The organism is Leadbetterella sp. DM7 (assembly GCF_040829825.2).
Classification (GTDB): Bacteria; Bacteroidota; Bacteroidia; order Cytophagales; family Spirosomataceae; genus Leadbetterella.
The window spans coordinates 1-115,343 of the sequence record NZ_JBFOLH020000012.1; the positions used below are offsets into that span (position 1 = coordinate 1).

The 115,343-nt window shown below is 51.0% G+C and carries 102 protein-coding genes and 1 tRNA gene (1 of these 103 running past the window's edge); 61 read left to right on the plus strand and 42 right to left on the minus strand.

Features of this window, described 5'->3' with window-relative positions:
* Positions 1 to 109 precede the first annotated feature (109 nt).
* Positions 110 to 973, minus strand: a complete 864-nt coding sequence (gene rhuM, locus AB2U10_RS13400) for a RhuM family protein (protein WP_367915453.1) — start codon at positions 971 to 973, stop codon at positions 110 to 112.
* Between the two features lie 229 nt (positions 974 to 1,202).
* Between rhuM and AB2U10_RS13405 the strand changes: the two genes are divergently transcribed.
* From AB2U10_RS13405 to AB2U10_RS13450, 10 genes are all read left to right on the plus strand, one after another.
* Positions 1,203 to 2,099 carry a dialkylrecorsinol condensing enzyme DarA gene (locus AB2U10_RS13405; RefSeq protein ID WP_367915452.1) on the plus strand — a complete coding sequence of 299 codons (897 nt, stop codon included), beginning with the start codon at positions 1,203 to 1,205 and terminating at the stop codon, positions 2,097 to 2,099.
* Positions 2,100 to 2,103: 4 nt separating this feature from the next.
* The gene (darB, locus tag AB2U10_RS13410) at positions 2,104 to 3,243 is read left to right on the plus strand and encodes a dialkylresorcinol biosynthesis protein DarB (protein WP_367915451.1); all 1,140 of its coding nucleotides are present in this window, start codon (positions 2,104 to 2,106) and stop codon (positions 3,241 to 3,243) included.
* The gene (locus tag AB2U10_RS13415; protein WP_367915450.1) at positions 3,240 to 3,647 is read left to right on the plus strand and encodes a hotdog family protein; all 408 of its coding nucleotides are present in this window, start codon (positions 3,240 to 3,242) and stop codon (positions 3,645 to 3,647) included. Before darB ends, AB2U10_RS13415 begins: the two co-directional genes overlap by 4 nt.
* Positions 3,644 to 4,114, plus strand: a complete 471-nt coding sequence (locus tag AB2U10_RS13420; RefSeq protein ID WP_367915449.1) for a hotdog family protein — start codon at positions 3,644 to 3,646, stop codon at positions 4,112 to 4,114. The genes AB2U10_RS13415 and AB2U10_RS13420 overlap by 4 nt, the downstream gene beginning before the upstream one ends.
* Positions 4,080 to 4,484 carry a flexirubin biosynthesis protein DarG gene (gene DarG / locus AB2U10_RS13425; protein ID WP_367915448.1) on the plus strand — a complete coding sequence of 135 codons (405 nt, stop codon included), beginning with the start codon at positions 4,080 to 4,082 and terminating at the stop codon, positions 4,482 to 4,484. Before AB2U10_RS13420 ends, DarG begins: the two co-directional genes overlap by 35 nt.
* Complete coding sequence (gene darH / locus AB2U10_RS13430) at positions 4,484 to 5,479, plus strand: BtrH-related acyltransferase DarH (protein WP_367915447.1); 996 nt, start codon at positions 4,484 to 4,486, stop codon at positions 5,477 to 5,479. Before DarG ends, darH begins: the two co-directional genes overlap by 1 nt.
* Positions 5,476 to 6,252 carry an ABC transporter ATP-binding protein gene (locus AB2U10_RS13435; RefSeq protein ID WP_367915446.1) on the plus strand — a complete coding sequence of 259 codons (777 nt, stop codon included), beginning with the start codon at positions 5,476 to 5,478 and terminating at the stop codon, positions 6,250 to 6,252. The genes darH and AB2U10_RS13435 overlap by 4 nt, the downstream gene beginning before the upstream one ends.
* Entirely contained in the window at positions 6,245 to 7,519 is a 1,275-nt protein-coding gene (locus AB2U10_RS13440) for an ABC transporter permease (protein ID WP_367915445.1), read from the plus strand. Before AB2U10_RS13435 ends, AB2U10_RS13440 begins: the two co-directional genes overlap by 8 nt.
* Positions 7,497 to 7,946, plus strand: coding sequence for an acyl-CoA thioesterase (locus tag AB2U10_RS13445; protein ID WP_367915444.1), 450 nt, complete (start codon positions 7,497 to 7,499; stop codon positions 7,944 to 7,946). The genes AB2U10_RS13440 and AB2U10_RS13445 overlap by 23 nt, the downstream gene beginning before the upstream one ends.
* A 216-nt stretch (positions 7,947 to 8,162) precedes the next feature.
* Positions 8,163 to 8,726: a dihydrofolate reductase family protein gene (locus AB2U10_RS13450; RefSeq protein ID WP_367915443.1), complete on the plus strand. Its 564-nt coding sequence runs from the start codon at positions 8,163 to 8,165 to the stop codon at positions 8,724 to 8,726.
* Positions 8,727 to 8,733: 7 nt separating this feature from the next.
* On the opposite strand, the gene AB2U10_RS13455 is transcribed toward AB2U10_RS13450, so the two are convergent.
* A complete protein-coding gene (locus AB2U10_RS13455) occupies positions 8,734 to 9,318 on the minus strand; it encodes a hypothetical protein (protein WP_367915442.1) in 585 nt (194 codons plus the stop codon).
* A gap of 120 nt (positions 9,319 to 9,438) precedes the next feature.
* Here AB2U10_RS13455 and AB2U10_RS13460 point away from each other — a divergent pair, with 120 nt between their 5' ends.
* The 14 genes from AB2U10_RS13460 to flxY all read left to right on the plus strand — a co-directional run bounded on the left by AB2U10_RS13460 (position 9,439) and on the right by flxY (position 25,261).
* Positions 9,439 to 10,527, plus strand: coding sequence for a beta-ketoacyl-[acyl-carrier-protein] synthase family protein (locus AB2U10_RS13460; RefSeq protein ID WP_367915441.1), 1,089 nt, complete (start codon positions 9,439 to 9,441; stop codon positions 10,525 to 10,527).
* Positions 10,524 to 11,114, plus strand: a complete 591-nt coding sequence (locus tag AB2U10_RS13465; protein ID WP_367915440.1) for a 3-oxoacyl-ACP synthase — start codon at positions 10,524 to 10,526, stop codon at positions 11,112 to 11,114. The genes AB2U10_RS13460 and AB2U10_RS13465 overlap by 4 nt, the downstream gene beginning before the upstream one ends.
* Positions 11,115 to 11,366 carry a phosphopantetheine-binding protein gene (locus tag AB2U10_RS13470; RefSeq protein WP_367915439.1) on the plus strand — a complete coding sequence of 84 codons (252 nt, stop codon included), beginning with the start codon at positions 11,115 to 11,117 and terminating at the stop codon, positions 11,364 to 11,366.
* Positions 11,367 to 12,572 (plus strand): beta-ketoacyl-[acyl-carrier-protein] synthase family protein, encoded by a 1,206-nt coding sequence (locus AB2U10_RS13475; RefSeq protein ID WP_367915438.1) that lies wholly within the window; start codon positions 11,367 to 11,369, stop codon positions 12,570 to 12,572.
* Entirely contained in the window at positions 12,559 to 13,587 is a 1,029-nt protein-coding gene (locus AB2U10_RS13480; protein ID WP_367915437.1) for a beta-ketoacyl synthase chain length factor, read from the plus strand. Before AB2U10_RS13475 ends, AB2U10_RS13480 begins: the two co-directional genes overlap by 14 nt.
* Positions 13,581 to 14,354: a polysaccharide deacetylase family protein gene (locus AB2U10_RS13485; protein ID WP_367915436.1), complete on the plus strand. Its 774-nt coding sequence runs from the start codon at positions 13,581 to 13,583 to the stop codon at positions 14,352 to 14,354. Before AB2U10_RS13480 ends, AB2U10_RS13485 begins: the two co-directional genes overlap by 7 nt.
* Complete coding sequence (gene lolA2 / locus AB2U10_RS13490) at positions 14,341 to 14,970, plus strand: flexirubin biosynthesis/transport protein LolA2 (RefSeq protein WP_367915435.1); 630 nt, start codon at positions 14,341 to 14,343, stop codon at positions 14,968 to 14,970. Before AB2U10_RS13485 ends, lolA2 begins: the two co-directional genes overlap by 14 nt.
* A gap of 173 nt (positions 14,971 to 15,143) precedes the next feature.
* Positions 15,144 to 15,518 carry an ApeI family dehydratase gene (locus AB2U10_RS13495; RefSeq protein WP_367915434.1) on the plus strand — a complete coding sequence of 125 codons (375 nt, stop codon included), beginning with the start codon at positions 15,144 to 15,146 and terminating at the stop codon, positions 15,516 to 15,518.
* On the plus strand, positions 15,515 to 15,979 hold the full coding sequence (locus tag AB2U10_RS13500; protein ID WP_367915433.1) for a hypothetical protein: 465 nt from the start codon (positions 15,515 to 15,517) through the stop codon (positions 15,977 to 15,979). The genes AB2U10_RS13495 and AB2U10_RS13500 overlap by 4 nt, the downstream gene beginning before the upstream one ends.
* Before the next feature lie 148 nt (positions 15,980 to 16,127).
* On the plus strand, positions 16,128 to 17,291 hold the full coding sequence (locus AB2U10_RS13505) for a DUF2062 domain-containing protein (RefSeq protein ID WP_367915432.1): 1,164 nt from the start codon (positions 16,128 to 16,130) through the stop codon (positions 17,289 to 17,291).
* Positions 17,284 to 20,874, plus strand: a complete 3,591-nt coding sequence (locus AB2U10_RS13510) for an MMPL family transporter (protein ID WP_367915431.1) — start codon at positions 17,284 to 17,286, stop codon at positions 20,872 to 20,874. Before AB2U10_RS13505 ends, AB2U10_RS13510 begins: the two co-directional genes overlap by 8 nt.
* Positions 20,867 to 22,378 carry a phytoene desaturase family protein gene (locus AB2U10_RS13515; protein WP_367915430.1) on the plus strand — a complete coding sequence of 504 codons (1,512 nt, stop codon included), beginning with the start codon at positions 20,867 to 20,869 and terminating at the stop codon, positions 22,376 to 22,378. The genes AB2U10_RS13510 and AB2U10_RS13515 overlap by 8 nt, the downstream gene beginning before the upstream one ends.
* Positions 22,356 to 23,975, plus strand: a complete 1,620-nt coding sequence (locus AB2U10_RS13520; protein ID WP_367915429.1) for a C45 family autoproteolytic acyltransferase/hydrolase — start codon at positions 22,356 to 22,358, stop codon at positions 23,973 to 23,975. Before AB2U10_RS13515 ends, AB2U10_RS13520 begins: the two co-directional genes overlap by 23 nt.
* Complete coding sequence (gene flxY, locus AB2U10_RS13525) at positions 23,972 to 25,261, plus strand: flexirubin biosynthesis putative acyl-CoA ligase FlxY (RefSeq protein ID WP_367915428.1); 1,290 nt, start codon at positions 23,972 to 23,974, stop codon at positions 25,259 to 25,261. The genes AB2U10_RS13520 and flxY overlap by 4 nt, the downstream gene beginning before the upstream one ends.
* Positions 25,262 to 25,308: 47 nt before the next feature.
* Here the strand turns inward: flxY and AB2U10_RS13530 are convergent, their stop codons facing one another.
* The 7 genes from AB2U10_RS13530 to flxA form a co-directional block, all read right to left on the minus strand.
* Positions 25,309 to 26,220, minus strand: coding sequence for an Rpn family recombination-promoting nuclease/putative transposase (locus AB2U10_RS13530; RefSeq protein ID WP_367915427.1), 912 nt, complete (start codon positions 26,218 to 26,220; stop codon positions 25,309 to 25,311).
* Positions 26,221 to 26,308: 88 nt separating this feature from the next.
* On the minus strand, positions 26,309 to 26,917 hold the full coding sequence (locus AB2U10_RS13535; protein ID WP_367915426.1) for a hypothetical protein: 609 nt from the start codon (positions 26,915 to 26,917) through the stop codon (positions 26,309 to 26,311).
* Positions 26,918 to 27,085: 168 nt separating this feature from the next.
* The gene (locus tag AB2U10_RS13540) at positions 27,086 to 27,961 is read right to left on the minus strand and encodes a lysophospholipid acyltransferase family protein (protein WP_367915425.1); all 876 of its coding nucleotides are present in this window, start codon (positions 27,959 to 27,961) and stop codon (positions 27,086 to 27,088) included.
* On the minus strand, positions 27,954 to 28,202 hold the full coding sequence (locus AB2U10_RS13545; RefSeq protein WP_367915424.1) for an acyl carrier protein: 249 nt from the start codon (positions 28,200 to 28,202) through the stop codon (positions 27,954 to 27,956). Before AB2U10_RS13545 ends, AB2U10_RS13540 begins: the two co-directional genes overlap by 8 nt.
* On the minus strand, positions 28,199 to 29,419 hold the full coding sequence (locus tag AB2U10_RS13550; RefSeq protein ID WP_367915423.1) for a beta-ketoacyl-[acyl-carrier-protein] synthase family protein: 1,221 nt from the start codon (positions 29,417 to 29,419) through the stop codon (positions 28,199 to 28,201). Before AB2U10_RS13550 ends, AB2U10_RS13545 begins: the two co-directional genes overlap by 4 nt.
* A gap of 1 nt (position 29,420) precedes the next feature.
* On the minus strand, positions 29,421 to 30,152 hold the full coding sequence (gene flxB / locus AB2U10_RS13555; protein ID WP_367915422.1) for a flexirubin biosynthesis SDR family reductase FlxB: 732 nt from the start codon (positions 30,150 to 30,152) through the stop codon (positions 29,421 to 29,423).
* Positions 30,149 to 31,678, minus strand: coding sequence for a flexirubin biosynthesis tyrosine ammonia-lyase FlxA (flxA, locus tag AB2U10_RS13560; RefSeq protein WP_367915421.1), 1,530 nt, complete (start codon positions 31,676 to 31,678; stop codon positions 30,149 to 30,151). The genes flxB and flxA overlap by 4 nt, the downstream gene beginning before the upstream one ends.
* 130 nt (positions 31,679 to 31,808) lie before the next feature.
* On the opposite strand from flxA, the gene AB2U10_RS13565 reads away from it, so the two are divergent.
* Entirely contained in the window at positions 31,809 to 33,059 is a 1,251-nt protein-coding gene (locus AB2U10_RS13565) for an NAD(P)/FAD-dependent oxidoreductase (RefSeq protein ID WP_367915420.1), read from the plus strand.
* Between the two features lie 115 nt (positions 33,060 to 33,174).
* On the opposite strand, the gene AB2U10_RS13570 is transcribed toward AB2U10_RS13565, so the two are convergent.
* Complete coding sequence (locus tag AB2U10_RS13570; protein WP_367915419.1) at positions 33,175 to 33,783, minus strand: hypothetical protein; 609 nt, start codon at positions 33,781 to 33,783, stop codon at positions 33,175 to 33,177.
* A 77-nt stretch (positions 33,784 to 33,860) separates the two neighbouring features.
* A complete protein-coding gene (locus tag AB2U10_RS13575; protein WP_367915418.1) occupies positions 33,861 to 34,394 on the minus strand; it encodes a GtrA family protein in 534 nt (177 codons plus the stop codon).
* A gap of 128 nt (positions 34,395 to 34,522) precedes the next feature.
* Here AB2U10_RS13575 and AB2U10_RS13580 point away from each other — a divergent pair, with 128 nt between their 5' ends.
* Positions 34,523 to 35,410 carry a M23 family metallopeptidase gene (locus AB2U10_RS13580; protein ID WP_367915417.1) on the plus strand — a complete coding sequence of 296 codons (888 nt, stop codon included), beginning with the start codon at positions 34,523 to 34,525 and terminating at the stop codon, positions 35,408 to 35,410.
* A 5-nt stretch (positions 35,411 to 35,415) separates the two neighbouring features.
* Here the strand turns inward: AB2U10_RS13580 and pssA are convergent, their stop codons facing one another.
* The 3 genes from pssA to AB2U10_RS13595 all read right to left on the minus strand — a co-directional run bounded on the left by pssA (position 35,416) and on the right by AB2U10_RS13595 (position 40,552).
* Positions 35,416 to 36,105 (minus strand): CDP-diacylglycerol--serine O-phosphatidyltransferase, encoded by a 690-nt coding sequence (gene pssA, locus AB2U10_RS13585; RefSeq protein WP_367915416.1) that lies wholly within the window; start codon positions 36,103 to 36,105, stop codon positions 35,416 to 35,418.
* Positions 36,102 to 36,743: an MBL fold metallo-hydrolase gene (locus AB2U10_RS13590; RefSeq protein ID WP_367915415.1), complete on the minus strand. Its 642-nt coding sequence runs from the start codon at positions 36,741 to 36,743 to the stop codon at positions 36,102 to 36,104. Before AB2U10_RS13590 ends, pssA begins: the two co-directional genes overlap by 4 nt.
* A 173-nt stretch (positions 36,744 to 36,916) precedes the next feature.
* Positions 36,917 to 40,552, minus strand: coding sequence for a sensor histidine kinase (locus tag AB2U10_RS13595; protein ID WP_367915414.1), 3,636 nt, complete (start codon positions 40,550 to 40,552; stop codon positions 36,917 to 36,919).
* 299 nt (positions 40,553 to 40,851) lie between these two features.
* Between AB2U10_RS13595 and AB2U10_RS13600 the strand changes: the two genes are divergently transcribed.
* The 4 genes from AB2U10_RS13600 (at position 40,852) to AB2U10_RS13615 (ending at position 44,348) form a co-directional block, all read left to right on the plus strand.
* Entirely contained in the window at positions 40,852 to 41,358 is a 507-nt protein-coding gene (locus AB2U10_RS13600) for a DUF7935 family protein (protein WP_367915413.1), read from the plus strand.
* Positions 41,359 to 41,400: 42 nt separating this feature from the next.
* Positions 41,401 to 41,745, plus strand: a complete 345-nt coding sequence (locus AB2U10_RS13605) for a YtxH domain-containing protein (protein WP_367915412.1) — start codon at positions 41,401 to 41,403, stop codon at positions 41,743 to 41,745.
* Positions 41,746 to 41,934: 189 nt separating this feature from the next.
* A complete protein-coding gene (locus AB2U10_RS13610) occupies positions 41,935 to 43,641 on the plus strand; it encodes a TrkH family potassium uptake protein (RefSeq protein ID WP_367915411.1) in 1,707 nt (568 codons plus the stop codon).
* Positions 43,642 to 43,652: 11 nt separating this feature from the next.
* Entirely contained in the window at positions 43,653 to 44,348 is a 696-nt protein-coding gene (locus AB2U10_RS13615) for a potassium channel family protein (RefSeq protein ID WP_367915410.1), read from the plus strand.
* A gap of 4 nt (positions 44,349 to 44,352) precedes the next feature.
* Here AB2U10_RS13615 and AB2U10_RS13620 read toward each other — a convergent pair whose 3' ends face one another.
* From AB2U10_RS13620 to AB2U10_RS13630, 3 genes are all read right to left on the minus strand, one after another.
* Positions 44,353 to 44,544 carry a hypothetical protein gene (locus tag AB2U10_RS13620; protein WP_367915409.1) on the minus strand — a complete coding sequence of 64 codons (192 nt, stop codon included), beginning with the start codon at positions 44,542 to 44,544 and terminating at the stop codon, positions 44,353 to 44,355.
* A gap of 120 nt (positions 44,545 to 44,664) precedes the next feature.
* Positions 44,665 to 45,495 (minus strand): DUF4249 family protein, encoded by an 831-nt coding sequence (locus AB2U10_RS13625; protein ID WP_367915408.1) that lies wholly within the window; start codon positions 45,493 to 45,495, stop codon positions 44,665 to 44,667.
* The gene (locus AB2U10_RS13630; RefSeq protein ID WP_367915407.1) at positions 45,492 to 48,248 is read right to left on the minus strand and encodes a TonB-dependent receptor; all 2,757 of its coding nucleotides are present in this window, start codon (positions 48,246 to 48,248) and stop codon (positions 45,492 to 45,494) included. The genes AB2U10_RS13625 and AB2U10_RS13630 overlap by 4 nt, the downstream gene beginning before the upstream one ends.
* A gap of 160 nt (positions 48,249 to 48,408) precedes the next feature.
* On the opposite strand from AB2U10_RS13630, the gene AB2U10_RS13635 reads away from it, so the two are divergent.
* The 5 genes from AB2U10_RS13635 (at position 48,409) to AB2U10_RS13655 (ending at position 54,575) form a co-directional block, all read left to right on the plus strand.
* Positions 48,409 to 49,206, plus strand: coding sequence for a hypothetical protein (locus tag AB2U10_RS13635; protein ID WP_367915406.1), 798 nt, complete (start codon positions 48,409 to 48,411; stop codon positions 49,204 to 49,206).
* Positions 49,199 to 51,190, plus strand: coding sequence for a ComEA family DNA-binding protein (locus AB2U10_RS13640; protein WP_367915405.1), 1,992 nt, complete (start codon positions 49,199 to 49,201; stop codon positions 51,188 to 51,190). Before AB2U10_RS13635 ends, AB2U10_RS13640 begins: the two co-directional genes overlap by 8 nt.
* A gap of 224 nt (positions 51,191 to 51,414) precedes the next feature.
* Positions 51,415 to 52,530 (plus strand): DEAD/DEAH box helicase, encoded by a 1,116-nt coding sequence (locus tag AB2U10_RS13645; protein WP_493820599.1) that lies wholly within the window; start codon positions 51,415 to 51,417, stop codon positions 52,528 to 52,530.
* A gap of 19 nt (positions 52,531 to 52,549) precedes the next feature.
* Positions 52,550 to 52,987 (plus strand): cold-shock protein, encoded by a 438-nt coding sequence (locus tag AB2U10_RS13650; protein ID WP_367915403.1) that lies wholly within the window; start codon positions 52,550 to 52,552, stop codon positions 52,985 to 52,987.
* Between the two features lie 97 nt (positions 52,988 to 53,084).
* Entirely contained in the window at positions 53,085 to 54,575 is a 1,491-nt protein-coding gene (locus tag AB2U10_RS13655; protein ID WP_367915402.1) for an acyl-CoA dehydrogenase family protein, read from the plus strand.
* Here AB2U10_RS13655 and AB2U10_RS13660 read toward each other — a convergent pair.
* Positions 54,568 to 55,266, minus strand: coding sequence for a DUF6962 family protein (locus tag AB2U10_RS13660; RefSeq protein ID WP_367915401.1), 699 nt, complete (start codon positions 55,264 to 55,266; stop codon positions 54,568 to 54,570). The genes AB2U10_RS13655 and AB2U10_RS13660 overlap by 8 nt on opposite strands.
* 179 nt (positions 55,267 to 55,445) lie before the next feature.
* Here AB2U10_RS13660 and AB2U10_RS13665 point away from each other — a divergent pair, with 179 nt between their 5' ends.
* Together AB2U10_RS13665 and AB2U10_RS13670 are read left to right on the plus strand one after the other, a co-directional pair.
* Positions 55,446 to 55,769 carry a DUF6787 family protein gene (locus AB2U10_RS13665; RefSeq protein ID WP_367915400.1) on the plus strand — a complete coding sequence of 108 codons (324 nt, stop codon included), beginning with the start codon at positions 55,446 to 55,448 and terminating at the stop codon, positions 55,767 to 55,769.
* A gap of 253 nt (positions 55,770 to 56,022) precedes the next feature.
* Positions 56,023 to 56,679, plus strand: a complete 657-nt coding sequence (locus AB2U10_RS13670) for a DUF6624 domain-containing protein (protein ID WP_367915399.1) — start codon at positions 56,023 to 56,025, stop codon at positions 56,677 to 56,679.
* 73 nt (positions 56,680 to 56,752) lie between these two features.
* Here AB2U10_RS13670 and AB2U10_RS13675 read toward each other — a convergent pair whose 3' ends face one another.
* Positions 56,753 to 57,121 carry a hypothetical protein gene (locus tag AB2U10_RS13675; protein WP_367915398.1) on the minus strand — a complete coding sequence of 123 codons (369 nt, stop codon included), beginning with the start codon at positions 57,119 to 57,121 and terminating at the stop codon, positions 56,753 to 56,755.
* Positions 57,122 to 57,265: 144 nt separating this feature from the next.
* On the opposite strand from AB2U10_RS13675, the gene AB2U10_RS13680 reads away from it, so the two are divergent.
* The 4 genes from AB2U10_RS13680 to AB2U10_RS13695 all read left to right on the plus strand — a co-directional run bounded on the left by AB2U10_RS13680 (position 57,266) and on the right by AB2U10_RS13695 (position 66,692).
* Positions 57,266 to 60,475 (plus strand): serine hydrolase domain-containing protein, encoded by a 3,210-nt coding sequence (locus tag AB2U10_RS13680; RefSeq protein WP_367915397.1) that lies wholly within the window; start codon positions 57,266 to 57,268, stop codon positions 60,473 to 60,475.
* 63 nt (positions 60,476 to 60,538) lie between these two features.
* On the plus strand, positions 60,539 to 62,527 hold the full coding sequence (locus AB2U10_RS13685) for a DUF3858 domain-containing protein (RefSeq protein WP_367915396.1): 1,989 nt from the start codon (positions 60,539 to 60,541) through the stop codon (positions 62,525 to 62,527).
* The gene (locus tag AB2U10_RS13690) at positions 62,524 to 64,440 is read left to right on the plus strand and encodes a DUF3858 domain-containing protein (protein WP_367915395.1); all 1,917 of its coding nucleotides are present in this window, start codon (positions 62,524 to 62,526) and stop codon (positions 64,438 to 64,440) included. Before AB2U10_RS13685 ends, AB2U10_RS13690 begins: the two co-directional genes overlap by 4 nt.
* Positions 64,441 to 64,526: 86 nt before the next feature.
* Positions 64,527 to 66,692: a S9 family peptidase gene (locus tag AB2U10_RS13695; protein WP_367915394.1), complete on the plus strand. Its 2,166-nt coding sequence runs from the start codon at positions 64,527 to 64,529 to the stop codon at positions 66,690 to 66,692.
* A 34-nt stretch (positions 66,693 to 66,726) separates the two neighbouring features.
* Here AB2U10_RS13695 and AB2U10_RS13700 read toward each other — a convergent pair whose 3' ends face one another.
* On the minus strand, positions 66,727 to 67,548 hold the full coding sequence (locus AB2U10_RS13700; RefSeq protein WP_367915393.1) for a fumarylacetoacetate hydrolase family protein: 822 nt from the start codon (positions 67,546 to 67,548) through the stop codon (positions 66,727 to 66,729).
* Positions 67,549 to 67,553: 5 nt separating this feature from the next.
* Positions 67,554 to 69,416, minus strand: a complete 1,863-nt coding sequence (locus AB2U10_RS13705) for a CocE/NonD family hydrolase (RefSeq protein ID WP_367915392.1) — start codon at positions 69,414 to 69,416, stop codon at positions 67,554 to 67,556.
* 144 nt (positions 69,417 to 69,560) lie between these two features.
* Here AB2U10_RS13705 and AB2U10_RS13710 point away from each other — a divergent pair, with 144 nt between their 5' ends.
* The gene (locus tag AB2U10_RS13710) at positions 69,561 to 70,808 is read left to right on the plus strand and encodes a cation:proton antiporter (RefSeq protein WP_367915391.1); all 1,248 of its coding nucleotides are present in this window, start codon (positions 69,561 to 69,563) and stop codon (positions 70,806 to 70,808) included.
* Between the two features lie 109 nt (positions 70,809 to 70,917).
* Here AB2U10_RS13710 and AB2U10_RS13715 read toward each other — a convergent pair whose 3' ends face one another.
* From AB2U10_RS13715 to AB2U10_RS13725, 3 genes are all read right to left on the minus strand, one after another.
* Positions 70,918 to 71,802: an SDR family oxidoreductase gene (locus AB2U10_RS13715; RefSeq protein ID WP_367915390.1), complete on the minus strand. Its 885-nt coding sequence runs from the start codon at positions 71,800 to 71,802 to the stop codon at positions 70,918 to 70,920.
* Between the two features lie 81 nt (positions 71,803 to 71,883).
* Positions 71,884 to 72,939 carry a sugar phosphate isomerase/epimerase family protein gene (locus AB2U10_RS13720; protein ID WP_367915389.1) on the minus strand — a complete coding sequence of 352 codons (1,056 nt, stop codon included), beginning with the start codon at positions 72,937 to 72,939 and terminating at the stop codon, positions 71,884 to 71,886.
* Between the two features lie 152 nt (positions 72,940 to 73,091).
* Positions 73,092 to 74,237: a Gfo/Idh/MocA family protein gene (locus AB2U10_RS13725; protein ID WP_367915388.1), complete on the minus strand. Its 1,146-nt coding sequence runs from the start codon at positions 74,235 to 74,237 to the stop codon at positions 73,092 to 73,094.
* 128 nt (positions 74,238 to 74,365) lie between these two features.
* On the opposite strand from AB2U10_RS13725, the gene AB2U10_RS13730 reads away from it, so the two are divergent.
* The 3 genes from AB2U10_RS13730 to lptC are packed head-to-tail and all read left to right on the plus strand — an operon-like array spanning position 74,366 to position 76,929.
* Positions 74,366 to 75,088, plus strand: coding sequence for a type III pantothenate kinase (locus AB2U10_RS13730; RefSeq protein ID WP_367915387.1), 723 nt, complete (start codon positions 74,366 to 74,368; stop codon positions 75,086 to 75,088).
* Entirely contained in the window at positions 75,072 to 76,364 is a 1,293-nt protein-coding gene (gene bamG / locus AB2U10_RS13735) for a BamG family beta-barrel-assembly machinery protein (RefSeq protein WP_367915386.1), read from the plus strand. Before AB2U10_RS13730 ends, bamG begins: the two co-directional genes overlap by 17 nt.
* 4 nt (positions 76,365 to 76,368) lie before the next feature.
* On the plus strand, positions 76,369 to 76,929 hold the full coding sequence (lptC, locus tag AB2U10_RS13740; RefSeq protein ID WP_367915385.1) for an LPS export ABC transporter periplasmic protein LptC: 561 nt from the start codon (positions 76,369 to 76,371) through the stop codon (positions 76,927 to 76,929).
* 49 nt (positions 76,930 to 76,978) lie between these two features.
* Here the strand turns inward: lptC and AB2U10_RS13745 are convergent, their stop codons facing one another.
* The 5 genes from AB2U10_RS13745 to tilS form a co-directional block, all read right to left on the minus strand.
* Entirely contained in the window at positions 76,979 to 77,362 is a 384-nt protein-coding gene (locus tag AB2U10_RS13745; RefSeq protein WP_367915384.1) for a c-type cytochrome, read from the minus strand.
* Positions 77,337 to 77,951, minus strand: coding sequence for an SCO family protein (locus AB2U10_RS13750; protein ID WP_367915383.1), 615 nt, complete (start codon positions 77,949 to 77,951; stop codon positions 77,337 to 77,339). Before AB2U10_RS13750 ends, AB2U10_RS13745 begins: the two co-directional genes overlap by 26 nt.
* On the minus strand, positions 77,948 to 78,355 hold the full coding sequence (locus tag AB2U10_RS13755; RefSeq protein WP_367915382.1) for a hypothetical protein: 408 nt from the start codon (positions 78,353 to 78,355) through the stop codon (positions 77,948 to 77,950). Before AB2U10_RS13755 ends, AB2U10_RS13750 begins: the two co-directional genes overlap by 4 nt.
* A 17-nt stretch (positions 78,356 to 78,372) precedes the next feature.
* Positions 78,373 to 80,025, minus strand: coding sequence for a DNA repair protein RecN (recN, locus tag AB2U10_RS13760; protein WP_367915381.1), 1,653 nt, complete (start codon positions 80,023 to 80,025; stop codon positions 78,373 to 78,375).
* A 94-nt stretch (positions 80,026 to 80,119) separates the two neighbouring features.
* Positions 80,120 to 81,442: a tRNA lysidine(34) synthetase TilS gene (gene tilS, locus AB2U10_RS13765; protein ID WP_367915380.1), complete on the minus strand. Its 1,323-nt coding sequence runs from the start codon at positions 81,440 to 81,442 to the stop codon at positions 80,120 to 80,122.
* 54 nt (positions 81,443 to 81,496) lie between these two features.
* Between tilS and AB2U10_RS13770 the strand changes: the two genes are divergently transcribed.
* On the plus strand, positions 81,497 to 83,173 hold the full coding sequence (locus AB2U10_RS13770; RefSeq protein WP_367915379.1) for an OstA-like protein: 1,677 nt from the start codon (positions 81,497 to 81,499) through the stop codon (positions 83,171 to 83,173).
* Between the two features lie 100 nt (positions 83,174 to 83,273).
* Here AB2U10_RS13770 and pdxH read toward each other — a convergent pair whose 3' ends face one another.
* Complete coding sequence (gene pdxH / locus AB2U10_RS13775; RefSeq protein ID WP_367915378.1) at positions 83,274 to 83,918, minus strand: pyridoxamine 5'-phosphate oxidase; 645 nt, start codon at positions 83,916 to 83,918, stop codon at positions 83,274 to 83,276.
* Positions 83,919 to 83,983: 65 nt separating this feature from the next.
* Here pdxH and AB2U10_RS13780 point away from each other — a divergent pair, with 65 nt between their 5' ends.
* The 3 genes from AB2U10_RS13780 to AB2U10_RS13790 all read left to right on the plus strand — a co-directional run bounded on the left by AB2U10_RS13780 (position 83,984) and on the right by AB2U10_RS13790 (position 87,264).
* Positions 83,984 to 85,927, plus strand: coding sequence for a DUF349 domain-containing protein (locus AB2U10_RS13780; protein ID WP_367915377.1), 1,944 nt, complete (start codon positions 83,984 to 83,986; stop codon positions 85,925 to 85,927).
* Between the two features lie 131 nt (positions 85,928 to 86,058).
* Positions 86,059 to 86,131: transfer RNA gene (locus AB2U10_RS13785), tRNA-Thr, on the plus strand.
* 98 nt (positions 86,132 to 86,229) lie between these two features.
* Positions 86,230 to 87,264 (plus strand): threonine aldolase family protein, encoded by a 1,035-nt coding sequence (locus tag AB2U10_RS13790; RefSeq protein ID WP_367915376.1) that lies wholly within the window; start codon positions 86,230 to 86,232, stop codon positions 87,262 to 87,264.
* On the opposite strand, the gene AB2U10_RS13795 is transcribed toward AB2U10_RS13790, so the two are convergent.
* Entirely contained in the window at positions 87,259 to 87,963 is a 705-nt protein-coding gene (locus tag AB2U10_RS13795) for a gamma-glutamyl-gamma-aminobutyrate hydrolase family protein (protein ID WP_367915375.1), read from the minus strand. The two genes, AB2U10_RS13790 and AB2U10_RS13795, sit on opposite strands and share 6 nt — an antisense overlap.
* Before the next feature lie 170 nt (positions 87,964 to 88,133).
* Here AB2U10_RS13795 and AB2U10_RS13800 point away from each other — a divergent pair, with 170 nt between their 5' ends.
* The 7 genes from AB2U10_RS13800 (at position 88,134) to AB2U10_RS13830 (ending at position 94,381) form a co-directional block, all read left to right on the plus strand.
* On the plus strand, positions 88,134 to 89,216 hold the full coding sequence (locus AB2U10_RS13800; protein WP_367915455.1) for an Ldh family oxidoreductase: 1,083 nt from the start codon (positions 88,134 to 88,136) through the stop codon (positions 89,214 to 89,216).
* A gap of 14 nt (positions 89,217 to 89,230) precedes the next feature.
* Positions 89,231 to 90,595, plus strand: coding sequence for a TolC family protein (locus AB2U10_RS13805; RefSeq protein WP_367915374.1), 1,365 nt, complete (start codon positions 89,231 to 89,233; stop codon positions 90,593 to 90,595).
* A 1-nt stretch (position 90,596) separates the two neighbouring features.
* Entirely contained in the window at positions 90,597 to 91,676 is a 1,080-nt protein-coding gene (locus tag AB2U10_RS13810; protein WP_367915373.1) for an efflux RND transporter periplasmic adaptor subunit, read from the plus strand.
* Complete coding sequence (locus AB2U10_RS13815; RefSeq protein WP_367915372.1) at positions 91,673 to 92,896, plus strand: ABC transporter permease; 1,224 nt, start codon at positions 91,673 to 91,675, stop codon at positions 92,894 to 92,896. The genes AB2U10_RS13810 and AB2U10_RS13815 overlap by 4 nt, the downstream gene beginning before the upstream one ends.
* A 28-nt stretch (positions 92,897 to 92,924) precedes the next feature.
* Positions 92,925 to 93,605 carry an ABC transporter ATP-binding protein gene (locus AB2U10_RS13820; protein WP_367915371.1) on the plus strand — a complete coding sequence of 227 codons (681 nt, stop codon included), beginning with the start codon at positions 92,925 to 92,927 and terminating at the stop codon, positions 93,603 to 93,605.
* A gap of 56 nt (positions 93,606 to 93,661) precedes the next feature.
* Positions 93,662 to 93,874, plus strand: coding sequence for a YwbE family protein (locus tag AB2U10_RS13825; protein ID WP_367915370.1), 213 nt, complete (start codon positions 93,662 to 93,664; stop codon positions 93,872 to 93,874).
* A gap of 66 nt (positions 93,875 to 93,940) precedes the next feature.
* Positions 93,941 to 94,381 carry a nuclear transport factor 2 family protein gene (locus AB2U10_RS13830; protein WP_367915369.1) on the plus strand — a complete coding sequence of 147 codons (441 nt, stop codon included), beginning with the start codon at positions 93,941 to 93,943 and terminating at the stop codon, positions 94,379 to 94,381.
* A 102-nt stretch (positions 94,382 to 94,483) separates the two neighbouring features.
* Here AB2U10_RS13830 and pafA read toward each other — a convergent pair whose 3' ends face one another.
* From pafA to AB2U10_RS13875, 9 genes are all read right to left on the minus strand, one after another.
* Complete coding sequence (pafA, locus tag AB2U10_RS13835) at positions 94,484 to 96,136, minus strand: alkaline phosphatase PafA (protein ID WP_367915368.1); 1,653 nt, start codon at positions 96,134 to 96,136, stop codon at positions 94,484 to 94,486.
* A 39-nt stretch (positions 96,137 to 96,175) separates the two neighbouring features.
* Positions 96,176 to 97,933 carry a RagB/SusD family nutrient uptake outer membrane protein gene (locus tag AB2U10_RS13840; protein ID WP_367915367.1) on the minus strand — a complete coding sequence of 586 codons (1,758 nt, stop codon included), beginning with the start codon at positions 97,931 to 97,933 and terminating at the stop codon, positions 96,176 to 96,178.
* A gap of 18 nt (positions 97,934 to 97,951) precedes the next feature.
* Positions 97,952 to 101,545, minus strand: coding sequence for a TonB-dependent receptor (locus AB2U10_RS13845; protein WP_367915366.1), 3,594 nt, complete (start codon positions 101,543 to 101,545; stop codon positions 97,952 to 97,954).
* Between the two features lie 107 nt (positions 101,546 to 101,652).
* The gene (locus AB2U10_RS13850) at positions 101,653 to 102,726 is read right to left on the minus strand and encodes a FecR family protein (RefSeq protein ID WP_367915365.1); all 1,074 of its coding nucleotides are present in this window, start codon (positions 102,724 to 102,726) and stop codon (positions 101,653 to 101,655) included.
* A gap of 2 nt (positions 102,727 to 102,728) precedes the next feature.
* Positions 102,729 to 103,364: an RNA polymerase sigma factor gene (locus tag AB2U10_RS13855; RefSeq protein ID WP_367915364.1), complete on the minus strand. Its 636-nt coding sequence runs from the start codon at positions 103,362 to 103,364 to the stop codon at positions 102,729 to 102,731.
* A 184-nt stretch (positions 103,365 to 103,548) separates the two neighbouring features.
* Positions 103,549 to 103,941, minus strand: a complete 393-nt coding sequence (locus AB2U10_RS13860) for a type II toxin-antitoxin system HicB family antitoxin (protein ID WP_367915363.1) — start codon at positions 103,939 to 103,941, stop codon at positions 103,549 to 103,551.
* Positions 103,938 to 104,135 carry a type II toxin-antitoxin system HicA family toxin gene (locus AB2U10_RS13865; protein WP_367915362.1) on the minus strand — a complete coding sequence of 66 codons (198 nt, stop codon included), beginning with the start codon at positions 104,133 to 104,135 and terminating at the stop codon, positions 103,938 to 103,940. The genes AB2U10_RS13860 and AB2U10_RS13865 overlap by 4 nt, the downstream gene beginning before the upstream one ends.
* A 133-nt stretch (positions 104,136 to 104,268) precedes the next feature.
* On the minus strand, positions 104,269 to 106,509 hold the full coding sequence (locus AB2U10_RS13870; protein ID WP_367915361.1) for a S9 family peptidase: 2,241 nt from the start codon (positions 106,507 to 106,509) through the stop codon (positions 104,269 to 104,271).
* Between the two features lie 112 nt (positions 106,510 to 106,621).
* Positions 106,622 to 108,799: a DUF5916 domain-containing protein gene (locus AB2U10_RS13875; RefSeq protein ID WP_367915360.1), complete on the minus strand. Its 2,178-nt coding sequence runs from the start codon at positions 108,797 to 108,799 to the stop codon at positions 106,622 to 106,624.
* A gap of 175 nt (positions 108,800 to 108,974) precedes the next feature.
* Here AB2U10_RS13875 and AB2U10_RS13880 point away from each other — a divergent pair, with 175 nt between their 5' ends.
* From AB2U10_RS13880 to dtd, 4 genes are all read left to right on the plus strand, one after another.
* Positions 108,975 to 109,892, plus strand: coding sequence for an alpha/beta hydrolase (locus tag AB2U10_RS13880; protein ID WP_367915359.1), 918 nt, complete (start codon positions 108,975 to 108,977; stop codon positions 109,890 to 109,892).
* A 52-nt stretch (positions 109,893 to 109,944) separates the two neighbouring features.
* Complete coding sequence (locus tag AB2U10_RS13885) at positions 109,945 to 112,206, plus strand: GH92 family glycosyl hydrolase (RefSeq protein ID WP_367915358.1); 2,262 nt, start codon at positions 109,945 to 109,947, stop codon at positions 112,204 to 112,206.
* Positions 112,207 to 112,435: 229 nt separating this feature from the next.
* Complete coding sequence (gene mgtE / locus AB2U10_RS13890) at positions 112,436 to 113,794, plus strand: magnesium transporter (RefSeq protein ID WP_367915357.1); 1,359 nt, start codon at positions 112,436 to 112,438, stop codon at positions 113,792 to 113,794.
* Positions 113,791 to 114,243: a D-aminoacyl-tRNA deacylase gene (gene dtd / locus AB2U10_RS13895; RefSeq protein ID WP_367915356.1), complete on the plus strand. Its 453-nt coding sequence runs from the start codon at positions 113,791 to 113,793 to the stop codon at positions 114,241 to 114,243. Before mgtE ends, dtd begins: the two co-directional genes overlap by 4 nt.
* Positions 114,244 to 114,319: 76 nt before the next feature.
* Here the strand turns inward: dtd and rpmB are convergent, their stop codons facing one another.
* Entirely contained in the window at positions 114,320 to 114,559 is a 240-nt protein-coding gene (gene rpmB, locus AB2U10_RS13900) for a 50S ribosomal protein L28 (protein WP_367915355.1), read from the minus strand.
* A 236-nt stretch (positions 114,560 to 114,795) separates the two neighbouring features.
* Here rpmB and AB2U10_RS13905 point away from each other — a divergent pair, with 236 nt between their 5' ends.
* Complete coding sequence (locus AB2U10_RS13905; RefSeq protein ID WP_367915354.1) at positions 114,796 to 115,206, plus strand: OsmC family protein; 411 nt, start codon at positions 114,796 to 114,798, stop codon at positions 115,204 to 115,206.
* 103 nt (positions 115,207 to 115,309) lie between these two features.
* On the opposite strand, the gene AB2U10_RS13910 is transcribed toward AB2U10_RS13905, so the two are convergent.
* Positions 115,310 to 115,343: the end of a DUF4403 family protein gene (locus tag AB2U10_RS13910; protein WP_367915353.1), read on the minus strand. It continues 1,379 nt past the right edge of the window; 34 of the gene's 1,413 nt are visible here — the last part of the coding sequence; its start codon lies beyond the right edge, outside the window; it ends in the stop codon at positions 115,310 to 115,312.

Genomic DNA, 115,343 nt, shown 5'->3' on the forward strand with positions numbered 1-115,343 from the left:
TAAGGCCCTTGACAACAACATAGTATCCCATCAGCAAAATCTCTGGCTAGCATTTCTTTAAAAAAACAAAATCGGCTGTCAAAAAATTATTCAACAACCGATTTCAATTCTATTTACTGAATATCCCCGGGTAATTGGACAGCTCCAGAAAACTATCCAGAAATTTTGTCCATTGCTGCATATTAAAGGCAATGCCGCGCTGTGCGTTGTTTTCTGCCAGGTCCAGATAAGCAGATACAATCCTGTTCAGTTCAGCGATATGCCCGTGCGACAGATAATTTTTGGCAACCGAAACATCGCTTTTTTGAATTTTTCCGTCAGGTGCATCTTTCCAGGTTTTTAACCCCATATACAATTGGGTGGCATCTGCTTCGCTATAGATGATCTCCGCAGCCGTTTTTCCGGTAATTGCCCAATGCAGCTTGTTCTGAACTATTGCAAAAAAGTTTCTGGCTTGCATACTGTCCTTTTCATAATCTGTACTCAAAGCATATAAATCAGTTATTTTCTGATAAAACCGGCGTTCGCTTGTACGGATTTCGCGTATGCGCTCCAGTAACTCGTCAAAGTAATCTTGTCCGAAATGTTTGCCTTGCCTGAGCCGCTCATCATCCAAAACAAAACCTTTGATAATAAATTCATTTAAAGTCTGTGTGGCCCATTTCCTGAATTCGGTGGACTGAACCGAATTGACCCTGTAACCAACTGCCAGGACTGCTTCCAAACGGTAGAAATTTGTTTCATAAACTTTGCCATCTGTAGCAGTTGTTTCCATTTTGGAAATAACTGAATTTTCCGCCAATTCTCCGGTATCAAAAATATTTTTCAGGTGTTTGCTAACCGCGGGGACTCTTACTCCGAATAATTCTGCCATGGATTTTTGCGTAAGCCAAAATGTACCGGACTGAAAATAAACCGATACATTAACTTTCTGGTTCGTGGTGTTAAACAGTAAAATATCTCTTGGCTTCATAATTTTGTTGCAGGTTTACTATTGTTTTGTGCTTTCAAAATTAGGAAATTCAAACGGAGCTGATGTAATGGTTCGTTAATATATTTATCAACCGGCTCACCCAATCCCTCCGAAGCGATTTTTGTTTATGCCTTTGAAATATCCTCCCCTTTTTCAAAATGTAACCGCTTTTCTCAACTTTTGTAATCCAAATCATTAATTTTGCAAATTGTTTCCGGAAATAGAGCTGATGAAGAAAAATATCCTCGTGGTTTACTATACGCAATCGGGCCAGCTAAAGGCCATAGCAGATAGTATAGTAGGGCCTTTAGCGGGCTGTAACGTGGTTTTTCATGAAATCAAAATGGAGGAGGAGTTTCCTTTTCCGTGGACGGGCGACAGTTTTTTCGACAGCTTCCCCGACTCTTTTCAGCAACGGCCCCACCGCCTGAAGCCCGTACCTCCGGAGATCCTGGAAGGTGACTATGACCTTGTTCTTTTTCATTACCAGGTGTGGTTCCTGAGCCCGTCTATTCCTGTGACATCTTTCCTGAAGAGCGACGAGGGCCGGAAGCTCCTGTCGGGCCGGCCGGTGGTGACCGTCAGCGGCACCCGCAATATGTGGATCCTGGCCCAGGAAAAAGTCAAAAAGTTGCTGAAGGAAGCGGGTGCTGACCTGGTAGGAAATGTGGCGCTGGTAGACCGTGCCGGAAACCTGGTGAGCGTAGTGACGATCGTCGACTGGCTGTTTTCGGGCATAAAAAGGAAATACCTGGGCATTTTCCCTATGCCCGGCGTATCGGAAGAAGATATCCGGGGGGCAGCAGAGTTCGGCCGGATCATTCAGAAGCACCTTGAAGCGGGTACGCTGAACAGTCTTCAGCCCGAGCTGGCGGCCAATGGCGCCGTACGGGTCAGCTCTTTCCTGCTGTCGGTAGACCAGAAAGGGAACGCAATCTTTAAAAAGTGGGCTCAGATCATTGAAAAACGGCCTGCTCAAAGGAAATTCCTGCTGAAGCTATTCAACATTTACGTGATTTTGGCATTGTATGTGGTATCTCCTGTTGTGTTTGTGTTTCATATATTGACGTATCCGTTCTGGAGGAGATCATTTTTAAAAGAGAAAGAATATTTTCAGCGAGTTTAGATTTATGGCAGAAGTTTATATCACCCGCGCGGCGAAGTTTTTACCCAATGACCCGGTTTCCAACGACGAAATGGAAAATTACCTGGGCCTGGTCAATAATGCAGCTTCACGGGCCAAAAGAATCGTATTAAGAAATAACGGGATAAAAACACGATACTACGCTTTCGATCAATCAGGAGCCAGCACACACACCAATGCACAGCTGACCGCAAAGGCCATTGAAGGTCTTTACGGAGAAGGCTTCGGACCGGAGGATATGGAATTGCTGTCGTGCGGCACCTCTTCACCCGATACGTTGATGCCCTCGCATACGGTACTGGTTCACGGGTTCCTGCAAAACCGGAACCTGGAAGTAAACTGTGCGTCGGGCAACTGTTGCGCCGGCATGAACGCCCTGAAATTCGGCTACCTTTCGGTGAAGTCGGACGGAACCCGGAACGCCGTGTGCGCGGGATCGGAACGGACCTCTTCCTGGATGCTGGCCGACAAGTTCAATGCAGAGATCGAGAACCTTGAAAAGCTGGAAGAACAGCCTATCCTGTCCTTTAAAAAAGATTTTTTACGCTTTATGCTCTCTGACGGGGCCGGTGCCTTTTTACTGGAAAACCAACCCCGCGGACCGCTTTCCCTGAAAATAGAATGGATGGAAGGCTATTCGTACGCCCACGAGCTGGAAACCTGCATGTATGCCGGCGGAGAGAAGCAGGAAGACGGCAACGTAAAGCCCTGGAGCGAATACGAGCCGAAAGAATGGCTGAACCAGTCGCTCTTTGCCATCAAGCAGGATACCCGCCTTCTTGACCAGCATATCCTCGAAAAAGGAGCAGAAAGCCTGAAGCTGGCCATTGACAAGCATCACCTGGCGTCGTCGGAGATCGATTATTTCCTGCCGCATGTTTCGTCGCATTATTTTGTCAGCGGGCTGGCAAAATCGCTGGAAGAAAAAGGAGCCCCCATACTTCCGGAAAAGTGGTTCATGAACCTGGCCCGGGTAGGAAATGTAGGTGCGGGCTCGATATACCTGATGCTGGAAGAGCTGCTTGCCTCCGGCCGCCTGAAAGCAGGGGAGAAGATCCTGCTTTCGGTACCCGAAAGTGCCCGGTTTACCTATTCGTATGCCCTTTTAACCGTGGTGAGCGTATGATCAGTGTAGCTGAATTGTTGCCCCAGAAGTATCCTTTTGTTATGGTGGATACCCTCATTCACTACACGGAAACAAGCATTGATTCAGGTTACACAATACAGCCGGCCGATATTTTTGCCGAAAAAGGGGTCTTTCTCGAAGGAGGAATTGTAGAGCATATGGCCCAGTCAGTAGCCCTCCACACGGGGTACCGGTATTACCTGAAAAATGAGTCGGCGCCTGTGGGCTATATCGGTTCTATCAGCAATGTATCCATTCACCGCCTGCCGGCGGTAGGAGAGACCCTCACTACCCGTGTGGAGATCCTGCAGGAGTTTATGGGAATTACACTGGTGGCGGTAGAAACGTTTGTCAATGATCTGCCGGTGGCTTCCGGCAAGATGAAAACGGTGCTGGCTTCATGAAAAGGCTGCTGGAAATACACCGTTACCTGCCGCACAAGAAGCCCATGCAGATGGTAGACGGCATCCGGGAGATTACGGCAGAAGGCGTGGAATGTGAATTTTATATTTCTCCCGAGTCGGTCTTTGTGGAAGACGGTTACCTGAGCGAATCGGGCATGATAGAAAATGCGGCCCAGACTTCCTCCTGCATTGTGGCCCAGACATACTTTCTCGATGAAACGGAGAACGAGGTGATCGGCTTTATCAGCTCTATCCGCCGGATCAACATCCTGCAGAAGCCTGCTGTAGGTACCCGGCTGGTGACAAAGGCCGTGCTACTGTCAAGGTTTGATTCGGAAAATTACAGCACCTGCCGGGTACAATGCCGCACTTTTCAGGAGGAAACATTACTTTTGGAGGGAGAAATCAATCTGTTTATCCAGGAACAAGGCAATGAAAAAGGAAGAAGTACCCCAGGACAAGAGTAACCTGGCCTCCGCCAATATGCGGGAGCTGTGCTATGCCGTAGACAAAGACGGGAACTATACCACCGCGCTCAGTACGGGCTGGGAACCCAAAACCGTAGCGCTGGATAACTCCATTGCAGCCATTGAAGAATGGGTGGAAGAGGCGAGGCAGAAGATCAGGGACGGGAAAGCCAGCCCTATCCTCTACTTTATGGAACTCAATAAAATGGACCTCCAGGTGCTGGCCGGGTATACGGGCCTCTGGATGTGGCGAGTAAAGCGGCACCTGAAGCCGGCCGTTTTTAAGCGGCTGGGTAACAAGGTGCTGGCACGGTATGCGCAGGCCTTTAATATTACCCCGGAAGAACTAAAAAACTATAAACCGGAATAATGGTTGTTGAATTTGAACATCATCAGTCGGCTCACTGTGAGAACGGAGTGGCCTCCAACCTGCTCCGGCACAATGGACTGAATTTAAGCGAACCCATGGTCTTTGGCCTGGGCTCGGGTATTTTTTTCGTATATATTCCTTTCCTGAAAGTGAATCATGCGCCGGCCATCAGCTATCGTCCGCAGCCGGGCATTATCTTCAGCCGGGTAGCCAAACGCCTGGGCATCCGGATCAGGCGGAAGAAATTTTCTGACCCGGAAGAGGCCCGCAGGGCGCTGGAAGAAAACCTGGTTAACGGTATTCCCACAGGGCTGCAGGTAGGCGTGTTTAACCTGCCGTATTTTCCTGACCAGTACCGGTTTCACTTCAATGCCCATAACCTGGTGATTTTCGGGAAGGAAGAAGGGAAATACCTGGTGAGTGACCCGGTGATGGAAAATATCACCTTACTGAGCCCGGAAGAGCTGGAAAAGGTACGGTATGCCAAGGGCGCCCTGGCGCCGCAGGGGCAGATGTACTTCCCGATCCATATTCCGAAGGATATCGACCTCAAAAAAGCCATCGTTAAGGCCATTAAAAGCGCCTGTTCCACCATGCTGGCTCCCGTACCCATTGTGGGGGTGAAAGGCGAGCGGCTGGTGGCCCGCAAAATCCGGAAATGGCCGGAAAAAGTGGGTGTGAAAGCCACCAATCATTACCTGGCGCAGATTGTGCGCATGCAGGAGGAGATCGGCACGGGGGGCGGCGGGTTCCGGTATATCTATGCGGCCTTCCTTCAGGAAGCCGCCGGTATCCTGGAAAAACCGGAGCTCAAAGCGCTGTCGCAGGAAATGACCGGCATAGGCGATGAATGGCGTGATTTTGCCCTGAACGCATCGCGTATCCTGAAGAACCGGAAAACGGAAGACGGCATGTACCAGGCGCTGGCCGACCAGCTTGACCGGCTGGCCGACCGGGAGGAGGCATTCTTTAAGAAATTAAAAAAAGCGGTGTGAGCGAGACCCTGAAAAACAGTCCCGAACCGGTTATCCGGATTCATACACTAAGTAAAAAATACCGCGAGGCGGAAGACTTCTCGGTAAATGAGCTGACGCTGGCTGTTCCACGGGGAGAAATTTTCGGCCTGCTCGGGCCCAACGGAGCCGGCAAGACCACGCTTATCTCCATGCTCTGCGGGCTGATCCGTCCTACCAGCGGCGATTTCACGATCAACGGCTGGTCATACCGCTCGCAAGGGGAGGAGATCCGGAAAAACATTGGCGTGGTACCCCAGGAATACGCCCTGTATCCTTCGCTGAGTGCCCGTGAAAACCTGGTTTACTTTGGCAGCATGTACGGGCTGAGAGGGAAAGCGCTCGAACAGAATGTGGAAGAGCACCTGGATCACCTCGGCCTTCTGAAATATGCCGATAAGAAAATAGAAACCTTTTCAGGCGGGATGAAAAGACGGGTGAACCTGATTGCCGGCATCCTGCATTCGCCCATGGTGCTGTTCCTTGATGAGCCTACCGTAGGCGTGGATATCCAGAGCAAAAACGTTATCATAGAATTTTTAAAGTCGTATAACCGCGGGGGAACCACCCTGATCTATACCTCGCACCACCTGATCGAGGCCCAGGAATTCTGTACCCGTGTAGCCATTCTTGACCACGGCCAGGTGCTTACAGAGGGCACCCCGCAACAGCTTATCGGGAGCGTGCCGCAGGCCCGGTCGCTGGAAGACGTGTTTTTATCGATGGTAGGAAAAGAACTGAGAGATTATGCATAAGCTTTGGGCATCGGTTAAAAAAGAAAGCCTGCTCCTGCTGCGGGACACCGGGGCGCTGATCATCCTGTTTGTGATGCCGTTGGCGCTGATCATCACGGTAACCCTCATTCAGCAGGGGTCTTTCAAAACACTGAGTAATGCCAAAATCCCGGTGCTGCTGATCGACAATGACCATGGAAGTGTTTCCAAAGGCATCCGTGAAAACCTGGAGAACAGCGGCAGCTTCGAGATCGTTTCGGAAAAGGAGGGTAAGCAGCTTACCGAAGAACAGGCCCGTAACGAGGTCTTTAAAGGCCGTTACCCCATGGCGGTCATTGTTCCGGAAAACCTTTCTGCCGACCTGCATCAGAAAGTGCAGGTGAATGTAGACAAGATCCTGAAAGATGTAGGTATCGGTGAAGACAGCTCCGCCGCTTTTCATGAGGTGGAAACGAAGGAGATCCGCCTCTATTTTGACCCGGCTACCCAGCTGGCGTTCAAGAGTGCGGTGAAAAACAGCATTGACAAGATGGTGTCTGAACTGGAGGTGCAGTCGGTGTATTCGCTCTTCCAGGAGCAGCTGAGCGACAGCGTGGCCATTCTCAGCCAGAAATCTTTTCTCCGCTTCAAAGAAATTATGCCGGTAACCGGCACCCGGGAGCTGATCCCGAATGCCACCCAGCACAACGTGCCGGCCTGGACACTCTTTGCCATTTTCTTTATCGTTATTCCGTTATCCATAAACCTGGTAAAAGAAAAAGGACAGGGAACGCTGGTGCGGCTGAGAACTTTGCCCATGCCCTACATCATGGTCATTATGGGAAAAACCGTTACTTTCCTGGTGATTTGTATGATCCAGTTTTACCTGATGGTGGCGGTAGGGGTTTATCTTTTTCCTTTACTGGGGCTTGAGCCCCTGCAGGCCGGGGGCAAGCTCCTCCTGATGAGCGTGGTGGCCCTGTGCTCGGGCTTTGCGGCCATCGGGTTTGGGATTCTCCTGGGCACGGTGAGCCAGACCCAGGAGCAGTCGGCCCCGTTTGGCGCTACCTCGGTGGTCATCCTGGCTGCTATTGGCGGCGTTTGGGTGCCGGTATTTGCCATGCCGGCATTTATGCAGTTTGTTTCGGGGCTTTCGCCCATGAACTGGGGCCTGAATGCGTTTTATGATGTAATACTCCGGAATTCGGATTTGTGGGCCATTCTGCCCCGCCTGGCCCTGCTGCTGGCGTTTTTTGTGCTTATGACAGGAATAGCGATTGTGTACGATGAAAAGAAAAGAGCCGTATAAAATTTTTGAGCAGCTGACCATGAGCTGTGATTTCCGGGTGCGCTTCAATGAAACAGATCCGCTGGGTATTGTGTGGCACGGCAATTACATCAAATACTTCGAAGACGGCCGCGAGGCTTTCGGAAGAAAATACGGTATCTCCTACCTCGATGTACAGGCTGCAGGCTATACCACGCCCATTGTCAGAACCGTCTGTGAGCACAAGCTGCCGCTTCGCTACGGTGAAACGGGCAGGATAGAAACCGCGCTGGTAGACTCTCCCGCCGCCAAGATGATCTTCCTGTTCACCATCTATAACAGCAATAACGAAGTGGTTTGCACCGGTGAGACCACGCAGGTATTTGTGGATGCCGCCGGAGAGCTCAGCCTTGCTTACCCCGGATTTTTTCAACGTTGGAGGGAGAGCGTAGCCGGTAACGTTCAGTGAGGACCTGTATTTATAGGTTTCCGATTTGCCCCGTTGCCTGAGCAGCTCCTGCTTAAAGAGGATTTTGCAGTGTTGACAGGATAATCCTGTTAGCTTCAAAAACGATTTGGAACGAATCTCATACCACGGTTAAGGTACGTGGGAAATCCGGTTTCACTAAGGAGGATAAATCAAAAGGAAGTATTAAATTTGATTGGTTGTGTAAACCATAAAGAAATGAGAAAAGTAATTTTAGATTTAGCTACGAGTTTAGACGGATTTATTGAAGGGGCAAACGGAGAAATTGATTGGTGTATTATGGACGATGATATGGATTTTGACGGATTTTTATCTACGATAGATACCATATTTTACGGCCGGATAAGCTACGATACCTGGGGCAATTTTGTACCCGGTGAAAATACAGATAAAGCCGAAGCGCAATTTTGGAAAAACATTCATTCAAAGAAAAAGTATGTTTTTTCAAGCCAAAACAGGGAAGACGAAAAAGCAACTTTTATCAATACGGACATAGCTAAAAATGTTGCAGATATTAAGCAGCAAAGCGGTAAAGATATATGGCTTTACGGAGGTGCAAGTCTTATCAAAACGTTTATTGAATCGGGGCTTATTGATATTTACAGGATATCGGTACACCCAACCGCCCTGGGAAGCGGGAAACCATTATTTGAAGATTTAAAAGAACGCTTAAACCTTGAGCTGATCAAAACCAATATTTTCAGATCGGGCGTAGTACAGCTAATTTACAAGCCTGTTGTTTTCAGGCTTGCCCCAAAGTGAGTCTCCCTTAAAACTTAAACCCGAAATTGGTGCTCAGCTGCACCGTTCCCCCGATATCGTTCTGCTTATTGGCACTTTTATCTACATACAACAACCCGAAGCCCAGGTTAATGCCCATTGTAAACTTGCGCGAAATATCAAAATTGACGTAGTTGGTGACCATCACCCCGAGGCGGGTATTGTTAGACAGCTTATAGCGATCGCGCCAGGTGCCGTCGCTGCTGACAGAGCTGGACGTGTAATAATATCTTTTTCCTGAGCCCAGCACCAGGTTGGAGCCGATGGCGTATTTAACCGGTCGCTCCTGAGATGCCGGGTAAAATTTAAAGCCGGGTGTAAAGTAAAAATAGGCCGGGCTGGAACGGTCGTCTGAGGTCCAGAGCTGGTCATGTTGCCGGAATACCACATCCAGCGGGAAAACCAGGCTGAGCTTGGAATTCTGGGCCAGGTACTTTTCATAGCTGATGCCCACGGTGGTACCCACTTCATTAACCCCTACCGGTGAAAACCGGATGGCATTGGTTTCCCTTTGGGCAAAAGCCGGTGCTATACAGGAAAAAAGAAGACAAGTTACGGCGATATATTTCTTCATATCTGTGCGTTTGTTATTATTCATATAAACTGTTCTCCGGGGTGTTTTATTGTTTAGCGTTTGCATCCTGTTTTTTCCTTCATGGATTTCCGTTAAATTTGCACACCTCAAAAACGGTACATGAGTTTTATTGCGGACTACAATTGCTTCACTCCTTTGGGAGCCGACCTGCCTGCTACGCTGGCCCGGCTCGATGAGGGCGTAAGCGGTATACGTTTTTTTGAGAACAGCGGCTTGCTTCCCGTGCCGTACCATGCCGCCCGGATTACCGGATCTGTGCTTGCCCACGCAGGCTTTACCCGCCTGGAAAACATGCTGATCCGGGCCCTGGAGCCGGTTATTGAACGCAACCCGGTTCAGGGGCGGTCGCTCCTCCTCGTGTCTACCACCAAGGGAAATATCAGCGCATTGACCGGTGAAGAACCTGTAACCGATACTTTTCTGTCGGAAATGGCCCGGAAAGTAGCCCGGCATTTTGGCTTCCGTGAAACCCCCTGGGTGCTTTCCAACGCCTGTGTTTCGGGTATCCTGGCCGTAGCGGTAGCGAAGCGGGTAATTGATGCCGGAGCTTACGATGCCGTTTATATCGTGGCCGGTGATGAAGTTACTGAATTTGTATTGAGCGGGTTTGCGGGCTTCCAGGCACTCAGCTCTGGCCCCTGCAGGCCTTACGATAAAAACCGCGACGGCGTTACCCTGGGCGAAGCCGCTGCCGCCACGCTGGTAACGAAAGAGCCCGGGCTGTTCCGGGTAGCCGGCGACGGGGCCGTGAATGACGCCAACCACATCTCCGGGCCCTCGCGTACCGGTGAAGGGCTTTACAGGAGTATTTGCCGGGCGCTGGAAGAGGCCGGGCTGAACGGCCACGACCTCGACTTTATTTCCGCCCACGGCACCGCTACGGAGTACAACGATGAAATGGAAGCCATAGCGCTGGACCGCCTCGGGCTGAACCGGGTGCCGGTCAACAGCCTGAAAGGGTATTTCGGCCATACCCTGGGAGCCTCCGGCTTACTCGAAGCCGTGATCTCCTTTGAATCGGCCCGCAGGGGAATCCTGTATCCTTCTTTAGGCTTTGAGACACCGGGGGTTTCGCGGGAGATTCATGTGGTGCAAGCGCCCGAAAAAAAAGAAGTCAGGTATTTTATGAAGACGGCCTCGGGTTTCGGGGGCTGCAACACCGCCGTAATTTTTGAAAAGTTAAATTGAGCAAAGCATTCTACATACAGGACTATTGCGAGATCAGCGGCGGGGCGATCCGGCTGAACGGGGAAACCGTCTTTTCTGCCGGAGCCGCTCAGTTTACCGATTTTGCCAAAATGGCTTACCAGCATTTCGGCCTGGCGTACCCGAAGTTCTTCAAAATGGATAAGCTCAGCAAGCTGGCTTTCCTGGCGGCTTCACAGGTGCTGACCGAAGAAAAAAATACGGCCCTGGTCTTTGCCAACCGCTCTTCTTCACTGGATACCGACCTCGTTTACCAGCGGTCTATTGACGATAAAGAAGCGTATTATCCCAGCCCGGCGGTCTTTGTATACACCCTGCCCAACATTTGTTTGGGAGAAATCAGCATAAAGTATAAACTTTATTCAGAAAATAGTTTCTTTGTGTTTGAAAACTTCCCGGCGGCGTTTTTCCCGGTGTATGCCGACTCGCTGATCCGCACCGGAAAAGCAGACGATGTACTGTGCGGATGGGTGGAAATGCTGGACGAAAGCTACCGTGCCCTGGTATACCGGGTGGGAAGCGAAGGCCTGACGGAGCATAATGAACAGAATTTAAACAAATTGATATAAATGGACAAACAGGAGATCAAAGAAAAAATTATAGCCGCACTTAACCTGGAAGACGTTACGGCCGCCGATATTAACGACGATGACGCCCTTTTCGGCGACGGGCTGGGACTCGACTCCATCGATGCCCTGGAGCTGATTGTCATGCTTGATAAAGACTATGGCATCAAGCTGTCAGATCCGAAAGAAGGCAGGAATATTTTCAGGTCAGTTAACACCATGGCCGCCTATATTGCAGAGCACAGAACAAAATAAATGGGAAAAGCAGGTATTACAGGAATGGGGATCGTTTCAGCCATTGGTCTTACCGTGGAAGAAAATTTCCGTTCGCTGGTGGAGCTGAAACCCGGCATATCCCGCATTGAAAACCTGGATACAGTGCACAAAGACGTGATCCGGGTAGGGGAGATTAAAAAGACAAATAAAGAATTAGCTAAATATCTAAATTTAGAAGAGAGAAATAACTACACCCGTACAGCTATGCTGGGGGTGATGGCTGCCCGGCAGGCGGTTGAACATGCCGGCATTACCGGTACCGGGAAATGGAAAACGGGACTGGTCTCGGCCACAAGCGTGGGCGGAATGGACACCACCGAGCAGTATTTCACCTCGTACCTGGAAAATGAAGCGATAAGAAGGTATATCCTGAGCCATGATCCCGGCGACAGCACCCATAAGATTGCCGACGCCCTCGGGATACACGGTTTCATAACCACCATCAGCACGGCCTGCTCTTCAGCGGCTAATGCCATCATGCTGGGTGCCCGGATGATCGCTTCGGGCGAGCTTGACCGTGTGGTGGTAGGCGGGACCGATGCGCTGGCCAAATTTACCATTAACGGCTTTAAAACCCTGATGATCCTGTCAGATACGGAAAACACCCCGTTTGACCGTGACCGCAAAGGACTGAACCTGGGCGAGGCTGCTGCTTACCTGGTGTTGGAATCGGACGAAGTGATAAAAGCAGAAAACAAGAAAGTTTTAGCTTATTTATCCGGTTTCGGAAACGCCAATGATGCCTATCACCAGACGGCTTCGTCAGAAAACGGCGAAGGCGCTACCCTGGCCATGGAAAAAGCGTTGCGCTTGGCAGGACTGCGCCCCGATGAGATCAGCTACATCAACGTGCACGGTACGGCCACCGGCAACAATGACCTGTCAGAAGGCCGGGCGCTGATCAATATTTTCGGAGACCGGGTGCCACCGTTCAGCTCTACCAAGCCCTATACCGGCCATACGCTGGCCGCGGCAGGTGCTATTGAGGCGGTATACAGCGTTCTTTCGCTGCAGCACGGCATGATCTGGCCCAACCTGAACTTCCGGAACCCCATGCCCGAGTTTGACCTGGTACCGGAGACCTCGCTGCAGAAAAAGGAGGTCCGCCATGTATTGTCGAACTCCTTTGGTTTCGGCGGAAATTGTTCCACTTTACTATTTACGGCGGCAGATGATTTACATTAACGGAAGCGGATGCATATCTGCCCAGAAAACATTTGACGGCAGTTTCCCGGAAGAAATAATCGCGCCGGAAGGCTATATCCTGCCTGTAGTGGCACCGCCTTACAAAGAATATATCTCACCGGCCATGATCCGCCGGATGGGCGCCGGTGTGAAAAACGGCGTGGTGGCCTCGGCGATTGCCCTGAAAGAGGCGGGTTCGCCTGAATTGGATGCCATTATCACGGGTACCGGCGTAGGCTGTATCAAAGACTCCGAGAATTTCCTGATGGCCATTCTTGAAAACCAGGAAGCCTTCCTGACTCCTACGGCGTTTATCCAGTCTACCCACAATACCGTAGGGGCGCAGATTGCCCTGGGGCTGGGCTGCAAAGCCTATAATTTCTCGTATGTTAACGGGGCCATTTCCTTTGAATCGGCCCTGGTAGATGCCCGTCTCCAGCTTCTGAACGGCGAAGCCCGCACCATTCTGGTGGGTGGGGTAGACGAAAAGGCAGATTTTACCTACCGCCTGTTTGCGCTGGCAGGACTGATCAAAACGGGTGAAGACTCTCCCGGCGCGTCGTACAGCGAAGGGGCCTCGTTTTTCGTTTTAGAAACCGGAAAAAAGGAGCAGAGCTACGCACAGCTGAAAGATGTGCAGGTCATGAACCGGCTTGAGCCGGAGGCTACCGGCCATGGGCTGCTGCAGTTCCTGCAACGAACCGGTACCCCCGTGGAAGCCATCGATGCCGTGGTGATTGGGAAGAACGACGACACGCAGTTCCAGGACTATTATCCCGCCTTATTGAGCGAATTTCCGGCCGGAATACCCGTTGTGCACTACAAGCACCTGAGCGGTGAATACAACACCGCATCGGCATTCGGTTTCGGGCTGGCAGCCGGTATACTCAAAAAGCAACAGCTGCCGGAGGCCGTTCTGTTAAGCGGAGAAACCCGGCCGGGCTACCGGAATATTCTTCTCTATAATCAATACCGGGGGCTCGATCATAGCTTTATCCTGCTTTCAGGATGCTGACCCACCGGTCAAATACGGCCTTCCTGCTTTCGGGAATACTATTGTGGCTAGGTATTCGTTTTTTTTACCCGGTGAGCGCGTTTTTCCTGCTTATTCCTGTACTGGTGTGGCTGGCTCTTGCGGTTACGGGTTCATTCTCTGTCCGCTGGAACTATCACCTGCAAGCCCGGCACGAAAATCCAGCTTCGGAGCATATAGCGCTCACTTTTGACGACGGTCCTACTCCTTATACCGCCGAGGTGCTTGACCTGCTGAAAGAGCACGGGCAAAAGGCCACCTTTTTCCTGATCGGCAGGCAGGTGGAGAAATACCCGGAGCTGGTGAAGCGGATGCTGACCGAGGGGCATACCGTAGGAAACCATACGTACTCGCATGCCCGGAATACCGGTTTTATGAATGTCCGGCAAATGGAAGAAGAGATCCGGGCTGCCGACCGGGCCATCCGGGCCGTGATTTCGCGAAAGGTAAAATTTTACCGTCCGCCTTACGGGGTGACTAATCCTTCGGTGAAAAAAGCAGTCCAATATACAGGACACACCGTTATGGGGTGGAGCATCCGCTCACTGGATACGGTGATCCGGCAGGAAGAGAAAATTCTTGACCGTATCTTCCGGCGGCTGAAGCCCGGCAGGGTGATCCTGCTGCACGACACGTCGGAGAGGAGCGTTAATGTGCTCCGGGAATTGCTGGATAAGCTGGGGGAAAAGGCGTTACGGTCGGTTTCCCTGGATGAATTATTTACTATTGAAGCGTATGAAGAAATATAAGGGAATGCTGTTGATCCTGTTTTTGTTTTTACATGCCTCTGAAGCAGCCGGGCAGCAGGAAACAGCCCTTAGCGAGGCAGAAATCCGGGCGTTTAAAGAAGGTGTCCGCCGTTTGGCCGAACAGACGGAGACGCTTACGGCCGACTTCACCCAGATGCGGCATTCGCGTTACCTGGCCAAAGCAGCCGAAAGCAAAGGCCGCCTCAGCTTCCGCAAGCCCGGGCAGGTGCTGTGGAAATACACTTCGCCCTCGCCGTACAGCGTTTTATTCCTTGAAAACAAAATGTACATTAATGACGACGGCAAAAAGAAAGACATCAATGCCGGCAAACGACTGGAAAAGCTGAACAAGCTTATTTCCGGGAGTGTCACAGGCAATATGTTTGATGCGCCTGAATTCGTGTTTTCGTTTAGCCGGCTCGGAGAAAAGACACGGGTACGGCTGACCACCCGGGAGGCTTCTCTCAAAAAATATATCCGGGAGATCGAGCTTACTTTTGAGAACAACGCGGTCAGTGAGGTGAAAATGATTGAGCCGTCTGAAGACTATACCCGGGTCATATTAAAAAATAAAGTGCTGAACAGCCGGATCGACCCCGCGGTTTTTGTGCCCTGAACTGCAGTAAAGAACCGGTTTGGGGCGAGATGTAAGGGTAAAATGCCGACTTTTTGATATTTTTGAAAATTCGGCATACACTACAGGAGAATATACCGGAAATTTGCTGCCGGGAAACCCGCCGGGTCATGCAGGCAGGCCCGGTGTATTATCTTAAAGAACGAAAATAACGTATGCTGGCAGAGAAAGGCTTTTATACCGTAAATGCGGTTACCGATAAAGGGGAGGGCAGATACCACGTGGCCGTGGTATTGAATAAAGATCATGCTATTTTTAAAGGCCATTTCCCGGGTAACCCGGTCACTCCCGGCGCCTGTATGCTGCAGGTGGTAAAAGAGCTGACCCAGGATATCCTGGGCATGAAGCTGATGATGACCAGTGTGGCCAATGTGAAGTTTATGGCGCTGATCAACCCGGAAAAGAACCCGGAGCTCTTGCTGGAGCTGGAAATAGACAGTACGGAAGAGGAGCAGATCCGGGTGAAGAATACAACACTTTTTGAAGATGTTACCGCACTCAAAATGAGTAATACCTACAAAAGAATATGAGAAGTCTGGCCATAGGAATCTTATGTTGGCTGTCTTTCGGGGTACAGGCCCAGGAGGTGGCCCGTTTGCGTAAAGAATTTGTGGCGGCGTCGGCATCAGAAGCGGGCGCAGAGAAATTTCTGCGAACTACCGAAAAGATATCAGCCTCATCAAAGCCGCTTTTACAGGCCTACAGGGGTGCGGCCCTGCTGATAGGGGGCAAATATGCGAAGAAAATAGAAGACAAAAAGAAGCTGGCACGCGAAGGCATCCATATGCTGGAATGGGCGGTAGCCAAAGATCCCGACCATGTCGAGATTCGTACGCTGCGGCTGAGCATCCAGGAGAACTCGCCTAAAATATTGAAATACAAAGATAAGATAGAGGAAGACCGGGCCTTTGTGACCCGGCATTTTGAGGGGCTGCCGGAAGGCGAGCTGAAGGATTTTGTGGGGGGATACCTGAGAAATAGTGAAAAGTGAAAAACTAAAAACTAAAAGTTCCAGACCATAACTTTTCACTTTTCACTTTTATCTTTTCACTTTTATCTTTTCACTTTTAGTTTTTCACTTCCTTGCTGCTTTCCACAGTACATACCTTATCTTTGTAGTTAAAAGACCTTAGAAAAGATTGAGGGTTCCGTCGACATACAAATGGTGTGTGATCATTCCCACCTATAACAATCACCTTACGCTGGCCCGTGTGATCAGCGGTGTGCTGAAGTACACAGAGGCGGTGATTGTGGTGAATGACGGCTCTACCGACCATACGGCGGAGATCCTGGAAGAATTTCCCGGTCTTACCGTGCTTCAGCACCCCCGGAACCTCGGGAAAGGGACAGCCCTGAAAAACGGGTTCCGGAGAGCCCTTGAGATGGGCTATGACTTTGCCATTACCATTGACTCTGACGGCCAGCATTTCCCCGATGACATTCCCGTATTTATAGAAAGGCTGAATGCCTCTGACGGCAATATCCTGCTGATCGGGGAGCGGAATATGGCCCAGGAAGGGGTGCCCCGCAAGAGCAGCTTCGGCAATGCGTTTTCAAACTTCTGGTTCTGGTTTGAAACGGGGGTGAAGCTGGGCGACACCCAGTCGGGTTTTCGCCTGTACCCGCTTTCACGGATGCCGCAGCGGTATTTTACCCCTAAGTTCGAATTTGAGATCGAGTCGATCGTGCGGGCGGCCTGGAAGGGCGTGAATGTGGAGAATGTGCCGGTTCGTGTGCATTATGAGCAAAAAGACCGGGTATCTCATTTTCGTCCTTTCCGCGATTTTACCCGCATCAGCATCCTGAATACCGTGCTTGTACTGATCACCCTGCTGTACATCAAGCCCCGTAATTTTTTTCGCAGTCTAAAAAAAAAAGACATCCGGCAATTCCTGAAAGAGGAAGTGCTGGAAAGTAACGATAGCGACCAGGTCAAAGCTTTCTCTATGGCTCTGGGTGTATTTTGGGGCATTGTGCCGCTGTGGGGCTTTCAAACGGCGGGCGTTTTGGGCTCGGCGTATGTGCTTCGGTTGAACAAGCTGATCGCCTTTGCCTTTTCCAACGTGAGCCTGCCCCCCCTTATTCCCCTGATTATTTTTGCTTCTCTGAAGGTAGGATCCCTGTTTGTTGCTTCTCCCTGGCTCCCGGACGAGCCGCTGACCTTTGAGCTGGTGCAGCATCATCTCTTCCAGTACCTTGTCGGGGCTTCGGTGCTGGCAGTGGTCATGGCCGCCCTTACCGGCCTGTCGGGCTATGGGCTACTTACTTTTTTCTCCAGGACTAAAACGGCGTTGAATGCATAAGATATTTATCCGGATTCACCGCTTTGTAGAGAAAAACAGGGCACTCACCCTGTTCCTTGCCCTGGCTTACCTGGGCCTGACCGTTTTTTTGTTCACCCGGCTTCAGTTTGAAGAAGATATTACCCGGCTGATTCCCAAAAGCGAATCGTCTGACCGGGCATCGCGGGTGCTGAACAGCCTTGAATTTGCCGATAAGATCACGGTGCTGATCCGGAAGGACAAGGAGGGAAATACCGATGATCTCACGGCTATGGCAGATGCCTTCCTCGACAGCCTCACGGTGTGTGAACCCTATGTACGCTCGGTACAGGGGCGGCTTTCGGAGGATACCTTTGAAGAAGCTTTTGCCTTTGTACGATCTCACCTGCCGCTCTTTCTTGACGCTTCCGACTACTCTGTGCTGGAAGCCCGGCTGCGGCCCGACAGCCTGCGGGCAACCGTACAGGCCAATTACCGTATGCTGACCTCGCCTTCTGCACTGGTTTCAGGGAGAATGGTGATGGAAGACCCCCTGGGAATGACTTTTACGGGGCTGCGAAAATTGCAGGACCTGAATGCCGGTGAAGAATTTGTGACAGAAAACGGCTATGTGCTGACCCCTGACCGGCAAAACCTGCTGCTGTTCATTAACCCGGTGCTGGCCGGGAACGAAACCGAAAAAAATACGGCCTTTGCAGAGCAGCTCTACCGCATACAAAATCACCTCAACCGCGAATTTGAAACAAAAAGTACGGTAGAATACTACGGTGCAGCCCTGATTGCCGTAGCCAATGCCCGGCAGATCAAGCAGGACATCGTGACCACCACGGCTGTGGCGCTGGCGGTGCTGATGCTGATCCTGATGCTGTATTACCGGCGTTTCTATGTTCCGCTGCTGCTTTTTATTCCTACGGTATTCGGCGTGCTGATGGCCACCACGGCGCTCTATTTTCTCAAAGATACCATTTCGGCCATCTCGTTAAGCATAGGCGCCATTTTGCTGGGAGTGACCATTGATTATGCCCTGCATATCCTGACCCATTACAAGCACAACAGCGACATGGAAACGCTGTACCGCGATGTCACCCGGCCGCTGATCATGAGCAGCACCACCACGGCGGTGGCTTTTCTCTGCCTGCTTTTTGTACACTCTGAGGCGCTGAGAGACCTTGGCATTTTTGCGGCTGTGGCCGTAGTGGCTTCGGCCCTGTTTTCACTGCTTATTATTCCGCATCTTTACCGGCAGCGGCCGCAGGAGACTCCCCGGAAAAAGAACCTTTTAGACCGGTTGTCGGCCTATTCTTTCGAACGCAGCCGCCTGCTGATCGCCCTGTGTGTGCTGGCCATTGTTATCAGCCTCTTCACCTATTCAAAAGTAGGCTTTAACGAAGACATTTCCCGGCTGAATTTTGTACCGGAAGATATCCGGCAAACCGAAAAAAAGCTGGAAGAATCGACTCACCTGACGTCTAAGTCGCTTTACCTGGTCAACTATGCCGGCAGCCTGGATTCGGCGCTCGACAGGAGCCGGACGCTGGCCGCAGAGCTTCGCAATGCCAAAACCGCCGGCCTGATCCTCGACTTCAGCTCACCTGCAGACCTGCTGCTCTCGCAGGCGGGACAGCAGCAGAAAACAGACCGGTGGAACCGCTTCTGGACACCGCAAAGAAAAGCGCTGGTAGAGCAGACACTGGTTTCAGAAGGCCTGAAAACCGGCCTGGCAGCAGATGCCTACGCCTCTTTCTTTGAATTGCTTAACCATGATTTTCACCCGGTAAGCTATACCGGCTTCCTGGATTTTGAAGCCCTCTCCCTGCAGGATTTCATCAGTGATAAAGGAGGGCTCTTCAGTGTGATCAGCCAGGTGAAGATTGATGAAAGCCGGCGCGATGAGGTGCTGGCCCGTTTCAAAAACGAGCCGTCTACGCTGGTCATTGACCGGCAACAGCTCAACGAGACTTTCCTGGGTAACCTCAAAAACGACTTTAACAGCCTGGTTAACCTGTCGTTTATAGCCGTTCTTCTTATTCTCTTTGTATTCTTCCGGAGAGTTGAGCTGGTTTTGATCAGCGCCATTCCTATCGGGCTCACGGGGCTGGTAACGGCAGGAGTAATGGGCTTGCTGGGTATTGACCTGAATATCTTCAGCACCATTGTGTGTACGCTGGTTTTCGGACACGGGGTGGATTTCAGTATTTTCATGACCTCTGCCCTGCAGAAAGAATATACTTACGGCCGTGATGAAATGCCCCTTTACCGCACCTCTGTATTGCTGGCGGTGCTGACCACCATCCTGGCTATCGGTGCCCTCATCTTTGCTGAGCATCCTGCATTGAAATCTATTTCAGCCGTTTCGCTGGTAGGGGTATCCATGGCCGTGCTCATTACCTTTGTTTTTTACCCCCTGCTTTTCCGGGCCTTTATCATGTGGAGGCCGAAACGGGGCAAATCACCTGCCCGTTTGCTTACCCTGATCACTTCTGTGCTGTCTTTTACCTACTACGGGCTGGGCGGCCTGTTCTTTTCGTTTTTAAGTACGCTGGCCTCGTTCTGGCCGGGTAACCGGGAAAGGTTAAAAAGCGGCCTGCGCCGGTTTATGGCCGCGTTTATGAAGTCGGTTCTGGATACGAGCGTGAACCTCAGGAAAACCCGTATCGTCAACACCACGGGTGAAGACTTCCGGAAACCGGCGGTGATCATTGCCAACCATACCTCCTTCCTGGATATTCTTGCCCTGGGCATGCTGCATCCGAGGACCGTTTTCCTGGTCAGCGATTGGGTCTATAACAGTCCTATTTTTGGGAAAGGCGTCCGTTTTTTAGGATTTTACCCGGTTTCCAAAGGCCTGGAAGGCGGCATGGACCAGCTGAAGGAGAAGGTAGACGCGGGCTATTCGATCATTGTATTCCCGGAAGGCACGCGCTCTCCGGATAACCGGATCAGGCGTTTCCACAAAGGTGCATTTTACCTGGCAGAGCATTTCGGAATGGATATCCTGCCCGTGCTGATTCACGGCGGGGCCGATGTATTCCCCAAAGGCGATTTCTTTATCCGGAAGTACGGCATCACCCTGAAGATCCTGGAACGGATCAGTCCGGAGAACCGGGCCTTCGGAGAAGGCTACCGGGAAAGAACCAAAGGTGTAAGCCGTTATTTTAAGGAAGAATACAGCCGTTTACGGCAGGAGCTGGAAGGGCCGGGGTATTTCGGTCAGGTAGTGATGGAAAATTATCTCTACAAGGAAGAAGAAGTATATGAAGCCGTAAAAACCGGCTTGGAGGAGAAGGAGAAGCGGTTTTTCGCCGTAGAGCCGGAGCTTTCTTCCACGGCCAGAATTTTGCATATTGCCGATGATTACGGGGAGGGCGACCTGCTGATGGTGCTACGCGAGCCTGCAAGAAAAGTAGATTCCTGGATCAGGGACGAAGAAAAGCGAGAAGTGGCCCGTAACAATTATATGGTCAGGAACCGGCACCTGGATTACCCCGGCGAGCTGCCCGTTCAGGGAAACTATGATGTTCTGCTTATTTCGTGCGCACACCGGCTGCCGGAAGAATGGGTGCGGTCTTTTACGCAGGTAATTGATCTGAAAAGCTATGTATGATGTGATCATTATCGGGAGCGGCCTGGGCGGCCTGGCCTCAGCGGTTATCCTGGCAAAAGAGGGACTAAAAGTGCTGGTGCTGGAGAAGAATAACCAGCTGGGCGGTAACCTGCAGACTTTTTCGCGGAATAAAACGATATTGGATACGGGAGTTCACTACATCGGCGGACTTGCAGAGGGACAAAACCTGTATCGGTATTTTAAATACCTGGGTATTTACGACGGGCTGGAGCTCAGCCGTATGGACGAAGACGGGTTTGATGTGATCTCGTTTGACGGCGATCCGCACGAGTACCCGCATGCCCAGGGATATGCTAATTTTATGGCCCGCCTGCTCAGGTACTTCCCGGAGGAAGAAGAGGCGCTGCAAAAATACTGTGCCCGGCTGCAGGAGGTTTGCCGGCTGTTTCCGTTGTACAACCTGGAAGCAGAGGGAAATTACGATACCGGTATACTGTCGCTGAATACCCGTGACTACCTGGATTCACTGACCGCCAACGAAAAACTGAAGGCTGTGCTGGCCGGATCATCGTATCTCTACGCCGGAATTGCCGAAAAAACACCCTTTTATGTGCATGCTTTATCGGTTAATTCCTATATAGAAAGTGCGTGGCGCGTGATAAAAGGGGGCAGCCAGATCACCCGGCAGATTGTCAGGGAGCTCCGGAAGTACCGGGTGACCCTGCTGAAGCACCGGGAGGTAACGGAGTTTGTTTTCAGGGAAGGAGAAATGACCGGGGTCAGGACCCGCACCGGTGAAGAATTTACCGGTAAGCAGTTTATTTCCAACATAGACCTGAAAGCCACGCTGGCCATGGCGGGGCACTTTCGTAAGTCGTTTACCAACCGTGTGGCACTGCTGGAGCCCGTGGTGGCTGCCTTCAGCCTGTATGCAGTATTGAAGCCCGGCTGTATCCGGTACGAGAACCGGAATTTTTACCACCTGCGGAACGAGGCCAGCGTATGGTCAGCCCAGTTTTATACCGACGAAACCTGGCCCCAAAGCTATATGGCCTCCATGGGCCTGAAAAACCCCGGTGATACCTATGCCGAAAGCATGACCTTTATGACCTATATGCGTTTTGAAGACGTAAAACCCTGGGCAGACACGGTCAATACGGTAGCCGGTAAAGCAGACCGGGGAGCAGATTATGAGGCGTTTAAACAGGACCGCACAGAGCGTTTCCTGAAAGAAATTGAGAAAAAATTTCCCGGCATATGCAACTGCATTGAAGCTGTGTATACCTCTACGCCTCTTTCGTACCGTGACTATATCGGGGGAGAGGAGGGGAATATGTACGGTTATGTGCGGGATAGTAACCGCCCCATGCTTAACTTTATATCGCCGAAATCTCAGATCAGTAACCTGTATTTTACCGGCCAGAGTGTGAATATGCACGGCATACTGGGTGTAACTATCGGAGCTGTGGCTACCTGTTCGGAGATCCTGGGAAAGAAATACCTGCTGGACAAAATTAACCGTGAGATCAAGACTGATATATAGCGCATTCGGGCTGTTGATCCTGCTGCTGACCGGCTGCGGAACGGCAAAGCTGAACCGGTATTCCCTTCCGTATACGGCACCCGGGGTTACTCAGGTTTCGGCAACCGGACGGATAACGGGAAACAGCAGCCTGAAGCAAAACCCTTACCGCCTCTGGGAGCTGTACATAGAAGGCTCTCCCCTGGAGCTGGGGTTGCGGAACGGGGCGCTCACCGACAGCCTGTACCGGCACCAGGAAAGCGTTTTTTTCAGGAAAGTAGAAGAGATCGTCCCCTCAAAAGGCAGGCAATGGCTGCTCAGGCATTTCCTGGCCTGGTATAACCGGAAATTACCCCGGAGCATTATTCCCGAATACCGGCAGGAGATCTACGGCTTGTCGCGTTATGCTTCTGACAGCCTGGATTTTATTGCCAAACCGTATGCCCGGAGCCTGTACCTGCATGCTGCCCACGATATCGGGCACGCGCTCCAGGACCTGGCCATGGTAGGTTGTACCTCCTTTGCCGTATGGGGTGAAAATACCGAAGACGGAAATCTGCTGATAGGCCGGAATTTTGATTTTTATGCGGGCGATGAGTTTGCAGAAAACAAGGTGGTTGCCTTTGTGAAGCCCGATTCAGGATACGGGTTTCTGTCGGTGAGCTGGCCCGGCATGATCGGTGTGGTTTCGGGCATGAATACGGAAGGCCTCACGGTGACTATCAATGCAGGGAAATCGTCTGTACCCTGGAAGGCCCGGACACCCGTATCGCTGCTGGTACGGGAAATCCTGCAATATGCGAAAAATATAGACGAGGCGGTCGCCATTTCAGCCCGTAGGAAGGTATTTGTTTCGGAGAGCATCATGGTAGGCAGCGCGGCTGACAACCGGGCTGTGCTGATTGAAATTTCTCCCCGCAAAAGAGGGATTTATGCGGTGGAAAACCGAGCCCGGCTGGTTTGTTCCAACCATTTTCTGAGTACCGCATATTCCCGTGATAAAAAGAACCGGAAACAAAAAGCCGAGAGCCATTCCATGTACCGGTTTGAGCGGATGAACCAGCTGCTGGATCACGAAGAAAAAGTAAACGTGGAAAAGGCCGTGAACCTTCTTCGTAACCGGTACGGGCTGGACGACCGGGAGATAGGACTCGGCAACGAGAAAGCCCTGAACCAGCTGCTGGCTCACCATGGGGTGGTGTTCAGGCCGGCGGAACGCAAGGCATGGGTGTCGGCAGGCCCGTACCAGCTGGGCGCTTTTGTGGCGTATGACCTGAAAGAAGTTTTTTCGGAAGACCGAAAAGACAGCCTCTGGTCTGATGCTGAAACTGTAAAAGAAGACCCATTTCTGCACAGCCGGGCGTATGCCGGCTATGAACGATACCGGGTGCTGGATCGTATGCTGGACAGGGCGCTGAAGGCGCATACCGTGCTGCCCGATTCATTTTTTGAGGAGTATATTTCTTTGAATCCTGAACTTTGGTCCGTATATTACAAATCAGGAAAATATTTTAAGAACAGGAAGCAGGAGGATAAGGCCCGGATTTACTTTGAAACGGCTCTGACCAAAGAGATCACCACCCTGCCTGCACGACGGGAAATTGAGAAGAATTTATGATAGAGCTTAGTATAGAGAACTGGAGCAGAGAGAAAATAGCGGCATTTCAGGAGATCCGGCTTAAAGAAGCCCTGGCGTATGTGGCCCGGAATTCCCCCTTTTATCAGCGATATTACCGGGAAGCGGGAGCCAGCATAGCTGAAGTAGCCAACCTGGAAGACCTGCAAAAGCTACCCTTTACTACCAAAGAGCACCTCCAGCAGTTTAATGCGGAATTCCTGTGTGTTCCGCCGCAGAAAGTGGTCGACTATGCTACTACTTCGGGTACATCAGGAAGCCCCGTAACCTTTGCCCTGACAGATTCTGACCTGGAACGCCTGGCCCGTAATGAAGCCATGTCTTTTGACTGCTCGGGTGTGGAGAAAGGAGATGTAGTGCAACTGATGACCACCATGGACAGGCAGTTTATGGCCGGCCTGGCGTATTTCCTGGGGTTAAGAAAGCTGGGGGCCACCGTGGTGCGTGTAGGGGCGGGTGTTCCGGAGCTGCAGTGGGATGCCATACAGCGGTACCGTCCGGCTTACCTGATCACGGTGCCGTCTTTCCTGATCAAGATGATCGAATATGCGGAGGTGAACGGGATAGATTACCGGAACAGCGGGGTCAGGGGAGCGATCTGTATTGGTGAACCGCTCCGGAACCAGGATTTTTCGCCCAATAATATCAGCGCAAGGATCACGGAGAAATGGGATATCCGCCTGTTTTCTACCTATGCTTCTACAGAAATGAGTACGGCTTTTGCCGAATGCGGGCTTCAGCAGGGCGGCCATCATCATCCTGACCTGATTATTGTGGAAATAGTGGATGAAGAAGGACGGCAGGTGCCCGATGGAGAAATCGGTGAGCTGGTAGTGACCACTTTGGGAGTGGAGGCCATGCCCCTGGTACGCTTTAAAACCGGTGATATTGTACAGGCGCATCATGAGCCCTGCGGATGTGGCCGGAACTCCCTCCGGATAGGCCCGGTGATTGGCCGTAAGCAGCAGATGATCAAATACAAGGGCACCACCCTGTATCCGCCGGCCATGAATAACCTGCTGAACGGGTTTGATGAAATCCGGAACCACCTGATCGAGATCTCGGTCAATGAGCTGGGTACCGACGAAATCCAGATTTTCCTGGCTGTAGATGACCCTTCCGATGATTTTATCACCCAGATTCGTGATCATTTCCGGGCTAAGCTCCGGGTAACGCCCAGGATTGAATTTTTGCCGCTGGAAGAGCTCAATAAACGGGTTTATGTGCCCAAAAGCCGTAAACCGGTGCAGTTTGTGGACAGGAGGTAAGGGATTTTTGATTTACGAATTATGAATCTGAGAGCGTCAATCGTAAATTATAAGATTCGTTTGTTTCGGGCCAGGATTTGCCTGATTTTTTCTTCGCTTTCCCCAGTGATGATACGGATAGTGGATATGTTAATACCGGCATCGTAAGCATTGAGAACCGTTTTTTGCACTGTTTCCGTAATTCCCCTCTCTTTTCCTTCCAGGATGAACTGTTCGCGCAATGTTAATATTTTAGTACTCATATCTTCAGGTAGTTTTTTTATAGCTTTCGTAAAATTATTTCTTACAACAGGTGTGCCATTTACAAGGTAAACAAATATACTTTCCATAACGTTCGACTCCAAATAGGGGTTGAGGTTTTCAATAATTCTGTCCATATGAATAGCTAGCCCTTCCGGGTCAAAACAATACTTCTGTAACATAACGGCGCTGGATAATAACCCGTTTTTGAGTACATAGATTTGTTCAGACGAGATTTCATTGAGATTAATAAATTCTGCAGCAAATAAAGGCAGGTATTTTTTAAGGAAATCAGGATAAGAGGTGAAATATGTATCAAGAGCTTTAAACTGCCAGTTCTTTTTTCCGTGATAATAGAGTATCGGTACAATGAGTTCCGGTTTTTTCTTTTCCCGAAGCTGTTTTTGGTAACCCAGTGCCAGATATTCCAATAGTTGAAAGGTGGTGTTGAGATCTGCATTGCTTTTGTGTTCCAGCAGCAGGCTGATCTGTAAACTTTCTTTACCTTTTATTTTTACTCCCCAGATCAGGTCAGAATAAGAGGTTTTTAATTGATCAGTAATGTACGAAGTATCTTGTGGGGCAAGTGTTTCAAAGTCCAGTATACGGGTCAATGCTTTGGGAAGGTACTGATGAAGAAACTCTACGGCCAAATCTCTATTGGAAAGAATCTGCTTGATGAACTTATCGTGGATGTTCGTAATGTTGGTACGCGGCATAATTTGTAGTGTGAATTTGCCGACAATATAGAAGTTAAATCGGGAATGAGAAAGTTTTATTGTTGAAATCTGTGTTCTCTATACTCCGTCAGGTGATTTTGCACCATGTCAGCATATAATCCTCTATCTGCTCAAACTGAAAACAAAACCCCTTTTCCCAGCCCGGGAAGGTGGAAACGGCCGTACCCGTGCCGGAGCTCAGATCATAAGAATGTACATGCAGGTCGGTCAGAAAGCTTAACGGCCGGGAATTACTGAGCTTAAAAATGGCCTCTTTCACTGTCCAGATAAGGGTAAGCGTTTCCGGTTCGAATCCCGGCAGGATCACTTCATCCCTGATAAAATGAGGCCGGTTTTTTATGATGCGGGGATGAATCTTTTCAATGTCAATGCCATAAGGTTCCGGGCCGGTATACAACGCTGCAAAGGCGTGAGAGTGGCTGATGGAGATTTGCCGGCCGTCTTTCAGGAGAGGCCGCCCGTCAGCTTCATATAGAACGTCATCATCACTCAGTCCTGCCCTTTCCAGCAGCATTCTCACGGCCAGGAAGCCGTTGCGGTGCTCCTGCCGCTTCATGCCGGCCAGCCGCTTACGGGAGGCTTCGGTTAAGCTCACCGGGAGGCCTTCTCCGGTCTCCACTTTCCAGAGCATCAGCACACCGTGGGGAGGTAATGGTATTTCTTTGTAGAAAGGCATTTTTTTTAATTGACAATGGACAATTGACAATGGACAAGGAGCGATTAAGAAACCTGTTCTGTAAATTGTTACCGGTTTGTTGTTGTTTTATATCTATTACCTATTTTAATTGTCTAACATTCGTTGTCAACTGTCCATTGTCCATTGTCCATTGTCAATTATCCATTGTCAACTATCAATTGCCCAGAAATCAAAGTAATTAAACCACTGCAACGGATACCGTCCGATCATGCCTTCCACACTTTCGGTATAAGAGGTGAGCAGCGCCTGGGCGTCGCGGTGCTTTACAGTAGCTTCACGGGCGTAAAGGTGGTAATGAAGCCCGGCTTCTTTCATTACGTACACGTACACCACCGGCACGCGGAGGCGCGATGCGATCATGAAGGGGCCGGCCGGGAAACGGGCTTCCTTGCCCAGCAGGGGAGAAGACATGTATTTATTGCCTTTGAGATAGCGGTCGCCGGTAAAGCATACGAGCTCGTTGTTGGAAAGGGCCTCGTTAATCTTAAAAATGTGCGACATGTCGTCGCGGATCAGGATCAGCTTTACCGAAGGCTTGCCGATGCTTTCGAGGTACTCTTTGATGGCCGAATGCTCCTGGTCAATGGTGACCAGGTTAATGTGAAAATCAAGGTCGATCTCTGCAAAGAAATGCTCGGCGATCTCGAAATTCCCCATGTGTGCGCTGATCAGCACGGCTCCTTTTTTCTCGGCCAGGAGGCGTTTGAGGGTTTCAACGCCGTCAAACTCGTACGTGAAACGGTTGCGCAGGCCTGCCGAGATGGCAATCTTATCAATGATGGTTTGTCCGAATGTAAAGTAGCTCCTGAAAACCGACAAGCGAGCCTTTACCGGCGGGTAATTGAGTCTTTTCCGGAAGTAGTAGTAAATAGAGCGGTTGCTGTCGGTAAGAAACAGGAAATAGTAGGATGCCACAAAGAAAAGTAAGCCGTAAGCTGCTCTTACTCCTGCTTTGCGAATCAGGAAAACAAAGATTTTGTAGCCGAGAACCGTTCCTTTGGATTTACCATCCCACTCACTCATTGTTTAATTTTCTTTCTATGAGCCGGTAGAAATCGTTGAAGGTAGAAAGCCCCACAAAATCGGCCTCTCCGAGCTTTACGCCGAAGTTGGCTTCCACCGTTACCACCAGGTCTACATAATCCAGGCTGTCCAGTCCTAACGTATCTTTTAAAACGGCGTCAGGCCGGATGGTGTCGATATCTACTTCAAATTCTTCCGATAGAAAACTGTTGGTCTTTTTTATTATCTCTTCCTTGCTCATATCTTTTTAACCACTAATGCGGAGTTCGTTCCTCCGAAACCGAACGAATTTGACAAAAATATATCAATTTTTTCGTTTATGGTATTTTTGGCGATATTTAATTTAGCCGATTGCTCGTCGGGAGTTTCGAAATTGATATTGGGTGCGATGAAATTATTTTGCATCATAAGGACCGAATAAATGACCTCGCTGGCCCCGGCCATCCAGCATTCGTGGCCGGTCATAGACTTGGTAGAGCTTACGTAGGGATTTCTCTCTCCGAAGATTCCGAAGATGGCTTCGGCCTCGTTGGAGTCGCCCAGGGGCGTAGAGGTGGCGTGGGCATTGATATAGTCAACGTCGGTTGCTTTTATTCCGGCCTGGCTGACCGCCCGGTGCATGGCTACTGAGGGGCCTTCCACATTGGGCGTGGAGATATGGCCGCCGTTCGAGGAGAAGCCGTACCCGATGATTTCTGCCAGGATAGGCGCGCCGCGTTTCACGGCATTTTCGTATTCTTCCAGCACCAGGGTGGCCGCTCCGCCACTGGGAACGAGGCCATCGCGTGACCGGTCAAACGGCCGGGAGGCAGCAACCGGGTCTTCGTGGAAAGTAGAGAATACACCCAGCGCATCAAAGCTGCTCATGGCGTATTTGTTGATCTCCTGGGCCCCGCCGCAAACCACGGTATCCTGCAGGCCGCTTTGAATAAGGTAAAAGCCCATGCCGATAGAATGTGAACCGCTGGCACAGGCCGCGCTCACCGTAAGGTTGATGCCCCGCATCCTGAAGATGGTGGAGAGGTTCATGTTTACGGTAGAGTTCATTGACCGGAAGATAGCCCCGGAGCCTATCAGCGAGGTATCTCTCTTTTCCCGCAAAATATCGGTTGCTTCAATAATGGAGCGGGAAACGCTGTCGTTGCCGTAAAGAATACCCACTTCATTTTTTTCCAGGAAATCCATATCGATCCCGGCCTGCTCCAAAGCCTGTACGGTGGCCAGGTAGGCATATTCCGACTCTTCACCCATGCTGGTGCGTTGCCGGCGGGTAAGCATATCTTTCAGGTTGGGTTTGGGTACGCTGCCGGTGAGGGCCGACTTGAAGCCGTACTCCTGCCGCTCGGGGTCAATGACGATCCCGGACCTGCCCTGGTATAGCGAATCCCTTACCTCCTCTAAGGTGATTCCTATGCTGGAATAGATCCCCATGCCCGTGATAACCACTCTTCTATGCATCTTATGAATAGATTCCTCCGTTTATATTGATAACCTCCCCGGTAATATAAGAAGCTTTTTCAGATACCAAAAAGTTCACCAGGTCAGCTACTTCTTCCGCTTCACCGAAACGGCCCAGCGGTATAAGCTTTTTCAATTCTTCTTCGTTCAGGTTGCCGGTCATATCTGACCTGATAAAGCCAGGGGCCACGGCGTTGACCGTGATATTCCGTTTGGCAACCTCCTGGGCCAGGGCCTTGGTGGCCGCTACCAGGGCCCCTTTGGCTGCCGAGTAATTCACCTGCCCTGCAGTACCTTTCATGCCCGATACCGAAGCAATATTAACGATACGCCCGTATTTGTTTCTTAGCATTTGCTGGATGAAAAAGCCCGTAACGTTATAAAAACCGTTCAGGCTGGTCTGGATCACATCTGTCCAGTCCTGCGGGCTCATCCACATAAAAAGGCCGTCGCGGGTGATGCCCGCATTGTTGACAATGACTTCTACCCGTGCGCCGGGGCTGGCCTCCTGCCACCCGGTCAGGGCGCTCAGGGTTTCTTCGCGGTCAGCCACGTTAAAACGGATGATCTCACCTGTACGGCCCAGGGCTTCCACATCGCGGAGGGTTTCTTCGGCAGCAGCCTGATTTGACTGGTAATTGATCAGGAGGTGGTACGCGGTTTCCGTTGCCAGCTTCCGGCAAACGGCCCGGCCTATTCCTCTTGATCCGCCTGTAATCAGGGCACACTTCATGATACCTCTTCGTTTAATAACCGATTTTTCACCGCTTCTATTTCGCTGTACATGGGCCGGTCTTCCCGGTATACCGGGGCCACAGACCGGATGGTGTTGTACAGGTCTTTGGTAGTCGAAGATACAAAATCTTTGCATTCCAGCGCATCAATAGCCTGGCAAATTGTGATCAGCTCAATGCTGAGCACCTGGAAGCCGTTTTCAATCACCTTAGCGGCCAGCAGGGCAGCGTTGGTGCCCATGCTTACAATATCCTGGTTATCGTTATTGTTGGGAATGCTGTGAATGTACATGGGGTTGGAGAGGGTCTGGCTTTCGGCGGTAGTAGAGGTAGCTGTGAATTGCAGCCCCTGCATCCCGAAATTAAAGCCCAGCACCGACAGGTTCACAAACGGGGGCAGGATACCGTTCAGCGAAGGGTTCAGCAGGTAATTCAGCTGGCGTTCAGCCAGCATGGTCAGCTTGGTAACCACTATTTTCAGCTTGTCCATTTCCAGCGATACGTAATCGCCGTGGAAGTTCCCGCCGTGGTATACCTGCTCGGTTTCTACGTCTACGATAGGGTTGTCATTGGCCGAATTGATCTCATTTTCGAGTACTTGGGAGACGTAATTGAGGGTATCCAGAACGGGCCCCAGGATCTGCGGCACGCAGCGGATAGAATAGTATTCCTGTACTTTTTCTTTGAATACCGACTCTTTGTTCTCCCCGGTGTAAAGGTGCTCTTTCCGCTTACGGGTAAGCCGGCTGTCGGCCAGGTAGGCCCGCATCTGAGCAGCTATTTCACGTTGTCCTTCGTGCAGTTTGGTCTGGTTGAGCTCCAGGGAGAGGTGATCGTCATAAGCCCGCATGAGCTCATTGATGGCGCATGAACATTTTACCGACCAGTCGAGGAGCTTCCGGGCCCGGAAAAGGTTGACAATGCCTATGCCTGACATAACGGAGGTACCGTTGATCAGGGCAAGCCCTTCGCGGATCTCCACCTGTATCGGGAGCAGGCCTTCTTCCTCAAAAATTTCGGCCGTATTTCTTCTTGCGCCTTTGTAGAAGACCTCGCCTTCGCCGATAAGCACCAGCGCCAGGTGGGCTAGCTGCACGAGGTCACCGCTGGCGCCTACTCCGCCGTGTTCAAATATAAGCGGGATAATGTCACGGTTCAGCAGCTCCTGCATGAGCGTAATTACCGAAGGGTGAACCCCGGAATGGCCCAGTGAAAGAGTGTTCAGCCGGGCCAGTAAGGCTGCCCGTGCAAACTCGGGAGCCAGCGGCTGGCCTGCGCCCGTGGCATGGCTCCGGATCAGGTTATATTGCAAAAGGGCGCGGTCGGTTTCGGGAACGCGGTATTGCGCCATGGGACCGAACCCGGTATTTACGCCGTAAAGAATCTTGTTCCGGGAAAATTGTTCGAGAAATGAAAAGCTGCGGCTGACCCGCTGCAGCGTAGGGTCATCGATTTCTACGGGAGACTCTTTGTATAATATTGATTTAAAGCTATTTAGGTTTAAATGCCGCGTATCGGAGCTCATTAAATATCAAGGGTTAAACCGGACTGGATTCAAAACAGAATTCTTTTGTCTTTGAATATAATATTCCTAATTTTGAGGCAGCAAAGATAGTATATTTCTTACGTATTTTTTACCATACTAAACAGATAATATGAAAAAGGAGGAAGTAGATGTTTTAGTAATCGGGGCCGGTCCTTCGGGATGTGTGGCTTCGGCTTACCTGTCCAACCACGGCGTGCGTGTGAAAGTGGTGGAAAAATCGAAATTTCCGCGGTTTGTGATCGGGGAAAGCTTCCTTCCGCGCTCTATGGAACACTACGAAGAAGCAGGCCTCCTGGAAGCCCTGAAAGCAAAGAATTTTGAGATAAAGGCGGGTGCCCGGTTTATCCGGGGGAAAGAGACCTGCTTTTTTGATTTCAGCAATAAATTCGGAGAGGGATGGGACTGGACCTGGCAGGCACCCCGGGCCGATTTTGATCATACCCTGGCGCAGGAGGTGATCAGGAAGGGGGTAGACGTGGAGTTTGAAACTGAAGTGCTGGACGTGTCTTTCAAGGGCACCGACTCGGTCACCACGGTCAGGAATAAAGACGGGGAAACGTACGAAATAGGCGCAAAATTTATCATTGATTCCAGCGGGTACGGCCGGGTTTTGCCGCGGCTTCTTGACCTGGATATGCCCTCGGATGTTACTGAAAACTCAGCTATTTTTACCCACGTAAAAGATGATGGCCGGGTAGGGGGAGATGAGGGAACCCTGATCACGTTCGATATCCTGGAAACCCAGGTATGGTTCTGGGTGATCCCGTTTTCTAACGGAAATACCAGCCTGGGTGTGGTGGGGCCCACTAAATATATTGAAAAACTGCCGGAAGATCCGGGTGAGGCCCTGCGGGAGGCCATCCGGCGCTCGGATTACTACCGCGACCGCTACCTCAACACTGAATTTATTTTCAAACCACACCGGATAAAGAATTATTCCTGCTCGGTTAAGCAGAATTACGGCCCGGGCTTTACGCTCACAGGCAACAGTGCGGGCTTCCTGGATCCCGTATTTTCTTCAGGAGTATGTTTTGCCACGGAATCAGCGCTTCTTTCGGCTAAGCTGTTCCTGAAAGAGCGGGCCGGTGAGCCGGTCAACTGGGAAAAAGAATATTCGGATTACATCAAAAGGGGAGTGAATGTGTTTTCCACGTATGTGAAAGAGTGGTATACCGGTAACCTGCAGACCCTTTTCTTCCATCAGCCCGAGAACCCCGATGTGAAACGAAAAATATGTGCCGTGCTGGCCGGGTATGTCTGGAACGAGGAAAACCCTTTTGTACAGAAACACGACCGGGTGATCAAAAGTATGGCGTACCTGCTGCAGAACGGCGGGAGCGTGGACGAGTTCCATATTTAGACAAGGAGAAGGATAAGATAAAAGATAAAAGTGAAAAACTAAAAGTTAAAAGTTATGGAACATAGATAAGAATGTACCTTAACTTTTAACTTTTAGTTTTTCACTTTTCACTTCCTCAATACGCTTCTTTAACAATCCTGTTTCCCAGGGTTTTGGCGGTCTTTTCAAACCCTTCACCGATACGGGATTCATTGCTGAAATTGCTTCCCCACTGGTCTCCCGGTGCGTTTTCGCTTTTGATCTTCAGCAATACTTTCGAGGGGTTGCCGGTTTCTGTAAAGGTGAGCAGGGTAGACACTTTGGCGGGTTGCTTCATCACGCCGGCGTCCCAGCCGGGATAAAGCCAGGTGGCATCAACAGTCAGGGTGTAGGGCGCATCTTTACGGCCCTGTCCGAAAACGGTTCCTTTCTTCGCTGTAACGGTTTTGGCCAGGAGGTCCATAAAATTAGGCTCCCAGATTGATTCTTTGGCGCCATCCCATTTTTTAGCCCAGGTATCGCCGGTGCCGGCATTTTTGGCATTGAGCTCGGCGGTTCTTTCTTCTTTGTACTGTTGTTCGGTTTTGTTTTCTTTCAACAGCTTCATGTCATCGTAACGAAATACCACATTAACGGCTTTTGCATCTTTCAGGAATTTAAAATCGCCTTCCTGAACCGTCATTTTTTGCGCAGATACTCCCGCAGCAACCAGCAGGAGAAACAGCAGGATTGATGTTTTTTTCATAGATTGATCGTTTTACTTTACCAAAAATACACATCAGGTGTATTTCAAGTACAGAAAAGGCCATATTTTTTAGTAGATCAGTGACTTCTGAATGAACGGGTGATCTTATCCCACAGGCCGGTTTGCTGAAAAGTAAACTTTTTGTGGACAATGAAGTTGAAGATAAAGCTCATGCCCATGCCCATAAAATGCCCGATGGTGCCGGCCGGGCTGAATTCGTTAGTGGTAAAAGGAATGGCCAGCTTCTGGTCACCGAAAAGACGGAGCAGGAAACGGATGGAGTAGTCGGCCCCGTAAACGGTGATGCACCCCGAAACCACGATAGTGATGAGATATTTGATGATTTCACGCGTGGTTTGCCCCGAATTCCGGGCGTTAAAGGCGAGCAGCTTGGTAAGGAAAAAACCTACGGGGATAGATACCAGATAGCCCACCCAGAAGGCATCTATGGTATTCCATTTCAGGAAATTGACCAATAGCGTGGTACCTGTAAGATACTGGACGATGACCCCTCCCAAAGCAGCTACAAAGTAACCAATGAAGTTTTTATTTTTACGGTAGAGATTTCCTGTCCAGCTCAAAAGTGCTAAAAATTCTGAATTAAGCTTCAAATATACAACGGTTTTTGTGTTTTATTTTAGTTTTTTTTAGATAAAATCAATGATCCGCTATACGTACTTACGTCATCCGGTCATTTCCGGCGTTATATTTGCAGAAAAAAGTTTTTATAAGACCGTTGATGCTGATTAACACACTGCTGCTTGTATCTTCTGTTTTCTGTTTTAAGCCGGAGAGCGATAGCGCTTTTCTGTTCAGGGAGCATCCTTATTTATTTGAAAAGTACAGGGAACTTCTCGTCAACGTACGGAATTACTACGTTACTCCTCCTGAAGCAGAAGAAGAGTTTAAGGCCATTATGAAGGAGCTCAGGAGGAAATTTCCGAATACGCTGACACCGGGAGAGTACATCCCGCTGGTATTTCCGCTGGCCGGCAGCAATGTTTCGGCCGTTGGCGGACGAAGAGGTAACGGGTATTACGTGCACCAGTTTGACCTGTTTGACCAGTCGGTGAGCGGAAGTCACCCGGCCCACGATATTTTTATTTATGACCGCGACCACGATTGTATTGATGACCGGCGCGGCGAGTACGTAGACGTGGTGTCAGTAGGAAACGGGATAGTGCTGGCGGTAGAGCACGACTGGCAGGAAGGTTCTGTTTTCAAGGGAGGAAATTACGTTTGGGTATATGACCTGGAAAGGGGCGGACTGTGGTATTATGCCCATAACCGCATCAGCGTGGTACAGGCCGGTCAGCGGGTACGGCCCGGCGACAAGCTGGGAGAAGTAGGGCGTACCGGTTTTAACGCCGCCAGGAGCCGGTCAGATACCCACCTTCACCTGATGTACCTGGAGCTGGACGATGACCTTTACCCGCATCCGGTGAATTATTACGAATGGCTCAAAGATGCCGAAACGGTGTATACGTCGACCACTGCCGAAAACTATACGCCTCCCCGCCAGTTGAATTTCCTGCCGGTAGAAAAACCGGGGAACCATAAAATAAACCTCAGCGCACAGCCTCCGCTTACTCTCCGGGTAAAACGGCCGCCGGTTCGCCGGAAATAAGCTTTTCAGGAATTCCGGAGATAACGGATGATGGAGTATAGAATATAGCCGAAAATGATCAGGGGCACAGCCGCCAGCTTAAGTACGGCCAGCGCTATAACCGAAAGAATCAGCAAGGTATAGGTAAACCGGTTGTCCTGCCAGGAGTAATTTTTGAACTTCATGGCAGGCAGCGGAATTTCTGCTACCAGGAGGTAGGAAAAAACAAGTACATATACGGGCAGAAACCAGGAGTCCAGCAGGATACCGGCGATTCCCGGGTTTTCAGCCAGGTAAGGAAAAACGGCAATGACCATGGCATTGGCCGGGGTAGGCAGACCGATAAAGCTCATCGACTGCCGGGTGTCGATATTGAATTTGGCAAGTCGCAGGGCCGAAAATACCGGGATCAGGAGCACGATATATTCTGTGTTCTGCGGCAGGAAGCCCGAGTCTTTTACGAGTGCCCAGAGAATAAATCCGGGTAATACGCCGAACGACACCACGTCGGCCAGCGAGTCGAGCTGCTTGCCCAGTTCAGAGCTTTCTTTCAGCAGCCGGGCCACAAAACCGTCAAAGAAGTCGAAGACGAGCGCCAGGCCTATCAGGAGCCCTCCTTTTTTCAGGTCGCCGTCGTTCAGAACGGCCAGGATACCCAGGCAACCGCAGAGGAGGTTAGACAGGGTAATGAAATTAGAGATAGTAAAGAGCCTCACGGTTGTAAAAACGGGTTAAGTTTTTTCTCCTCACCAATGGTAGTAGGCTGCATATGCCCCGCATATACCCGGTAATTGTCAGGAAGAAGAAAAAGTTTGGTTTTAATAGAACGGATCAGGGTATCGTAATCGCCCATGGGGAGGTCGGTTCTGCCGATGCTCCGGTGAAAAAGACAGTCGCCGCTGATGACCATCCTGTCTTGCGCACAGATAAAGGCCACGTGACCGGGGGCGTGGCCGGGTACATGGATGATCTCCAGTACGGTATTTCCGAAAGAGAACGTATCGCCTTCCTCAAAATAATGAGAGGCTTGTACCGGTTCGCAGCCGGGAATGCCCCAGAGCTTACACCGGGTTTCAAAATCGGCCAGGATGGGCTCTTCCAGCGGGTGCATGTACACTTCCACCCCGAATGTGCGGGCCACATACGCCGCACCGAAAATATGGTCGAGGTGGGCATGGGTGAGCAGGATGGCCTTCACCGTCAGCCCTTCGTTCCGGATGTAATCGCGCAATTGCTCTTTTTCGGCCTGCGTGTAGCAGCCGGGATCAATGACCACGGCCTCGCGGGTCTCATCGCTGAGCACATAGGTGTTCTCCGAAAACGGAGAAAATACGAAAGAACGGATAGTTGCCATACGGGGCAAAGATAGCAAAAATATTGCATAAGCGGTGTAAAGCAAATCAGGCGGCCGGGGCCGGGGAGGGGTGCTTTTGTTTTTTCATACAAGGTGATATTACCCGGTGAGGAAAATAACTTTACGAAAAAATGACTTTACAAAAAAACAACTTTACGAATATCTGAAAACGACTATTTGCTCTTAGGCAGCTCCAGGTAAAAGGTGGTGCCCTCGCCTTCTACCGATTCAAACCAGATGTTTCCGCCGGCGTGTTCAATGCCTCTTTTGGCCATGGAAAGCCCCAGGCCCGAACCGCCCTGCTTGGTGCTGAAGTTCGGAATAAATACCTTCTTACGCAGCTCTTCGGAGATCCCGGTGCCGTTGTCCTGCACCTCCACCATACCCATATCGCCTTTCTCCGATACCGATACGCTGATAATGGGTTTCCGGGTAGGAGGAACCGACTGCAGCCCGTTAAGCACCAGGTTATTAATGGCCCGGTTCAGGATCATCTTGTCGCCGCTGACCATGATCACGGCGGTTTCGGTATGGAAGTTGATCTTGATGTTGTTGTTCTGGGAGTACAGGTCGATGGTTTTCTGTACGGCCGAAACCAGATCAAAGATCTCGGTGCGCGGAACCGGCATTTTGGCGAATTCCGAGAACGAATTGGCGATTTCGGAAATATTATCGATCTGCTCGTTGATCGACGCCAGCGCGCGGTCTATTTTCAGCCGGTTTTCTTCGTTGTCGGCCGGTAGCGTACGCTGAAGCTGCTGGATAGACAACTTCATGGGCGTAAGCGGGTTTTTGATCTCGTGTGCCACCTGGCGGGCCATTTCGCGCCAGGCCGTTTGCTTTTCGCTGGCCGAGAGGGCCTCTCGGCTTTCTTCCAGCTTCCGGATCATCCGGTTGTATTCATTGGTCAGCAGGCCGATCTCGTCGTTTGATTTCCAGACGATCTCTTCGTTATTGGTGTTGAGGCTGGTTCTCTTCAGCTTCTGGGCAATCAGCTTTAAGGGGCCGGTCAGGTTGGTGCTGGCGGCGTATGAGAAAGCCAGGAGGATGAAGAACATGACCAGGAAGATGATCAGGATAGCGGCTCCCACCTCCTGGATCTGCAGCTGAAGCGTAGAGCCGGCCTCCGGGTAAGCAACAGCGATCAGTCCGTAGCTTTTCCCGTCGGCGCCTTTGCCGTTCAGATAAACGGTTTTGAAATCGCGGGAGTCAAATTTCTCCTGCAGCAGCACCTCGCTGCTCTGCCCGGAAATGAGGCGGGCATACGCCTCGGGATTGATCCGGCCGGAGATCTGGTGTGCCCGGTACAGGCCGGGGGTGGAAGTATAAGAGAGGCGGCCCTCCCGGTCAAAAATACTGATCTCAAAATCAGCAGACAGGGCCAGGTTATTCAGCTGCTCCTCCATGTAGGCTTTTGTGCTTTTCCCCTTCAGGTAATCCTGGTAATGCAGGTTAATGGTGTTGGCCACGTTCAGCGAGTTTTCCCGGATGGCCCGGTTCTGCAGCGTGATAAATGAGCTGATAACCACACCCAGCGTCAGCAGGATGATAATGGTAAGAGGAACCAGGAAGGCCAGGTTCAGGAAGAACTGGATCTTGGATGAAAAGCTGATCCGGTACACTTTAAAGCCCGACAGGATGGCCAGGAAGCCCAGCAGCAGCACCATCCCGCTCAGGGTGATCAGGAATAAATAGGAGAAGCCGGAAAGCGTATCCCGGTAAAAGTCAGAGGGCTGCGTAACAATGGCTATGTTGCCGTCGGCATCTTTCCGGATATAATGCAGGTAGCCGTTATAGAACACCTGGTGGTCAGACGTAACGGCAGCATCGGCCTGTTTCCGGTTAAACTCGCGCAGGTAGTCAAAATTTCCTTCTTTATAGGTGATACGCCCGTTTTTATCAAAAAGCACATAGCTGAAGCGGCTCATTCCCGGTTCTCTGCGCAGGGTATTGTCAGACAGCTTCTTGGTGGTATTGGCCATGTCTGACGTGCTGTAGCGTACTTTCAGCACTAATGCTCCCCGTACAATACCGTTTTTCAGCACTTCGGAAAAGAGCACATACATGTTTTCGCCGTTCTCTTTCCGCAGGAAATACAGGCCGGGAAATTCGGTACGGTTGCCGGCTCCGGCGTATTGCGCATACACCCGGCTCAGGGCAGGCAGCGAGTCGCCGGCCAGTGGCCTGCCCCCGGTGGTGTAAGCCTGCACATCTACCTGGTAAATATCAAAGTAGCTGCTGAGCAGGCTGTCTTTGACCAGGTGGCGCAGCGATTCGTAGGCCAGCACGGGCCGGTCAAGGGTATTGGCAATGGTGGTGTCGTTCCTGACCAGGCTGTTAAACTGGTTCAGGAGCAGTTCGGCTTTCAGGTCTTTCTGTTGCAGCAGCTTTTCGGCAAACAGTTCTTTATGATGCAGGTTTTTGATGTTGTCCTGGCGGGTAACCAGGCTGAACAGGATAAACGTGAAGGCAAAAACCCCGGTAAGAAAATAAATAAAGGTTTTAAACCGCAGGATATAGAAATAGCGGGGCAGCTTCAGTAAGAAGGCGGCCAGGAAATACAGGGCCGGGATCAGGCACACCCAGTAGTTGAGGTGATGGTAATAGAAGATCATGGCGGCCAGCAGTGCACCGTAAAGCCAGTGCAGGAAACCGAACCGGGTACCGGGCTGCATCCTGCTGAAAATATTGACCAGCAGGTGCGTGCCCAGGAAGTAAATCCCGAACAGGATAAATAAAAACAGGTAGGTGCCCGCCTTAATGTTGGTCAGCTTCAGGGAATAGTCCAGCCCGATCACCTCGTTGCTGTAGATCTTCAGCACCTGGGTGTAAACAAAGTACCCCAGGGCAATGGCCATCAGCACCAGTACCACCGAAACAAAGCTTTTCAGGTTGACCGGGTACCTGCGGGCACCGGTATAGGTAAGGGCTTCCAGCTGCCACAAAGCCATGAGCGCCAGTACCAGCATCACCGAGAAAGACGACAGGATCATATCGCCGAAGCCCGGCGGAACCACCAGGTATTCCGGTACCCATGATTCGGGAAGCAGCTGCCAGGGCAGGCCCAGCATGAGCATCCAGAGCCGGACAAACAGCACCAGCAGGATCAGGTTAATGCTGGCCAGCGTAAACTGGTGCTTTTTTTCGAGGCTGCGGATGTGACAAGCGCAGAAGACCGTTATCAGGATCAGGCCTGCTGAAAAAAGGATCAGCGTGATCTTTGAGGCCCGCATGGTAAGGGTTTGCGGTACTTTGGCGGGCGTGATGTAGAAGAGGGGCTTTCCGTCTGATCCCCTGATTTTAAAGCTTCCTGTAGTTGCTTCGGCTGAAACGGCGGTGGGAATGGTGTAAAAAATGCTGTAATCAAAGCCCGACTGTGCTTCGTTCTGGTAAAGGCTGACCAGGGAAGCGATCTCGCCGGTGCCGTTGCCCAGCTGAATCGGTGATTTCACCAGCAACCCGTAATTTTTGTTGTATTCTACGAAGACCTCAGGTCCTCCTTTCCGCAGGTTTTTCGGGATATATTGGTTGGATGACCAGTAGATCAGGCTGTCGCCTTTAAAAATAAAATAGGGATAGGAGGTGCTGACCTCGTACCGGTCAAAAGTTTCCTGTTTCCGCGACCGGATGTGAGCCTCAACAGCAGAATGCTCTGCCCGGGCCCGGGCAACGGCCTGGTCTGTATTGTTCTGAATAATGCTTTGGTACTTATTTTCGCTTTCTTTGTCAAAAAATACAAGGCTGAAGAACCCTGCCACAAAAAAAAGTATTCCCAGGATAAGTACGATTAACTTTGCAGGCTTTTTCACATTCAACATCTTCAAGGCTATCCTTCCGGAATATCTGATTTGTATTCATCAGGTCAGAAATCGTGCCAAAGCAACCGTCCTACCGATTCTGTTCCTTAATTAACCCGGCGTTTTTGCCGGAAGTTCGGTAATAAAAAATAAATTTATAACTTGGCATCCGATTAAAAAAGGGATACCTGTTCTTAATTGTAAAAGTAAGTGAAAAGCGGCCAAGGGTAGAAGCTAAAAACTAAAAGTTAAAAACGAAAAGTGAAGGAGCATGGTTTGCATAACGGGATACCCAATATGAATAACGATATATGAATAACGATTGGACAGGCCTGTTGGGGGTGGCTGCTGTTCTGGCAGGAGCCGGGTTTATTTTCTTTACGGTATGGAAGCGATCCAGGGGAGAAGCGGCCGTCAAAGCAGCTCAGCAGGCGGTGAGCTACCCGTTACGGCTCCAGGCCGCCGAGCGAATGATCCTTTTCCTGGAACGGATAAAGCCTCAGAACCTGCTTACCAGGATCAATGCAGCCGACCTGAGTCCTACCGAGCTGCAGCAGCTTATTCTCCGGGAGGTCAGAACCGAGTTTGATCACAATGCCGCCCAGCAGCTGTACCTGGGAAAAGAAACCTGGAAAAAAATTTCATCGGCGGCAACGGCCACTTCAGCCGCGCTGGTGCATGCCATTGCAGAACAGGCCGGGAAAACCGGCACCCGCGAAACGATCGTCTATCTTTTACAGAACGAGGACGAAACCGCCCGGACCCTGATAGAAGAGGCTATAGGGGCAATAAAAGATGAGGTACAGGAGAATTTTTAAAAGGGGTTTAACGTTATATAAAGGAATAAACAAAACACAATCATGGGAGTTAACGCAAAGCATTTGGCCACTTTTATCCTGGGTGCGGCAGCCGGGGTAGCACTGAATAAATACCTGAATTCGGAAGAAGGTGAAAAAATGATGGAGAGCCTGAAGGAAAAAGGCAGCCAGCTGAAGTCAGAGGCCGAATCGGCTGTAGACCGGGCACCACAGTATTTTGAAGACCTGAAAGCAGGCGCCAGTGAGAAATTCAATGAGATAGTGGGCAACCTGAAAGAGAAATACCCGGATGCGGAAAAAATGCTGAACGACCTTTTCGCCGGTTTCTCCAAGCCTAAGAACGAGGACGGAACCTCGGCAGAAGTGCAGGACGATCCCAAAGCCTGATCAGGTTTCTGTTTTTTTTATTTGCGCTTATGCTGGCCTATTCATCGGGAAATTGTATAAATTTGGCCCGAAAAACGGATTGCTCTGAGAAAGTTTAACCTGAGAATAAGCTGGATAAGTATTAAGGAGAAATTTTTTATCCTTAAAGACAGCCTCGAAAGCAAAATCGACAAGGGCGTATTTATTGCTTTGCTGACGGGCTTCCTGCTGGTGCTGTACCAGATCAGCTTCCCGAAAGAAGAGGTGATCCGTGACTGGATCAACCATGCTTTACGGCAAATTCCGCGGGTGCTGATGTTTTTTTACATGCTCCGCTGGTTTATCGGGGTTTTCTTCAGCGACAGGAAAGGTTTTTTTCACCGGGAGCATACCATTGAGTTTATTCTTTTTCTTTTGCTGGCAGGCTTTAATTTTTTCAAGCGCCATTCAGAGCTGCTGAGCTCCGATTATTTTTTATACCTGCTGGTCACCACGCTTTTCTTCCTGCGGTTTATGGAGTTCTCTGCACAGATCAAGAACTCGCTGATGAACCCGGCCGTACTTTTTGCCATCAGCTTCCTGGTACTGATCTTCTGGGGCACAGCCATGCTGCTGATGCCGCACGCTACGTACGGGAAGTTCAGCTTTGTGGATGCCGCCTTTATGGCTACTTCGGCGGTATGTGTGACGGGCCTGGCCACGGTAGACCTTTCCACCAAATTTACAGAGGTGGGCGCAGATATACTCTTTATACTGTTCCAGGTAGGCGGGCTGGGCCTGATGACGTTCACCAACTTCTTTGCGGTGCTGTTCCGGGGCGGAATGTCGCTCAGGAACCAGCTGATGCTCAGCAATATCGTGGAGCTGAATGAGCCGGGCTCGCTGTTTTCGGTATTGAAACGCATTTTGTTTTATGCCTTTTTTGTAGAGATAGCCGGGGCATTTATGATCTTTATGGCCATTGACGGTAACCTGCATGTCAGTTCGTCCAAAAGCTGGTTTTTCTCGATTTTTCATTCGGTAGCGGCTTTTTGCGGTGCCGGGTTTTCTTTTGCGCACGAAGGCCTGTACAACGAGCAGTACCGGTTTAATTACCCGTTCCTGATCATTCTTTCTTTGCTGGTTATCTTCGGCGGTATGGGCTTCCCGGTGGTAAATGATGTATACAATGCCACCAAACATTTCCTGAAAGGGATACTCCGCTACCTGTTTTTCCGGGAGAGGTATACTTACCAGGCCCGCATTCTGACCGTTCACAGCAAGCTGGTGCTTACGTCTACGGCTGTGCTCCTGATGATAGGAACCGTGGCTTTTTATTTCCTGGAATACAACCAGACACTGGCTGAGCATACCACCCAGGGCGGGAAGCTGGCCCTCTCCTTTTTTGGTTCGGTAGTACCCCGCTCAGCCGGGTTTAATGCCGTAAACATGGTGGGGATCACGCAGGGCACTATCCTGGTGTATATGCTGCTGATGTGGATCGGGGGGGCTCCGAACTCTACGGCAGGAGGAATTAAGGTGACCACGTTCTCCCTGGCCCTGCTGAACGTGGTGTCGCTGGCCAAGGGAAAAGACCGGGTGGAAATTTTTGACCGCGAGATCACCCTGAGTTCTATCCAGCGCTCGTATGTGGTGATTTTTCTTTCGTTTATCATCATGGGGGCAGGCGTTTTCCTGGTCAGTATTTTTGACCCCGGCGTGCCGCTCCAGATGGTGGCTTTCGAGTGCTTTTCGGCGTACGGTACCGTAGGGCTTTCCCTTAACCTGACGCCCCAGCTCTCCGATGGCAGCAAATGGGTGATTATTGTGCTGATGTATCTCGGCCGGGTGGGCCTGTTCACCATCCTGTTTGGTATTTTCTCGAAAGACAGGAGCGCCGACTATAAATATCCGAAAGAAAGTGTTCAGGTACTGTAATAATAAAAGGTATGAAATACATAATTGTAGGTCTGGGAAACTTTGGTTCCACACTGGCGGCCCGGTTAACTGAAATGGGCCATGAGGTGTTTGGGGTAGATGCCCGTTTTGAGATTGTGGAGCAGCTGAAGAGCACCATTTCGCATGTGGTGGCGCTTGACACCTCCAAGGCCTCGGCATACAGCAGTCTTCCTATCAAAGATACCGATACCGTAGTGGTGGCCATTGGTGAAGATGTGGGGGCATCTATCATTACCACCGCACTGATGAAGCAGCACAATGCCCGCCAGATCATCAGCCGGTCTATTAATTCGGTTCACCTGGCCGTACTGGAGTCTATGGGAATCGACATCATCTTTAACCCCGAGCAGATTGCCGCCAATATGTTTGCCAAGCAGCTGGAAATGAAAGGGGTGGAGGAGTCTTTTGAGCTGGCCGACAATTGCAGCATCCTGGAGATCCGGGTGCCTGACCGCTACCTGGGCAAAAAAGTGGGAGACGTGGATTTTGAGAAGATTTTCAATATCCGGCTCCTGGCCATCAAGTATTTTGAGCAGAAGAAGAACTTCCTGGGCATGCGCAGCCAGAAATCAACGGTCAATATGAACGTTTCTGAAGAACATATCTTTACCAAGCGGGATGTGCTGGTGATGATGGGAGAGCTGAAGAGCTTCGAAAATATGATCGGGAAGGAGATCCGCGACTGACCGCTTATTTCCTTTTCCAATTTCTCCATACAAAAATAACCGCAAACAAGACCAGGTAGGTAATTACCTTGGCCGTTCCGGTCATGTCAGCCCTGTTTTCAGGCCAGGTCATCCCGTTCCGGTAGTTCATGAAGAAGCCCAGCAGTACCGACAGGGCAATAACGATGACCGGGAAACGGAAATTAAGGTTTTTCATAAGGAATATTGACAATACGGCTCAAAAGTAAGCCGAATTCCTGTAATTCCCTTCGCCGGGAACAGAAAAGTAGGGCAGATGATCCGGGCCTGAACCATCTACCCGTTATTATGGACAGGGTTATTTTCTTTTCACCGTAAGAATAAGCGTATCGGCATTGATGCCCGTAAATATGCCCAGCCCGTTGGTAATGGTGCTGACCGGGGTGGAAATATTCTGCGAAGTGCTGCTTTGGTTCTGGTACAGGGCCGCGTAATCGGGGTTAAGCTTATAGAGAATAATGGCATGCCGCCCGAAATACTCAAAAGACTGGGAGCTGATAACGGCAGATTCACCTTGCACGGGCTCGTTGTTGAATCGCCGGCCGGGCGGCTGGAAGAAGGAGTTATCGCCCGTACGGGTTACGATCTGGCTGGCGTTTTCATCCAGCACCAGCGCCGAAACAAAATGATATACCTGATCCGGGTTTTGCCAGCTGAGGTTGATGTCTACCGGTTCTTCCTGTTCAAAACCGCCCTGACCGGGAAGAAAGCTCCCCGTGATGTTCCTGTAAACGCGGTAAACAACCGTGGTGTCCATGTGAAATCCCTGCGGTTTTTGGGGGAGGGTGGTTTCGGCAGAAACGGTCCGGCCTTTGTGCTGAAAGCTCATGGCATAGGTTAAGCCGGCTTCACCGAGGCGTTCTGAAGAGGTATAGGTGCCGTCGTGATTATCGGTTAATACGATGTGCTGGCCGTTGCTTCCGGTCAGCGTTACGGCAAGCCCGGTGACCGGTTCGGTGTATACCGAGTCGGTTTCCGAATAAGGGGTTTCCGTATAGATCTTCATGCTTACGGGGCTTCCCGGGGCCAGGTAGGCCTCAATAACGGGTTTGTCGCCGGGAGTGATCACGTCGCGTACTTCCAGGCAGGAAGTGAGCACAAGAGAGAGCAGAAGCAGGTATCTTTTCATTTCAGTTTAAGGCTTAAAATAAGGTTTGGCGTGATGCCGAGGTAGGTTACATTGGTGGTCTGAAGCACGGAAACGCCGTTTTCACGGATCACTTCAAACCGTTTGTACCAGATATTGCTGCGGTTGTAGAGGTTGAAAACCGAAAAACCGATGGTTCCGTTTTTAAAGTTATAATTGGCGGAGATGTCGAGGCGGTGATAAGCCGGGAATCGGTTGGCGTTTTTATCGGTTGGGTTGGTAAACGATTTAACGGTGCCGTCAAGCAGGGTGATATCGTAGGCGCCGATCACGGAAGTATAGGGCCGCCCGGATGAATAGATCCATGTGGCCGAAAGATCCCAGCGGTGAACCGTATACGTGGCTACTGCTTTAAACTGGTGGCGTACGTCCTGGTCGGAATAATACGGCAGGTCAGAAAACGCGCTGACCTTTCGTGCGGCCTGGGCCAGGGTATAGCCCAGCCAGCCGGTAACGCTGCCGAATTTTTTCTGTAGCAGCACGTCTACCCCCTGTATGGTCTCGTCACCGTTAAAGAAGGTTTCTTCGGTTGAAAGCCCGCCGCTTCCGGGCATTCCGGGGCCACCGCCGGAAAAGGAGGGAACGAACCGTAAGGTGTATTCGGTGATCCCGTAGTTTCTTTTGCGGTAGAATTCCACGTCCAGCAGGTAGTTTTTCTTTTCGTAGGCCGCGCCCAGGATAAGGTGCTCTGCCCGGGTAACGGGCAGATGGGTGCCGTTAGCCAGTATCCAGAAGTTGCGGTTGCCTTCTGATATATCCTCGCGGTTGATCTGCTTGATAAACTGGTAATAGACACCGGCTCCGCCTTTGATTTTGATTTGGGGGCTATACTGGTAATTGAATGTGAAGCGCGGTTCTGTATAGACTTTATCCGTCAGGTTAAAATAATTGAACCGTAAGCCGGGAATCAGCTCCAGCTTGTCGCCCATGAGCCGGAAGCGGTCCTGCAGGTAGAAGGCTGCCAGCACCCCGGCGTCATCCCGGTTGAGAATGGTGGTGGTATCGTTCTGTACGTAGTTGAACTGAATCCGGTTCAGTGAGATCATGGTGCCTGTTTCCAGCTGGTGGCGGGGCAGGAATTTCCATTCCCAGTCGCTCTTGAACGAAAAATCGACCAGGTTGTTGGTTTCGTACCTTCCGAACCGGCTGGTAAAGGAAGAGTCGTTACGCGATATGTTGATGGTACGTGAGTTATCCCGCTCGCTGTAATAGTTGGAAAAGCTGACCAGGCTGTTGCTGTACAGCTTGCTGTTATACTGGTGCGACCATTTGAAGCTGGAACCGGTGTTTCCCCATTCCGAAACGTCGGTGGTGCGGTTACCGAGCCCGCCTGAGCTGCCCTGGAAAGGGCCGAACCCGCTGAAGCCTGAAGCAGTGCTGTTGTCCATGTTGTCGGTTCCGTTAAAGAACGAGAGCGAGAAGATGTCGCGCTTGTTGGGTTTAAAGGTCAGCTTGGCATTGACATCGTAGAAGTAAGAAGTGGCCTTCTGGCTGGCCTGCAGGTTATTGAAGCCGCCCCTGCCCGGGAAACCGCCCGCGGGCGTAGCGGCTGATTCTTCTGATTCCGTAAATTTGTTGAAGATCTTGTTGTAGAGCGGTCCCTTGTAAGAGCGTCTGCCGGCAAGCAGGAAGGTCATTTTTTTGCCTACCGGGGTTTCCAGGTAGCCGTTGGTGCTGAGCAGGCTCAGGTCCATGCCTGCATTAAAGTTTTTGGTATTGCCTTCTTTCCCGGTTATTTCGGCCACGGCAGAGATCCTTCCGCCGAAACGGGCGTCAAACCCTCCCTTGTACAGCTGGATATCTTTCACGGCATTGTAGTTGAAAGCCGAGAAAAAGCCGAACAGGTGGTCAACGTTATACACCGTAAAGCCGTCGTAAAGCACCAGGGTCTGGTCAGGCGTGCCGCCCCTTACGTATAATCCTGACGATGATTCGTTAGAGGCGCTCACGCCGGGCATGAGCTGAAAGGCCCGGAAAGGGTCTTTTTCTCCTACATTGGGCAGCTTGGCAATGTTCCGGGGTGTCATTTTAACCATACCTACCACCTGGTTGGCCTGCACCATCTCGGTTTTTTCGGTCTGTACCACCAGGGCTTTCAGCTGGTTGGGCTCGGCCTGCAGCTCTACCAGGTAACCGGTCAGCGGGGTAGAGGGGGTAAGCCTTGCCGTGTAGGTGACAAAGCCCAGGTAGGTAACTTTCAGGATGACGGTATCGCTGGGTACGTTCTGGAGTGAGAAGTAGCCGTCTACATTCGACTGGGTGTAAATGTCGGGCCGTGAGGTGACAAATACGGCGGCAAAAGGCAGGGTTTCTCCCGATTCTTTTTCCACAATTTTGCCCGTGAGGGTAAAGTTTTTGCGGGTAGGCTGAAATTCAGACGATTCAGGCATTTTAAAGCTTTCTGCCAGGGCCGACTTTTTATACAGCACGGCTGCGTTCGGGTTGTCGAGCGTAAAGGTCAGGTCGAGGTTATTGACGGCAATGATTTTCTCAAGAAATTCTTTAAGCGTTTGCCTGGGGGCTTTAACAGTGATTTTTCCGGAAGGAAGCTCCTGTTCCTTGTATTCTATACGAACGCCGTATTCCCACTGCACCTGTTCAAGGATGGATTTGAGCGTGGCATTGGAAATATCTACCGGTCCCACGCGGAGGGTTTTCTGCTGTCCGTGAAGCACCAGGGGAGAAAAAAGGAAATACAGGGAGATGATAAGGGTAATTTTTTTGATCACATTCATGAACCAGGGTTAAACCATTTCTACATCAGCAATACGAAGCGCGGGGGAGCGGTGCTGCCTTGCCGGCCGATTATTTTCCGTCAGAGCGTGCATTTCTTATCCAGGGTTAATTTTTATCCCGTTATTTCCCTGTACTTTAGCCCCAAAATCTACATGCGCTTTGAAAAAAATACTTTTGTTTATCCCGGGCTTTTTCTTTTTCGCCTTTCATTCCCTGGCCCAGTTCAGTGTTTTGGGTGCCGATGCCTTTGGCAGGGCCAACAGCCTGGTGGCGGTTCCGGGCTTTTCGTCGATTTACCAGAACCCGGGAGGGTTGGGGGAGATCACGGCGGGGTTCCTGGCCTTTCATTACCTGAAAATACTACCGGTAGAGGGGTTTCATACTACAGGAGTGCAGGGCGTTTTTACGGGTAAATGGCTGAATTACGGGTTTTGTGCCGACAGCTTCGGCGACCGGCATTACCGGGAAAGCCGGGCGGGACTGGCCCTGGCCGGGAGCGGTGACCACGTGTCGGTGGGCCTGAAAGTGTCGTATGCCGGTGCGCACCCGGCCGGAGCAGGTACCGGCAAAACGCTTACGGGTGACGCCGGTATGGTGGTTACCCCGGTGCCGGCCCTCACGCTGGGGCTTTGCCTTTTCAATTTCACTTCAGCCGGGTTTTACAACCGGGAGCCGGTGACCCTGGCGGTGGGGGCCGCGCTTCGTGCCGATCAGAAGGTACAGCTCAGCGCGCAGGTGGATTACCGCACGGGTCGCAGGGCCGTCGTGCGTTTTGGGCTCCATTACCAGGTCAGGGAACAGCTGGGATTTTCGGCCGGCATTGACCCGGAAATGCGTCGCGTTCATTTCGGGGCCCGGGTGCTGGCCGGGCGCTATGGCTTTTTTTACAGCATTGCCACGCATCCGTATGCGGGCATAGCGCATCACACCACTTTTATCTACACGCTTCATGAATAAGAAAATTATTTTGTTCCTGCTTCTGGGCGTGCGGCTGTGTGCGCAGTCTTTTCCTGCGCAGGAGATCAACCTGCAGGAGCTGCTCCTGCAATGGGCGCCGGTGGCTGCCGAAGACCTGAATTATGAAGAAATATACGAGAGCCTGTACAGCCTCTACCAGAGTCGGCTGGATCTCAACCGGGCCGACAGGGAAGACCTATCCGCCCTGTTTTTCCTGAACGAAAGGCAGATCAATGAGCTGCTAAGCCACCGGGAGCGGTTTGGCCGGTACCTCAGTGTGTATGAGCTGCAGGCGCTGGAGTCGTTCAGCCTGGATGAAGTGCGCCGGCTGATTGCTTTTGTAACCGTGCGGGAAGGTTTTGGCGACCTCCGGCCCGGGAGCATCGTAAAGCGGGCCGTTGATCACTACCTGGTGATGCGGGCCGACATGACCCTCGAAAAGTCGCGCGGGTTTGCCGAAGACAAATATGCCGGTTCGCGGCAGCGGTATTATACGCGATACCGCCTGAGCCGTTCAAAAGACTTCAGTGTGGGTTTCCTGTCGGAAAAAGACCCCGGCGAAAAGAATTTCTTTGACTATACGGCCTTTCATCTGCAGCTGCAGAACAAAGGAAAGCTGAAAAACGCAGTAGCAGGAGATTACCTGCTGCAGTTTGGGCAGGGACTGGTATTCTCTGCCGGGTATGCAGCCGGAAAAGGCGGAGAGCCCGTGTATACCACCCGGCGGAGCAACCTGGGCATAAAACCCTATAATTCGCTGGTGGAGAACGGGTGCTTCCGGGGGCTGGCCACCACCTGCCGGCTGGGGAAAGTGGAAATAACGGGGATGGTATCGCGGAAGCGGAAGGATGCTTCGTTGGGGGAAGAAGAAGACTTCAGCTCGCTGCTTACGGCCGGAATGCACCGGACCGCCCAGGAAATAGCCGGCAAAAAGGCCATTACGGAGCAAAATATGGGAGGAAATGTGCTGTATAAGCTGGATCACATCCAGCTGGGCTTTTCTGTGCTGAATACCTCTTTTGACCGGGATTTCAGAAAAAGAGACCTGCCGTATAACTTTTATGAATTTAAGGGAAGGGTCAATACGGTTTTCGGTCCTCATTTGTCTGTGTCGTGGCAAAACTTTGCTTTTTTCGGGGAAGCCGCCCGTTCGTCTTCGGGTGGGTACGGGTATGTGGCCGGGCTGGCCGGGTCATTGGGAAAGCAGGTGGAAGTGTCGCTGAACCACCGAAATTACCGGCCGGATTTTCATACGCTCTACGGTCACGCCTTTTCAGAAGGCAGCCGGTCGATCAACGAAAGCGGGATATATGCAGGATTAAAATACCGGATCAGAAAGAAGTGGGAGGCTGCGGCCCATTACGACAGCTTCCGGTTTCCGTGGCTGAAATACCGCGTAGACAGTCCTTCATGGGGGCAGGATTATCAGCTGAGGCTGAATTACAGGCCCGGTAAGAAATTCACCTCCTACATAGCGTACCGGGGCGACGTAAAGTTCAGGAACCCTGCAGCCGGCACCGGCGTGATCCGGGAGCCTGAAGAGATCAGGCGGCAGACGGTGGTGCTCAGCAGTGATTACAGCCCGGGTTTTTCCTGGAAATTCCAGTCAAAGGTGCAGTACAACGCCTTTCGCGCCGGTATGCAACCCCTGGCAGGAGGCTGGGCAATTATCCAGGATATAGAAACGCGTTACCGGAAAATGCAATTTAAGATGCGGGTGGCCGGTTTTGCCACCGGCTCTTACGATACCCGCATTTATGCATACGAGAATGATGTGCTTTATGCGGTTTCTTTCCCGGCGTATTACGGCCGGGGAATCCGGTATTACGGGATTGTAAAATTACCGGCAGGTAAGCGGGCAGATGTGTGGATACGGCTGGCACAAACACGGCTGTCTGACCGTGATACGTCAGGAAGCGGGTATGACCTCCTGAACGGAAACACCCGTACCGACGTGCGGATACAGGTAAAGTATAAATGGTGAGGGTGTATCCTCCCTGCATGCGGGTCGGGGGCTTGTCCCGAACTGTAGCGCATTAATATGGAAAATAAATAGGATATTTGCGAAAAAACAGGTACATTTACGGAATATTTGGCTTCTGCCTTGCTTATTCTGCATAGTTAGGAATTCCCTATCTCAGTTTTCGCGTTATCAGCTGCCCCCTCCCGGAGGAAAACCGGTGGTATTAACATTAAATGACTTACATTTTGGATTTTAAAGAATTAAACCTGATTGAGCCTCTTTCCCGGGCTGTAGAGGAGGCCGGTTATTCACGCCCTACAGAAATACAGGCCAAAGCTATCCCCATCATTTTAGAAGGAAGAGATATCATAGGATGCGCACAAACAGGAACGGGTAAAACAGGGGCTTTTGCCATTCCCCTGCTGCAGCGCCTGGAACAGGAAAAGCCGGCCGGAAAGGGTTTGCGGGTGCTTATCCTGACCCCTACGCGGGAGCTGGCCATACAAATCGACGAGAATTTTAAAATTTACGGGAAATACCTGCGTATAAAAACCCTATGTGTTTACGGCGGAGTAGCCCTGCCGCCCCAGGCCCGTGCGCTTAAGCAGGGTGGGGATGTGCTCATTGCCACGCCGGGCCGGCTGCTGGACCTCATCCAGCAGAAATATGCCGATATCTCTTCTGTGCACACTTTTGTGCTGGATGAGGCTGACCGCATGCTGGACATGGGTTTTATCCACGATGTAAAGAGGGTGAATGCCTACCTGAAGAACCGGAAACAAACCCTTTTCTTCTCGGCTACCCTGCCTGACGCGGCCAGGAAGCTGGCGGCATCCATGCTGACCCGCCCTGCTACGGTTTCGGTAACGCCGGTATCTTCTGCGGCAGAGACCATCCGGCAGGGAGTATATTTTGTAAACAAGCAGGAAAAAACCAACCTGCTGATAGATATTCTGAAAGAAAGAACGGAGAGCCGGTCGCTGATCTTTACGCGTACCCGCCACGGTGCCGAACGCCTGGCTAAAAAGCTGGCCAAGTCGGGTATCACGGCTACGGCCATCCACGGAAGTAAATCCCAGAACGCCCGTCAGCGCGCACTGGAAGATTTTAAGAATTTCAGGGCACCGGTACTTATTGCTACCGACATTGCAGCGAGGGGGATTGATATTGAGGCGCTTCCCTTTGTGGTCAATTATGAGCTTCCGGATGTGCCCGAAACCTATGTTCACCGCATAGGACGTACAGGCCGGGCAGGCGTATCAGGCGATGCCGTGTCTTTCTGCGATAAGGGAGAAGAAGGAAGCAACCTGGCTGCCATACAGAAGCTGATAGGCTTTGAGATACCTGTGATCAAATTATAAACTAAATTATAGATTAAATATGAGTGATTCTTTTTCAAAAAAAGAAAAGATAAAAAAGAAAGCAAAGAAGAAAGAAGACCGGGCCCAGCGGATTGAAGACAGGAAGAGCAGTAACAACAAGGGCAAAAGTCTGGAAGAAATGATGGTATATGTAGATGCGAACGGTAACCTGACTTCTGCTCCCGTTGATATTCATCACCGTCCGGAAATTAACCCGGAAGATATTCAGCTGGGGGCTGCCCCGGTGGTAAAAGAAGAAACGGAATGGCGTGGTACCGTGGCATTTTTCAGTGATAAAGGCTATGGTTTTATCAACAGCGCTAATTCAGGGGATAAAATTTTTGTACACCGGAACGACCTGGAGGAGCCGGTTCAGGAAAGAGATAAGGTGGTTTTTTCCGTTGAGAAAAGGGAAAGAGGCCTGGTGGCCGTCCGGGTAAGAAAGGTAAAATCATAAAGTTTATAGATATTTATGAGTCAGATCATAGTTTTTTTACAGGTCTAATCCATATTTTTGTAAAGTTTTTTTAGTTTTAGGCGGGTAAAACAGAACCATGACAGAAAATTTTGACGTATTTATCGACCGCTTCAAGGGCCGGTTGAAATCTTTGTTCCATGATGAATCCAATATTAATGAGCTAAGCCTGAATCGCGGGCTGCCGGATAATGTATGGAGCGGCATCATGGAAATGAATCCATTATCGGTAGCCATACCGCGGGAGTTCGGAGGCCGGGGAGCCGAAGTAAAAGAGTGCCTGGGCATTCTTTCGGCCGCTTCTTATGAAGCTTTGCCGCTTTCACTCACCTTCGGGATCAACATAGCCCTTTTCCTGGAACCCCTGGCCAAATACGGAAACCCGGAAATACAATCGCCCATTTTCGACCGGTTCATAAAAGACCAGGCCATGGGCGGCCTGATGATCACAGAACCCGATTACGGCAGCGATGCGCTGAACATGCGTACCAGCTACCATGAAACCGAAACGGGCTATGCCATCAAAGGCCAGAAGCACTGGCAGGGGCTGACCGGCATGGCCGATTTCTGGATCGTGGCTGCCCGTAAAAAAGTACAGGAAAACGACCTGGCCCGCGATGTGGAATTTTTTGTAACGGATAACAGCCGCCCGGAACAGAAAATCGTGGTAGAACATTATTTCAATAACCTGGGACTCTACATGATTCCCTACGGGCTGAATACAATAGATGTACAGGTACCGCATAACCAGAAGCTGATTCAGCACAGCACCGGAATAAAAATGATGCTCGACATCCTGCACCGGAGCCGCCTGCAGTTCCCGGGAATGGGCATGGGCTTTATCCAACGGATGCTGGATGAGGCGTTGTCGCACACCACCCAAAGAAAAGTGGGCGGACAGCCTCTTTCGGTGATGGACTCCGTGCGGTTCCAGCTTTCGCGTATCCAGGCTGCCTATACGCTGGCCTCGGGCATGTGTGCCCACAGCTCTTCCATGAGCGGCATAGCGTTTGATGTGGCCGGTGAAGGCCTGCAGGCCAACAGTATGAAAGCGCTGGTAACCGACCTGATGCAGGAATCGGCGCAGATCTGCGTGCAGCTTTCAGGCTCAAGCGGCTATAAAATTGATCATATTGCCGGGCGCGGAATCGTAGACAGCCGGCCCTTCCAGATCTTTGAAGGCTCTAATGAAATGCTGTATACCCAGATTTCGGAGATCCTGGTGAAGCAGATGAAAAAGCAGAAGATCAGTAATTTTAACGAATACCTGTCTTTGTTTGAGCATACGGCGCGGGTGGCGCCCCTGTTCCGCCAGCATCTTAATTTTGAGCTACCTGCCGTATTGGTACAGCGGCAAACCGTGGTGCTGGGTAAGATCATTGCCCGCCTGGTTTGTCTTCAGTATGTAGACGAAATGGTGGAAAAAGGCTTCCGGAAGGATCTGTTTGATAACTGTATCAAGCATATGCGTATGGATATCAAGAAGCTGTCAACCGACCTGTCGGATTACAACAATGCCGAACCGATCATTGATTACCAGGAAGGTTCTGCCTGGGCTGATTTTATTTGATATGGCCGGGGCGTTGCACGCAACGCCCCGATCTCATTAACCCGCGCGATCCCCGGTAAAAATAGATAGCCCCGATAAACATGAACATATGGGCCAGGTCAGCATGGTTGAACCACCGGCTGATGCCGAGCCGGGCTACAAACACCACGGCACACACAAAAATCCATCCCACCCCGATCATCAGGTCTTTCATGGCTTCAGGATGATTGTTTTTTCGGTAATTGTATACGCAGAAGCTGAAAACCACCACCAGGAAACCGTACGTAGAGTGAATCTGCACGTACAGGAAATTCAGCGTGCCGAAGGCCAGGGTCATAAAGGCCAGCAGCTCAATGATATTAAACACCGAGAAGAGCCGGAGCATCTGCGGGCTCAGCCGGGTAGCGGAAAAGTGAATCATGACGCGCTCCAGCAGGTTTACGGCTATCATGCTCAGCAGCCAGCCCGGCAGCTTCCAGAAAAAGCCCAGCGCATACAGGAAACCGTGCCCGATAATACCGCCCAGGAGCGTGGCTACCCCCATCAGGAAGAAATACAGGAGGATCTGCCGGTGCATCCGGCTGCCGTTGTAAAGCGATTTTAATTTCCAGGCACAAACCAGGCAGGTAACCCCTACCAGCACATCCGTAGCCATGGTTACGGGTTCATCAATGCGTATTCCGAAAGGAAAGATAGAGGGTTGTTCTGTCATGCCCGGGTATATTTTTCAAAGATAAGCATGCAGCGGTATTCTGCCGGACGGTTTCCTGCGAATATATTGCACTTTTATATCCGGAAATCTAAAAAGGGGCTTAATTTTGCGGTACGGCCTGCCTGCCGGTAAATAGCCGGAGAGGCCGGGTACTTTAAAATTGTTGGGTGTAGTTTATAATGGATAATCAGCAGAAATCTACCGTTCTTACCCGGTTACAGGAAAAATGGGGGCTGGAAAACCTCTTCCAGGTGATAGCCGTTTTAGTTGTATTTTCATTGGCGGGGTCGTCAGTGGTATTTCTCCGGAAAACCCTCTTCGGTTTCCTGGGCTATGATGAGCATACAGCCATGTGGCTGAAGACCCTCACCTATATTTTGTTTGTTTTTCCCGCTTACCAGGCGCTGCTGCTGACCTACGGTTTTGTTCTGGGCCAGTTCAGCTTTTTCTGGGAAAAAGAAAAGAAAATGGGGAAATGGATTGCAGGTAAATTCCGGCGGTAAAACGGAGAGCCGTTTCGTTTGCAGCCTGTTTATGGAAAAGCGGTTTAACCTTCCGATCCGCATATTGCTATGTACGTGGATTACTGCTGATCAAGGTTTACCGGAGTTTAGCAGGCAATGCCCCCAAACCCTTTTTGAAAGGGAAAACTACCCGGGAATGAAGATACTTTCCGGTCTATCCGCGACTGATATTCTAAATTTATAATTTTTCCGTTTAATTTCCGGTTATTTTGCGGCACTTAATAATTGTATCATGAGAAAATGGAAGTATATACTGCCTTGTACCGTGCTGATGCTTACGGGTTGTACGAAGCGATTGTCAGAAAAGAAGAAGACAGAATTACAGGATGAGCTGAAAAGAATGGTGGCGGTGGATCAGGAAGCAGCCTGGGTTCGGCCGGAAAAATACAAGGATTATTCCGGGGAGCGCTGGGAGCAGTTTAAAGACAGTGTTTTTACCACGCATACGCTCAGGCTTGAAGAAATATACAGGAAACATGGTTTTATGGGCTTCGACAAAGTGGGCGAGGAGGGCTCCAACCATTTCTGGCTGATGGTGCAGCATGCGGATAAATACCCTGATTTTCAGAAAAAGATTCTGAGAGCCATGGATAAGGAGGTGAAGAAGGGTAACGCCAATCCGCGAAATTATGCGTATTTATACGATCGTGTCCGGATCAATGCCGGACAAAAGCAGCGGTTCGGAACGCAGGTAGATTATGACGTGGACGGCACCGGCAGGGCCCGGCCTAAGTCAGGCCTTTCTGACTCAACCCATGTGGATGAAATCAGGAAGCAGTACCAGCTGGAACCTTTGAAAGAGTACCTGAACATGATGACTGAAATGCATTATGAGATGAATAAAAAGCATTATGAAAGTAAAGGAATAATGAAACCGGATTTGTATTAATTATTTTAGACTGCTGTATTCCAAAAGGTTTTCAGGCAGCTTTCCGGTTCCATTATTTCCGGCTTTAAATGATCTAATCCTCCAGCGAATTTTTGACCGCTTTGCACATTTTCTGAATCCTCAGGTAATTCTCTTCCGAGTTTTTACTTCTTTCGCAAACAATTTCCAGGAAGCCCGGCCGGGATCTGATATAGAAAAACATGCCGTTATCAAAACCCATATCCGCATCCAGTTCCGCATTTACAAAAGACATCCCGGCGTCTTTCAGGTGCCTGGAAAGAATATTCTGTACGGTGCCCGTTTCTGAGTCGGGGTAGTCAGCCGTAAACTCGTAGACGAGGTCGTCGGTCACTTTTTCAGTGATGTGCAGTCCCCCGTGCCCGTTGTGCCGGCACATGAGAAACAGGGGAGATAACAGGACAGTTAGCCATAGCTTTTTCATAGATTTTTCATTTTTGCTTCAAAAATAATATATAGCATAGTATTATGCAATACAAAGTACTATTTTTTACATTGATTTAAAAATTACCCGCTTTTATAGACCTTCCGGCCTTTTTGCTTATTTTTGAGGATTACCTTACATACTATGCGATACCTCATTGTCCTGCTCCTGGTCTCCTTTGCCGGCTTTTCTCAGAAGAAACCCGATTTCCTTGTTCAAACCAACGAAAAATGGGTGGATTCGGTTTTCAATACCTTAACACTGGACGATAAAGTAGGGCAGGTGCTCATGCCCCGGGGTAATTTCTCGGGAAAAGGCTATGAGCCGGAAAAGCTGAAAGAGTGGGTGCGCAATTATAAGCTTGGCGGAGTGGTTTTTTTTGCCGGGCAGCCCACCGTTCAGGCACAGATTACCAATGAGCTGCAAAGCATCAGCAAAGTACCGCTGATGATAGGCGTAGACATGGAATGGGGGCTGGCTATGCGGCTTGACAGCACCGTTCGTTTTCCCTTCCAGATGACTTTGGGCGCCATGCAGGGCGGTGACGACCTGCTGTACCGTATGGGCGTGGAAGTAGGCCGGCAGTCGAGGCGTATGGGCATCCATATCAATTACGCGCCGGTGGTAGACATCAACAATAACCCGAAAAACCCGGTGATCAACTTCCGTTCTTTCGGAGAAGACAAGATCAGCGTAGCCAATAAATCACTGGCCTTTATGAAAGGAATGCAGTCGCAACGGCTGCTGACCACGGCGAAGCATTTCCCGGGGCACGGCGATACCGGCACCGACTCGCACTACGATCTGCCCGTTATTGCACACCCCAAAGAATACCTGAAAGACAATGAGCTGTTCCCCTTTAAATACCTGATCGATAACGGGCTGAGCGGCGTGATGACCGCCCATTTGAATATTCCCTCGCTGGAACCCAAACAGGGCCTGGCCTCCACCTTCTCTTCCCGGATTGTCGGCGATCTTTTGCGGAAAGAGCTGGGCTTTGAAGGCCTGACCTTTACCGATGCTATGGACATGCAGGGAGCGGTGAAGAATTACAAGCCCGGTGAGGCCATGGTAGAGGCTTTCCTGGCCGGGAACGATGTGCTGGAAACTTTTATGGACGTGCCGGTAGCTTTTGATGCCCTTAAAGCCGCTGTAGAATCGGGGAAGATCCCCGTGAAGCTGCTGGATGAGCGGGTAAAAAGAATTCTGAAGGCCAAGGCCTGGGTGGGCCTTGACCGGTATGAGCCGGTAAAAACAGAGGGGCTGATCGAAGACCTGAACACCGCGGAGTCGGACTTCCTGAACCGGGTAATGGCCGAAAGAACGCTCGTTGCCCTGGAAACCGCTAATCTCCCGGTAAAAGACCTGCGGCAGAATACGCTGGTGGTTTCGGTAGGGGCCGAAGGGAAGACCTATTTTCAGCAAATGGCGGAAAACTATACGCTGACCGACCGGGTGAGCATCTCTAAGAATACGGGAGTGGATACCCTGAGGACTAAGCTGGCCGCCGGGCAGAACCTGGTCATCGGTTTGCACCTGAACAATAACCGTCCCGGTGCCAATTATGGTTTCGAACCGTATATGCAGGACGTGCTGAATGAGCTGGCCGGACGGGATAACACCGTCCTGGTGGTCTTCGGCAACCCGTATGTGCTGGATAAAATTGAGAATGTCGGTAAATTCAGCTCGCTGGTGATGGCCAATCAGTCGACCCGCTATATGGAAGAAGCGGCTGCTATGGCGGTTTTCGGGGGAATCGAGATGAACGGGCGCCTTCCGGTTACCGTAAACGATACCTTCCGGCTGGGTGCCGGTACCTGGGTGCAGAAAAACGGCCGCCTGGCTTACGGAACACCGGAAATGGTGGGGCTTGACAGCCGCGTTCTCCAGGCCCGGGTAGATTCGGTGATGCAGCTGGGTATCCGCGAAAAAGCCTATCCCGGCGCCGTGCTTGAAATTGCCAAAGACGGCCGCGTAATTTACCAGAAGCCCTACGGCTTTCATACCTACGAGGAGGCCGAACGGTACAGCGGTACGGTAACCGGTGCCGATACCTATTCGGCTACCAACCCGGCAGAGGTCATGGACAGCAAAAATGTGAGCACATCTGTAGTGAAGGCGGTTTCTGAAGGCCGGAAAGCCGGGGGAGCTGTAGATGTGAATGACATTTATGACTTTGCCAGCGTGACCAAGGTCAGCACCTCGGCCCTGGCCGTAATGGAGCTGATGAGCCAGGGAAAATTTGACCTTGACAAGACATTTGCCGACTATTACCCCGAGTTTAAAAACAGCAACAAGGCCGGCCTGACCTTCCGGGATATGCTGACACACCGGTCGGGGCTGAAGGCGTGGATTCCCTTCTGGATGGACTGTGTTGACTCGGTGGCTACGCTGAAGAAGGCGGTTTTGCTGCACCCGGAAATGGAGCAGTTGTTTATCCGGGAGACCCGCCCAAAGACCTTCTGGGATAAGCTGTTCGGTCGGGCACCCAAATACTTCATTAATTACGAAAAGAACCTCAGAGAGAATAAGGGGATCTGGCAGAAAGCGCTGAGCACGGAGTCGATCACCTGGTACCCGGGTATTTTCTCTAACCGGAGATCGGAGCAGTACAGCGTGGAAATTGCGGATACGCTCTTTATGAACCGCGACAGGATGGCGTATATCTTTAAGCAGATCGAAGTGTCGCCGGTGAACCCCTCGCAGGGATATGTATACTCGGATCTGCACTATTATACTTATCCTATATTCATGGAAAGGCTCACCGGGAAAAAATGGGAGAATTTCCTGAAAGAAACCTATCACGCCCTGGGTGCTTATACGCTGACCTATAATCCGCGGCGTTTCTTCGGCCTGGAACGGATCGTACCTACGGAAAAAGATACGCTGTTCCGGAAAACGCAGATTCACGGCAGGGTACACGATGAAGGGGCCGGCATGCTTAACGGTATTTCGGGCCATGCGGGCCTTTTCGGCAGCGCCAACGACCTCACCAAGCTCATGCAGATGTACCTGCAGAAAGGGCAATATGGCGGAGAAGCGTTTATCCGGCCTGAGGTGCTGAAAGAAGTAACCGCTTACCAGTTTCCTGAAGAGGGCAACCGCCGGGCCATTGCCTTTGACAAGCTGGATTTCAATAAAGCCATTACCAACGGCCCGCAGATGGCCTCACCGGAAAGCTACGGCCATTCGGGTTATACCGGAACATTTACCTGGGTAGACCCGAAGTACAACCTGGTGTATGTTTTCCTGTCGAACCGGGTATATCCCACCCGCGACAACGTGAAGATATCGACGCTTGACCTGCGTACGGCGGTAGGAGATGAGATCATCAAAACCATACAGGGAAAATGAGCCCGGCAGTCGCGTAATACGGAGAGCAAACTGCCGTTATTCAGAATGGATTAACATATTTCTATGACACAATTTAATTTTAAATGCATTGCATTACTGTTGCTTGTCAATGTTTCACTTTACGCACAACCGGAAGGGGTACCCTTTGGAAAAGTAACCACCGCTGACCTGTTGCAGAAAGTGTACCCGGCAGACAGTACGGCAGAAGCCGTTATCCTGTACAATTATGCGTACACCTATTTTACGTATAGCGAAAACAGCGGAATCAGCATTAACACCGACTACTACGCCAGGAAGAGGATCCTGTCGGAAAATGCAACCGACCTGGGCATACTGGATATTATGTACCTCGAGCCGGGGTACCGGAAAGGTGAAACGATTGAATCGTTTATGGGAAGGACCTACTGGCTGGAAAACGGGCAGATGAAATATGCGGACGTCTCTGCCAAAGATATCTTTGACCGGAAGCTTCAGAATACGTGGTATGCCAGGAAGGTAGCCTTTCCGAACGTTACCAGTGACTGCATTATTGAATATACCTACACGCTGTCAACACCCATGAATATCCGGGATAAGCCCCGCTCGTGGTATTTTCAGACCCAATACCCGGTATTGTACAGCGAATACAATATCAACTTCCCGAATTTCGTGGATTATAACATGCTGTTGACGGGATATGTGCCGGTCAGTGAGAAAAAAACCGAAAAAAGGAACATGGATGTGGGCCATTCGTCGCTGAACGGCATGGGCAATTATTACCAGTATATCCTGAGAAATATTCCGGCTTTTAAAGACGAGCCCTACACCAGCGCCCGTGATAATTTTATCTCCAAGCTGAACTTTGAGCTCGTAAAGTCCCGTATCGGCGGATCGCCTGCAGATTATTCCACCACCTGGACAGCCCTCAACTCATTCCTGATCAGCAGCGAATACTTCGGGAAAATTATATTGCGCAAGACCGGTTTTCTGAAAGACGAGGTGGGCCGGTTTAATGGGATATCGGACCCGAAAGAGCGCCTCAGGGCGGCGTATAAGGAATGGAACGGCCGTTTTGCAATAGACGATGAACGGGGAAGCGTATTTCTCAAAAACGAGCAGAAAAAAGTGCTGGACAACCGGAGAGGAACGCCCAACCAGGTCAACAGCCTGTTTATCAGCCTGCTTCGGGAGATGGACTTTGATGCTAACCCTGTGCTTCTCAGCAGAAGGAGCAACGGGGCGATCAACAAGGACTGGCCCACGATCGACAGCTTTGATTACATCATTGCCAAAGTTACCCTGGGAGAGGAGACGTTCCTGATCGATATCACCGATAAAGCGCTTCCCATGGGGGTATTGCCTTTTGAATGCCTGAATTTTACCGGTTTTGAAGTAAAAAAAGGCGGCGGCAGCTTTGTGGATATCGTACCCAAATCCAAATACTGGGAAACCGCCAGCTTTGTGTCGGAAATTGACCTGGAAAATAAGCAGGTGAAAGGGAAGGCCGAACGCAGCTACCTGGGCTACAGCGGCGCAGAAATCAGGAGGGCGTATTATGCCAAAGGCCATGACTTTGAATCGGAATTTAAGGAAAAGCTGGGTTTTCAGGGTATTGAGAACCTCGAAATTGCCAACCTGGAAGACAATATGATGCCCCTGATTGCAAAATATACGTTCAGCTACGGAGAACAGGAACTGGAGGATCCCGAATACATTTACTTCAATCCCATGCTTAGTGAGCGGATGAAAAAGAACCCGTTTACCCTGGAAGAACGGATGTACCCCGTAGACTTCGGCTGGGGATACGAAGAGGTATTCTCCCATACGGTGAAGATACCGGAAGGCTACCAGGTGGAATCTGCCCCCAAATCAGAAGGCTACGCCCTGCCCGATAATTCGGCCCGTTATACCTACCAGCTTTCGGTGAATGAAGCCCAGGGAAGCATCCAGACACTGACCCGGTTTTTTATCAAAAATCCGGTGTATTATGCAGAGTCTTACCACCACCTGAAAGAACTTTTCAGCTATATGGTAAAGAAGGGGAATGAACAAATCGTATTTAAAAAGAAGTGAGAAACCGGGTCATCTTTATCTTTTTTTGCTTTTTAGGCCTATCCCGGGTAACCGCACAGGGGATTGACCTGGCGTCTTTGTCCCCCGAATTGCTGAAAGGGGCCAATGCCGTGATCGTCCGGGAAGAAACCGATGTTACGGTAGAAAAGCTGAACAAGGTCAGCACCCGGAAGCGCCGGGTAGTGGCTATACTCAATAAGCAGGGAGAAGCTGCCTTTGAAACGTACTCTGCCTATTATGATGGTTTTAATAAGATCAGGAAAATAGAAGCTGCCGCTTACCGCCTGAACGGCGAGCTCATTGTAAAAAGTAAGAATGCCGATGTGCAGGACATGGCGGTAAACCCTTTTGAGCACGGGGTGACCGATGTGCGTGTAAAAAGCATTTCGATAGACCGGAAGCACCTGGTTATTCCTTACGTGCTTGAATTCAGGGTAGAGGAAGAAAGCAGCGCAACGTTTTTTTACGATGACTGGACCCCTGTGAATTTTCTCCATACGCCGGTTATTGAAAGCACATACCGCCTCAGAACCCCCGCGGGTATTGGTTACAGAACCCGGGAGATCCATCTTGACCAGCCTGCTGTTATCACGGAAAAAGACGGCTGGAAGACAGAAACCTGGAAATTGGAAAATTACAGGGCCGTTTCATCCGACAGGTACCTTCCGCCGAACTCGGTACCCCAGGTGTTTATAGAACCTCTTAACTTCCAGATCGATAAATACTCAGGCACTATTTCTTCCTGGAACGATATCGGCGATTTTTACCGAAGGCTGAACCAGGGGCGTGACGTATTGCCGGCCCCGGTCATTGCCAGGCTGAAAGAAGCCGTGGGAGATGCAACAGACCCGCTGGAAAAGGCACGCCGGGTGTACCGGTTTATGCAGGGACATACCCGTTATTTCAATGTTTCCTTCCGGCTGGGAGGCTGGCAGAGTGCACCGGCTGCGTTGGTGGCTGAAAAGGGGTATGGCGACTGCAAGGCCCTCACCAACTACACGCTTGCGCTTTTAAAAGAGGTGGGCGTGAAAGCCTGGCCGGCCCTGGTCAATTCAGGCGTGAGAACCGGCTATACCGAGCTGGATGATTTTCCGAGAAATGCTTTTAACCATATCATTGCATGTGTTCCTGCCGCCGGCGATACCGTCTGGCTGGAATGCACCAGCCAGACCAGCCCGTTCGGTTACCTGGGCAGCTTTACCGGTAACCGCAGGGCCCTCCTGATCACCGATGAGGGTTCGAGGCTGGTCAATACGCGCTCCTATAGCCCCGAAGAAAACGTGGTGGTCTCTTCCACCCGTATCCGCCTGCAGAAAGACGGCCCGGCAGAGGTCACGTACAGGAGCAGCTACAGTGGCATCCGCCGGGAAGAGGTTTACTCCCTGGCGTTAAGCAGAGACAGGGAGAAGCAAAAACGCTGGCTGACCGGGAAAACCGGGGTCTCGGATGCCGTTTGGGGGGATTTTCGCTTTGATCTTTCTGACGGTGAAGTCATCGAAACGGCCGCTTTAAAGGCACCGGCATTGGGCAGTATTTCAGGGGAACGGTTCTTTTTTCGTCCCCATGTAATCAATTCGGCTTTTTCATTCAACGGGGAAAACGAATTGCAGGAACAAACCGGGGAATTCTACCTCAATCCCAACCTGTTTTCTTTTACCGACAGCGATACCGTAACCGTGACTTTGCCGGCAGGGTATGCGCTGGAAAATAGGCCCAGGGACGTAAAGCTGGAGGCGCCTTTCGGGTACTACGAGGCAAAAGTGCTGGCCGAACAACCCGATGAGCTGCAATACATCAGGAACGTGAAGGTCAGCGGGGGGCACTACAGCCCGGAAGTATACCGGCAATGGATAGATTTCATTAAAGCTGTCAACCGGGCCGACGGGCAGCGGACAGTCCTTAAAAAAATCTAGTTTGATCTACCTTTTGGCCAAATTGGTTTCCTGAGCTGGCGGATGTTTTGTTTTTTTAGTAATTTAGAGGAAAAAAACACCGGATTATGCTCAGAAATATTACTTTAATTGCTCTCCTGCTGTTTTTCCATCTTTCCCATGCCCAATTCGGGGCCTCTTCTCAATGGACGGAAGACGGGAACGGAAATTATTCTGTAGAGAAAGGAGCTATTGTTAAAACCGACTTTAAAACAAGGGCAAAAGAAACCATTGTGCCGGCCGACTGGCTGATTCCGGCCGGAGCAGACAAGCCCCTGGCTGTACGAAGCTTTACTTTTTCGAAAGATTTTGGCTCCGTGCTGATATTTACCAATACCCGGCGGGTATGGCGTTACGATACCCGTGGAGATTACTGGTTGCTTGACCTGAAAACACACGGGTTGAAACAGCTGGGAAAAGAGCTGCCGGAGGCTTCGCTGATGTTTGCGAAAGTATCGCCTGACGGCACAAAAGCAGCCTATGTCAGCAGGAATAACCTGTACGTGGAGCAGCTGTCGAACGGCCGGGTTAAGCAGCTGACTTTTGGTAAGGGAAAGCTGATCAGCGGAACCTTTGACTGGGCCTATGAAGAGGAATTCGACTGCCGCGACGGTTTCCGGTGGAGCCCGGACAGCAAATCGATTGCCTTCTGGGAGGTGGATGCCAATACCATCCGCGACTTCTACATGATCAATACCACTGATTCTATTTATTCCTTCACCATACCGGTAGAATACCCGAAAGTAGGCGAGACCCCCTCGGCCTGCCGTATAGGCGTGGTGACCGTGGCAGACGGCAAGACGGTCTGGATGAAAGTGCCGGGCGACAGCCGGCAGCATTATATTCCCCGCATGGACTGGGCTGAAAACTCGGAGGAAGTGATTCTCCAGCAGCTGAACCGTAAGCAAAATCAAAGTAAGCTATATTATGCCAATGCCCGAACCGGCGAGGCAAAGGCATTTTACGAAGAGAAAGATGAAGCCTGGGTAGATGTAAGAACCAGCTGGGACGGAAGCCAGGGCGGATGGCGCTGGCTGAAAGGCAACAAAGACTTTCTCTGGATCAGTGAAAAAGACGGCTGGAACCACATTTTCAGGGTTTCGCGTGACGGCAGGAAAGAAACCCTCGTTACCCGGGGAGAGCTTGATGTGATCTCTCCGTTGGCGGTAGACGAGACCCGCGGCTTTGTCTATTACCTGGCGTCGCCGTTCAATGCCACGCAGAGATATCTTTACCGCTCACGCCTGGATGGCCAGGGAGAGGCCGAACGGGTAACACCGCAGGTGCTGGAAGGATCGCACAGCTACCAGATCTCGCCGAACGGCCTTTTTGCCGTACACGCTTTCAGCAATTACTATACGCCGCCCATGACAGAAGCCATTACGTTACCCGAACACCAGCCTATAAATGCAACGGAAAGCATCCTGGCCAGGTTTGACCCGGCTAAAAAGGCGCAGTCTAATGTGGAATTCTTTAAAGTGGTCACTGAAGACGATGTGGAAATGGACGGCTGGATGGCCAAACCGAAAAACTTTGACCCCGGCAGGAAATACCCGGTGCTGTTCCTGGTTTACGGAGAGCCGGCCGCGCAAACGGTCACCGACCGGTTTGGCATTGGCCGGAACGGCCTGTATGACGGCGATATGGCCGCAGACGGCTATATTTATATATCGGTAGATAACCGCGGAACGCCCGCTCCCAAAGGCCGGGCCTGGCGTAAGGCCATTTACCGGAATATCGGTATCCTGAATATCCGGGATCAGGCCATGGCCTGCAAAAAGATCATAGCTACTTACCCGTTTGTAGATGCCACCCGGATTGCGGTGCACGGATGGAGCGGAGGCGGCTCTTCCACGCTGAACCTGCTCTTTAAATATCCGGAGCTGTACCAGACCGGCATAGCAGGGGCAGCAGTAGCCAACCAGCTGACCTACGACAACATTTACCAGGAGCGGTATATGGGGCTTCCCCAGGAAAACCTGCAGGACTTTACAGAAGGCTCACCGGTGACCCATGCCCGGAACCTGAAAGGAAATTTGCTCTATATACACGGAACCGGTGACGATAACGTGCATTACCAGAATGCTGAAATGCTGATCAATGAGCTCATCAAATACAACCGCCAGTTCCAGTTTATGCCTTACCCGAACCGGAACCACGGCGTACGGGATAAACATCTGAATACACTGTTTACGAACTACCTGAAGCAGCATTGTCCGCCGGGGGCCCGATAGGGCCCCCGTAAGGGTTCTTTATGAAGAGATTCAGTTATTGTACGGGGTTTGCCAGTGTGCCGATCCCGTCAATGGTAATCAGGATCTGATCACCGCTTTTCAGCGTAAATTCATGATCCGGAACAATACCTGTGCCGGTCATGATGAAGCATCCGTAAGGGAAAGAACATTCACGGAAAACAAACGATACGAGCTCCTCTGGTGTTCGCTTCATCTGGCTGATGGCAATGGAAGATTGGAATACCGTGTGATCTTCACGCCGGATTTCCAGGTGGATGGACGTATCTGCAGAGAGCGGCTCTTCAGTGACCCGTATGCAGGGGCCTACCGAGGCGCAGCCGTCATACGTCTTGGCTTGGGGCAGGTAGAGCGGGTTTTCGCCTTCAATGCTCCGGCTGCTCATGTCGTTTCCGATGGTATAGCCTACAATTTTACCGGAAGAGGTGACCACCAGGGTCAATTCGGGCTCAGGAACATCCCAGCCTGAATCTTTCCGTATTCTTACCGGCTTTCCCGGATCAGATACCCGGTGAGCCGTAGCTTTAAAGAAGACCTCGGGGCGTTCGGCTTCGTAAACCCGGGCATAAAAATCACCACCACCGGCATCTTTGCTTTCTTCCTGCCGCCCCAGCTTGCTCCGGAGGTAGGTAACTCCGCAGGCCCAGAGCTCCTGCTTATCCAGTGGGGCCAGGATAGTGCCCGTGTCGCTTACCAGGGATGCACCGCGAAGATCCGCCTCTATTTTGGCCGCCAGGCGGTCGTCGTTGATGTACGTGTTCCAGTCCCGGTTTTCCAGGAGATAAAATTTGTTGTCTTTCTCAATTACAATTCCCTTTTCGGTTCTATATATTTTCATTTGTTTTATTTAATCACATCTACTTCAATAACCGAATCATTAAATACTTTATGCAGTGCTTTTACAAAGTCGCTTTCGTCTGCTTTGTAGATATTGTCCACGTATTTCTGCGGATTGCGGTCAAAGAGCGGAAACCAGGTGCTTTGTACCTGGATCTGGATCCGGTGCCCTTTCCGGAAGGTATGGTAAACGTCCTGCAAGGCAAAATTCACGTCTGTTTTTGCGTTGGGTACAAAGGGTTCGGGCTTTTCAAAGCTGTTCCTGAACCGGCCCCGCATGATCTCGCTTCTGACCATCTGGTGGTAATTGCTCAGGGTAATGTTTTTATAGGGCATATAAGCGTTATCGGGCTCATCCGGCGGGTATACATCGATCAGCTTTACAACCCAGTCGGCGTCTGACTGGCTGGTGCTGACTTTCAGTTTTGCCAGGATCTCTCCTCCGAGTGTGATATCTTTGTCGAGCACGTCGGTTTCAAACACCAGCACATCCGGCCGGCGGGCAGCAAAACGCTGGTCTTCCGACATGTAATTCCGGGCCGTAAAGCCCATGGTGGTGGTGAGGTCTTCGGTATAGGGAACGGGCTTCATCGGGTCGCTCACAAATTCGGAGCTGCCGGCCGCAGCCGGGGATGAGGTGCTGAGCTTCCCGTTTTCGGCCAGGTAAAACTTCAGCTTTTCCGCTTCTTTCGGCGGCCATTGGGCAAATTCGCCCCATTTTTTGGCCCCGGTATCAAACATATAGGCCTCGGGTAGTCCCGTTTTCCCGTCGCCTGCTTCTTTCAGGAAATGCCGGAAGAATTTTGCTTCTATGTTTTTCTGGTAAAACGTGGCGATGCTGTCGCCGAAATAAACGCTGGTATGCATGGTATGGCCTCTTTCTCTCGACCACCCGCCGTGGTCAAAGGGCCCCATAACAATGCTGTTGTATTTTTTACCGGGATTTTGCCGGCGGATGCTTTTATAGGTATTCAGCGGCCCGTAAAGGTCTTCCGCGTCAAACCAGCCTCCTACTACCATTACCGCCGGGGTAATGTTTTTCAGATGGGGCAGGATATTCCGCTTCTGCCAGAATTCATCGTAGTTGGGGTGGTTGACGATTTCCTGCCAGTAGAAATTGTCTTTGTAGTATTTCTGCATGTTTTTCAAAGGACCCAGCTCCATGTGAAACTGGTAGCCGTCGCGGGTATATTTAGGAATCAGCTGATCGTCGTACCACGAGGAGGGTGTAGGGCCGTCATGCTGCTTTCCGAAAACAGGAAATGTGAACAGGTAGGCCTGGGTAAGCGCGCCGTTATGGTGAAAATCGTCAAAGAAAAAATCAGAGATAGGCGCCTGGGGCGAAGAGGCTTTCAAAGCCGGGTGCGCATCAATGGTGCCCGCGGTAGTATAGAAGCCGGGGTACGACCCGCCCCACTGGCCCACGCGCCCGTTGTTGAAAGGAACATTTTTGATGAGCCATTCAATGGTGTCGTAGGTGTCAGAGCTTTCATCCGGTGCTATTCCCGGGCCGTTCCCGGGATGATTAGGCGTCATATTGGTCCAGGTGCCTTCTGACATCCACCTTCCGCGCACATCCTGGTAAACAAAGATATACTTTTCGTGCATCATGAGCTCAGAAGGGCCCAGGCGCGCCGGGTATTCATCTGCTTTGTAGGGGGCCACGCTGTAGCAGGTGCGCTGCATCAGCATAGGATAGGGGTGATCGGCTGAAGCGTCTTTAGGGATATATACATGGGTAAAAAGCCGGGTGCCGTCCTGCATGGGAATGCGGTAGGCATGCTTGGTATAATTTTCTTTGATCCATTCCGAGGGGTTTTGCGCCCATAAGCCCAGGGGCAGCAGCAGGAGAAAGAAGAACTTTTTCATGACAAGGTTGTTTGATGACCAAATGTATTGCTTTTTGCCGAAAAAAGGAAGAAAATACACCTTTAACCGGGGAAGAAGCATCGTGCAAAAAACAGTTTTTTTGTATTTTTGCGCTTTAGCCGTTTAAATCCTCTGAAATAAGCTATGGAATTATACTACTCCTTTTCGATCCTGATTGTTCTGGCCTCTTTTTTTGCCTACCTGAACCTGCGCTTTCTACGGCTGCCACCGGCAATCGGCATTATGGTGATTGCCATGGTCTCTTCTGTTCTCCTGGTTACTTTCGGTAAGTTTTTTCCCGGAATGCTGACCGGCTTTTCCCGGCTGCTGACCGGGGTTGATTTTACAGAAGTGCTTATGGGAGCCATGCTGAACTTCCTGCTTTTTGCGGGTGCCGTTCATATCAATATAGCTGATCTCCGGGAGCAGAAGCTGCCCGTTATGCTGTTTTCTACCGTAAGTGTGATCATTTCCACTTTTGCCGTAGGGCTGATCCTGTATTATGTGCTTCCGGTGCTGGGATTTGAGATACCCTTGCTGTATTGCCTGCTGTTCGGGGCGCTGATCTCACCCACCGACCCGGTAGCCGTACTCAGCATACTGAAGGAAGCCAAAGTGCCGAAATCGCTGGAAACGAAGGTGGCGGGAGAGTCTCTTTTTAATGACGGGGTAGCGGTAGTGGTATTTGCCGTGATCCTTCAGCTGGCTTCCGGCGATTCTTTTGATATTACTTTCGGAAATATTTCCTGGCTGCTGCTGAAAGAGGCCGGCGGAGGCTTCCTGCTGGGTATATTGCTGGGCTTTACGGCCTCCAAAGCCATTAAAAGTGTAAACGATTATATTGTTTCGGTGCTGATCACGCTGTCTGTAGTGATGGGCGGCTACCTGATTGCCCATGCCATGCACATTTCGGGCCCACTGACCATGGTGGCTGCCGGGATCATCATTGGCAATTACGGTAAGCGTACGGCCATGTCAGAGGAGACCAAAGATTATCTGAATAAATTCTGGGAGCTGATTGATGAGATCATGAATGCGGTTCTTTTCCTGTTTATTGGCTTTGAATTATTGCTGATCCCGAATATCCTCGATTACTGGGTAGTGGGAGCCGTAGCCATTGTGGTGGTGCTGGCCTCGCGCTTCCTTTCTATCTGGGTGCCTACTTTCCTGATCCGGTTTAAGCAGCGATTTTCACCCGGTACTATCAAGGTGCTGGTTTGGGGCGGACTGCGCGGCGGTGTTTCCATTGCGCTGGCTTTATCGGCCGGAGAAAGCGAGTACCGCAACTTCCTGATCGCCATTACCTATTTTGTTGTTGTATTCTCTATCGTGGTTCAGGGCCTTACCGTGGGTAAGGTGGCCGGGAGAGCGCTGGCGGAGGAGAACAGTTAACAACTAATAACTAACAGTTAACAACTAACAGTTAAAAGTTAAAAGTGAAAAGTTGCGGTACATTAGTCTATAATGAAAGCATGTTCCGCAACTGTTCACTATTCATTGTTCACTGTTCATTGTTCACTTTCCTGATATAGTCCGCAAGCGTGGTTTCGGGGCGGCCCAGCTCCTCCCACGTGCCTCCGGCTTCAAATTTTTCAGGATAATTGTTCAGTGCATCGATAATCCGTGCGCCGTAATTCAGCTTTTTGCTGAAATTTCCTAAAAAATACAGGAGTCCCAGGGGCATTTTCAGGGTGCTTAACCTGGCAGATGTATAGTTTTCGGCATAAATTTTTGCTGCCTGGTCAGCCGTATACGCCTCAGGTCCCTGAATCACGTATTCCCGGTTGCCCTTGTCCTGCTGAAAAGCGTTAGCCACCTGCCTGCCGTAGTCATCTCCCGAAATAAAAAACATAGGATGAACCGACCTGCCGGCAAGAAGTATAGCATTGCCCTGTACATAAGCCCCTTTGTCAAAGTTCTCCATAAAGGTGGATGGATAAAAAATGGAGTAGGGATGCCCGCTGCTTTTAATTTTTGCAATAGCTTCCTGCTTGATCTGAAATACCCACCAGTCAAAACCATTCAGTCCCTGGTAAAACTGAACCAGCGAAGACAAATACCCGATTCGCATCGGGGGGAAGCTCCGGGCTGCTTCAAGAAGATTTTCCAGGCCGTCTCTTTCCGGTTGAAAATCGGTTTTCCTGCTGTTCTGCTCAACCGATAAGCTCAGGTAAAGGGCGTCCTGTCCGTTAATCAGCTCTTTTATACTGCTGATATCTTCCAGGTCGCCTTTTATTATACGCACACCGGGACCAAAGATTTTTTGTGCCTTTTTCACGTTACGGGCCAGCACACTTACTTCAAATCCTGCCCGGAGAAATTGCTTTGTAACCGGCTGCCCCAGCATGCCCGTAGCACCGATGACAGCCACTTTTTTTATAGCCATTGAAAGTAAGTTAAAAGTGAAAAGCTAAAAGTTAAAAGTTAGGGAACATTTGTTTTTCACTTTTCACTTTTCGTTTTTCACTTATTCAAGTCCCAGCACCTGTTTATTAACACTTTCATCCGTGCCGGTAGCCGCAAAGTCATCAAACGCGCGGGTAACTACTTCAATGATGTGGCTTTCAATGAAGGGAGCGCCTTCGCGGGCACCCTGCTCTGACGACTTGATGCAGCACTCCCATTCCAGCACAGCCCAGCCGTCGTACCCGTATTGGCTCAGCTTGGAGAAGATAGTACCGAAATCCACCTGTCCGTCGCCCAGTGAGCGGAAGCGCCCCGCACGGTCGGCCCAGCCGGCAAAGCCGCTGTAAACGCCCTGCTTGCCGTTAGGGTTGAACTCGGCATCTTTTACGTGGAAGGCCCTGATCCGCTCGTGATAGAAATCAATGAACTGTACGTAGTCAAGCGCCTGAAGCACAAAATGGCTGGGATCGTAATTGATGTTTGCCCTGGGGTGGTTGTCTACATTTTCAAGGAAGCGCTCAAATGTGGTTCCGTCAAAGAGGTCCTCACCGGGGTGCAGCTCGAAACAATAATCCACGCCGTTTTCGTCATATACATCAAGAATGGGCTTCCAGCGTTTTCCCAGCTCCCGGAAGGCTGTCTCGATCAGTCCGGCGGGCCGTTGAGGCCAGGGATACAGGAAAGGCCAGGCCAAAGCTCCGGAAAAGCCCACATGTGAAGTGAGCCCGAGGTTACGGGAGGCCACCGCTGCCAGCTTAACCTGCTCTATGGCCCATTCACGCCGTGCGGGCTCGTTGCCGTGCACTTCTTTCGGCGAAAAAGCATCAAACAAGGGGTTGTAAACAGGATGGGACGCCACCAGCTGTCCCTGCAGGTGGGTCGACAGCTCGGTGATCTCCAGGCCTTTTTCGGCCAGACGGCCTTTTATTTCATCGGCATAGGTTTTTGACTCTGCCGCTTTTTTCACATCAAAAATATTCGGGTCATTGGTCGGGATCTGCAAACCCTTGTAGCCCATTGACGCCATGTGATCTGCTATGCCGTCAAGGGTGTTGAACGGCGGCGTATCGCCTAAGAACTGGGCGAGGAATATACCGGGACCTTTTATTGTTTTCATCGTTTTCTTTATAGGAAATTTGGTTGGATGATTAAGAAAACTAAAAGTGAAAAACTAAAAGTGAAAAGTTAGGGTATATTTATATTCACTTATATAAATACATAACTAATGTACCTTAACTTTTAGTTTTTCACTTTTCACTTTATCACTAACTAGACTTTTGTCCATTTTTCGCTTCTGCTGCTCTCCAATATGCTTTCGGCGATCAGCAGTTCGCGGTAGCCGTCGGCAAAGGTAGGGAACTTCGGTTCAGCCGGCTGCTTTCCGGCTTCAACGGCTTCGTAAACTTCTTTGAACATCTGCTTGGAGGTGTCGCCGAAGCCTTCGTTGTGCCCGCCCGGGTACGTGATCAGCGATCTTACGCCGGCATGCACCAGCGAGGGGTCACGCATGAGCAGCTCATTGGCTGAATTTCTTTTTCCGATCCAGACCTCATTCGGTGCTTCCGAATTGAAGGCAAGGGTACAGTTCGACCCGGAGATTTCCAGCTTCAGCTGGTTTTTCCGGCCGGCCGATACCTGTGAAACAGTCACCGAGCCTTTGTTGCCGTTATCAAAGCGGAGCAGGATAGTGGCATGGTCTTCGGTATTGATTTCCACATCGGCGTAATCTTCCGGCGTCAGCATTTTGCCTGAATAGGTTTCTACTGGTTTAAGCGGCTTTTTCCGGATTTTGTGAATGATATTAAAGTCGGCAAATACTTCTGTGATCTTCAGTCCTGACGTATATTCGATCATGTCGATCAGGTGCGATCCGATGTCGGCCACGGCACGGGTATCGCCTGATTTATCGGGCTCAAGCCGCCAGCTGTAATCGGTATTGTAAAACAGCCAGTCCTGCAGGTAGGAACCGAGAACGCTGTAAATTTCGCCCAGCTCGCCCAGCTCACGCATGGTTTTGATCTGCCTGACCAGCGGGTAATATCTCAGGTTAAAATGAACGGCGTTGACCAGTCCTTTTTGGGCGGCCAGGTCTACCAGCTCTTTTGCTTCATGAACGTCAGTGGCCAGGGGTTTTTCACAGATCACGTGCTTACCCGCCTCCAGAACGGCTTTGGCCTGCCTGAAATGGAGAAAGTTAGGGGTACAGATATGCACCGACTGAATGTCTTCCATGGCCAGGAGCTGGTCAAATGTACAGGGTCTTTCAATACCCAGCTGGTTTGCCTTTGCCGTGGCCAGTTCGAGGTTTACTTCACATAATGCCACCACATCAACATTAGGCAGCCTTCTCAATGCTTCAATGTGTGCAGGTCCTATAAAGCCCGTGCCTACCACACCTACTTTGATTTTAGACATATTTTTTTAAGGTTTAATTTCCTACGTTTAGTGGGCACAAGATAGGAAATTTTATCGGAACAAAACCGGCCCCGGATAGAAAAGACGTGCGGCATATCCGTATTTTTGTTTTTAAAAGGAATTGTGATTTGAAATACCTGGCTATTGATATAGGAAACACCGCCGTAAAAACGGGATTCTTTGAAGAAACGCAACTGGTAAGCGTTAAAAAATCCGGGTCGGTTCCGGAAGTGCTGGCCGGGCTGGGCGATTATGCCGGGGTGCCGGTCATCGTGGCTTCGGTGGTGCATACCGAAGAAGAGCTGAAGCAGCTTTTTGCCGGCTTTGCCCGGAAGGTCATTCTCTCGCCGCAAACCCCTGTTCCCCTGCAAAATGCGTACGGAAGCAGGGAAACTCTCGGGTATGACCGGCTTGCGGCAGCCGTAGGCGCCAACGGCCGTTTCCCGGGGCGCAACTGCCTGATCGTGGATATCGGCACGGCCGTGAAATACGATTTCGTATCGGCCGGAAATGCGTTCGTGGGCGGAGTCATATCGCCCGGAAGAAAAATGAGATTTCAGGCTTTACATACTTTTACGAAAAAACTTCCGTTAGTAGATGCAACGGAGATTCCCGCGTTGGTAGGGACCCATACCGAAGCCTGCATACAAAGCGGGGTGATGAACGGCATGGTGGCTGAGCTGAACGGGATGATCGGGAGTTACCAGGAATCTTATAATCCGGTGGTTTTATTGTGTGGTGGTGATGCACTATACTTTGAAACTCAAATAAAATATCCGACCTTTGCAGCTCCAAATCTGGTTTTGGAAGGTTTAATACGAATACTACTTTACAATGTCGCCGAAGTTTAGACACTATTCTCTTTTATTTTTATTGGTAGCTCATCATTTGTCTTTCGGCCAGGGCCAGGGACGAAGTCCATACTCGGCGATCGGTTTTGGCGAGGTGAACAATGAAACCACTACCGTACAGGACATGATGGGCGGAACGGGAGTGTCGTTCGGTAACACATTTTATATCAACGGACTGAACCCGGCCCTGGTGGGCAAAGACCGCATTGTGAACGGCATGAAATATGTGGCCTTCAATGTGGGCGGAAGCGGGTATTTCAGGAACCTGGAGCAGAACGGCACGCTGGGGCAGGACTTCGGCCTGAACCTGTCGAACCTTTCCATGGCCTTCCCGATCGTAAGACGCTGGACCGTAGGAATCAATTTCAAACCCTACAGCGTAGCCGACAATGAAAATTTTATCCGTAAATCTTTTTCGGGTTCTTCTGCCGTCAGCAGCTACGACTTTGCCGATTACGGCGGTTTGTCGAAAGCAGGGCTTACCAACTCATTTCACCTGGCCAAAGGACTGTATGCCGGGGTAGAAGCACAATACTATTTCGGGAATGTGGTCAGAGATACCACCAGCCTGTTTATCACCAGCACACAACAATACAACCGGTATACAGGGCGCAGTAACCTGAAAGGGGCTTCACTGAAAGGCGGAATAGCCTACCAGCAGAAGCTGACCAAAAAATGGAAAGGCAATATCGGTGCCACCTACCAGCTGGGAAACAACCTGAAAGGAGAATACCTGAATATTCACCAGATACTGGTGGAAGGAAGTAACGGCATTACCCCGACAGGCCTGCCCGATACCCTTGCCCTGCAGAATTTCAGCGCCAGCATACCGGCCGCATACCGTGTAGGCGTAAGCCTCGAAAAAACCTACAAGTGGATCTTTGCCGCTGAATACGGCTTCACCGATTGGGAAGGCATCAGCCGGCCGTTTGATGCCCGTGCGGCACAGACGCTCCGGAACAGCAAAGAAATGAATTTTGGCGTGGAGTGGATCCCGAATGTGAACTCCAGCGCTTATTTTAACCAGGTATTTTACCGTGCCGGGTTTAAATCGGTTACTACTCCCTATTACCTGAACGGGATACAGATCAAAGACAACAGCGTGTCGTTCGGGATGTCGATGCCGTTAGGCAAAGGCGGCAGCTACCTCGACTGGGCACTGGCCATAGGAAACCGGGGAACGCTGGCCAATAACCTGGTGAAAGAAAATTATGCCCGGATATCTGTGAGCTTCTCCCTGATGAGAGACTGGTTCTACAGACCAAGAATTCAATAAAAAGATGCGGCGGTTCCTGGTATTGCTCTCCCTGATTGTATTTTCCTGCGAGGAGAAAGAGAATGATCTGAAAGGAAAAATAGACTATTTGGGGCCCATTCTCGAAGCCGAAGATATCAACGTGGTTCACAGCGACTCCGGCTATACCCGGATAAAAATGTCTACGGCCAAACAGCTGAAATACGCCAGTGGAGAGGAGCTTTATCCCAAGCCGGTTTACATTACCTTTATTGACAAGAACGGGGTGGAATATTCCCGTTTACGGGGTGACTCGGCCCGGTACAGGAAAAGCGAGAACATTTACCAGATGCAGGGCAATGTATTGATCAACAATACCCGTGAAAACCAGTCGCTCGCTACAGACGAGCTCTTCTGGAATCCCAATACCCGCAAGATATACTCTGAAAAAAAGGTGGTGATCAAAACCCCCAAAGAAAATTTTACCGCCTTGGGTGGCATGGATGCCGAACAGGATTTCTCCAGGTATACCCTCCGCAAGTCGAGAGGCACAGTGGTGGTGGATTCGATACGGACGATGGTAAGCACGGACAGTGTTAAGAGATAAAAGTGAAAAGTTAAAAGTTAAGGAAAAGAAGACGAATCTACCTTAACTTTTAGTTTTTAACTTTTATCTTTTCACTTTCCCCGCATGCAATCTTCGCCACCTCCTCCGTCTCCGTCATCTTCTTCTCCCCCCAGCGTTCATTCAGGTACGTAATGATCTGGGCAATGTCAATGGCATAGAGGTCGTTGTTGGCGGGCATGTTGATGGTTTTTCCGGTGGTGCCGTTCTGAATCAGGCAGACCAGGTAGGCCGTTTCACCCAGCTTTGCCGATTGATCAAGAGCAGGGTAGAGGTTCCGGAGGCCTTCCCCGTTCCGGCCGTGGCAGTTGGCGCAATGCCGCGTATACAGGGCTTCTCCGGCTATGACGTATTGCTCGTATTTGATCTGCTGCTCTGATTTACAGGATTTAAGGGGTATGCAAAAGCCGGTCAATATCAGCCATAAGCTTATCCACTTCTTTTTCTTTTGTACCGTCATAAATAGCTCTGATGTGTCTGTCCTTGTCAATGAGTACAAATGCTCCGCTATGAACAAAACCGCCCTCATCTGCCGCCGTAGAATCTTCAAGGGCAGAGGTCAGGTAGCTGTTCTGGGCAAGCTTATACACATCGGTCTGCGTACCGGTCAGGAACTGCCACCGGGGAGAGTTCACCCCCAGCTTTTCCTTGTATTGCTTAAGCACTTCCGGCGTGTCGTACCGCGGATTGATGGAGTGCGACAGGATCATCAGCGAGTCGTTATCTTTATATTTCTCAAATATCCGCAGCATCTGGCCTTTCATAATAGGACATATGGTAGGACAGGTCGAAAAGAAGAAATCGGCTACATATATCTTCCCGGCTACATCTTCCTGGGTTACGGTGTCGCCGTCCTGGTTAACAAAGCTGAAATCAGGTATACGGTGGTATACCGTATCGCCGGTGTCGCTTATCTCGTGCGGTCCCAGGTAGGGAAGCTCCTTCTGCTGCGTGCTACAGGCCAGCAGGAAGATCCCGAAGATAAAAAGGGCTGCTTTTTTCATTGGAACTCGGCCGTTAATTTTTTCGCCTCGCTGATGGAAGAATCGGTTTCTGCTTTCAGGCGTATGATTTCTTCGTGCAACCTTTTATAGGTTTCCAGCTTCTGGTCTTCTGCTTCCGTATTGATGGCGTTTCCGAATTCCACCATCCATTCGTTCATTTGCTCTTCGGCTTTCTGCAGACGGGTGGAAATGTCGAGAGCCGTATTTTTCTTATCCTCAGGCGCATTCTCAACGGCTTTGATCATATTTTCCCGGATAGAAGGAATGGCCATGGATTTCGGCATTACTTCATCGTGCCCCTTCACGAGCTCCTCGTACAGCTGGTCCATCTCAGCTGAAGAACGGTTGTTGCAGGACAACGTAAAAACAAGGAAAACCGGAAGGAAAGACTTTAAAAATTTCATAGGTTTCATATTTAATGCTATAAATTTAACAATTCCCGGGCACTATTCATTGCACTGGGTGACGGATTTTGCCCGCCAATCATCACCGCTATTTCGTTAATTCGTTCGTCTTCAGTAAGTTTCTTCATCCGACTGACGGTTTTTTCTTCGGCATCATCTTTATATACATAGAAATGGCTGGTGCCTTTACCGGCAATCTGCGGAAGGTGGGTGATGGCCAGCACCTGCAATGAACGGGCCATATCGCGGAGCAGGTTGCCCACTTTAACGGCTACTTCACCCGATATGCCGGTATCTATTTCATCAAAGATGATGGTAGGAAGCTGCGTTTTCTGGGCCAGGATATATTTCAAAGCCAGCATCACCCGCGAGAATTCCCCGCCGGAGGCCACTTCTTTCAACGGCTTGGGTGCACCGCCTTTGTTGGCCGAAAACCGGAATGTCACGGCATCTGCCCCGTCGGCTGCCAGCGGTTTGTCCTGCAGCCCGATTTCAAAAACGGCATTCGGAATGCCCAGGTCGGTCAATAGTGCAGTGATCTCGTTCTGTAAGCGCAGGCTGTGGCTTTTACGGCTTTCCGATAGCTTTTGGGCTGCTTCTGTTGCCGCTTCTTCTGCGGCTTTCCGCTCGTTTTCGAGCTTTTCAATCTCTTCCGAGAGATTCAGAACGGTGTCAACTTTTAGGGCGAGCTCGTTTTTCAGCTCAATCAGCCCGGCTGTGGTATCCACCTGGTGCTTTTTCTGCAGCTTATAGAGGTTGCTGAGGGTATCCTGCACCACTTCCAGGCGGGTGTCGTCGGTTTCCACCCGGGTGTTTTCTACTTCCAGCTCCTGGGAGATATCCTGCAGCTCGATCAGCGAGCTGTTGAGCCGGTCGCGCAGCTGGCTGTACCTTTCTGACAGCTCAGCAATAGCGCTGAGGGCCTGAACACCGTCTTTCAGGAGCTGCAGGGCCGGCATTTCCGGGTAATTCAGGCTTTCATAGGCGGCAGACAGCCTGCGTTTGATCTCTTCGGCATTCTCCAGCACCTGCAACTCTTCTTCTAGGGCGGCCTGGTCTGTTTTTTCCGGGGCCAGGGCATTGAGCTCTCCCAGGAGGAAAGAGTTGTAGTCGAACTCTTTCCGGAGCAGGTCAGCCCGGCTGATAAGCTCATGACAGGCTTTCTCTATTTTCCGGAAGGCGGAATAGCGTTCTGAAAATTCGCGGTACAGGGCCTGGTTCCGGGCATACAGATCCAGCAGGTCCAGTTGAAACGTAGAAGAAGCCAGGAGCAGCGTATCGTGCTGGGAGTGGATATCCATAAGCCGGTCTCCCAGCTCTTTGAGCACGTCGAGGGTAACGGGCTGGTCGTTGACAAAGGCCCGCGACTTCCCGGTGGGGGCCACTTCCCGGCGAATGAGGGTGGTGGTATCGTAATCGATGTCTTTTTCTTCAAAAAACTTTTCCAGTGCCCGGCCCGAGAGGTCAAAAGTACCCTCCACCACGCATTTTTCATCGGCACTGAACAGGGCCTTTACATCGGCCCGGTTGCCCATGAGCAGGCCCAGGGCACCCAGCATGATCGACTTTCCTGCGCCTGTTTCACCGGTAATGATGTTCAGGCCCGGATCGGGACTGATCTCCAGCTCTTTGATCAGGGCGTAGTTTTTGATGGTCAGATTTTTCAGCATCCGTAAAAGTAAAATACAAAAATAGCGGATAAGCCCTAAAGCACAACAGCCCGGTGCTGCAAATTAGCGAATGCCTGAATTTAGGGAGATTTTTTCAACGGTTCCCTTCCTCCAGCTTCAGGTGCAGCACCTTCTTTGTGGAGGCCGTGATCCTGAACGGGTCTGCAATGCGGTGCCCGGCCAGCCAGAGAATTCCCGATGCATTTTCCACCACCCAATGGTCTTTCTTTTCCGACGCGCTCACCTTCCGGTCTTTCAGGTAATCAGAAACCAGCCTGCTGCCTTTCATGCCGAAAGGAACGAAGCGGTCGCCGTCTTTCCAGGGCCGGATCCGGAGCGGCCAGCTTACCTTGTCCGCATCCAGCCAGGCCGAAGAAGGGTCGGAGTAATCGGGAGGCGCCGTATCGCAGAACCTGACGGAGAGGAGCCGGTTTCCTGTCCGGAAAACCCCTTCTCCCGGAATTTCCGTTTCCGTACCTCTGCTCTCTTCCCGGCCGGTCAGCAGCCAGTAATTCCTTTCCCGGATCAGCCGGTGGGTGGGAGAGAGGATCTTTTTACCGGTTTCCGACACTTTCAGCACCTGCAGGGCATCCTGCCGGTTAAACCCGTATTTTTTCAGGAACTCTTCCAGGATAAGCGCTATGCCCGGTGTGTGGCTCAGCGCTTCCAGGGGGATCTGTATTTCATCGCCCGTTTTCCGGTGGGTAGCTTCAAAATGTTCCAGGCTTTCCCCGAAAATAATGTCCAGGTCACGGAAACGCTCCAGGTTGACCTCAAAGGTATGTTCCAGGCCGGGGTTAATAACCTTTAACAGCGGGATGACCCGGTTACGGATGCGGTTACGGTGGTAGTGGTCTTCGCGGTTGGAGCGGTCTTCGCGCCAGGCAATGCCGTGTTGCTCCAGGTAAGCCATGATCAGCTCCGGCGCAGCGCGAAGCAGGGGGCGGATGATCCGGCCCGTTCTGACCGGGATGCCCGTAAGCCCGCGCGGACCCGTACCTTTGGTAAAATTCATCAGCAGGGTTTCCAGGTTATCCTGCAGATGATGCGCCGTGGCAATGCGGTCCAGCTTTCGCTCTTCAGCCAGCTCTTCAAACCAGGCATACCGCAGCTCACGGGCGGCTATCTGGGTAGATAAGCCCTTTTCTTCGGCAAAAGCCCTGGTATCAAATGAACGGGTATGAAAGGGAATGGCTCTTTCCCGGCAGAAACGGGCCACCAGGTTCTCGTCTTCGTCAGACTCGTTTCCCCGCAGCCTGAAATTAACGTGCGCGGCTTCTACGGCATACCCTTCTTCCAGGAAAAGGTGAAGCAGGGCCATAGAATCTTTACCGCCGCTGACGGCCACCAGCACCCGGTGGGTCTTCAGGCAAAGACGGCAGGAAGAAACGGTGTTTCGGAAAACTTCACGCAGCATAAAGAATGGTACTATATATAGTAGTGAACACAAATTTAGCGTTATTTTTGCCTGATGAAAAGTGTGTTCCGATATTTCTGCGGGGTATGGCTGGCGGTAATGCCGGTTTGGGTCTTTGCCCAGAAACCGCTTAACCCACCCAAGCCTGCCGGTCCGCAGAGCATAGTTGAAGTGTTGAATTCCGACCTCCAGGAGGGGGTAAACCTGACCGATATGCAGGTGCAGACCTTCACTGGAAACGTGATCTTCCGGCACCAGGGCGTGCTGATGGGCACCGATAAAGCCATTCAGAATACCAGCACCAATGTAATGGAGGCATTCGGTAACATCAAAATCAACCAGGGCGATACCCTCACCATTGTAGGCGATACCCTGCATTATGAAGGCAATACACGCATAGCCACCATCTGGGGCAGGAGCGTGGTGCTACGGGATAAAAAAGTAACCCTGCGTACCCGGAAGATCATCTACAACATGGCCAGCGGCATGGCCTATTACCCTGTGCCCGGCGAGATCATGCAGGATTCCAGCCGGCTGACCAGCAATACCGGGTATTACAACACCAGCACCAAGTACTTCAACTACATCGGTGATGTGGAGGTCATGCACCCCGACTTTGTGGTGTGTACCGATTCAATGGACTACGATACCCATGCCAAAAAGGCCATTTTTAAGGCGTTTACCACTATCAGGGGAGAAAAAGGCAATTTAACTGCTGAACGCGGATGGTACAATATCCAGACCCGGGAGTCGTATTTCAGCGGCCGGTCAACGGTGGATAACGAAAAGTATATCCTGATGGGCGATACGCTTAACTACGACAGCCAAAGCGACTTTGGCTGGGCCCGGGGCAACGTGGTTTTTGTGTCAAAAACCGACAGCCTGATCACCGTGGGCGATGAGGGGATACGGGTAGGCAGCCAGGGCATCACCAAAATCAACGGCTCTACCATTACGCAGTATATTTCACGGAACGAAACGGCGCTGATAGCAGGAGATTCGCTGCGTATCGTTGAAAAGCCCCGGATCGCGGCAGATTCAGTAGGGATGCCAGCCGATACGGTGCGGCCTGCTCCGAAAAAAGAGCCCGGGCGTGAAGACGTGCAGTTTATCATTGTTACGGGAAAAGTGAAGGTCTACCGGACCGATATGCAGAGCATATCGGATTCGCTGATCTATAATGCCATAGATTCAACGGTAGGGTATTACAAAGAGCCCGTGCTGTGGCACAGGCGAAGCCAGCTGAAAGCCGATTCTATCGATGTTTTCATGAAGAATAACCGGATAAACAGGATGGAAATGACGCGAAACAGCTTTATTATTGAACAGGATAGCCTGCTTAATTTCAACCAGATCAAAGGGCGGAACATGAATGCCTACTTTACTGACAGCTCGCGCCTGGAGCAGATTCATATTTACGGAAATGCAGAATCCAAGTACTTTATCCTGGATGAAAAAAACAAAATAGTGGGGCTTGACCTGTCGCAATGCTCTTCCATGAAATTCATTTTTGCCAACGATGAGCTGGAAGACATTTACTTCTACGGCGATGTAGACTCCCGGCTGGTTCCTCCCGGCGAGATCACCCAGGCAGAATCGCGCTTTGAAGACTTCAACTACCGAATTGCCGAAAAACCGAGCCGCGAGAGTATAATGGGGCTGAAGCACGGGAAGCTGCTGGAAGGCGCTGCAGAAAGCTTTATGAAACAGGAGGAGGAAGTTAAAAACTAAAAGTGAAAAGTTAAAAGTGAAAAGTTGCGGAGCATTCTTTCATATGAAATACTAATGTACCGCAACTTTTAGTTTTTCACTTTTCACTTTTCACTTAAATTCACGGTGAGAGCCTCGAAATCCCCCACGCATTCCCTTCCCTCACATACAGCAGCCGGTCATGCAGCCGGTTAGGCCTGCCTTGCCAGAATTCAATGGATCCGGGTTCTAAAATATAGCCGCCCCAGTGTTCGGGCCGGGGAATAACGGGCAGGTCCCTGAACTTTTCCTCGTAAAATTTCTGCTGTTCCTCCAGTACCTGCTGCGACGCAATGGGCTGGCTCTGATGGCTTACCCAGGCGCCTATCTGGCTGCCCCGCGGGCGCGAGTGAAAATACTGGTCCGACTGCCCGGCGGTAAGCTTGTGCACCATGCCTTCTACCCGGATCTGCCGCTCCATGAAATCATAAAAAAAAGTCAGGGCGGCATAAGGGTTCTCCGCCAGCTGGATGCCTTTGCTGCTGTTATAATTCGTGTAAAACTCAAAACCTTCTGCCGTGGCGCCTTTGAGCAGCACCACACGGGCATGTGGCCGGTGGTTCTGAACGGTAGACAAAACCATGGCGTTGGGTTCGCGGATCCCCCCTTCAAGGGCCTCTGCAAACCAGGTATGGAAGAGATCAAAGGGAGAAGCCGGTGCATTCACCTCAGAGAGTTCGGATTTTTCATAATGTATCCGAAGATTTGAAATATCTTTGCCGTTCATGGAAAGGTGTTTGAATATTATTATTAATTTTGCTTTTTCACAAAAGTAATTATCAATTTCGATTAATGAGCGAGTCAAGTTTAGAACCGGGCAACATGGAAGGTAAAAATGACAAAGTTTCTGAAGTACCTGCGGAACAGTCCGCTTCTCCGACGCCGGATACGGCAGAGAAGCCTGTTGAAGGGAAAGGCACGTCTGCAGACCTTGAAGCTTTTGAAGAAATGGTGGAAGAATCCGAGTCTATGCTTGAATTTGACGAAGACTTTTCCAACTATTCGAAAAAAGACTTCGTTGACCTGGCCGACCGTTTGCTGGAAGCCATGAACGCACGGACCCTCTCGGTAGCCGATGTGAAAAACATTGATAACGCGCTGAAAGTGGTGCGCGGTGCTTTTGATGAAATTCACCAGCAGGAGAAGAATGAAGCCCTGGAAAGCTATATCGCCGAAAACGGATCGGACGAAGGCTTCGAGTTCCGGAACGATAATTACTCGATCCGCTTTGAAGGCATCATGATCCAGATCCGCGAAAAGCGGCAGGCCTTCTTCCAGAAGCTGGAAAGAGAGAAAGAAGATTACTTCGAAATAAAAACCAGGCTGCTGCAGCGGCTCCGCGAAATAGTGGATACCGAAGAACGCGGCGAATCGAAAAATAACTGGGAGGCCTTCAAAAGCCTGCAGACCGAGTGGAAAAACGCCGGGAATATCAACTCACCGCATAACGGCTCGCTGTGGTCGGCATATAATGCGCTGGTAGACCGGTATTTCGACATCCGGAGCATCCAGAATGAGCTGAAAGACCTTGACAGGAAGAAAAATATTGAGGCCAAAGAGGCTGTGGTGATCAAAATTGAAGAGGTGGCGCAGTCACTGGAAACCACGCCCATCAACAACGTAACCCTGAAGAAAGCCAATGAGCTGCTGCAGGAGTACAAGCACATCGGCCCGGGGCCCCGCGAGGAGCAGGATGCCCTCTGGGAGCGCCTGAAAAAGGCATTTGATGTGATTTACGACAAGAAACGGGAGCTGCAGAAAGAAAGCTCGGAGCTGTCGGAAGAAGTATTGAAAGCCAAAAGCCAGCTGCTGGCCAACCTGCAGACGTACCTTACCTTTAACAGCGACTCCATCAACGAATGGAATGCAAAAACAAAGGAAGTACAGGCCATCCAGGACCAGTGGAATGCCATAAAAGGCGGCATGCCGCGCGAGAAAGGAAAAGAAGTCAGCAAAAACTTCTGGAGCACGCTCAAGCAGTTCTTCAAGCACAAGAGCGAGTTTTTTGCCCGGCTGGAAGCCAAGCGCGAGGCCAACTACAAAGCCAAAAGCGAGTTGGTGCAGCAGGCAAAAGCCATTCTTGAAACGGGAGACTACTCGGCACCGCATACCAACAAGATCATTGATCTCCAGAAAAAATGGAAGACCATCGGGCATGTGCCTGAAAAGTATAAAGACAGCCTGTTTGAGGAATTTAAGTCGGTATGCGATACCTATTTTAACCACAAACGGGATGAAAGCAAGGCCCAGGATTCGGAATACGACAAGAACCTGGCAGCTAAAATCGCCATTTGCGAGGAAATTGACAAGCTGGTGGCCGGCGGCGAAACCAACCTGAACCGGCTTCCCGAATTCAAAAAGAGCTTTAATGCCATCGGCTTTGTACCCCGTAAGGACATGAAGTCGATCCAGGACCGGTTCATCAAAGCCATTAACTCGTATGTGAAATCAGCCAGCGGAATCGAGAAGTCGGAAAAAGACAAGCTGATGATGCAGAACGAGGCCGAAGTGGTGTTGAAGTCAGGTGGAAACCTGAACAAAACGGAAAGCGAGATCCGCAGGAAGATCAAGAGCCTGGAAGACGAAATTACGCTCACCAAAAATAACCTGGAGTTTTTCGGCTATTCAAAAAATGCGGATAAGCTCAGGGCTGAATACCAGAAGAAGATCGATAAGAGCGAAGCCGAGCTCAAAGAGCTGAATGCGAAGCTGCGGTTAATTGTGGCGGCTAACTAAGCTGTTCGGGCTGTGCTTCCTGCCGGAAGTCGCCGGGCCCGGAAGAACTCCGGATGTGTGTAAAAAAGTTTCTGAAAACACTTGCGTCATATTATCCGGGTGATTAATTTTGCACCACCAAAATAAGGAACGCCTCCTTAGCTCAGCTGGTAGAGCAACTGATTTGTAATCAGTAGGTCATTGGTTCGATCCCGATAGGGGGCTCAGAAAACTCTCAGAAATGAGAGTTTTTTTGTTTTACTGCGGGAAGAAACCCCAGGTTCCTCCCGCAGCGAACCCGCCACCCCGAACACGTAAATACAATGAAATACAAATTTCTGAACGATTACAGCGAAGGATGCCACCCGGCTATCCTGGAGAAGCTGACCCAAACCAACTATGCGCAGCAAAGCGGGTACGGAAACGACGAGTATTCCGAAAGCGCGGTAGAGAAGATACGGCTGGCATGCCGTAACGAAGCGCTTGACGTTCATTTTGTATCGGGCGGAACCCAGGCCAACCTACTGGTGATGGCGGCTTTCCTGAAGCCCTATGAGTCGGTGATTGCGGCAGAAAGCGGGCATATCAATACGCATGAGGCCGGGGCTATTGAAGCCACGGGGCATAAGATAGAATATTCACCGGCCCCTGACGGGAAGCTCACCCCGGAGCTGATGGCAAAACACCTCCTGAAATTCCCGAAATACCATACCGTAAAACCGCGCCTGGTATATATTTCCAACTCTACCGAATACGGCACCCTGTATACCCGCCGGGAGCTGGAAGCCCTCTATACCTTTTGCCGGGAAAATGAGCTGCTGCTTTTTATTGACGGTGCCCGGCTGGCTATGGCCCTGACGGCCGGAGAAAATGACCTGACCCTCGAAGACCTGAGCCGCCTGTGCGATGCATTTTACATTGGCGGTACCAAGTGCGGCGCCCTGTTCGGAGAGGCTATCGTGATTTCCAATCCTGCGTTGCAAACCGATTTCAGATACCATGTCAAGCAGCGCGGTGCTATGCTGGCCAAGGGCCGGAGCCTGGGCATACAGTTTGATGTATTGTTTACCGATCACCTGATTTTTGACCTGGCCGCCCGTGCCAACCGCCTGGGAGCAAAGCTGGCAGAGGCTTTCCGGCAGCTGGGCCTGGCTTTCCTCACCCCGCCGCAAACCAACCAGGTCTTCCCTGTACTGCCCGATACGGTCATACAGAAGCTGGCAGAGCAGTACGAGTTTTTTGAATGGCAGGTGATCGATGAAAACAGCAAGGCCCTTCGCCTGGTGGTGTCGTGGGCCACACCCGAAGAGGCGGTAGACCGTTTCATACAGGACCTTAAAGCGTGTTACCCGCTATAATTCTGCCCCGGATAAGCAGGCCTCAAAAAACGACCGGCGTATGTTTTTAACAAAGGGGCTTTCCTGGTCGTGCATCCGCTCAGGGTGCCACTGTACCAGCGAAAGGTAGGAGGAGCCCGGCTCCCGTCTTTCCAGCGCTTCGACCACACCGTCTTCCGAGAGGGCCGAAACCACCAGCCCGTGGCCTACCTTGCCTACGCTTTGGTGGTGGTTGCTGTTGATCATGCCTTCTTTTTCCTGCACAATACGGAAGAGCGCCGACTCCGGATCTACTTTTACGGCATGGTACCGGTCGGTATCGTCAGGCAGCTTACCGTGGTTAAATTTTCCCCAGGTAGGGATATCCGGGATCAGCGTGCCGCCGAAGAATACATTCGTGATCTGCAGCCCGCGGCATATGCCCAGCACGGGCAGGCTGTGCACCTGGCTGTACGACAGTATTTTCCATTCCAGCTCGTCTCTTTCTTCGTTGACGTCGTCGTCATAGCAATATTGCAGCCATTCGGGCTTGCTGTAATAGCGGGGATGCACGTCTTCACCACCGGTAAGTACAATTCCGTGGCAGCGGCCGATCTGCGCAAAGCTGTTGTCTTCCACACTCAGCCGCAGGGTGCTTACCGAAGGGTGGAAGTCCAGGATCCATTGATTGTAAAGTTCGAACTTACTGCAGTCGGTTACGCCGATGGTCAGAGGTTTCATAGCATTACCAGGATTTTCAGCGGGGTTGGGTTTTGACATTGTACCGGGTTTTCGGGTTAAATATAAGAAAAGTTCAACCCGGCTGATACAGGAAATAAAAAAATATGCTCATCTTTACCTGTAAGGAACGGCCTTCTCCGGGAAAGGCCAACGTGCACAAACCCAAAAACATGTATACAGCAGATAAAATCAGAAAATTTACCGAACAAGTATTCAAAGCCATCGGCTGCCCGGCCAAAGATGCCCGGCAGGCCGCAGATATCCTGGTCAGCGCTGACCTTAACGGCGTAGACTCGCACGGCGTAGCCCGCCTGGCGGGGTATGTACGCCTGTACGATCACGGGCGGCTGAACCCGGTGCCCGATATCCGGGTCATTCATGAAACCCCTTCTACGGCCACGGTAGACGGCGACAGGGGCCTGGGGCTGGTGGTAGCTCCCTTTGCCATGAAGCTGGCCATGAAAAAGGCCCGGAAGTCGGGCTCCGGCTGGGTTTCCGTACAAAACTCCAACCATTTCGGCATAGCCGGCTACCATGCTTCGCTGGCGCTGGAACAGGACATGATCGGCTGGGCCATGACCAACGCCGCCCCGCTGGTGGTGCCTACCTTTTCCAGGGAAAAGCTGCTGGGCACCAATCCCATTGCCGTGGCGGTGCCGGCTGGCGGGCAACCGGCTTTCCTGGCCGACTTTGCTACCACGGCGGTAGCGTACGGGAAGATGGAAATTTTACAGCGAAAAGGAGAAAAAGCACCTCTCGGATGGGTACAGGACGAAGCCGGTAACGCCACCGATAACGCCAATGCCGTGAAAGAGGGCGGCGGACTCCTGCCGCTGGGCGGCGACCGCGAGCACGGCAGCCATAAAGGTTACGGGCTGGGAGCAGTGGTCGATATTTTTTCAGGCGTGCTCTCCGGGGCTAATTTCGGCCCTTGGGTGCCACCCTTTGCCACAGCCGGCTTTCACGGGGTAGCGGCAGAACAGGTAGGCAAAGGCACGGGGCATTTCCTGGGGGCCATGCGCATCGACGGTTTCCGGCCGAAAGAAGAATTTAAAGCCCATATGGATCAATGGATCACGCGTTTCCGCTCGGCCAAAGCCGTAGACGGACAGCATGTGCAGATTCCCGGTGACCAGGAGCGTACTTCCAGGGCCGAACGCCTGGCTAACGGTATCCCGCTGAACGGGAAGGTGGTGGAGAGCCTGGAAGAGCTGAGAGAAAGATTTAAGATAAAGGAAAAGTTAAAAGTTTAAAGTTTCGGTGGATTTTGCTGAGAAGAATGTACCTTAATCCGGTGTGCCGCCTGCAATGCGGCAGAAATCCGGCACTTTTTACGGGCATGAAAGGAAAAATCATTGCCCTGCTGCTGATTTTCGGAAACCTGTCGGCCCAGGAGGTGGAAATCTCTTCGGCAGATGCTCTTTTTCAGATGGCGCTGGCCTCTAACCCGGCTGTCCGGAATGCCGCACTGCAACGTGACCTGGCCGGCATCACCCGCAAGATTGCCGGGGTGAATGCTTTTTCGCCCCGTGTGCCGGTGTCTTACCAGGCATTGGATAACATTGCCCTGCAGAAAACCTATGTGCCCGGCGTGATTTTCGGACAGCCGGAAGGCAGCTACAAAGAACTGATCATGGGGCAGAAATATGTGGCTACTTTTAACCTGTCGCCCCAGTTTGATATCCTTAATTTCAGCAACCGGGCCCAGCGCCGGGCCGCTGTGGTGAATGAAGAGCTGGCGGAACTCAGCGAGAAGCAGGCGCAGCGCGACATCCACCTGCAGATCAATGCGGCGTTTCATAACGTTATTTCGTTTGACCGGCAAAAGCACATCCTGGAAGAAAACCTGGAGGTGGCCCGGAAAATACGGACGATTACCGGCAATCGTTTTGAAGAAGGCATAGCCCGCAGCCAGGAAGTCAACGAGGCCGAGGTTAACGTGGTGACCCTTGAAAACAGCCTGGTGCAGCTGGAAGAAAACCGGCGTTTGCAGGTAGAATTGCTGAAGCTGCTGGCCCGGCCCGAAGGCGATCTCCGGATCCGCGAGGAAACAGATACCGGGCCTGCTCCTGAGTTACGGGCAGAAGGCAGCCTGGAAGCCGACCTGGCCCGTACCCGCACCCGGATGGCCGGGCAGGATGTACGGTCTGCCCGGCTCGATCAGTGGCCGGTGCTGTCGGCCGTATCTTCCTTCAACTGGCAAAGCCTCGATAACCGCTTCTTCTACGGTTCGGGCAGCAGCGCCATTTATTTTGCCTATGTGGGGCTGAAGCTTTCGTGGGACCTGCCTACCAACGTTCAGAAGGTCAGCAACCTGAAAAACCGGGAGGTTCAATGGAAAATAGCCGAAAATAACCGGGAGCTGGCCGAAGAACAGCAGGTGTATGATAACCTCCGGCTGGAAACCGAGCTCAGGAAGGCACAGCTCCAGCTGGAATCGCTGCAGAAGATCGAGACGCTGAAGAAAGATACCTTCGAAAAGAATTTTGCCCAGTTTGAAGAGAACATATTGCCGCTGGATAAGCTGCTTATTTCCCAGAACGACTGGCTGACCAGCCGGCTGAACGAAGCTGCCGGTGCCGTCAACGTTAAATACAATTACGAAATTTTAAGGATCAATAATCGTTATTGATATGAAGATCAAAGCTGTGCTTCCGATCCTCCTGGCAGGCATTCTGGCCTGCTCAAAAGAGCCTGAGACCCGGCCGGTGGTTCAGGACATAAAAGAACTGGTCTTTGCCTCGGGGCAGGTGGAGTGGAAAGATGCCTGGAACCTGGTGGCGCAGACCGACGGTATCCTGGAAGAGCTGAACCTGGAAACCGGCGACGAGGTTCAGGCCGGCCAGCTGCTTGGCTCGGTAGCAAACCCGGCGAATACCGAGAACCTCAGAACCGCCGGCCGGCAGGTACGGCTGGCAGAGATGAACTCGGCCCCGCTTGAGCAGCAGATCAGGCAGAATATCACTTTTGCCGAAGAGAAATACCGGCAGGATAAGCTCCAGCGTGAACGCTACGAGAGGCTGTACCGGAAGCAGAGCGTATCGAAACAGGAATACGAAAGCATGCAGCTGGCAGAGGAGAATTCACGGGCCCAGCTGAAAGCGCTGGAAGAACAGCTGGCATCGGTAAAGCTGCAGAACGAGCAGGCCGTTACCGTAGCCCGTAACCAGGAAGCCAACTCACGGATTCTGCATGCCTACAACCAGCTGCGGGCACCGGAGAAGGGGCGGGTGATCAGGAAGCAGAAGTTCAGGGGCGACTTTGTCAGGCGGGGCGATGTGATTGCTACCCTGGCCAACCCGTTGCGCACGGAAATAGTGCTGAATGTGGATGAAAGCAGCATTGGCAAGGTCAAAACCGGGCAGGCGGTTTTTATTCGCCTGAATACCGAAAAAGAAAAAGTATATAACGGTACCATAACAGAGATCGTGCTGGCTTTTGACGAAGCCTCGCAGTCGTTTATTTGCAAAGCCCGGCTGGATGACCCGCAGGTCATGCCGCTTTACGGTACCCAGCTGGAAGGGAACATACTGGTAGGAGAAAAGAAAAAGGCGCTGCTGGTTCCGAGAAACCGGGTAGGATACGGAAATACTGTGCGTGTGAAAGGAAAAGACGAAAAAGTGGTGCTTCAGACGGGCATTGTCTCCACAGAGTATGTGGAAGTGCTGGGCGGGATCACGCAGAACGACATCTTACTCCCGGTTAAACCATGAACATCAACCGCAGCATTGCAAAAACCTATGTTTTTGCCAATAAAAAGATGACGGCAGTGGCGGTTACGGGAGTGGTGCTGGGCATGGCAATTTACATTTTTATGAACTGCCTTATTGTGGGGTTCGACGGCATTTCCTACAGCTCGGTTTTTAAAAGTACGCCCCATATCCGCCTTTACCAGGACGATACCATCAGTGAGCCCCTGGTGAGCAGCGGCCCGGCCCGATACCTGATCATCAACCCTAAAGTGGTGCCTCACAATAACCGGATCCTGAACCCCAATTCGGTGAAGGCGCAGGTCATAAAGCACCCCCTGGTACGGGTGGTCACCCTGCAGGTGAGTACCGGCGTTTTTTATAACAGCGGGAAATCGCAGCTATCGGGCACGGCCATCGGCATTATACCCGATGAAGCCGACCGGATGTTCAGCCTGGCCTCGCTGATGGTAGACGGCAGCTGGGAGGCCCTGAAAAGTAACCCGAACGGTATACTGATCGGGTCGGGGATAGCTGAAAAAATGAGCCTGAGGATAGGCGATAATATCAACCTGACCTCGTCGAAAACAGTGAACAAGAACCTGAAGGTGGTAGGCGTTTTTAAAACCAGCAATTCAAAAGTAGACAAGACCACCTCGTATGTGAACCTGAGCAGCGCCCAGCAGATGCTGAAAGAGAACGGTGACTATGTGACGGATGTAAACATTAATCTTTTCGACTTTGAGAAAGCCCGGGAAGTGGCCGAAGAGCTGTCGCAGGTAACGGGCTATAAAGCCGAAGGATTTGAACAAAGTAACGAAACGCTGATGGCGGGAAACAGGATGCGGAAGATAGTGATGACCTTTATTTCCACTACCCTGCTGGTAGTGGCGGGCTTCGGCATCTACAACATCCTGAACATGACGGTAAGCCAGAAAATAAACGATATCGCCATCCTGAAAGCCATGGGTTTCCGGGGGCGCGATGTAGTGCGTATTTTTGTTACGCAGGCGCTGAGCATCGGCGTGATGGGTGTTCTGGGCGGCATTGTGATGGCTACGGTGATCATTACCCTGGTGCAGAAAGTGTATATCGGCGGTGATATCGGGTATTTTCCCATTCATTACGAGTGGCAGAAATACCTGCAGGGCATCATCATCGGCCTGGTGATTACTTTTTTTGCCGGGTATATTCCTGCCCGGAAAGCCGCACAGGTAGACCCTGTCAGCATTTTCAGGAAATAACCCGGAACTAACTACCCGAAACCGGCCTATGAAAAACGTCATTCTCAGCACCGAAAATATTGACAAATATTTCTACGACCCCGTGGAATTCCAGGTGTTGAAGCAGGTATCTTTTGCCGTGCGCCAGGGCGAGTTCCTGACCATGATAGGGAAGTCGGGCAGCGGGAAATCTACCCTGCTGTATATCCTGTCTACCATGGATACCGACTACCGGGGCACGCTTGTGATCGACAATGAAGTGATGACCGGCAAGCCGGTTGACCACCTGGCCCGGGTAAGAAACGAGAAGATCGGGTTTGTGTTCCAGTTTCATTACCTCCTGCCTGAATTTTCCTGCCTGAGAAACGTGATGATCCCGGCGCTCCGGCTGGGGCGGTACAGCGAAGAAGAGATCGAAGCAAGGGCCATGAAAAAGCTGGAGATCCTGGGCCTGCAGGATCAGGCCCTGAAGCCGGCCAGCAAGCTCTCCGGCGGACAGCAGCAGCGGGTGGCCATAGCGCGCTCGCTGATCAATGACCCCCTGCTGATCATGGGCGATGAGCCCACGGGCAATCTCGACAGCAAAAATACCGATATTGTTTTCGGCATCTTCCGGGAGCTTTCGCAGGAATTCGGGCAGACCATCATTGCCGTCACCCACGACGAAGACTTTGCCCGTAAAAGCGACCGGATCATTGAAATGCGCGACGGGGAAGTAATTATCCAATAGCTTCATTTTCGGGCGGCCAACCGGTGAACATATGTCCAAAATTGTATCTTTGCACTATGGCAAAAGACGGAAAAACAAGAGCAGATATCAGGCCGGGCATGCTGGTCAATATTATTCTGAAGAAAGATCAGCGCACGGGAGAGCTGACAGAGGGCGTTGTGAAAAATATTCTTACTTCAGCACCTTACCATCACCGGGGCATTAAGGTGCGCCTGGAAGACGGGCAGATCGGCCGGGTGGCAGAGATATTGCCCGACGAGGATTTCTGAACCGTATTCAGCGGGCGGGCCTCATAGCGGTTCGTCGCCCGGGTCACAGCTAAAAAATGTATACCTATGAAAAAATACCTGACCGTAACGCTCCTTTTGGCCTGCCTGGCGGGTTATGCTCAAACCACGGAAACCGATTCCATAAAGGAAACCATTAACCGGTTTTTCGGGGCCATGAAGTCTTCCGATTCTTCCGGGGTGAAAAGCACCCTGGCGGCGGGCATTATCTTCCAGAGCATTACCTCTAAAAATGAGGTACGTACAGAAGATGTACAGGGTTTTATCGGCTCTGTTGCCCGGGCCCCGGAAGGCAGCCTTGACGAGCGGATCACCTTTGCTTCTGTTCTTGTAGACGGTAACCTGGCGGCGGTATGGACTCCCTATGAATTTTACTACAACGGGCAGTTTTCCCATTGCGGGGTGAACAGCTTCCAGCTGCATAAGGAAAACGGCACCTGGAAGATCCGGTATATTATAGATACGAGGCGGAAGGAGGGGTGTAAGTAAGAAAGAGCCTGAAAAGTATACAGATTGCAATTTGTATACTTTTCAGGCTCTTTTGATATTTTCACACCATTAAGCCTTTATCAGCCTCCTGAAAGAGTCGATTTACTTCAGGGCTTCTACTACCGGCTGCCCTATGCTGCCGTTAGGCGGTAAGATGTGCAGCAGCGCTGAAATGGTAGGTGCTATGTCGGCAATGGCGGTACGCCGCAGCGTTTCGCCGTGCTTCACCCCCCAGCCAAACAGGGCAAACGGAACATGCGTGTCGTTATTGTAAGGCGTACCGTGGCTGGTTCCCTGGGGCCGCCAGGACACCCAGCCCGGTCTCGGTACGATCTGGATGTCGCCGCTGCGTTTTACCATGATCAGGTTCCTGTACAGATCCAGCTGGTAAGGCGTAAGCTGCTCCTCGTTCAGCCTTTTCAGGTTCAGCACATCGGCAATAGAAGGGTCGCCGATGATGGCTTCTTTCACTACGGCATGCACCTGGTCCTGAGAGATTCCCCGTTCTTTCAGCAAGGCATGGTCCAGGTAAATCTGGCCGTTGGCTACCGAACGGATGTACTGGCCTTCGCCGAAAGCGCTGTTCAGTGCTTTTCTGATGTCGTCACCCATTTTTGCCAGCGGAACCAGCCCGCCGGGCAGTTTGTGCTCCTGCCAGAAAGCGGGTACGTCAGCCACGCCGTGGTCGGCAGAAATGAATACGGTGTAATTGTCTTTCCCTACCCAGCTGTCTAAAAACGTAAACATTTCGGCAAAATCGCGGTCCATGCGGAGGTATACATCCTCAATTTCTATCGAGTTCGGTCCGTACATATGGCCAACGGCATCGGGAGAGGAAAAGCTCACCGCCAGGAAGTCGGTAAACTGCCCCTTACCCAGGTTCTCATTTTTGATGGCGGCTATGGCCAGGTCTTTGAGCAGGGTATTGCCCCAGGGAGATGTGGTCACTGATCCGAAAGAATTCCCCGAAATTCCGGCCAGGTCATGCGGGAAAGTAGAGGCGGTTTCACCGGTAAACCGGCCTTCCCAGGGTTCGTTGTCCGGGGTGCTTTCGGTATACTGATCAATAGGAAGGAGGGTTTTCCAGCCTTCACGGGCATATTTTGCCGGTAGCTTCTTGTCGTTATACTCTTTCACCCAGGCTGGCAGCTCGTTGCGGTAATAGGTGCTGGTGACAAAATTTCCCGACTTGGAATCAAACCAGTAAGCGGCATCAGCCGTATGCCCCGCGGGCAATATGGCTCCGCGGTCTTTGATGGAAATACCGATGGTTTTTGAACGGAAATTGGTGGCCAGCTTGAGCTGATCCGTGACCGTGCTCACCAGGAGATTCCGGGGTGACATCTTGCCGGCCGACTCGGTGGGGCTGCCCACTATCTTTACGGTGCTGTCTTCCACGCAATATACGCCGCGCCCCTCAATGGGGTCGTACCAGTCGTTACCGATAATGCCGTGAATGGCGGGTGCCGAGCCGGTATATACCGAGGCATGCCCGGCGGCCGTGATGGTCAGGGCATAATGGTAATGGTTATTACGCGCAAAAAATCCCTGGTTCATAAAGCGCTTGATCCCTCCCTCGCCGTATTTGTCGTAAAAGCGATAGAAATAATCGTAACGCATCTGGTCAACAATGATGCCTACTACCAGTTTGGGCCGGGCTATTTCCCGGGCAGGGGCAGTTGCAGCTTTCGGGCTTTGCGCATGCAGGCCGGCTGCAAAAAGAATACCCGCCGTAAGTGAAATTAAATACTTCATTCAAAAACAATTTATTAAAACATAAAAAAACAGGTCACGTCATCCTCCGCTTTGCCATCCCGGGTTTTGCTTCAGGTTGGTATTCAGCTGGAGCTCCTGGGTAGGAATAGGGTAGAAATAGTCTTTGTTCTCATCCCAGGTTTTGATAATATTGGGCAGGTTGACGATCCTCCCGCCGTTCCGCCCGTTTTCCAGCACCAGCTCGCCCAAACGCTGATACTGCACACCCGGTACAGCTGCCGGGGCCTGCCCGTCATAGATCACCAGGTCAATGGTGCCGTTCCGGTCCAGGTCGTATTCGCCCACACCGGGAAAATACATGCCGTAGAACGGTTTGGCCAGCCGGGCACCTTCTTTCCAGCGAAGCAGGTCACGGTACCGGTGCCCTTCTTTCACCAGCTCAATACGGCGCTCTCTCCGGATCTCGAGTATAACCCCTGTATGGGTGCCGGCAGATACATGAGGATACTCACCGGCCAGGTAAGGGTCAGGGTTCGCATTGGCGGCTGTCAGGCTGAGGTTAGGCATGCCTACGCGGTCACGGAGCAATTTAATGCTTTTATCAATGTCGGCCTGGGTAAGTGTGCCCAATTCTGCTTTGGCTTCAGCAAAGTTAAGCAATACTTCGGCATAACGAAATATCGGGAGATCATTCATAGACTGCCCCGCATCAAATGCAGGTGACAGGATATATTTGACATACTGGTACCCGGTAACACAGGTGGAGAAATCAGGAACCGAAACCACATTGCTCCCGATCCGCTTGTAGCCCGGTGTGCGGATGGTCTGTGCCATACGGGGATCGCGGTTCCGGGTTTCTTCATAGAACGACATGGTCTGGTAGCCGGGAATATCGGTAAACCGGGTGCCGTCTGCCATCAGGTAGCTGTTCACCAGCGATTTCTGCAGGCCGGGCCGGCCGTACGAGGCCGTGAGCATGTAATAATTTGCCCGGTGCAGCAGGGGTACCGAAGCATTGTATTGCCGGGCCAGGATCATCTCACCGGTGATGGCATTGTCTGCAATGAAGAGCTCATGGTAGGCGGTTTGCGGATTACCGGTATAAATGGTGTATGTACCGCTGCTCATCAGCTGCTCTGAGGCCGCCACGCCCTGCTGCAGCACTTCCTGCCAGTCGCCCAGGCCGTGGTATTTGCGGAAAGTACCTTCAAAAAGGCACATCCGCGATTTAAAGGCCAGGGCGGTCCACCGGGTAACCAGGTTGGCGTGCTTTTGATTGGGCAGGTTCTGGATGGCAAAGTCAATGTCTTCAAGCATCCGGGCAAAGACTACCTTGCGCGAGTCACGGGGCCTGTTCAGGGCCTCGGTGTCGTTGTTTTCCAGCACGGTATCGTACCAGGGCACATCGCCGAAGCGCACCACCTTGTCAAAGTAAAAATAAGCCCTGAAGAACCGGGCCACCCCTTCGTATTGCAGGCGGGCCGCTTCATCGGTACACTGGTGTGAATACGCCAGGAAAAAGTTGATTTTCCTTAAGTCAGACCAGACCCAGCCGCCGTCGCTGGAAGGTGTAACGCGGTTGCCCTGGATTTCGGCCGACAGGCCGTTACGGGCTTCGTCATCGGCAGCAAGTGTGCCCTGGCTGTAATTGTAGATGCCATCTTCGTCAGGCAGCAGCGTATAGAAACCATTGGTATAATTGCGAAGCTCGTTGGCTGTCCGGAAGTACGTGGCCGGGGCCAGCTCCGAAAGAGGGTACCGTTCGAGGTAGTCGTCGTTACAGGCTGAAGCAAAGAAAACAACCGGGAGAAGTATATAAAAAATCCTGATTTTCATTTTGATTTTCGGTTAGGGTTAAAAACTGATTTGGGTACCAAAAGACCAGACTCTTCCGATGGGGTAGCTCCGGCCTGAATTATCGATCATCAATTGTTCAGGGTCGAGGTACTCCGACTTCAGCTTGGTCCACGTACGAAGGTTTTCACCCGTGGCAAAAATACGTGCCCGTGATACTTTCACGCGTTTTGTCCAGCGCTCAGGCAGGGTATACCCGACCGTGAGGTTACGGACTTTTATATAGGCCAGGTCCTGGAGATACATATCATTGGCCTGGAGAAGCTCGGAAGATTGGGCGATATACCCTCTCAGCAGGGGAAAATAGGCATCCGGGTTTTCGGGCGACCATATTTTATCCGGGAAATCAGCCGGGATAAAGGAGTCGTACGGGCGTGAGTACACCGACCAGAAAGACTGGGCCTCGGCATCAGGATACCAGTCGCGGTGGCCTACCCCCTGGAAGAATACGGAAGCGTAAAACCCGTTCCAGCTGGCATTAAAGGTGAGCCCGAACGAATACCGGGGCGTGGTATTGCCTATGATGCGGCGGTCACCGGGATCACTCAGGGTATTCAGCCCGTTATTGATCACTCCGTCGCCGTTGAGGTCCAGTATCTTGATGTCGCCGGCCTGCAGCTTCCGGAGCTCCGCCGTAGGGGCGCCTGTGCGCCGGGTATTGATAAAGTCCTGGTTAACTACCGCCGCCCAGGCCTGGGCGTCTTCGTTGGTACGGAAGAGGCCATCATACCGGTATCCCCAGATCTCTCCCAGTTTTTGTCCTTTGTAATAGGTGGTCAGCAGACCGGCCGGGTTGTCGAACCGGGTGATCCTGGCCGTATAATCCGACAGTATCCCCCGTACACCCCAGGAGAAGGGTTTTTTGGCCAGCAGGAATTCGTCCTGCCAGTTCACCGAAAGGTCAAAGCCTTTGGTGCGCAGGTCGGCGGCATTTTCGCGGGGTTCGGGTGCACCAAACACGGCTGCCAGTGTCCTGCCTTTGGTCAGCATGCCGCGGGTATCCCGGATATAAAAATCGGTTTCAATGTTCAGGCGGTTTTTAAAAAGGCCAATGTCGAGCCCGAAGTTGCTGGTCGTGATGCTTTCCCAGGTAAGATCGGTACCGATGGGAGCGGGGTCATTGGTTGCATTCAACCGCTGGTTGTCAGACAGGTAATTGATCTGCCCGGTGCTCATGGCCGATATGTAGGCATACGTGCTTACATCCTGGTTGCCCAGTGACCCGTACGAGTAGCGCAGCTTGAGGTTATTTACTGTGCTCTTGAGTGGCCGGAAGAACTCTTCTTCGCTTAGCCGCCAGCCGGCTGAAAACGAGGGGAAGAACCCGAACCGGCTGTTTTTGGGGAAACGGGAGGTGCCGTCGTACCGGCCGGAAACTTCCATCAGGTATTTCCCGGCATAGTCATAATTGACCCGGAAAAAGCCGCCTCTCACGGCCCATTCTTCAGCGCCGCCCACAAATTGCCGCTCGCCGGTAACCAGGGAGAGGTCGTTCAGGGTTTCGGAGAGCAGTTCCTGGCCGTTGCCGCCCACGCGTTTGGAGGTCTGGTTCTCCTGGTTGAAGCCCAGCATGCCGCTTAGGTTATGATAGCCGAATGACGTTTCGTAGTTCCCGAAAATATTGATGAGGTTCCACTGGTATTTGCTCATGCTTTCCGAGAGGCGGTCTATGCTGAGATCAGGAAGGCTGGAAAGCTCCAGCACACCCGGATATTTGGAATAGTACTGCTTGGTTTGCCGGTAGGAATCGTCCGAACGGAATTCCCTGAACGTGTAATTCCCGGTGAGGGTGAACCCTTTGGCCAGCCTGAACAGCATCTGGGTGGTATTGGTAAGTTCGGTGCCGCGTTTGTATCCTTTCATGGATCCGCTTTCCAGGGCATTGTGGAGCCCGATGCCCACGGGGTAATTGCTGATGCCTCCGTAGCCGGTAAGGGTGCCGTCAGGGTTGCGCGGCACGTACATCGGGTGGTAATGGTAGATGGGGGCATTGTTGATGGCCCGCACACCGGCGGCATTCCGGGGGTCGAGGCTGAAATTGGAGGCAAAGCCGTACCAGTCGTAAGACGATTTGTAAAAGTGCATATTGTTGCTCACCGTCAGCCATTTTTTCAGCTCGCTTTCTACTTTGGTTCTCAGGTTATGCCGGGTAAACATATCCGGGTTGATATTGAAGATCCCCTGTTCTTTGGCGGTAGCTCCTGAGAAGGCGTAGGTGGTTTTACCGCTTCTGCCCGAGAAAGACAGGTTATGGTCCTGCTTGGGCCGCCATTTGTTGTAAAAGTAATTGAACCAGTCAAAGTTGCCGTAATACCGGTAGAGATCACGGCCGGCAGCATTTTTCTTGATAACCACCCAGGGACGGTCCGGGTTTTCCGTCTTGTCGTTTACCCGCGCCCAGAGCTCAGCGTAATCTTCTTCCGAGTACAGCGTGGCACCGTATCCCAGGGTGTTGCGCATGGCGTCATCGTTGATTTTGGCATTCCAGTAACCGGAGGTGATGTAGTCGGTTCTGACCGGGTGGGTAGTGAAGCCGAAATTATTGGAATAGGTAATATCGGATACCCCGTCTTTTTTCGCACTTTTGGTAGTGACCAGGATTACCCCGAAAGCTCCCCTGGCGCCGTACACTGCGGCGGCCGAGGCATCTTTCAACACGGTAACAGACTCCACGTCATTGGCATTGATGCGGTCCAGCTCACCCAGCACGCCGTCAATGAGCACCAGGGGGCCTCCTCCGTTAATCGAGGTGCTTCCCCGCACATTTAAGGTACCGCTGGAACCGGGCTGGCCGGAGCCGAACGTGATATTCAGGTTTGGAACGCTTCCCTGCAGCGCCTGGGTAAGCTGGGTGACCGGGCGGTTTTCAAACGCCTCTCCCGAAATGGTGCTTACGGCACCGGTGAGGTTTACTTTTTTCTGGGTACCGTACCCTACCACCACCACCTCGTCCAGGGCCTGGGTTTCTGCCGAAAGAATAACCGATAATTCGGTTTGCGATCCTACTGTTACTTCTTTGGTATTATAACCTATAAAACTGATTACCAGTACCGATTTCTCATCTTCCACATGCAGGATGAAATTCCCTTCCACGTCGGTCATGGTGGCCCGCGTAGTACCTTTCAGTACTACGGTAGCCCCAATAACCGGTTCGTTTTTTTCATCAAGCACCCTGCCTTTTACCGGCCGGTCGAATGTTCTCAGCTGCATATTGCTTTTGAGCAGTCCCAATGCCTGGTTCTGCAGCACAATATGATCTCCATTGACCTCAAACCGGATCTTCAGCGGCTCAAGCAGGCTGGTAAGCACTTCTTTCAGCTGCTCGTCTTTTACATTCAATGAGATTTTCCGGTCTGTTTTTATTTCCCGGTGGTTGTACACGAACCTGACGTTTGACGCATTCTCGATCCGGATAAGCGCTGTTTTCAGTTCTTCATTGTTGACTGACAAGCTGATTTTCCGCTCAAGCACATTCTGTCCTTCTGCTTTGTTGGCATACGCCACTCCCATACACAGGATCATTAACATTACCTGGGGTATGCTAATTTTCATAAGCGGAAGAAAAAAGTAGTAAATCTGGTAAATTCTTGCCATAAGGTAATTGTTTAAGGTTTTATTACCAGATGGCAAACTGCGATGCAAAATACCGGATTTTTACAAAAAAATTTCAAAAAAATCCTAAAACGGGGTAACGTACAGCCTTAAAAGCAACCCTTGCTGTATACAATGATCTGCCCGTCAGCAATTTCATACGAAGAACGCGTGATCTTGCAGATAAGATCAAGCTTCCTGAAAAGGGCGTCACCTTCCAGGTTGGCCGTTACATAGCATTCGGCCATGCTCTGGGCGTCGTAATTGATGGGTATGCCGTAGGCCTTTTCTATTCTTGCAAATACTACTGACACGGGCACTTCTTCGAGGCGGAACAGGCTTTCATCTATTTTTTCTATCTTTTCCGGCTCTTCGATGATCGACTTGACCAGCTTTTCTTCGTTCTTGCTGAAAGAAACTTTCTGGTTGCTGCTGATCATCATTCCCGGCAGGGTATTCTTTTGTCCTTTCTGGGCGGTTTTCAGGTCTTTCCGCGTATAAACCAGCACTTTCCCTTTTTTCACTTCCACGTTGATCTCCCGGGCACCCTCAAAGGCTTTCACCATAAAGCTGGTACCCACCACCTGGGTAGAAATGTCTTCCGTATACACCCAGAACGGCTTCTGGGCATTTTTGACCACCTCAAAAAATGCCTGGCCGGTGAGGTACACGGTACGTTCGCTGCGGTTGAAATCTTTTGAGAATTTGACCCGGCTTTTGGGATAAAGGGTAACGATGCTGCCATCAGCAAGGGTTACTTTTTTGAGGGCTCCCGTTGTATTGGATACTTCCCTGAAATCGTCGAGGATCACGTCGTTGATTCCGGCAACGCCTTGTGCCGTTCCGGTTTTCAACGAATAGATGTAATACCCCAGTCCGGCCAGGAGGAGCAGGGCAACCGAAGCCGCTACCCGGATAAGCGGAATTTTCCGGGCCGGTGGCCTGTCTTGTGCAATCACATTTTGCGTAATCCTGTCCAGCTGGGCATCGCTCAGATCGGTGTCTTTTTCCCGGAGTGCCAGCAGGAAGGTTTTTGCCGCCTGTATTTTCTTTTCTTCTCCCGGGTTTTCCATGACCCAACGGGCCCAGAACCGTTCTGCGTCGCTGTCTCTCTCCAGAACCCATCTTCTGAAGTAAGGATCTCTGGCCAGATCGTGAAAATGATATTCTTTGTAATTCATCATTGTTATATTTTAAAGAAGTCCGTAGCACATACGGTTTGTATGATTTTATGATAGAATGCGGCCAGTAAAGCCAGGGCTGTCCAGTGGTTTCTGAAGCTGCTGAATGCCGTTTGGATCAGGTTGGAGACCGACTGGAGATTGATATTCATTATTTCGGAGATCTCCTCCCTGCTGAGGTTCTGGAAGTACTGGAGGTACAGCACTTCCTGCTGCCGTTTCGACAGGCGGTTGATAGATCTTTTGACCTTTTCCCTGAGCTCTGAAACGGTTTCGTTTTCGATCAGTACCCACTCTGCAGAACGGTCAAATGCGCCGGTACGGTCGCTGACCCCGCCAAAGTCCGGCTCTTCCCGGAAGACCTGCTGCCGGTAGTTTTCGCGCAGTACTTTCTTCCGTACGCTACTCAGCAGGTAAGCCTTTACGCTGTCGGGGGTACTTATTTTTTCCCGCCTTTGCCATAGCTCAATAAAGATTTCCTGCACACAGTCTTTGACAAAATCTTCATCTTTGACAAAACGGTAGCCGTAATTCAGCAGCGCATTAAAATGCTTTTTTATGAGGATGCCCAAAGCTGCCTCATCGCCCTGTTTCATCTCGATCCACCACTGTGTATCTGTCAGTTCAGTTCGTTTCACCATTGTCCTCTTTAGAATTGTGACACTCTATTTGAGTAAGATGGCAGGAAAGGTAGAGAAATACCCGGTTTCCGAAAAAAATATTTTAATGGAAAATAATTACCTGATAAATAAGTAAAAGTGTGTCTTGTAGAGAAACCGGGTGAAAATATGTTCAGCCGGAAGGCAATAACGCTATTAAGCCTGCTTATAACAGGAAACGCACTTCTGCAAGTTCTTTACCTATTTGCTGCACCCCTTGTAAAATACGTTTGGTTTGAAGAGCAGAGGGTTTTTTTATACCTTTGATATATTGGGCCAGAAGGCTTTGGTTCATGCCTATACGTTCAGATAATGCCTTTGCATTTATGACGCTGTAAAAATCAAAGAAGCTGGCAAGGTCATATTCAAATTGCATTTCTTCAGGGCTAAAAACAAGGTCTTTATCGGCAAATGCAAGATTAACAGCCTCCAGGATATTTTCTCTGAGTTCCTCAAAAGTTTCTGCTTCGGTAGCAATAAAATCATTTCCAGACAGGGCGGTAGCACTATACCCGGAATCTTCTTTGATAACTGTTATTTTAAATTTTGGCTTTTTCATCGTTTATTGGTTTTAATATCAGCTTGTTTTAGTATAGCGGCCAATAATCCTTTTTTCACTTCCCTGGAAGAATGATTCGGCACAATCAATTGCCCGGGTTTTAAAGGATGCTGCATAATTACGTGGCTCCCCTTTTGCCGGACTTCCTGCCAGCCGTCTCTTTTTAACATGCGGAATAGTTCACTGTACTTCATTGTGTGTAACAATGATATGTAAAAGTAATAAATTTATTACTTTTAACAAATAGTTATGAGACTATTTTTATCAAATACTGGTATATAGCAGAACACGCAAATCCGGAGGATGTTGTGTGTTCCTTGCGAATATTTACCTTCCGCTCGTATGGATGTGTCCCTCCCATTCAGGCGGATCCACGCCTATCAGGTGCTTCACAAAGAAGTCTCTTCTCCGGTGCTCACCGTAATCGCCTCCCAGCGAATGCCCCATACCCGGTACAAACAGGAAATCCACGTACTTATTGGCTTTGATGATGGCATTGATCAGCTGGAAGGTAGACGAAGGATCTACGTTGTCGTCCATTTCACCCAGGATCAGCAGCAGCTTGCCCTGCAGCTTGTGCGCATGGGTCACGTTCGACGATTCTTCGTATTGCCTGCCGATGGGATAGCCCATCCACTGCTCATTCCACCAGATCTTGTCCATGCGGTTATCGTGGCAGCCCGAAGAAGAAACGGCCACCTTGTAAAACTCAGGATGATGCAGCAGCGCCCCGGCCGAGCTTTGTCCGCCGGCCGAATTTCCGAAAATGCCTACCCGGCTGATATCCATATAGGGGTAGCGGGTAGCGGCGGCTTTGATCCATTTGATCCGGTCAGGGAAGCCGCTGTCTTTCAGGTTCTGCCAGCATACATCGTGGAAGGCCTTGGAGCGGTTAGAGGTACCCATGCCGTCTATCTGCACCACAATAAAGCCCAGCTCGGCCAGCTGGTGGAGATCGCCGCGCGAGTCGGTGGCAAAGCTTTTTGGTACAAAAGAATCGTGCGGGCCGGCATAGATGTATTCAATTACCGGGTACTTTTTCTTCGGATCAAAGTTGGAAGGCCGGATGATCATTCCCCAGATATCGGTGCTGTCGTCGCGTCCTGTGCTTACAAATACCTCCGGCATTACCCAGCCGGTTTTGAGAAGGTCTCTGATATCGGCTTTTTCCAGCTTCATGAGGGTGGAGCCGTCGCGGGTGGCCCGTAAAACCGTTTCGGCAGCCTGGTCTATCCGCGACCAGGTGTCTACGAAATACGCATAGTCGTGTGAGAATACCGCCTGGTGATTGCCGTTTTCACCGGTCAGGCGGGTAAGGCCGGTTCCGTCAAAGTTCACGCTGTAAAGCTGGATGAAGTAGGGATCCTGGCCGGTTTCCCTGCCGCTGCCTTCAAAAATGATCCTGCGGTTGGGTTCGTCTACATGCACCACCCTTCTTACCACCCAGGTGCCCCTGGTGATCTGGTTTTTCACGTTGCCGGTTCGGGCGTCATAGAGATAGAGGTGATTCCAGCCGTCGCGTTCCGACATCCAGATCATTTCTTCCGTGCCTTCGGCGTAATGCCGGAAACGTTTCCCGCTGTAATGAATAAAGGTTTTGCTGCTTTCTTTGATCACTTCCAGGGCTTCTCCCGTTGCGGCATCTACTTTCAGTACGTTATATACCTGGTGGCCCCGGCGGTTATATTCAATCACAAAGCTGCCGCCGTTTTTATGCCATACGGGGGCTGATAGGCTGTATTGGTTCGGGATCAGGCTGGCGTCTACGGCGCTGGCAGTGCCTTTTTCCGCATCAAAAACCACGGGGTACCTCTGGCTGAGGGCGTCGCCCGGCTTCAGGTAGTCGCGGGTGTGCAGCTTGGGCTGCAGCTGGTCGGCCGGCGATGACTCGATAAGGGTCAGGCTCCGCTTTTGCCCGGGCCGCACCCGGTTCGATACAAAATGTTTTGAGTCGGGTGACCAGTAGATCCAGGCCGAATAAAATTCGCCCGGCGAGCCGTCAAAACTGAGCTGCCGCTCGCTTTTGGGGTCGTCTGCCCGGCTTACGTAAACATTGGAGTTTTTGATATAGGCTTTCCATTTTTTATCGGGAGAAGTGACAGGATTTCCCTCGCTTTCGTCGCGCTGGCTGCCCCAGTATCCCCAGGGGCGGGGCGGGGTAACGTCGCCGGGCGACCGGAGCTCTCCTGATTTCAGATCATACTCCCAGTTTTTGCCGTAAGCGGTGAAGCTGAACCGGCCCTCCTCCATTTTAGGGTTGCTCAGGCTGTTCAGGTTGCTTTTCTGCCCGGTTTCACGGTCGAGCAACCCGGCCAGCTTTTCGCTGTCAAAGGCTTTCTGCTTTTGCCGGGTTTCGGCATTTACAAGATAATAGACCGGTCCTTTGGGCGTCTGCACCTGGTACCAGAACGTATGGGTTTTGTCTATCCAGGTAACATTACCGGGCTCATCATACACTTTATACCGGGTACTTTCTTTGATATAATTGGCCCGGTCGTAGTCGGCTTTGGTACCCTGGGCAAAGGCAGAAAACGTTACCAGGCAGAGAAAAAAGGATATACTCTTCATAAGGGGGCTGATCTTTAACGGTACGAAATTTACAGAACTCTTCCCGGTTTGTCATCAGGTGGGATAAAATCTTCAGATAAGTGGGCAAGAAATGATATAAGCCGGAAATGGTTTACAGGTTCCACCAATACGTCAGCTTCAGCACAATGGCCCTGTTCTTTACCTTGAAATTTTCAGGCAGGTAATTGTCGGTATAAACAATAAACAAATCAGACGCCGGCTTATAACGCCACTGTACGCGGGTATTGAGGTTGATGTTTTTTGCTTGGTTGTTGTATTGTGCCAGCGCCGAAAAATAAAGAGAATTGGTGAAGGTCACGTCTACTCTTGGGCCCACCAGCCATAAATGCGTGTTATTCCAGGGATCCGGAAGCCGGATATGGTTGTAATTGGTAGCGATAGATGACAGAACACGGGGCTGGAACCGGTAGCCTATTTCCGTTTTTACATTGTCGCGCTGCCCGTTCTGGTAATAACTGCCCACAGAGGTGGAGAGGGAGTAGATAAACAGGTTCTGAGGCGAGGACACCAGGTCAAGGCCGGTGGTGTGCCACCGGTGCTCGCTTCCGGCAGGCAGAAAGGCTATCGCAAGATTAGTGGGGTCAAACGGCCGGGTGAGCCTGACATAATTGGAAGAGGCCCAGAGCGATGCGGTAGCCAGGTTACGGAAGTTGACGTTGTAGGAAAGAATATATTCCTGGTCGGTATTCTCAAACGCTTTGTTCCAGTAGATATTGGTCAGCAGCTTCGGGCCGTGGCTTATGAGCTTCGGCGATTTCACAAAGAACAGGTAACTTATGTTGGGACTTATTTTATAGTACCCGTTACGAACCGCATTCGGCACATATCCTACCTCTGCCAGGTAATTTTTCCCTACGTATTCGTGCTGCCATTGCCAGACCATACGGGTTTTGTTGAATTTTAAATCGGCGGCATAGCTGATATCATCCGACGAAGTGTTGGGGGCAAACGATTTCAGGAACATCATTTTGCCCGTCCACAGGTTGTTTTTACTGGCCAGGTTAAATTCCAGCCCCGCATTGCGGTTAAACCGGCTGGCGGCATGGTGCTGTTCAGCCACGTAGTGGGTGGCGTCTTTGTTGACCAGGATCAGCCGGATGTTCGACCGGCTGAAGAGCCTCCGTTGCAGGGCGATCACCGAATAATTGTAATTGGGCAGCAGGCTGTCAGAAGCACCGGTCTGGACATTTAAGACGCCTACCCGCCAGTTCCGGTTAATTTTACCGCTTATTTTCCCGCCGAACTGGATAGGTGCGTCAAGCCCGATACGCCTCGAAAAAAACGGCCTTAACGTGGCATAGCCGAAATTGGCAAAGAGGTCTGCATTTTCGAGGAAGAATTGCCGGCGCTCCGGGAAAAAAAGCTCGAACCGGTCAATGTTGGTCTGCTGCACGTCTACATCCACCTGTGAGAAATCGGGGTTTACGGTAAGGTCGAGATTCAGGGAGGGCGTCAGGCCGATCTTGATGTCTCCGCCTACCGACAGCTTGTTCCGCGTACCCCCGGGAGCCTGGTAATCTTTGATCACTTTCATGGCCGTATAGGGAATAACAGAAATATTGGTGCCGGGTGAAGGCCGGTCGGCATCCCATACCAGCATCCCGGTATAGGCAAGAGAAACCGAGGGCATCTGGCGCGGTACGGGTGCCCAGGATGATTTTTCCGAGATGCTCACATCCAGCCGGCTGAAATTCAGCCCCCAGGGCGATGCCCCGGTTTTGTAGCGTATGCTTTTAAACGGGATGGCCGCCTCCCATACCCACTTGTCCTCGTAATTTTTTACGGCGCTTACCCAGCGGTTTTCCCACCCGGTGTCGGCTGTACCGCCGTCTGCCTGTTGGGCATCCCAGGGTGCGCCGGCGGCATTTGCCCCGAATACATAACCGTTCGTCCTGTCGTCAAAAGGGTCTATGGTCATCAGGAAATTGTCGTTTTTCCCGAAAACAAAATCCCGTTTCATCGATTCTACGATGAAAGAACCCGGTATTTCCTTGTAATTGACCGCCAGGATGTACAGGTTATTGTCGTCATACGCCATTTTTACCCGGGTAACCGCGCGGGCATAGCCGGTATCTACAGGTGTGATCATGAAGAAGTTTTCAGCCGTTTGGGCCAGGGCCCAGGTTTCTTCATCATCAATGGCGTCAACTTTAACGGGCGAAACAGCCCTTTTTATGAAATATTTATAGTGTTCGTTGGGTTTCTGTGCATAGCCTGTTGTTATAAACGGGAGGAAGAACAGAATAACAAGGAGAAACCGGTGGTACATTTTAAAAGGGTTATTTGACCGGTAAAATTATACATAATCTGAAGAGTGATGCAGATTATCTTCTGAAAAGTAATTCCCGGTATAATTTATTGCCCGTTTTGGCAGGAAACCGGAAATTTTACTAGGTATCATAAGCAGCCCGAAGCTATATTGCGGTCTATTCAGTTAAAGCCTTATGAGAAAAGCCGTTCTTGCTATTATGAGTTGTATGCTTTATGGAAACACTATAGCCCAGGAGGTCATTCCTTTGTATCCTGACGGCACTCCCGGTCTGAAAGCTGCCGGCGTAACCGAGCAGGCCCCGAAAACCGACGGCATTACCCGGATCTCCGGGGTTACCCGGCCCACCATTACCATTTACCGGCCCGGAAAGAAGACCACTGATGCGGCCGTGGTGATCTGTCCGGGCGGGGGATACTCCATCCTGGCGTATGACCATGAAGGTACCGAGCTGGCCGAATGGTTCAATGCCCGCGGCATGACGGCCGTAGTGCTGAAATACCGCTTGCCTGAAAGAGAAAATTTTGATAACGTGAGCATCCGGCCGCTCCAGGATGCCCAGGCGGCCATCCGGTATGTACGTAAGCATGCAGGGCAATACGGCCTGGCCGGCGACAAGATCGGTATTATGGGCTTTTCAGCCGGCGGCCACCTCGCGGCTACGGCCTCCACGCTTTTTGATACCCAGGTAGGAGAAATAACCGACCCCACTGTCTCCGTGCGCCCTGATTTTTCTTTGCTGATCTATCCTGTCATTTCTTTTGATGCAGCCATCACTCATGCCGGCTCAAAAGACAACCTTATCGGGAAAAATCCGTCAAAAGAAGACGAGATCCGTTTTTCACCTGAAAAGCAAGTAAAAGCCGATACCCCGCCGGCGTTCCTGGTGTCTACTGCTGACGACTGGGTATCGCCCGAAAACTCCATTGCCTATTTCCTGGCCTGCCGCAAAAACAAAGTGCCTGTGGAAATGCATATTTATGAAAAGGGAGGCCACGGCTATGCCCTGAAAGACCATAACCTGGGCCCGGTGCAGTCGTGGCCGGAGCGCATGGAAGACTGGCTGAAATCAAGAGGAATTTTAAAACCATGAAACCGGGCAAGGGTGCAGAGTGCTTCGCACCGGCATCCGGAACGTTATACATATGAAAAAAAGCATACTGTTTTTATTGCTGGCTGTACCGGCCCTGGCACAAGACCCGGTGCAATACGTCAGCCCGCTGGTAGGTACCCAGTCCAAGCATTCCCTGTCTACCGGCAACACCTACCCGGCCATCGCATTGCCCTGGGGCATGAATTTCTGGACACCCCAGACCGGAAAAATGGGTGACGGCTGGACCTACACCTATGACGCCGACAAGATCCGCGGCTTTAAGCAGACCCATCAGCCCAGCCCGTGGATCAACGACTACGGCCAGTTCAGCATCATGCCCGTGGTAGGTAAGCCGGAATACGACCAGGACAAGCGCGCCAGCTGGTTTTCGCACAAGGCAGAAAAAGCGCATCCGTATTACTACTCGGTTTACCTGGCTGATCACGATGTGGTAACGGAGATGGCCCCTACAGAACGGGCCGTTATGTTCCGCTTTACCTTTCCCGAAAACAAGAATTCTTACGTGGTGGCCGATGCTTTTGATAAAGGATCGTACGTAAAGATCATCCCGGAAGAAAACAAGATCATCGGTTATACCACCAAAAACAGCGGCGGGGTGCCTCAGAATTTCAAAAACTATTTTGTGATCACCTTCGATAAGCCTTTTACCTACAAAGCCACGGTTGCTGACAGCGTGCTGACCGAAAGCCGGAACGAGGTGCAGGCCGGGCACGCGTATGCGGTGATCGGCTTTTCTACCCGGAAAGGCGAGCAGGTGCACGCCCGGGTGGCTTCGTCTTTCATCAGCTTTGAACAGGCAGAACAGAACCTGAAAGAGCTGGGGAAAGATTCGTTTGACCAGGTCACCGCCAAAGGAAAAGCACGCTGGAACGAGGTGCTGGGGAGAATACAGGTGAAAGACGAAAACACCGAAAAGCTACGTACCTTTTACTCCTGCCTGTACCGCTCGCTGCTGTTCCCGAGAAGCTTTTACGAGATCAACGCGCAGGGCCAGGCCGTGCATTACAGCCCGTATAACGGGCAGGTGCTGCCGGGGTATATGTTTACAGACACCGGCTTCTGGGATACGTTCCGTTCGCTCTTTCCTTTCCTGAACCTGATGTACCCGTCGATGAGTGTAAAAATGCAGGAAGGACTGATCAATGCCTACAAAGAGAGCGGTTTCCTGCCCGAATGGGCCAGCCCGGGGCACCGGGACTGCATGGTGGGGAACAATTCAGCTTCTGTGGTAGCAGATGCCTACCTGAAGGGGCTCAGGGGCTATGATATTGAAACGCTTTGGGAGGCCGTGGTGCACGGTGCCGCCAACGAACATCCGAAAATCAGCTCTACGGGCCGCAAGGGCGTAGCGTATTACAATGAGCTGGGGTATGTGCCGTATGATGTGAAGATCAATGAAAACGCCGCCCGTACCCTGGAGTACGCCTTTAACGACTGGTCGATCTACCAATTGGGAAAAGCGCTGGGAAAACCTGAATCAGAGATCGGGATTTACGCCCAAAGAGCATTCAACTATAAAAATTTGTACGACAGGGAAACAGGCCTGATGCGGGGCAAAAACAAAAACGGGCAATTCCAGGCTCCCTTTAACCCGCTGAAATGGGGCGATGCCTTTACCGAAGGCAACAGCTGGCACTACACCTGGTCGGTGTTTCATGACCCGCAGGGCCTGATTGACCTGATGGGCGGAAAGAAAAACTTTAACCACATGCTGGATTCGGTGTTTACCGTGCCCCCGCTTTTTGACGACAGCTACTACGGTTATGTAATTCATGAGATCAGGGAAATGCAGATCATGAACATGGGGAATTATGCTCACGGCAACCAGCCGGTGCAGCATATGATTTACCTGTATAACTATTCGGGAGAACCTTGGAAGGCCCAGTACCGGCTGCGCGAGGTGATGGATAAGCTGTACACTCCTTACCCCGACGGGTATTGCGGGGATGAAGATAACGGACAAACTTCCGCCTGGTATGTCTTCTCGGCCATGGGCTTCTACCCGGTTTGCCCGGGAACCGACGAATACGTGCTGGGCTCGCCACTGTTCAAAGAGGTGACCCTGAGCTTTGAAAACGGCAAAAAGCTGCGGCTATCAGCGCCTGCCAATGCCGGAAATAAGCCGTATGTGAGGTCTGTAAAGCTGAACGGCGTTAACCATACCCGGAACTACTTTACACACAAGCAGCTGCAGAACGGCGGAACAGTGCTTTATGAAATGAGCAGCACACCGAATAAAAGCAGGGGTACGGCGGAGAAGGATTTCCCTTATTCCTTTTCTAAGGGCATGTAAGTTTTGTAAGCTCACGTAAGATTGTTAAAACCATATGAGGCATATAAGTCATAAAAGTTATCTTATATGGCTTGTATACCTTATATAAGTCACGCAAATCTAAAGCTAATCTTATATGACTTACGTGACTCATATGGTTTAAACAATCTTATATGCCTCATATGGTTTTACCGAACTTAAATGAGCTTATATACCTTATTTATCATAACTTTGCGGAAAACCCGTTAAGATGGCAGCTTTCGAATTAACCAAAGACTACCTGGTAGCTATAGAAGAAGCTATTGAGACCAGGAATGTTGACTTCCTGACCCAGGAGCTGGAGGAACATTTTCCTGCAGATATAGCCGCCATTTTATACGAGGTAAACGGGGAGCAGGCCCATTATCTGCTGCAGCTGCTCGATACCGAAAAAGGGGCGGAGGTGCTTTCCAACATTGAAAAAGAAGACCTCAAAAAGTTCATCAAAGAGCAGTTTACGGTAGAGGAAATAGCCACGTACGTAAACCTCTTCGACTCGGATGATGCCGTGGATTTGCTCAACCAGCTGTCTATCGGTTTCCGGGAAAAAATCATTGCCCTGCTTGAAGACCGGGAGCAGGCCCGGTTTATCATTGACCTCATGCATTATCCCGAAGATGTGGCGGGCGGTCTGATGCAGAAAGAGCTGGTAAAAGTACAGCTCGGACAAACCGTGAGCGAATGCATTGAGGAGATCCGCGACCAGGCCGAAAACGTAGACAAGGTATATGCCGTATACGTGGTAGACGAGCACCAGATCCTGAAGGGCATTGTTTCGCTGAAGCAGCTGGTGCTGGCCCGGAGAAATACCCGTGTGGAAAATATTTTTGAAGAAGATATCGTCTATGTAGATACCACCAAGAGCGGCGATGAGGTGGCGCAGATCATGCAGAAATATGACCTGGAGGCCATCCCGGTAGTGAATGCACTCGGCCGCTTACTGGGGGTGATCATGATTGACGACGTGGTTGACTTTATTACCGATAAGGCGGAAGACGACATCCAGAAAATGGCCGGTATCACCGGGGAGGTGGAAGAAGACGACTCGGTATGGAAGCTGGCACAGTCGCGTATCCCCTGGCTGGTGGTAGGTGTATTCGGCAGCCTGATGGCCGCCACGGTGATCGGCTTTTTTGACTCCACGCTCTCCCAGATCACGGCGCTGTCTATGTTTATCCCGCTGATGGGTTCTACCGGCGGAAACGTGGGCATCCAGACCAGCTCGCTGATCGTGCAGTCGCTGGCCGAGAAATCAGCCCTGGAGATCGGTGTATGGCAGAGGTTGTCAAAGGTAGCCAAAGTGGCGCTGATCAACGGCCTGGTAGTAGGAATCGTGGCGGGGATTTACGTGTTTGTACGGGGGGAAATGGGGTTGTTCTGGGTGGTATTCCTCTCGCTCATTTCGGTGGTTATTCTGGCCTCGTTTATGGGTACCATTACGCCGCTGATCCTGGATAAGCTGGGCGTAAACCCGGCCATTGCATCCGGCCCTTTTATTACCACGGCCAATGACCTCATCGGTATCGGTACATACTTTTTAATTGCATATAATCTTTTGGATCTTAAATGATTGCAGTCATTCAGCGGGTGACCGCCTCATCGGTCACTGTAAACGGGGAAGTTACGGGAAAGATAGGGCAGGGCTTTACCGTTTTACTCGGAATAGCCGAAACGGATACGGAAGAAGACCTTCAGTGGATAGCCAGGAAAATGCTGGGCATGCGGATTTTTTCGGATGATGAAGGGAAAATGAACCGTGACCTGCACGACATCAACGGCGATATCCTGCTGATTTCCCAGTTTACCCTGCTGGCCAATACCAAAAAGGGAAACAGGCCCTCTTTTATTGAAGCCGCACGCCCTGAAAAAGCCATACCGCTGTATGAACAAATGATTGCCGTACTTTCAGAAGGATTGGGAAAACCGGTGGCTACCGGCATCTTCGGGGCCGATATGAAGGTGTCTATTGAGAACGACGGCCCCGTAACAATTGTGATCGACAGCCAGGCCAGGCGCTGAGCTGCAAGCTGCTTCAAAGCAAAAAAGGTTGAGTACATCAGAATACCCAACCCCAAAAAACAAACAACAAAAAAACTTATAAAGATAAAGTTCCTTTCCGGGCAGCTTTAAGTATGGTTTTTTCCAGACCATTTTTGTTAATGGTACGGATCACACTGGTAGCTACTTTGAGTTCCACCCATACGCCTTCCGATTCCAGGAAGAATTTCTTGGTTTTCAGGTTAGGATAAAACTTGCGCTTTACTTTATTGTTAGCGTGAGAAACATGATTTCCTGTTCTTGTTCTCTTACCGCTCACTTGGCATACCTTAGACATAACACTATTAATTAAGTTCTTTTCAATCCATTTCGGGCTGCAAATATCCGAAGTTTTTTCTAAAAAAACAACCTCATTTCAATTAAATCTTAAAAATGAAAATCTTCCCTGTCGCTGAGGGCAATAAGAAGCCCCGGCAACCGGTTAATGAGAACATACCGGCCCACTTAATTGGTAAAAACGCCGTGGGGTATAACCGGAATTTCTTATTTTTGTTCTTATTAAATTTTTCAACCATGAAAAGAAAAGCAACTGCCGTCTGGAACGGTACCATCAAAGAGGGGAACGGCCATATCACCACTGCCAGCACCGTATTAGACAAGACACAATACTCCTTCAACAGCCGCTTTGCGGATGGTGTGGGAACCAACCCCGAAGAATTGCTTGCCGCAGCGCATGCAGGGTGCTTCAGCATGAAATTATCGCTGGACCTCACCGAAGCCGGGTTTAAGCCCGAAAGCCTGGAGACCGAATCAACCGTTACGCTGGAAGACGGCAAAGTGGTGCTGTCGCGCTTGTCGCTGAAGGCAAAGGTGCCCGGTATCGGCGACGGAGATTTCCAGGAAATTGCCCGGAAGGCCAAAGATACCTGCCCCATCAGCGTGGCATTCAGCTTCCCGATTGAGCTGGAAGCTGTATTGCTCTGAGCACACGAACGCAGATGAGGCAGATTGAACCGGCAGGCATAGCGATAGCCTGTACCGCCTTTCGGGGGCGCCGTGCCGTTGATACGGTCTGTGCCATCTGCGTTCACCTGATTTTGAGCTGTTTCCGCACCGGCAGC

What these genes read in the sequence shown, in the direction of transcription:
- AB2U10_RS13445 (WP_367915444.1), top strand. Translation starts at nt 7,497, where the DNA reads ATGAAAAGAAAAGAGCCGTATAAAATTTTTGAGCAGCTGACCATGAGC.
- AB2U10_RS13675 (WP_367915398.1), bottom strand. Translation starts at nt 57,121, where the DNA reads ATGAAAAAGCTATGGCTAACTGTCCTGTTATCTCCCCTGTTTCTCATG.
- AB2U10_RS13625 (WP_367915408.1), bottom strand. Translation starts at nt 45,495, where the DNA reads ATGAAAAGATACCTGCTTCTGCTCTCTCTTGTGCTCACTTCCTGCCTG.
- AB2U10_RS13815 (WP_367915372.1), top strand. Translation starts at nt 91,673, where the DNA reads ATGAACATCAACCGCAGCATTGCAAAAACCTATGTTTTTGCCAATAAA.
- AB2U10_RS13590 (WP_367915415.1), bottom strand. Translation starts at nt 36,743, where the DNA reads ATGGCAACTATCCGTTCTTTCGTATTTTCTCCGTTTTCGGAGAACACC.
- rhuM (WP_367915453.1), bottom strand. Translation starts at nt 973, where the DNA reads ATGAAGCCAAGAGATATTTTACTGTTTAACACCACGAACCAGAAAGTT.
- AB2U10_RS13530 (WP_367915427.1), bottom strand. Translation starts at nt 26,220, where the DNA reads ATGCCGCGTACCAACATTACGAACATCCACGATAAGTTCATCAAGCAG.
- AB2U10_RS13605 (WP_367915412.1), top strand. Translation starts at nt 41,401, where the DNA reads ATGGGAGTTAACGCAAAGCATTTGGCCACTTTTATCCTGGGTGCGGCA.
- AB2U10_RS13565 (WP_367915420.1), top strand. Translation starts at nt 31,809, where the DNA reads ATGAAAAAGGAGGAAGTAGATGTTTTAGTAATCGGGGCCGGTCCTTCG.
- AB2U10_RS13440 (WP_367915445.1), top strand. Translation starts at nt 6,245, where the DNA reads ATGCATAAGCTTTGGGCATCGGTTAAAAAAGAAAGCCTGCTCCTGCTG.
- AB2U10_RS13845 (WP_367915366.1), bottom strand. Translation starts at nt 101,545, where the DNA reads ATGGCAAGAATTTACCAGATTTACTACTTTTTTCTTCCGCTTATGAAA.
- AB2U10_RS13620 (WP_367915409.1), bottom strand. Translation starts at nt 44,544, where the DNA reads ATGAAAAACCTTAATTTCCGTTTCCCGGTCATCGTTATTGCCCTGTCG.
- AB2U10_RS13790 (WP_367915376.1), top strand. Translation starts at nt 86,230, where the DNA reads ATGAAATACAAATTTCTGAACGATTACAGCGAAGGATGCCACCCGGCT.
- AB2U10_RS13630 (WP_367915407.1), bottom strand. Translation starts at nt 48,248, where the DNA reads ATGAATGTGATCAAAAAAATTACCCTTATCATCTCCCTGTATTTCCTT.
- AB2U10_RS13660 (WP_367915401.1), bottom strand. Translation starts at nt 55,266, where the DNA reads ATGACAGAACAACCCTCTATCTTTCCTTTCGGAATACGCATTGATGAA.
- flxY (WP_367915428.1), top strand. Translation starts at nt 23,972, where the DNA reads ATGATAGAGCTTAGTATAGAGAACTGGAGCAGAGAGAAAATAGCGGCA.
- AB2U10_RS13485 (WP_367915436.1), top strand. Translation starts at nt 13,581, where the DNA reads ATGCTGACCCACCGGTCAAATACGGCCTTCCTGCTTTCGGGAATACTA.
- tilS (WP_367915380.1), bottom strand. Translation starts at nt 81,442, where the DNA reads ATGCTGCGTGAAGTTTTCCGAAACACCGTTTCTTCCTGCCGTCTTTGC.
- bamG (WP_367915386.1), top strand. Translation starts at nt 75,072, where the DNA reads ATGTCGCCGAAGTTTAGACACTATTCTCTTTTATTTTTATTGGTAGCT.
- AB2U10_RS13770 (WP_367915379.1), top strand. Translation starts at nt 81,497, where the DNA reads ATGAAAAGTGTGTTCCGATATTTCTGCGGGGTATGGCTGGCGGTAATG.
- dtd (WP_367915356.1), top strand. Translation starts at nt 113,791, where the DNA reads ATGATTGCAGTCATTCAGCGGGTGACCGCCTCATCGGTCACTGTAAAC.
- AB2U10_RS13615 (WP_367915410.1), top strand. Translation starts at nt 43,653, where the DNA reads ATGAAATACATAATTGTAGGTCTGGGAAACTTTGGTTCCACACTGGCG.
- AB2U10_RS13750 (WP_367915383.1), bottom strand. Translation starts at nt 77,951, where the DNA reads ATGAAAAAAGCAGCCCTTTTTATCTTCGGGATCTTCCTGCTGGCCTGT.
- AB2U10_RS13840 (WP_367915367.1), bottom strand. Translation starts at nt 97,933, where the DNA reads ATGAAAATCAGGATTTTTTATATACTTCTCCCGGTTGTTTTCTTTGCT.
- lolA2 (WP_367915435.1), top strand. Translation starts at nt 14,341, where the DNA reads ATGAAGAAATATAAGGGAATGCTGTTGATCCTGTTTTTGTTTTTACAT.
- DarG (WP_367915448.1), top strand. Translation starts at nt 4,080, where the DNA reads ATGAAAAAGGAAGAAGTACCCCAGGACAAGAGTAACCTGGCCTCCGCC.
- darB (WP_367915451.1), top strand. Translation starts at nt 2,104, where the DNA reads ATGGCAGAAGTTTATATCACCCGCGCGGCGAAGTTTTTACCCAATGAC.
- AB2U10_RS13655 (WP_367915402.1), top strand. Translation starts at nt 53,085, where the DNA reads ATGACAGAAAATTTTGACGTATTTATCGACCGCTTCAAGGGCCGGTTG.
- flxA (WP_367915421.1), bottom strand. Translation starts at nt 31,678, where the DNA reads ATGAGCTCCGATACGCGGCATTTAAACCTAAATAGCTTTAAATCAATA.
- AB2U10_RS13875 (WP_367915360.1), bottom strand. Translation starts at nt 108,799, where the DNA reads ATGTACCACCGGTTTCTCCTTGTTATTCTGTTCTTCCTCCCGTTTATA.
- AB2U10_RS13685 (WP_367915396.1), top strand. Translation starts at nt 60,539, where the DNA reads ATGACACAATTTAATTTTAAATGCATTGCATTACTGTTGCTTGTCAAT.
- AB2U10_RS13550 (WP_367915423.1), bottom strand. Translation starts at nt 29,419, where the DNA reads ATGCATAGAAGAGTGGTTATCACGGGCATGGGGATCTATTCCAGCATA.
- AB2U10_RS13830 (WP_367915369.1), top strand. Translation starts at nt 93,941, where the DNA reads ATGAAAAAATACCTGACCGTAACGCTCCTTTTGGCCTGCCTGGCGGGT.
- AB2U10_RS13780 (WP_367915377.1), top strand. Translation starts at nt 83,984, where the DNA reads ATGAGCGAGTCAAGTTTAGAACCGGGCAACATGGAAGGTAAAAATGAC.
- AB2U10_RS13870 (WP_367915361.1), bottom strand. Translation starts at nt 106,509, where the DNA reads ATGAAGAGTATATCCTTTTTTCTCTGCCTGGTAACGTTTTCTGCCTTT.
- AB2U10_RS13825 (WP_367915370.1), top strand. Translation starts at nt 93,662, where the DNA reads ATGGCAAAAGACGGAAAAACAAGAGCAGATATCAGGCCGGGCATGCTG.
- AB2U10_RS13820 (WP_367915371.1), top strand. Translation starts at nt 92,925, where the DNA reads ATGAAAAACGTCATTCTCAGCACCGAAAATATTGACAAATATTTCTAC.
- AB2U10_RS13860 (WP_367915363.1), bottom strand. Translation starts at nt 103,941, where the DNA reads ATGAAAAAGCCAAAATTTAAAATAACAGTTATCAAAGAAGATTCCGGG.
- AB2U10_RS13700 (WP_367915393.1), bottom strand. Translation starts at nt 67,548, where the DNA reads ATGAAAATATATAGAACCGAAAAGGGAATTGTAATTGAGAAAGACAAC.
- AB2U10_RS13855 (WP_367915364.1), bottom strand. Translation starts at nt 103,364, where the DNA reads ATGGTGAAACGAACTGAACTGACAGATACACAGTGGTGGATCGAGATG.
- AB2U10_RS13580 (WP_367915417.1), top strand. Translation starts at nt 34,523, where the DNA reads ATGCTGATTAACACACTGCTGCTTGTATCTTCTGTTTTCTGTTTTAAG.
- AB2U10_RS13470 (WP_367915439.1), top strand. Translation starts at nt 11,115, where the DNA reads ATGGACAAACAGGAGATCAAAGAAAAAATTATAGCCGCACTTAACCTG.
- AB2U10_RS13720 (WP_367915389.1), bottom strand. Translation starts at nt 72,939, where the DNA reads ATGAAAACAATAAAAGGTCCCGGTATATTCCTCGCCCAGTTCTTAGGC.
- AB2U10_RS13850 (WP_367915365.1), bottom strand. Translation starts at nt 102,726, where the DNA reads ATGATGAATTACAAAGAATATCATTTTCACGATCTGGCCAGAGATCCT.
- AB2U10_RS13880 (WP_367915359.1), top strand. Translation starts at nt 108,975, where the DNA reads ATGAGAAAAGCCGTTCTTGCTATTATGAGTTGTATGCTTTATGGAAAC.
- AB2U10_RS13500 (WP_367915433.1), top strand. Translation starts at nt 15,515, where the DNA reads ATGAGAAGTCTGGCCATAGGAATCTTATGTTGGCTGTCTTTCGGGGTA.
- AB2U10_RS13640 (WP_367915405.1), top strand. Translation starts at nt 49,199, where the DNA reads ATGAATAAGAAAATTATTTTGTTCCTGCTTCTGGGCGTGCGGCTGTGT.
- AB2U10_RS13670 (WP_367915399.1), top strand. Translation starts at nt 56,023, where the DNA reads ATGAGAAAATGGAAGTATATACTGCCTTGTACCGTGCTGATGCTTACG.
- AB2U10_RS13600 (WP_367915413.1), top strand. Translation starts at nt 40,852, where the DNA reads ATGAATAACGATTGGACAGGCCTGTTGGGGGTGGCTGCTGTTCTGGCA.
- AB2U10_RS13535 (WP_367915426.1), bottom strand. Translation starts at nt 26,917, where the DNA reads ATGCCTTTCTACAAAGAAATACCATTACCTCCCCACGGTGTGCTGATG.
- AB2U10_RS13710 (WP_367915391.1), top strand. Translation starts at nt 69,561, where the DNA reads ATGGAATTATACTACTCCTTTTCGATCCTGATTGTTCTGGCCTCTTTT.
- flxB (WP_367915422.1), bottom strand. Translation starts at nt 30,152, where the DNA reads ATGAAGTGTGCCCTGATTACAGGCGGATCAAGAGGAATAGGCCGGGCC.
- AB2U10_RS13865 (WP_367915362.1), bottom strand. Translation starts at nt 104,135, where the DNA reads ATGAAGTACAGTGAACTATTCCGCATGTTAAAAAGAGACGGCTGGCAG.
- AB2U10_RS13480 (WP_367915437.1), top strand. Translation starts at nt 12,559, where the DNA reads ATGATTTACATTAACGGAAGCGGATGCATATCTGCCCAGAAAACATTT.
- lptC (WP_367915385.1), top strand. Translation starts at nt 76,369, where the DNA reads ATGCGGCGGTTCCTGGTATTGCTCTCCCTGATTGTATTTTCCTGCGAG.
- pdxH (WP_367915378.1), bottom strand. Translation starts at nt 83,918, where the DNA reads ATGAACGGCAAAGATATTTCAAATCTTCGGATACATTATGAAAAATCC.
- AB2U10_RS13810 (WP_367915373.1), top strand. Translation starts at nt 90,597, where the DNA reads ATGAAGATCAAAGCTGTGCTTCCGATCCTCCTGGCAGGCATTCTGGCC.
- AB2U10_RS13540 (WP_367915425.1), bottom strand. Translation starts at nt 27,961, where the DNA reads ATGAGTGAGTGGGATGGTAAATCCAAAGGAACGGTTCTCGGCTACAAA.
- AB2U10_RS13755 (WP_367915382.1), bottom strand. Translation starts at nt 78,355, where the DNA reads ATGAAATTTTTAAAGTCTTTCCTTCCGGTTTTCCTTGTTTTTACGTTG.
- AB2U10_RS13650 (WP_367915403.1), top strand. Translation starts at nt 52,550, where the DNA reads ATGAGTGATTCTTTTTCAAAAAAAGAAAAGATAAAAAAGAAAGCAAAG.
- AB2U10_RS13715 (WP_367915390.1), bottom strand. Translation starts at nt 71,802, where the DNA reads ATGGCTATAAAAAAAGTGGCTGTCATCGGTGCTACGGGCATGCTGGGG.
- AB2U10_RS13800 (WP_367915455.1), top strand. Translation starts at nt 88,134, where the DNA reads ATGTATACAGCAGATAAAATCAGAAAATTTACCGAACAAGTATTCAAA.
- AB2U10_RS13545 (WP_367915424.1), bottom strand. Translation starts at nt 28,202, where the DNA reads ATGAGCAAGGAAGAGATAATAAAAAAGACCAACAGTTTTCTATCGGAA.
- rpmB (WP_367915355.1), bottom strand. Translation starts at nt 114,559, where the DNA reads ATGTCTAAGGTATGCCAAGTGAGCGGTAAGAGAACAAGAACAGGAAAT.
- AB2U10_RS13695 (WP_367915394.1), top strand. Translation starts at nt 64,527, where the DNA reads ATGCTCAGAAATATTACTTTAATTGCTCTCCTGCTGTTTTTCCATCTT.
- AB2U10_RS13415 (WP_367915450.1), top strand. Translation starts at nt 3,240, where the DNA reads ATGATCAGTGTAGCTGAATTGTTGCCCCAGAAGTATCCTTTTGTTATG.
- AB2U10_RS13475 (WP_367915438.1), top strand. Translation starts at nt 11,367, where the DNA reads ATGGGAAAAGCAGGTATTACAGGAATGGGGATCGTTTCAGCCATTGGT.
- AB2U10_RS13515 (WP_367915430.1), top strand. Translation starts at nt 20,867, where the DNA reads ATGTATGATGTGATCATTATCGGGAGCGGCCTGGGCGGCCTGGCCTCA.
- AB2U10_RS13420 (WP_367915449.1), top strand. Translation starts at nt 3,644, where the DNA reads ATGAAAAGGCTGCTGGAAATACACCGTTACCTGCCGCACAAGAAGCCC.
- AB2U10_RS13665 (WP_367915400.1), top strand. Translation starts at nt 55,446, where the DNA reads ATGGATAATCAGCAGAAATCTACCGTTCTTACCCGGTTACAGGAAAAA.
- AB2U10_RS13460 (WP_367915441.1), top strand. Translation starts at nt 9,439, where the DNA reads ATGAGTTTTATTGCGGACTACAATTGCTTCACTCCTTTGGGAGCCGAC.
- AB2U10_RS13885 (WP_367915358.1), top strand. Translation starts at nt 109,945, where the DNA reads ATGAAAAAAAGCATACTGTTTTTATTGCTGGCTGTACCGGCCCTGGCA.
- AB2U10_RS13705 (WP_367915392.1), bottom strand. Translation starts at nt 69,416, where the DNA reads ATGAAAAAGTTCTTCTTTCTCCTGCTGCTGCCCCTGGGCTTATGGGCG.
- pafA (WP_367915368.1), bottom strand. Translation starts at nt 96,136, where the DNA reads ATGAAGTATTTAATTTCACTTACGGCGGGTATTCTTTTTGCAGCCGGC.
- AB2U10_RS13570 (WP_367915419.1), bottom strand. Translation starts at nt 33,783, where the DNA reads ATGAAAAAAACATCAATCCTGCTGTTTCTCCTGCTGGTTGCTGCGGGA.
- AB2U10_RS13905 (WP_367915354.1), top strand. Translation starts at nt 114,796, where the DNA reads ATGAAAAGAAAAGCAACTGCCGTCTGGAACGGTACCATCAAAGAGGGG.
- AB2U10_RS13795 (WP_367915375.1), bottom strand. Translation starts at nt 87,963, where the DNA reads ATGAAACCTCTGACCATCGGCGTAACCGACTGCAGTAAGTTCGAACTT.
- AB2U10_RS13510 (WP_367915431.1), top strand. Translation starts at nt 17,284, where the DNA reads ATGCATAAGATATTTATCCGGATTCACCGCTTTGTAGAGAAAAACAGG.
- darH (WP_367915447.1), top strand. Translation starts at nt 4,484, where the DNA reads ATGGTTGTTGAATTTGAACATCATCAGTCGGCTCACTGTGAGAACGGA.
- AB2U10_RS13495 (WP_367915434.1), top strand. Translation starts at nt 15,144, where the DNA reads ATGCTGGCAGAGAAAGGCTTTTATACCGTAAATGCGGTTACCGATAAA.
- AB2U10_RS13680 (WP_367915397.1), top strand. Translation starts at nt 57,266, where the DNA reads ATGCGATACCTCATTGTCCTGCTCCTGGTCTCCTTTGCCGGCTTTTCT.
- recN (WP_367915381.1), bottom strand. Translation starts at nt 80,025, where the DNA reads ATGCTGAAAAATCTGACCATCAAAAACTACGCCCTGATCAAAGAGCTG.
- AB2U10_RS13725 (WP_367915388.1), bottom strand. Translation starts at nt 74,237, where the DNA reads ATGTCTAAAATCAAAGTAGGTGTGGTAGGCACGGGCTTTATAGGACCT.
- AB2U10_RS13450 (WP_367915443.1), top strand. Translation starts at nt 8,163, where the DNA reads ATGAGAAAAGTAATTTTAGATTTAGCTACGAGTTTAGACGGATTTATT.
- AB2U10_RS13455 (WP_367915442.1), bottom strand. Translation starts at nt 9,318, where the DNA reads ATGAAGAAATATATCGCCGTAACTTGTCTTCTTTTTTCCTGTATAGCA.
- AB2U10_RS13405 (WP_367915452.1), top strand. Translation starts at nt 1,203, where the DNA reads ATGAAGAAAAATATCCTCGTGGTTTACTATACGCAATCGGGCCAGCTA.
- mgtE (WP_367915357.1), top strand. Translation starts at nt 112,436, where the DNA reads ATGGCAGCTTTCGAATTAACCAAAGACTACCTGGTAGCTATAGAAGAA.